Genomic DNA, 113148 nt, shown 5'->3' on the forward strand with positions numbered 1-113148 from the left:
CCCCGCGCCCGGCGCGGGTTGTGAGAGCCACGGGGGCTGGCTAGATTCTCCGTCAGCACAACGCCATCAGACGAGTTCGATCATGAGCAAACCGGCCCCTTACCGCCTGCAGCAGACCCTGCCCGCCGATGCCCCGGTGGTGGCAGTGCCGATGTGCGTCAAATTCATCGACGGGCAGAACTACCATACGGTGGGCGAGAAATACCTGACCGCCCTCATCGAGGGATCGGCCGTGTATCCGCTGTCCTATCCGGCCCTGGGCGCCGCCATGCCGGTCGAGGCGCTGCTCGACCATGTCGACGGCGTGCTTTTTACCGGCAGCCCCAGCAATGTCGCGGTCGAGCATTACAATGGCGATCCGGACCGGGACGACAGCCCGCAGGATCCGGGCCGCGATGCCGTCACCCTGCCGCTGATCCGCGCGGCGCTGGCGCGCGACATTCCGCTTTTTGCGATCTGCCGCGGCTTCCAGGAACTCAATGTGGCCCTGGGCGGCACGCTCCATACCCGGATTCACGAATTGCCGGGGAAACTGGATCATCGTGGTGCCGACGGTTCCTATGACGAGATCTACAAGCCCGCCCACAAGCTCGAGCTTGAACAAGGAAGCAGCTTTGCCGGAATCCTCGATGCGCGGGAAATCACCGTCAATTCGGTACATTGGCAGGCGGTCGACCGCCTGGGCACCGGACTGGCGGTGGAAGGTCGCGCGCCCGATGGGGTTATCGAGGCGGTGCGCGTTCAGGGCAAGCGTTTCGCGCTGGGCGTGCAATGGCATCCGGAATATCGCTGCATCGACAATGCGGATTCGATGAAGCTGTTCCGCGCCTTCGGCGACGCCGTGCGGGCCTATGCCGCCCTGCGCCGCGGCAAGACCAGGCCGCAAAAGGGTGCGGCCGCCTGAGGCCGCGACATTGCCGATCGTCCGCTTCCGGCGCCGGATGCACCGGCGAAACTTGATCATATTCCCGTGAAGCGTGGATTCGCGCGGCGATTCCAAATACTTCCGAGTTATGCAGCGCTGCATGCCAGAATTGCATTCTTTTGGAACCGCACCCCTTGAATTCGGGTGTATCAGGATCATCTAAGTTCCATGCGAATGGCGGCAGTTGCAATGATTGTCGCCAGCACCGGAAGCGGTCTCCCCCACCGTAACCGGACTCCGCTAACACGGAGTGTCGAACGCCCGGTCCTCCCCTGACCGGGCGTTCATATTTTCCGGGCGTTCATATTTTCCGGGCATGGCATCGCCCATTCCTGTGCAGGTGTTCAACTATCGGGGCCGCGCTGGACGCGCGCCGATTCGCCGTGCAATTCCAGCCTTCTCGCGACACCTCATCCGCCGGACGGACCAACGATGCGCATCGCCACCTGGAACATCAACTCATTGCGCCTGCGCATCGACCTGTTGCGCCGCCTGGCGCAGCAGGAAGGACCCGACGTCATCTGCCTGCAGGAGATCAAGGTCGAGGACGGCCTCTTCCCGCTGGATGCGGTAACCGCATTGGGCTATCCGCATGTGCGCTTTCACGGCATGAAGGCCTATAACGGCGTCGCCATCCTTTCCAGGATTCCCTTCCGCGTGATGGACCCCAAGGATTGGTGTCTCAAAGGCGATGCGCGCCACGCCCATGTCGTGCTGGACGGCGATGTCGAACTCCATAATTTCTACATTCCCGCCGGCGGCGACATTCCGGACCCGGACGAGAATGTCAAGTTCGCCCACAAGCTGCGGTTCCTCGATGAACTGCGCGACCATTTCGCGGCCCATGCCAAGGCCGGCGCCTCGGCCAAGGGCAAGGCGATCATGGTGGGCGACCTCAATATCGCGCCGCTGGAAGAAGATGTGTGGTCGCACAAGCAGTTGCTGTCGGTGGTCAGCCATACGCCGATCGAAGTCGAAAAGCTGAACGCCGTGCAGAAGGCCGGCAAATGGATCGATGCCGTGCGCCAGGTCACGCCGCCGCCGATCAAGCTCTTTTCCTGGTGGAGCTACCGTTCGGCCGACTGGACCAAGAACGACCGCGGGCGGCGCCTGGATCATATCTGGGTGACGCCGGCCATGTCGAAGCGCGTGCGCCATGCGACGATCCTCAAGGACATGCGCGGCTGGACCCAGCCCAGCGACCATGTCGCCGTCATCGTCGATATCGATTGAGAAAATGGGGATGGCTTACGGGCCATCCCCTTCAGGCGTCACAGGGTACGGTGGTCGGGGTAGAGAGAGGTTCGGTGCTCCCGGTCTTGGTCGCTCAGGTCAGCCGCAATTCCTCGTCGATCCGCTCCATCAGATAGAGCGCCACCGAGAGGTGGCCAGGTTCGCGCAATTGCTGCCGGGCGAGCTTCACCAAAGGCAGCAGGCGCTCATGCGCATCGGGCGAAGCGCAGACATAGGTCATGGCGCAATCGCCCGCCTTGATGAAGCTCTCCACCATCTGCGCGCGCGCGCCGACCCAGTCGAGATGACGCCCGAGCTTCCGGGCCCGACGCAGGTCGCGCGGCTGGTCGTGAATCCGGTCGAGCAGGCGTTCGGCAATCAGCGCGTACAAATCCGCCAGGGCCTGCAAGATCCTGGCAACGTTCTGGGTGTCGATGGCGAGGCTCTGCATGCCGGCGCGGGAAACGACCGGCTGCCTGCCGCCCGACAGCGTCGCAAGGACGCCCTTCGCATCGAATTTCCGGCTGGTCTGTCTGACTTGTACGCCCATGTTCCTTCCCCATATGGTCCGCAGACGATCCGATCTGCAGGCACAGCATCGTATGGGGTCTTGAATAACTGAAGCGAAGCCTGTGATTCTTTCCCGCCAATCTCTACCCGATTCACGACAATATCGAGCCCATGAGCACGGCACGCCCTACTTTCACATCTGCAAGATTATTTTGATCGGCCAAGCCGGTTTTCGCGCCAGACATAAGCGAGCAGCGTTGCGAAAATGAGGCCGCCACCAAGCAGGGTCGGCGCACTCGGCGTCTCGTTGAATAGCAGCCAGACCCAGAGCGGTCCCAGCGGTGTTTCGATGGCACCCAGCAGCGCCGCTTCGCTGGAGAGCAGCCGCTGCGCGCCCTTGGCGTAAAGCACGAAGCCGACGCCCGAGGTGATCGGCCCGAACATGGCGAGCCAGAAGATATCATGCGGCGTCACCGCCAAGGGTGCCGCGAAGGGCAGCGCCATCGATGCGGTAAGCAGGCAGCCGCAGGCACCCACGGCCACCATGGGGAGATCCGGATGACGCCGCACATGCACCGTGATGAGTGCCATGAGGAAGGTCATCGAGAGCGCCAGAACATCCCCGTAAATATTGCCGTCGAGCCCGCCCGCCGTGCCGGCGCGGAAGGAAGGCGTGACCATGATGGCAATGCCGATCGCGGCGGCAAGGCTGGCTATGAGCGCGCCGAGGCTGGGCCGTTCGCCAAGCATGAGGAAGGCCAGCAGCGCCGCGGCGAATGGCGCGGCGGCATAGATCAAGGATACTTTGGCGACGCTGGCGAGGCTGAGGGCGGCGATGAAGGCCAGCATCGCCAGCGCCGTCAGGGTGACGGCGGTCCAGAAAGGTGCGCGCGCCACATGCAGAACGCGCCAGCAGACAGGACCGTCACGCAAGCGCATGAAGATGAAGAGCGCGACGGCGCCCAATCCACCGCGCCAGACCAGCATGGTCCACAGATCCGCATCGACGACCCGCGTGAAGAAACCCGCCGTGCTCCAGGCCAGGGCCGCGCCCAGCACCAGCCAGATGCCGCGACGCCGCTGGGCCCGGACCTCAATGCGCTCTTCGTCCAGCTCCTGGGCGATTTCCATGGGAAGGGCTTGCTCCCGGAACCGATGACAATCGAGAGCGGACAATCTGGCACGGACCGGGTCCGGCGGCCGAGCCTGCACAATCGTGCAAATCCGACAAAGGATAGCCGGATCAGGTCAGGCCAGTTCGCGCAAGATGGATTCGCGCAAGACAGACGGGCAGGTCCGCCTTGGCACCGGCCGGCAATACCACCAGCCAATCGGCACCGCGACGGATCGCGGGCAGGGCACGGCGGCGCAGGGAGGCAAGGTCATGCTTCTGCCCATGCCAGGGACAATGCCATTGCCGGTCGCGGCAATCGTAATGACCCAGGGCCAGCGGCCCGCCACGATGCGGGCAGCGGCCGGGGACGATGGCCGGTGCGGCACCCGGAGCGCTGAGCAGGAAGGCGCGCGTCTCGCCGCACCAGATTTCGCGCTGGCCGCGACCGAGTTCGACAAAGAGATAGCCGGTGCCCGCCGTCATGGCCGATCCTTATGAACCCGGTCCTTGTGAGCAATAAGGATGTCTTCGTAGAGCGTGTCGGGGGTCGGCAGTTGCACGACCCGGTCGAACCCCGCCGCGCGCAGGAGATCGGCGAGCTCGCCAAGGTCGAAGAGATAGGATTGGCGCACCTGTTCATAAGTGCGGCCCTCGATGGTCACCATGTTGACCCAGGTCTTGATGCGGCTCTCCCAATCGTAGCTCATGTTCCAATGCGCCTCGGCCTCGCCGGCGCCAAGGCGCATCCGCCCGACGAACATCGGGCAGTAGCTGTTATCCTTGCGATTGTTCTTCTGCAGGCCGATGAAGAAGCGCCCGTCCGCCTTTGTCACCGCGTGGAAATTGCGCAGGACGCCGACGATGCGGGCGAAGATCGCGGCCTTGCCCTGGCGCATGGCGCCTGGAACCCAGCTGTCCATGAAGCCGATCGCGGCATCGACGGCGAGTACGCTGTCGAAGCGGCGGCCGATGCGCCGGGGCAGTTCCTGCCAGCGCGCGCGGATGAGCTCCGGCTGCCACTGCCCCGGATCCGCCCGGCTTTGCAGCGCCGCGCGGAATTTTTCCAGCAGCTCGGCATCGGCATCGGCACCGGTGAGATCATCGAATCCAAGCGTGTGCAATTCGATCAGCGGGAAGCCGGTGCCGCAGGCGGCATCGAGGATGGATTGCGCCGGCGTGCCGAGCGCCTGTGCCAGCAGCGCGCCGAATTCACGGCGATAGGCTGGCGTGTGCAGCAGCTGTCCGCTGATCGACCACATTTCGGCGAGCGGCAGCGCCTCGTTGCCGGCGCGGCCCGCGATCGGGGCATCGGCCGTCATGCAAGCACGCCTTCCGGCTGATGCACGAGTTCCGCTGCCGTGCGGCGCAACAGCGGCAGTAGCGAGCGCAACGACGCTTCGTCGACATTCTCGCTCATCACCTGCGCGCGCAGCCAATAGGCGCCACGCGCCACGCAGCCGGTGAGATAGGCGTCGGGGCCAGCGGCGAGCCTGTCTCGGATCCGGCGATTGAGCCGGTCCGGCGTCGCTGCACCCAGCCCGAGCGGCGCATAGCGGAAGCAGACCATGTTGAAGGCGGGCCTGCCCAGCGTCTCGAAATCCGGCGCCGCATCGAGTTCATGGCCAAGGAACGCCGCGAGGTCGCAGGCCCGGTCGATGCGCGCACCCAGGCCGGCGAGGCCATAGGCCGAAATCGCGGCATAGAGCTTGAAGGCCGCAAAGGTGCGCGTGCAGGCCAGCGTCCAGCGCAGCGGCTCGGCGCCGTCTTCCATTTCGGCAAGGGCCGCCGGATCGGGGATGACGTAATCCGCCCGGCCCAGCCCGACGGCGAGACTGGCGGCGAAAAGCGCGCGGTGGCGACAAAGCAGGACGGCGCAGGGTGCCGAGACGAAGAACATCTTGTGCGGATTGATGATGATGCTGTCGGCGCGCGCGAGGCCGGCAAGCAGCCCGCGGCGACGCGCGCTCAGCAGGGCGGCACCGCCATGGGCGGCATCGACATGCAGCCAGATGCCGCCGGCCGAGGCGAGGCCGGCAATGGCATCGAGATCGTCGAAGGCGGCATTGGCCGTGCAGCCGGCATTGGCGACGATCGCCATCGCGGTCCCACCGGCGCGTCGGATCGCATCCAGGCGATCCGCCAGGGCTGCCACATCCGTGGCGAGATCGGCACGGCAGGGAACGGTAACGATCCTGTCCGGCGCGAGACCCAGGATGTGATGGGCGCGGGCCAGCGTGTAATGCGCATGCTCCCCGACGACGAGATGCAAATCGCGTGCGGCCCGGCCCGCCGCCAGGGCGCGGTCGCGCGCCGCCAGCAGAGCCGTGAGATGCGCTTCCGCCCCGCCATTGACCAGGGTGGCAACCGCGCTTGCGGGATAGCCCGCAAGCTTCTTCATCCAGCCCAGCACGCGCTGCTCGACGGCGACGGCGTAAGGGCCGCCTTCGAACATGCCGACGGTGGGGTTGAAGGCGGCGGTGGCGAAATCCGCATAGAGGCTGGCAAGGCTGGGTGCCGGACGCTGGTGGCCCAGATGCAGCGGATGGCGGTAGTCGCGGGTGAAGGGCAGGAACTCGTCGCACAGGATCGCGCGCAGGCGTGCCACGCCGCCGCCGTTTTCGGGCGCATCCGGTGGCAGCAGCGCATCGATGCGGGCCCGCTCCAGCGTCGCCACCGTCCGTGGGGCCGGCGCGTAATGGCGCGCGGCCAGCAGGTCCGCCGCTTCCAGCAGCAGTTCCCGCGCTGCCCGCTGCGGCAGCTCGAACGGCGTGGCGCCGAAATCGGCCCGGCCCGGGCAGTTCAAGCCGCCACCTCAGCCATCGGCGCCCGTGTCAGGCCGGCCGCCGCCTCGGCCGGCAGGATCGGCTGGTGATAGAGGCAATCCACCGACGTGACGACCGACCCGTGCAGCCGGCCCCGCGGAATGAAGAGACAATCGCCGGCGCAGAGCTTCACCGCGACGCCCGCCGATGGATGAAACGTCATGGTGCCGCTTTCCAGCAGCAGCAGGCGGTCATCCGGGTGGATGTGCGTCGTCGAGCGTTCGTCGAGACTTTCATGGAAGGTTTCGCTCCGCAGTGCGCCGGCGCGCCAGGCGGCGATGTGCGGTTCGAGCCGCGGATCGTTGCGCGCGAGCGATCCGGCCCAGGCCAGCTGGCTTTCCAGGTCGCGGTCGGCCTGGGCCTGCAGCAGGCGGAATTCCTCGAACCCCCGCAGGATGCCGGCGATGGCGCGGGCGCCATAGGCGGCGATGGCGGGTTCGATGAGGCGCGCCAGCACCATGCCGCGGTGATGCCGGTCGATGTGGCGATGCTCGTCGAAATAGCGTGTCTCGACACGTTCGCCGAAGATGCGGCGCAAGGTCCGGCTTTGCCGGCCCGTGATGTTGACGAGGCTTGCCTCGGTATAAAAGAGCGCTCCCAGATAGCGGAAGAAATGGCGCTTGTTGGCGGCGACGAAATGGAAGTAGTTGCTGAGCGCCAGGCTGCCGGGCTGGTAGAATTGCCAATAGGCATGCGGCCGCGGATCGAGGCCGCAACTGGCCATCGTGGCGGCGAAGAGCGAGGAATGCTTGGCGGCATGGACGGCGGCGCCATATTCGTCGATGAGGATGTTGAAGAGGGCCGATTGCAGCGGCCCATAGGCGCCGGGCGCCAGCCGCGCCATGGCCGAGGCTTCGGACAGGAAATCGGGCGCCATCTGTACCAGATAATGCCGGGCCGCGGCTTGGGGGTCCCGCGCCGACAAAAGCGCCGTCATGACCGGATCGCCCTCATCGCACCCCGGGGCGCGCTCTTCGCGCGCCAGGAAGTCGCAGAAATAGGCCAGGGTCAATTGCGGCGACCAGGAACCTGAAAGCTCGACCTCATCCTCCAGCGCGGCAAAGGCCAGGCGTTCCAGATGCGGGCGCGCGGCGGCGGCGCAGGCAGCCGTTTCCGGACCGTAGAATTCATCGAACCGGCGCCAGTCCGGCGCCGCGTCCGTTCCGGTATCGGGCAGGAACAGGAGGTCCGTCTCGAAGGCATTGAAGAGCAGCCGGTGCAGGGCCAGGGACATGTTGCTGGCGAGGCGGTCCATTGCCAGCGGCTGGTCCAGCGCGACGAAGGAAAGATCCCTGGCCCGCGCCGGCCGGCGGAAAGGATCGCCCGCGATCACGAGTTCTCCTGCCTCGGCTTCGTTCTGCCAGGCAAGGGCGGCGAAGCGCGCAATGGCCGTGGCGGGGCATGCGATATCGGCGGGCATCGGCTGTCTCCGTGAAGGTTTTTTCAACCGAAAGAATTATTTTTCTATTATACGCGCGCCGGATTCATGCACCACAATCAGAAGGCGCAAAATGCAAGGGCGGATGCCGGCTCCATATTCCAGATGCCCGCATTTTCCAGATGCGCCGTGGGCATGGGGCGGACATAATTTTAGACCTTAGCCTTGCCCTCCAGCGTCAGGCCCGCCGATCGCCCATGACCAAGGCCCCGAAAGTGCAGGCCCAGTCCTTTTCGGCCGCGACCCGTGCAGCGATCGACGCGCAATGGTTCGACGTCGATGCGGTGCCGGTCCCGGTGCTGGTGGTGCCGATCGACTATCCGACCGACTGGCATATCGAGCCGCACAGCCACCGCAAGGCGCAGCTCATCTATTGCTGTTCGGGCGTCATGACCGTGGAGACGGCGCGCGAGCAATGGGTGGCACCCCCAAATCGCTGCATCTGGGTGCCGGGCGGGCTGACGCATGAGATCCATGTCAACCAGGCGGCCGCCATGCGCACGCTCTATGTCGAGCCTGGCGCGCGGGCGGGCCTGCCCGGCGAACCCTGCACGCTGGGCGTCTCGCCGCTGCTGCGCGAACTGATCCTGGCCGCCGTGATCACGACGACCGCGCCCGACCCGAGCGATTTCGCGCCGGGCACGCCCAACGCGCATATCGCCGACGTGCTGCTCGATCAGATCGCCGCGATGCCGACCAGCGACCTGCACATTCCCCTGCCCAGCGACCGGCGCCTGCTGCCGATCTGCGCCGCCTTGACCGCCAATCCGGGCGATCGGCGCAGCCTCAAGGATTGGGCATCGCAGGTCGGCACGTCGGACCGGACGATCGAACGCCTGTTCATGCAGGAGACCGGCCTCACCTTCCACCGCTGGCGCGAGCAGATGCGCGTGCTCAAGAGCCTCAGCCTGCTGGGCAGCGGCCGCGCCGTGAAAAATGTCGCCCTGGAACTGGGCTTCGCCAATCCAAGCACCTTCATCGCCATGTTCCGCAAGATCATGGGTGCGACGCCGGGTGCCTATCTCAAGGACGAACCGTAGATCAGGCGGCATCCTCGCGCGGGGCGGGCTGCCGTTGGATCGCGGGCTTTTCCGCCGGCTGTCCTGGATCGGGTTTGGGTGCTGGCTCGGCCGCGGGCGGGCGCGGGTGCAATTTGGGCGCGTCGCCGATGACGTCGAAATCGTAGCGGGTCATGTCCGGTCTCCTAGGGTGAGACCGCCTTCCCTCAAGATCGGCGCCCGGATGATCCACTGGCTGGAAAAAACGAAGGCCGCCTGGTGGAAGGCGGCCCTGGTTTTCAAAAGCGAAGGTGCAATACCTCTCAGGCCGCCGATATGTACCGGCGGTACCAAAATCGCTGGCCGAGCGAGGCGGCAGCGGAGAGGGTCAGGTTCTTGCTCATGTTTGAAAGTCTAGCGGACGGCGCCAGATCCCGCAAGAGGAAGTCGTTCCGGCGACAGCGACGAGCGCGCGAATAAGACCAGCATGGACGCGGGAAAGAACGAGGAGGCGCATATGTCACCTGCGACACATGGTAGCTGTCTTTGCGGCGCGGTGCATTACCGCGTCACCGGCCCGCTGCGGCCCGTCATTGCCTGCCATTGTTCGCAATGCCGCCGCGCCACCGGCAATTACATGGCGGCGACCGCGGCGATGCGCGACGATTTGAAGATCGAGGGCGGCGAGAACCTCGGCTGGTTCGCATCCTCCTGCACGGCCAGGCGCGGTTTCTGCCGCATCTGCGGATCGAACCTGTTCTGGGAAGGAAAAGACCTGCCCTATGTCAGCATCACCGCCGGCTCGCTCGACAGCCCGACGGGCCTCACCCTCGCGCGGCACATCTTCGTCGCCGACAAGGGCGACTATTACGAAATCGCCGACGGTGTCGGCCAGTCGCAAGCCTTCGAAGACTACGACCCGACGCCGCCTGGCCCGACGCCGCCTGAAAAGTGAGGCGAGGCACGGTGTCGGCCTCGCCTCGCGCGCCCTTCAATTGGCCAGCACGTTTCCGGATTTGACGGACTTCAGCTTCAGCGCCTGTTTTGGCGACAGCGGGATGCCGGGCGTCATGGTGTCGGGCGCCGACAGCAGGCCCGTGACGGCGCTGTTGCGGTTCTTGCCCGTGCCCGTGCGCTCGGGCGGATAGGCGGTGCAGCCGCCATCGTCACAAAGGATGATCCAATCGTCGTAGAGATATCCGTTCACATCGCCGCCCATATCGCCGACCGGCATGCAGCCGGATGTGCGGTTGCAGATATCCGAGAACTCCTTGTCGGTGACCGGCAGGTCCTTCGCGGCCAGGGCCGCGCCGGCGCCGGCGCCAAGGCCGAGGATGGCGAAGGTGATCATGGTCAGATGAGAGGTTGGCGAACGCATGATAGGCCTCCTTGCGACCGGTCATGGGCATCGGACCCCGTGGCCCCGCCATACCGGGCTGTGGCGCATGTTGCATCGTGCCGGCGGTCGGGAAGTGACGGGCGTCACGACCCCGGCGCACCCGCGGCTCACGGCTCGGTGAAGTCACGGATGGCGCGCATTTGTGGCGTTTTCAGGGGGCGACAGATGTGGCGATTTGGGTTAGATGAGCTTGCATGCTCGACCCCGCGCTCGACACATTGTTCCTGCCCCTTGCGACCGGCGCGCTGACCTGGCCGCGGAGCGGCGAGATACTTTTCCTGCGCGCGCGCATGGGACAGGCCCTGCTGGATCGGGATGTGCCGCGCGACCGCTTTCTTTGCCGGCAAAGCTTCCTGCCCTTCGCCAAGGATCTCGCCCTGGCGCATTTCCCGCGCGATCATGGGCCGGAGGCACCGGATGGCCCTTTCCCGCTCGTTCTCGCCTTGCCGCCACGCCAGCGCGACGAGGCGCGCTTCGTGCTTGCCCAGGCCGTCGCCCGGGCCGCATCCGGCAGCACGGTCGTGGCCGCCGCCACCAACAATGAGGGCGCACGGTCGATGGAAAGCGACCTGGCCGAGCTGGCCGGCAATGTCGCCTCGCTTTCCAAGCATAAAGCCCGCGTCTTCTGGGCCCGCATCTATCCGGCCACCGTCAACCGACCGCTGCTCCAGGAATGGCTGGCGCTGGGCGCCCCGCGGCGGCTTGCCGAGGATGCGCGCTTCCTCAGCCGGCCGGGTCTCTTCGCCTGGGACCGGATCGACGCCGGCTCGGCGCTCCTGGCGCGGCATCTCCCCGGGGACCTCGCCGGACATGGCGCCGATCTGGGATGCGGCTTCGGCTATCTGAGCGCGGAGGTGCTGGCGCACTGTCCCAAGGTGACGGCGCTCGACCTCTACGAAGCGGAACGCGTCGCCCTCGATCTCGCCTGCGAAAACGTGACGCCGCTCGGCCACGGCGTGCGGCTCGACTTCCTGTGGCACGACGTCACCACGGGCCTGCGTGCGTCTTACGATTTCATCGTCAGCAACCCGCCCTTTCATACCGGCCGGGCCGACCGGGTCGATCTCGGGCAGGGCTTCATCGTCGCCGGCGCCAAGGCACTGAAACCGGGCGGGCGCATGTTCATCGTGGCCAACCGGCACCTGCCCTATGAAGCAACCATCTCCGCCTATGTGGCACGGCACCGCGTGCTGGCGGTCGAAGGCGGCTATAAGATCATCGAGGCCGTGAACATCCAGGCGGTAACGTGACGATGAAACTGATCAGGCATCTGGCCAATCTCGGCTATGGCAGCCGCAAGGAAATGATGGCGCTGATCCGCAACGGACGCATCACGGATGCCGCCGGCAACGAGCTGGACGAAGACAGCGATATCGCCCATGCCGACATCCGTTTCGACGGGCGGCGACTGGATCCCGATGCCGCGGCGGTCATCATGCTCAACAAGCCGCTGGGAGTGACCTGCTCGACCAAGGACCCCGGCCGCATCGTCTACGACATCCTGCCGATGCGCTGGCGCTTCCGCAAACCACCGATCTCGCCCATCGGAAGGCTGGACCGCGACACGTCGGGCCTGCTGCTCTTCACCGCCGACGGCGCCTTCCTGCATCGGGTGATCTCGCCAAGGTCGAACGTGCCGAAGGTCTATGAGGTGACGCTCGCACGGCCGCTCAAGGGCGACGAAGCCGCGCTCTTCGCCAGCGGCACAATGATGCTGGAATCGGAAACCAAGCCGCTGCTGCCGGCCGAACTGACCGTCACCGGCGAGAAATCCGCGCGCCTCGTCCTGCATGAGGGCCGCTATCACCAGGTGCGCCGCATGTTCGCCGCCGCCGGCAATCATGTCGAGGCGCTGCACCGTTCCACCGTGGGCGGCCTGACATTGGGCGACCTGCCGGAGGGCGAGTGGCGCGAGTTGACGCGGGCCGAGATCGACCGCGTCATCCTGGCCTGAAGCGTCCGGGCCTGAAGCATCCGGGCCTGACGCCGGGCACCTTCAGGCGAAATAGAAATAGTCGATCACATAATGGGCAAAGCCGATCGGCCAGAGCGAGCCGGTGCGGCGGTAGCAGATCATGGCAAGAACGCCGTAGATCGCCGCCGCCAGCATGCCGGCCGGCGCCCGCCACCAGTGATAGAGGCCGAAGAGGATGGCGCTGACGATGATAATGCGCCAGAAGCCCCAGCCGAACGCACGCATTACATGATCGGCGAGCTTGCGGAAGACCAGTTCCTCATGAAGCGCCACCAGCGCCAGCCCCAGGGTGATGTCGAAGGCATAAAGCAGGCCCTTCGGGCTGGGATAGGAGCCGAGCGGACTTTGCGGGAAGTAGCTGGCCAGCATGGCGTCGAGCGGCGTGGCGTGAAACAGCAGGACGATGCCCAGCACCCAGGCGCCGGCTTCAAGCGTGCCTACCTTGAGATCGTCCTTCCGCCGCAGGCACCAGCGCCCGGCCGGTAGGGCCAGCAGCACGCCGATCGCCATCAGGCGGCCGGCATAATCGGCCAGCAGCCAGGGCAGGGCCTGGTCGGCGCCCAGCCGGTAGACCTGTGTCGGCAGCATCGCCAGCGCCGCCAGGATGAAGCACGATAACAGTGCCTGGCGCGGCATCGCCGCGGCAGGATTTTTGCGGCCGGCAAGGGCCGCCTCGATATCCGTCATGGCGACGCCCCCCAAAGGCATGCCAGATGTTGCCGTCCCTGAAAGGAAGAATGCCAGGACTCGCGGCTGCCAGACTGTGACGCCCGTCACATTCCGCCCCCCGCCCGCCACGCCTTGCCAAGATTGCATCGCCTTGCCATATTGCACGCACCGATTGTTCCCGATTTATCCCCAGGCTCTTACTCCTTGGTCCCAGGCTGAAAACATGGTCGCCCGCGTTAGAACCGTTGCTTTCGAGGGCGTCGATGTGCGTCCCGTGGATGCGCAGGTGCAGGTCTCGGGCGGCATGCCGGCCTTCACGCTCGTTGGGTTGCCGGACAAGGCGGTGGGGGAGAGCCGGGAGCGGGTGCGGGCGGCGTTGACGGCCATCGGCCTGGCCCTGCCGCCCAAGCGCATCACGGTCAATCTGGCGCCGGCTGATCTGCTGAAGGAAGGCTCGCATTTCGATCTGCCTATCGCCCTGGGGCTGCTCGCCGCCATGGGCGTCATCGAGGCCTCGGCGCTCGACAGTTTCGTCGTGCTGGGGGAATTGGGGCTCGACGGGTCGGTGGCGGCCGTGGCGGGCGTGCTGCCCTCGGCGCTGCATGCCGCCGCCAACGATCTGGGCCTCATCTGTCCCTCCGCCCAGGGCGGCGAGGCGGCGTGGGCGGGCGAGATCAATGTGGTGGCGCCGAACAATCTGCTGGCGCTCATTCATCACCTTAAGGGCCAGCAGGTGCTGCGGGCGCCCGAACCGAAGATGGCGGACGATCACGGTTCGGTGCTGGACATGAAGGACATCAAGGGACAGGAAAGCGCCAAGCGCGCGCTGGAGATCGCGGCGGCAGGCGGCCATAACCTGCTGATGATAGGTCCCCCGGGATCGGGGAAGTCGATGCTGGCGCAGCGCCTGCCGGGGCTGCTGCCGGGCCTGTCGCCCGCCGAGGCGCTGGAAGTCACCATGATCCATTCCCTGGCCGGAAATCTCGCCGAGGGGAGGTTGCTGCGGCGGCGCCCTTTTCGGGATCCGCATCATTCGGCCTCGCTGCCATCGCTGGTGGGCGGCGGCATCCGCGCGCGGCCGGGCGAGATTTCCCTGGCGCATCTGGGCGTCCTGTTCCTGGATGAGCTGCCGGAATTCCAGCGCTCCACCCTGGAGGCCTTGCGCCAGCCGATGGAAACGGGCCGCGTTTCCATCGCCCGCGCCAATGCCCATGTCACCTATCCTGCCCGTGTGCAGGTCGTGGCGGCGATGAATCCCTGAGGTTGCGTTGCCAAAGAACCATCATTTAGCGAAGGCGAATAGTGTAGGTAGTTCAAGTCGATATCGACTTGGTCTTTGCCGACCGTGATCCGCTCGGTGATAGCTTCGATAATCTGCCGACGCTCCTCTCTCGATAGGTTGGGCCATCGGGTATAGAGGTCTTTGGCTTCGTTAATAATCTCTTCGCTTGAGAGGTGGTTAATCTTCATGAGGTCGATTTCGGCCTGAAGGGCCGGGAGCTCATCATCGATCTGCTTCACCCGCTCTTCGAGAGACCGATATTTCCCGCTAAACGCATCCTTTGAAATGCCCTCGTCCATATAGAGGCGATACAGACGATCCATTTCCCGGGTACTACTCTTTCGGTCGCTATCGAGGGCTTGGAGCAACGCTTCCTTTTCGCTAAGCTGCTTATCCGCCTGCTGCATGTAGGCGGCAATGTCCGAGGGCGAGAATAGGAAGCTCTTGAGCTGCTCGTGGAAGATCCCTTCAAGATCAACAATCGGTATCTTGGTCCGGCAGCGGGCGCAAATGTACTTTGGGCTATTGGATGGCACATACATCCGCTCTCCGCATGAGCAATATGTGAAGCCGGCGAAGAGATGAACGGCGCGCTTTGAGGGCTTTGCCCGCCCGTTCGACTGGCTTTCGAGAATGGCGTTCGCCTGATTCCATATGTCTTCGGAGACGATAGCCTCGACTTCGCTGAAGACCCATTCGCTCTCTGGTTTGAGCTTCCAGGCCTTCTTGCTGTCAGAGGTCCGGGTGTAGTTTGCCCGCCGCAAACCTTTGGCGGTCGGATCTTTGAGAAGGCGAACTACCGTCGTATCTGAGAATGGCGATCCGTTCCGCGTCCGGAAGCCGCGCTCGTTAAGAATTTTGGCGACGGTCTTCTTGCGCCGATGCTCCAGGAAGAGGTCGTAGAGAAGCTTACGTACCGGTGCTTCCGTTGGCTCCGGTATCAGCCGCTTATCAATCCACTGGTAGCCATAGGGAGCTTGTCCGCCCGTAGGCTTGCCAAGCTTAGCGCGTATCGGCACAGACACGGCAACGCGCTCCGATATCTCTTCGCGCTCCCATTGCGCCATTGCCGCGATCATTGTGTAGAAGAGGCGGCCAGCCGGCGATGTTGTATCAATCGCTTCTTGGAGCGATATGAGGTCGGCGCTGTGTTCACGGAAAATGTCGGAGAAGTCGAGAAGCTCTTTAGTATTTCGGGCAAGGCGGGCAAGTTTCGAGAAAATGAGCCCAGAAATGTGATCCCGTCCAATATCGTCGAGCATCCGCTTCGCTTCTGGGTGCTCCATGACCGACTTTCCGGAGACCCCGGAGAGATCATACAGCTCGCAGACTTTCCAGCCCTTCGCTTCAGCATATAGGCGTGCGCGTCGCTCGTGGTGTGCCGGGCTTTCCCCGCGGGCCTGATCCTCGGTCGAAACGCGAATCCAGATGCCTACGGCCTTGGCTAGCATGCTCTCAGTTGGGCGCGATGCCACTACTCAATCTCCCGCTCTGAATCAATTCATCGCGATAACTGCTGCCAGCTATTCAAGCTGGCCGCTACTTAGGGTCTACCGCTAGAGCCTCACAAATTGATATTGGCACATAAACGCGTCATTCTTTTCGATATCAATACGAAACGTCAGTTCGGTCGCAGCCAATCTCTACAGAAAGTTCGCATATGAACCTCCTTACAAATTTGATGCGGTACCGAGCAATTCGGCGGCCCATCCTTGTTTCCATATCGTCTGCTAAGCCCAATATTTTTGTTCTGAAATGGTCCAGAGAGTATTCTTTGTCACTCAGATGTCTTTGCGCACCAAATGGATCTTCGGTGTCGTAAAGCGCAGACTGCATAATACCAGAAACGTAGAAGGTCCGCGCTATTCCAATAGCACCTAACGCATCCAATCTGTCGGCATCTCTCAATATTCTGGCCTCTAACGTCTCGGGCCTTTCATTACCAGAATAGCTGTGTGCAATGATGGCGTGATGAACATTAGCAAGCTTTGATTCCGGAAAACTCATTCTCTTCAGCACTTGAATCGCTGCATCGGCCGAGAGTCTTGCTGCTGACTTACGATTGGGATGATCTTTGGGTAAGTTAACGAGATCATGAAAGAAGGCACCAGCGAGCAAGACAAGACTATCCGCAGGGCCATCGCATCTTTCAATAGCTTTGGCATTCTCCCATACTCGACATAAGTGAGAATAGTCATGAGCTCCATCAGTCTGCGTTCGCGCGCGCGATTCGCACTTAAGCTTTTTCTCCCAGCGACAGAGCGGGGTGAGTTCCTTTCCCGGCAACCTCGCGCATGAACTTGCGGACTCGGCAATTCTCATAGATGTGCCTCAAGCATATCATAACCACAGGCACTCATTATTCTAGGAGTTCACAAACCTAAGCCAATCCTTCGCGATCACATCCAGCGAGAAGGGAGACATCTCGTGCACAACCCCCGGCAAGTGCTCCCCTGGCTTCTTTACTAGGAGCATTGCGGCAAGGAACAACTCTGAAAAAACAAGATCCATAATTTCAATCGGTCTGCTGGGAACTAAGAAGTTTACTGCCACGCCGTCGTTCACGACCAAGACAGCTCGGGAATTAGGCAATATGTATTTCTTCAGATTTGGGCTGACTTCCGAGGCTTCTAGTGCTTGTTCGCGGATAGTGCGAATATCGAATTCCGTATCTCTAGACCCAACGCTGACGAGGATTACATTGTCTTTACATTCCTCAATGTCAGCAAATGAAAGTGCTGTGTCTGCGGTTGCACTAAAGATGATATCCGCACTCTTAAGGAGATCCCGCTTCGCGTAAATCCGGAAACCATCTATGTAAGCACTAAGGTTTCGATTGTCGTGCCTATCGTAGACATAGACGTTCAGATCATTTGCGCGGAGACTTCGAGCGACATTCTTTCCGATCATTCCATATCCGATAACCAGCGCATTTCGACCGGCGATTGTTACGCCATGCCGACGAAGAATCGTATCGACAGCCGCAACGGCATCGCGGCCAACGAAGCGTGCTTCAATTTCCTTGAGGCTACTTCGTGCTACTGAAAACACTGGCACGCCAATGTTTTGTATACATTTGATATATCGGTTGTGTCCGAAGGTTGTGTCTTCGACAACGCCTGAGATGTGTCTGAGGCTGTCGACGGGTAGCCTTGCCAAAGGGGCCGCGAAGTATCCGCCTACATCAATGATTACTATCTTCTTCCCGTCCACATCCGACTGTGACATCGCAGATTGTATCAATTGGTCGAGGTACGATGTGTCGTCCAACTCCTCGTAACTCTTGCGATGAATACAAACACCGCTTTCAATCAAACGATTTAAGACGGCACCATCAATTGAGTATGGTTTTGCCAAAAGAGCAAATACCTCACCACCTGCCGCAACTAGATGACGGACAAATTCCTCAGTAGTTGGCAGAATATGCTCAAGCAATAAGAACCTGGTTAGGTTCAAAGCAGAGGCATTTCGCTCCTGGCGTGCATATTTTCTGAGAACGCGCAGTTGTACATCATGCAAATGATACGGCACGGCCGCCCCCTTCGCAGATCACTTTGAAAGGCACATTTGACGCTACTACCAAAAGGCGTACTCTTCAAGGAACACGTATCTTTTGGATACCCTTTGTGGAATGGTTATCAAGAAGATACGGCAACAACTGGCTTTTGTGTTGTCAGTCAGCCCTGTTTCTCCGGTCACAAGATCCTCTGTGGATTCGCTGGCAAACTTCAAAAAAGGCCCCAGCGCTATGGCTGGGGCTTACATACTAAAGAACTGGCGGCTGTGCCGAGAACACTCACTCAACCTTGCGGCGCTCGGGTGATCCACCGATAGGTTGAAGCCGATCGAGATAGTCCGCCGCATTCGCCGCTTTGCTTGCTGCTGTGAACAAAGCTCGCTTGTCATCCTTGAGCACCGCGAGCCAAGACGAGATATAGGCGGCGTGATCTGGCCGCGGCGTACTTGAGACTCGGAGATCGGCGCACAAAAACGCTGCGCCAAGCTCCGCGACGAGCTCCTCCATTGCATACGCTTGCTCACGAAACCGAGTACTGAGGTCTCTGTCAAGCCGGGCCTTGTGGCCGGTCCAATGCGTCAACTCATGGAAGAGCGTTGCATAGTAGGACTCCGTTGCCTTGGTCGAAGTCGTTCCCGTGAAGCGTTCCCGGTCTGGCATTTGAACGAAGTCACCCGCCGGCTGGTAGTACGCCCGTTCACCCCAATGTCGGATATCGGCCCCGACATTCTCGACAAAGAACTGTGCAGCCTCAACTGTCTTGATGAGATTTTTCTCTGGCAGATCGGGCGATCGCCAACCGTCTACCTGATCTGAGTTGAAGACGAACGACGACTTTGCGACGAGCTGTCTTTCTGTCGATGACTCGTTCTCAGTCTCGCCATGCACTTCTCGTTCGAGTTCCTTATAGAACACGATGGTCGTGCCATGCTCGCCCTTGCGCACCTGAGCATCAAGCATTCGCCATTGCTTGTAGGTTCCCCAGTACCGAGAACCAAAGCCCGACGACTTTGCCGCGACCCAAAGAGCAAGAACATTGATTCCCCGATAGGCCATATCGGTGTATGCATTGACCGGTCTGCCGAGGGTCGCCCCGCTCCGATACCACGGCATATTGAACATAGGCGCACCATGTTCAATTTCTAACGCGATCTTATCAGTGATGCGCCGATACACATCACCGCCACGCGGCTCCGCAAACGACTCTGACATATGACTCTCCTCTTCACTGCGGGAACATCGGACTATTCCGGTGCTCCCGAGTACCGAGGAGGCGTTTGCTAGAGTTGACGTTCAGGAACCGCATCCAGATGAAAGTACGTGAACGCGAGTGCTACTGCATCAAAGAGCCACATGCGAGCGTCCTCGCTCATCCAGGGTTGACGAAGCGGTGGCCGGCGATGCTCGAATGAGGGAATGGTCTTCGCAATGATAAGCGCTATGTCGTCCTTCGTTGTTCCGCCAAACCGAGCGAACGTCTGTCGAATCTGAGAACGACCGTAGCGATGCACTGCGATTCCATGCGCTTCAGCCCAGACAATTAGGCCGTTGTACAGTCTCCGAATGCGCGCGACGCGGCGTGAGTCGATAGCTATGGCATCTTCAATTATGATTGCCTGTGGTTTGTATCTCTCAATCAGGCCGATCATCGCCTTGAGAGTGTCTGCATTTCTTTTCTTTCTATCAAAGCGCTTCACGCCCCAATCGAAAGGGGATAACGGTCCTTCGAACATAGCAAAAGCAAAGCCAGCGGTCGTTGCATAGAGGGAAAGAATGAAGCAATGGCAGAGACTCTGCTTCATGGTTCGTTGTGGTTATCAGTTTTCTTCATTCCCCTGCGAAGCATATCTCTGAGAAGGGCACACTTGCGCACCGCCTCAGGGCTCTTCTCAGATTCCAGCTTCTGAAGCAGTTGATAGGCGCGCGTCAGAACCTCCTCCTCGACGCTTGAAAAAACAGATGGAAAGAGTTTCTGCGGCAACTCACCAAAAATCGCCTGGAACGCGAAAATGGCATAGAGTCTTGGGGTGCTTTTGAGCTTCTCGTAGTTCGAGACCGGTGTGGCGCTTTTCCAGCCTAGAAGGAAAGCGACTTCATCCTGGGTTAGACCCCATTGCCGCCGGAAAGTTCGCAGATAGTTGATAACATTCTTGTGCATATGATTTTGCGCTCGCAGACGGGGCGTACGCGGCGAACGGCTTAATGATCGCGGAACAACCGGAGTGAACAAAGAAGCAGGAATTTGCCGCCATAGTGAAAATGGTACCGAGCAATAGGCGGAAGCGGGAGGGCAAAACCCTCGATGAGGGGAGAATATGTTGACAACTAGTGGAGAAGCACCGATGCGCCACGCTTTGCACCATTTGTCTAGTTTGGGGACAAGGGGACATGGGGACGTTGTGCAGATACTACAGTATCGTGCCGTCGGTGAATGCAGCGGGGGCTTAGCCGTTATACGGCTCGTCGCCTTGGGTTATTCAGAAGTCCCCACGTCCCCATGTCCCCCGACCCCCTCCGTTGGAGACCCTGACCTGGCGTCCCCGATGCCGTATCGCTCCCATAGCAACTGGAGCTTTGCCATCTCGGACCTCGGCACGACATAGATTCCATGCATCTTCCAAGTCATGATTCGAAGCTTCCGCCGAAGCAAGTTCCCGACCCAGCGCGCCGTGATCGGGCGCTCGTAACGGGCGGCGAACCGCTCGGCCATCTTGGAGCTTAGGTCTCCGACTGAAACCGAGTAGCGACCGTCGGCCATCAATTCCTGCAACACTTCGAGCACATCTGCTTCAGGAGTGAAGCCACGGTCGGCAATCAACGCCTCTTGGTAGCCTAGGGCCACTTGCCGCAACTCGGCCCGGAGGCTTCGATCATCGACGACACTAAGGAGCGGCACAAGAATCTGATTCAAGCGTGGCTCCAGCCGGGGATCGATCATGGTTGGATCTATCTTCGCCTGAGCGAGATTTCGGAATCGGTAGAGCAAGAGCTTGTTGCGGAGGGATTGTGCTTCAACTCTGTAGGCATCCGGAAGATTGATCGGAACATCACTTCGCAGTCGGCGTTGCCCCATCTCCTCGGTAATGAAACGGCTTTCAAGCGCCCGGTCGTCGAACGAGCCACGCGCCGCGACAATTTTTGGACCAAACACCTGAAAGGCGCGCGGATTGAATTCCCGCTGATTGTTCATAACTGTCCTGAGCACGGGAAGCCCCCGGACGTTGCCATTGTTGAGAATCTTGATGATATCAGTCTTGGCATCGCTAAACCGAAAGTCGGCTTCATCAATGATGAGGGTGCCATGAAAAGCATCGAGGGTATGAAAGAGCGGTGAGACGGTTGAGGCACCGCTTGCAAATGTCGCCTTGTAGCAGAGCGACCCGATTGTCAGAAGCGCCCGGGTCTTCCCAGTGCCGTAGTCGCCACGAAGGCGCAAGTACGGGAGCTCGTTGAAAGCGTCATAGATCCAAGTGAGCAATACGTAGTAAGAAGCCACCTTTTCGAATAGTGGGCTCACATCGAGATAACGATGCAGATATGTCGTGATATCGCGGAGCAACACTTCCTGCGATCCGTACTCTTCGGTAGACGATGCCAACAGAACGATTTCGTTCCGTATTAGATTGTTCTCTGGGGAGAATGGGTAAACCATCCCCAGCGCACCGTCTGTCAGCATGTCTTGAAAGGTGAGCGTATCGTTGTGCCAGACGGAGAAAGATGTCATTTTGGCTTTCGAGTCATAGATGAGTTCCGCAATAGATCCATCGCCAAGCACTTCGGAGGCGCTTACTCTCTTTCGTGCAGATTTGTTCGTCTCATGCATTTGAGAAGCTTAGATGGCGCACGAGGGCGTTCTAAGAAGGTGAAAACCGTTATACCGAGAACTTTCAACGCCGTTCGATAGCCGGCACCAAATGAGATTGTTGAGTTGCGCGATTCGCTGGACTAAGTGAAATGCGCTAGATTCAACCCATATGCGATATTTCGTCTATTGCCGGAAGTCGTCCGAGGCAGAAGACCGACAGATACTCTCTATCGACTCCCAGAAGGAAGAGCTACGCCGGGCCTTTGAAAAGGTCCCGGGGATTGAGATTGTTGGCGCGTTCGAGGAAGCGTTCAGCGCGAAGGCGCCTGGCCGTAAAATCTTCGATGAAATGCTGAGGAGAATAGAGCAAGGAGAGGCAGAGGGAATAATCACCTGGCATCCTGATCGCCTAGCGCGCAACTCGGTGGATGGCGGTCGGATCATCTATTTGCTCGATCGAAAAATTCTAAAGGAACTGAAGTTCGCAACTTTCACTTTCGAGAACAACTCGCAAGGTAAGTTCATGCTATCGATCATATTCGGGTATTCAAAATACTATGTGGATAGTCTGAGCGAGAATGTGAAGCGGGGCAATCGAGCGAAGATTGCCCGAGGGTGGCGGCCAAATCATGCGCCAATTGGGTACAAGAACGACCCCGCGAGCAAAACAATTGTAAGAGATGAAGATCGCTTCAACATGGTTCGTCATGTGTTCGACCTGGCGCTTTCGAATACACGCTCACTAAGGGGTATGGCCCTCGAATCTCAAAGATGGGGACTTAAAACGATGCGCCGCCATCGTATCGGCGGTCGATATCTCGGGGTAAGTGCCATCCACAACATGCTAACTAACCCCTTCTATGCCGGCATCCTCTCTTGGGCAGGGGAAATGTACCCCGGAGCGCACGAGCCGATGGTGACTTGTGAGGAGTTTGATCGTGTGCAACGCAACCTCGGCCGCGTGGGGAAGCCATCTCCAAAAAAGCATTTCTTTCCATACACGGGGCTTATCCGGTGTGGTGAATGCGGGTTGATGATAACGGCTGAGCGCAAGATCAACCGCTATGGCTACCAATATGTCTACTATCACTGCACTAGGAAGCGTCTGGACTTGCGATGCACCCAACTGTCGATTACAGCACCCACCCTTGAAAGCGCTTTTACTCAGTTTCTCGGCTGCATTTCTATTCCGCTAGAGCTGCATGAATGGGCGCTGAATGAGATTGAATCTCGAATGGCTTCGGGCGAACTCGGGATCAAAGCGCTGATCCATAGCGGCCAGAAAGCGCTGGATGCCACCAAAAGAGCGCTATCGAATCTCACATCACTCCGAGTGAATGAGATGATAGACGAAGACGAGTTTTCCACAGAGCGAAAGCGGCTTGTCAATGAACGCAGGCAACTCGAACAGCGCCTTGAATCAATCAAAGAGTCTGGCGAGTGGCTCGAACCTGCTAGAGCTTTGCTATGCTTTAGCAGTAGAGCGCTGGAATGGTACCGCGATGGCCTGGATGATACGAGGCGCCAAATTATTCAAAGCGTCGGCTCGAACCTCGTCCTAAGAAACAGAAAATTGAGCATTGAGGCCAGAAAACCGTTTGTCATTGCGACGAGCAGTGGTGTTCGTTCTGAGCTGCTGGCTGCCTTGAACGAATTCCGCAACCTTTTTCAAGCTCAAGATGCGGAAACACTTGATACGGTTGAATGCGTCAAGTCTATCATCTCCAAGTGCGACAAGCAGAGTGAGGTGAAAAAAGTTGCATGAGCAGAATTACTTCTGCTTCTTTTTTTCTTCTATCTCGCGCGGTGTCTTTTTAATCAGCAATGCGTAGAGCTCAAGGAGATTTGAAGCCATTTCGCGTGCTTCATCATTTTTAATTTCTGTCGCAAAACTCTCTCTCCAGAGCGCTTTAAATTCTTGCAGTGAGCGTTCATTAATCTGCATAGAATTGAGATTAGTGGCGAACCTGGGTCGTCACACGACCGAGGAACCTGTCGGGTTCGTAAGAGTTAAGGTCACATGCTAATGATCGAAGTGGGGCTGTCCACGGCTATGAACAGGCTCAATTACTCCCGGCCAATTGCACTCTATTCCAGAGAAAAATGATTATCGGCAATCGGAACAATCGATCCGTTGCGGAATGGATATAGATCGATTTGACTCGACTTTTTCGAGATTGAATGTAACAATTATGCAACGGATGACTGACTTCTGACGGGTTGCAAAATGTCGGAACGGATTGCATTCCAAGATATTTCTATAGCTCGCCGCTCTATGATGAGCGGCAAGGAGCTTTGGTGGAAATGTCGACGAAACCAATACAAATTGTTAAAAGCGGCGCCGCTTATTTTTGTTTAAGCGGCTTTTTTTAACTTTAAACATTCGGGAGAGGTGTGCACCCGAGTTTCTAGAAAGAAAAGAAAAGCCCAAGATCCCGGTGGAACGAGATCTTGGGCGGCCACACAAACTGATGAACTTTACGGAGCAATCAGATGTGCAGCGAGCAGGCGTACTTTGGCCTTCTGTGGCTAATGCTTCGGGCTGAAGAGTCGGATCGCAGATTGGGGCACAGCCCATCTGCCAAAAAAGTAGCATCCGACGTGTCGAGTGATGACCCCAACAGCTCAACCCCCTTGGCCGCGAATCCTTTAGAATTATACAGAACTAGCCCTTTAAATCAAGGGGATAAGACGCGCCCTTGATTGGCATGGTGATGCCCCGGCTGAAGCGAAAGCGCGAGGCTGCTGCCATCAAACAGCGTCTGATAGCCGGCGAACATCGCCGGAAGAAATGAATTTCGTTCTAACAACGGAATTCATAACGCTAACCAGTAAAGGAGACAGCCATGGGTTGGTTTGGTTTCGGATCTGGTGAAAAGAGTGACGGCGAAACCGGAAAGGTTTCGGATGTTCAAGTGAACACGAAGACTGACCGTGCTGACCGAGTGACTGACGTGCTTGTTGCCCGGTCTGGTGACAACGCCCACAAGAGCCATGATCACTACTATGAAAAGAGTAATGGCTTCTGGGGCAAATCGAGTAAGGGTAAGAGCTAGTGGCTGCGATGCTGGGAAGATTGTTCCAACTCAGAAGCTCGACCGCTGAGGTCTTCCCAGTTTTTTATCCCGCTCGGATGCTCAACTGGACGATAGCCAAACACGACAAATAGATAGAACTCAGATAGGAAGTCCACGATGTCCTGATCACGCCGCGGTGCATCGTCATTGTTGATGCTGACGAGCATTTTAGCCACGTCTGCCGAATTCCCGCGTTTGGCGTCGGCGATCAGTAGCTTCACAAGCTCCACATACAGCTTTCTTGTCATATATTGGGAAAGTGACTTAATAGTATAACGCTTACAAAATTCTCTAACTGGCCTTTTTCTTTTCAGCAGGTTTCGTTACGAGACTAATACTCGTGGAGCCACAGGTGCATCGCAGCCCTTCACGCGACCCTCGTTCTGGTGTGACATAGTAGAGCCCATGACAGTCCGGACAAGAAAATGCCGTGATGAGCTCCTTGAATGCCGCTACCACTGGCCTGAAGTCGTTGGGGCCGAGAGCCGCCCATTCATTGTAGTGGACGGCGGGATTGATCTGCCATTGTTCCACGTTGGACTTCCCTGCCAAATCGGAGAAAGCCTTTTCACGCTCATCGACATTCGTATGGATATCCGTTTTGCCCCAAGACTGAGCAGCCTCCTTTCCGGCCTTTAAAGCTCTTCGCATCCCAGATATTGCCCCAGGCATGAGCGCACCGAGCTCAAACTGAGCATCTCCTCGAAATTCGACTTGGGCACGTAAGCGATGACAAGCCTCGGCTGAAATATATTCTAAATAGTGGCGCAAGAGTGCCGCGGCCGCCCGTACGTCGTTCTTCGCGAGATCATTGTCGATCTCCTGCCAGAGATCCAACTGATCCCACTCTGTCGGCCCTTGATCCACCGTCCATTTTCGGAAATGAGCTGCTGATGACGAGGTGATAAGACCCGCCGTCTTCATATGGCGGAGCCAAATGTGATCATGTGTGGTGAAGATAAACTGCGTCTCTGGGAATTTCTCTTTGAGCAGTCTGCAAACCTCTCGCCGATGCCCGGAATCCACTGACATGAGAACGTCGTCAAGAACAGCAAAAGTAAAACCGGCGCCTAGGAGATGCTTCATAAGAGCCAGATAGAGGCATAGCCCCATACTGTCTTGGTGGCCTTCGCTATGATATGCACCAGGAGGGAAATAGCCGCGACCATAAAAATCGACATCGAACCCGAGCTTCCCGATTGAAGGCGTTAGCTGGGCACGAAAGTCGCCTTCATCTTCCTCATTGATAAAGCGATAGAGATCACTAAAGTCCCTCTCAACTTCTTTATATATTCCGTCCAATACGGTAGTGCTGACCTTCGCGTAGGCATCGAAAATGCGACGCGATAACTCTGCTCGCTCCTCTGCTTGCTTGAGACGGAGAGATACGGAACGATAGGCCTCCAAGCGTTCTTGACTAATCGTGAGATACTCACGGGCGGCATCTTGTTGAGTTGGCTCCGGCAACACCTTGATCGCAGCATCAATATCGGAAATCAGACTACGCACCTCTGCGGGAACTACAGTGAATGCGCCAATCGTAGAGATTGAAGAACTAATCGGAAGAAAGTCTGCGAGCCGTTTCGCCCAATCGCGAACCTGGGTAAAGTATGCACCTAGAATTTTAGTATCGATTGGTGGCTTCAGAGATTTTCCGTAACTCGCCGCGACCTTTAACGCCTCGGTGATCTCTTCCAAGCGCCCGATGATCGGCTCAAGCAATTCCTCAACCGCAGCTCGCTTCTTCGATATCTCTTCCAAGTGCGTCAGTTTAGCATCGACGATTCTCCGAAATTCATCCGGAGTCCAAACCGTGTCGCAAACCGGGCAAACCTTTCCATCGAACAGCTCAATTGCCGTGGTCAAGAGTTGCTCACGCGTAACACCGCTGGAGATAGCGGGATCAGCGTTCAGGGCATTGAGTTGTTCAAGGATTATCTTGATTTGATCATTGGTCTCCGTGCTTTCAAGTTTTGTAAAAGCATCCTGGAGCTTCTTCAAATCTGCGATCGCCTGGGCCTTCGGGACTTGCCTGGACAGCTCTGCCGCCGCAGTTGTCATGCCGTCTTTGAGGGATGTTGCCGACGTTAATTCGGTGAGCGGCGGAAGGTCCAAGATGGCGCGCCACGCATTGGCTGCACCGAGCAATTTTTCCCCACTTATTTGCGGAATATCCAGAGCTCCGAGTAACTGGTCTGACGCTAGAGTCTTTTCGCGCTTGAGCGGGTTCACTTCCTTTCCCGAAGCGTTAGAGATTTTCTGTAATGATGTTCGGACATCTTCGACTTGATCCAATCGAAGTAAGGTCTGAACTTCCTTGGCTCGGTCACCGGGAGTGGAAAGGATGTAGCGTATGAGCTCGCGACGGGAGAGAACGAACTCTGGATGGTGTTCAAGTTCACGAAGAGCCTTTAGAACATCTGCATCATTGGGTGTAATGGTTGGGGTAGACGGATCTTTGACGCTTCGCTCTATAGTCGCCGCTTTTTTCAGTGAAGGAATTGAAGCCGTGAGTATGACCTTCGCTTTGTCAGGTCGATTCCTACTATCAACATGAGGGCCATGATCCTTTATGGAGATGCCACCTGTTCCTCGGCCGGCCAATCGTGAAATGCTGCCCGTCAGGGCAAACTCGATAGCGTCGACAACACCACTCTTCCCGGTTCCGTTTGGTCCACAGACAGCAAAATTGCTCGCTTTGAGGTCGAGTGTCAGATCTCGGATACCCCGGAATTCTTGGATTTGTATTTTCTCTACGCGGATCATGATGCTTCTTCACCAGGAAAAATGGCCTTTAGCAATTCGCGGTCGGATAGCGTTCGATTTACTACGATCGCTTTCCTGAGCCGCTCAATTAGCTCTTTGGATTCACCGTCAGCTTCGAGCTTTTTGATGAAGCTCTCGAAGACTTGGGTAGGCACATCCCCGGACTCTGGTTTTGCTACCATCGACCCTTCCTTCAAATCTCGTGGGGCGGTCGTCATAGAGACATTCTAATCCCATGGTTGTAGGAATGCCAGACGGTCAGTTCTGTTGAAATTGCTTGGCTGAGGTATTTGAAGGTCATGCGCCTCGGCGCCTGGATTTGTAATGTGCCGAGATGCATACAACTCCATCAAACAAGATTTCTTATCTCGGCCGAAGCAACTATCGAAATGATGGCATCAAGTTCGGAATTAAGCAGGGCGATCGTCTTTCTCATATCCACATCATCGGGAAGACCGGCACAGGAAAATCCACTCTGATCGAAACCTTGATCCGTCAAGATATTGAGGCTGGCCGAGGCTTTGCGCTCATTGATCCGCACGGGGATTTGGCCGCCCGAGTCGCAGCCCTCGTCCCGGAAGGGCGGCATTCCACTTTCACCTATCTGAACGTGCCGGACCCGACGCAACCTTTCGGGTATAACCCGCTTCGCCATGTGCGGCCGGATAAGATACCGCTCGCAGCGGCGGGCCTCATTGAAGCGTTCAAAAAGATCTGGAGCGACGCCTGGGGCGTCCGCATGGAGCACATACTTCGCTGCGCTCTGTACGCACTCTTGGAGCGTCCGGGCTCAACGTTGAACGACATCCTCCGGATGCTCTCAGATCGAACTTTCCGCAAAGAGGTTGCTGAACCGCTCTCTAATCCGCCGGTACGGGCATTCTGGCTGCAAGAGTTTGAGAAATACTCGTTCGGCTATCGCTCCGATGGTGCTGCACCAATCCAGAACAAGGTTGGCGCCCTACTCGCTAATCCAACCTTAAACCGTATCCTAACGAAACCAACCGAGGACATCCGCATCCGCAAGATCATGGATGATGGTGGCATCCTCGTCGTAAACCTCGCGAGAGGCCTCATTGGAGAAGATAGCGCGACTCTTCTCGGCGCCCTCATCGTAACGACCATAGGGCTCGCCGCCTTCAGCCGGGCCGACATGCCGGCGGCCCAGCGCTGCGACTTCTTTCTCTATATAGACGAATTCCAGAACTTCACGACGCTGGCGCTTGCAAACATGGCATCAGAGCTCCGTAAGTATGGCGTCGGCCTGACCTTGGCCCACCAGCATCTTCATCAACTGGAACCCGATATCCGTCACGCAATCATGGGCAACATGGGCACGCTCATTTCGTTCCGTGTGGGGCCGGAAGACACCGCCATCCTTACTAAGGAGTTTCTGCCAAAATTCGACACCGAAGACCTCCTCAATCTGCCGAACTACCAAATGTACCTGAAGCTCATGATCGACGGCGTACCCTCACCACCCTTCAGTGCTGTAAGCCTTCGCCCGTCGGAGGCCTCATGATTTGTAATCGGAGGGCCTTGAGGTCATAAGGCAAATCAGAATATGCGCTTGTATCGTGCATGGTCCGGGCAAGCACCGAATAGGCACCGGATTTCTGTGCCGCAGGGGGCCGGATTAACTCAGCGGTAGAGCAGTGGTTTTGTAAACCGAAGGTCGGGGGTTCAATCCCTTCATCCGGCACCATCTTATGTTCAACCATGATGTCCGATCCCCGAAGGGCCTGGCGTTGATTCTCGCAGCGCTCCGACGGGGTCAACCCCTCAGGCACGCGTAAATAAGCATCTTCATCGGTCCCAGATCACCTCATAGGCAAGGTATTCGCTAAAAACACCACGAACCATGATGCTCCCGGCACCCACGGTCATGTATCTGTATCGCTCATCTTGAACGAGGACCCATCCTTCGGAATAAGCCCCATCAGCTATTACGAGGCGCTGCATCGCCCTGCTCCCGACCTCTGGCCATACGCCAGTATCCGGCGGTGTCTCAAAATGCTCACGCTGCAAGTCATTGAGGGTCGGGAGTGGAGCCACGAGCATGTGATCGGGTTCGGACAACTGCGGCTCGTTCAGCTCGTAGGCAGCATGGCACCGTGCGAGCTTGAGGGCGACCCGTCGGAACGGGTCTTCCTCTGGGTGCCATGTTATGATCCTGCCGCCGCCCAAAGTTTCCGCCTCCCGTTTCGCCCTTTCGATCCGACCGCGCAAGCTTCCGTTCCTGCGGAGGGCCTTCGCCACCTTATCTCTGTCCAGAATGTCTGGGTCTGTTGTGCCGCGGACCACGCACTCGATGAAGCAGGCGACGTACTCCTCATCAGCGGAGAATCCGTTGTTGCAGATTGTGCAGCTCGGAACGGTCGGCCGGGTGAGCGGGTAAGGCAAGTCAAGGAATACCTTAGAGGGCGCGTGGTCCTGCGTCTCGGTCGGGCCACCACAGTGGACGCAAAAGCCGACTTGTCGTTCGTCGCCGAAATTGGGGAGTTTTTTCATTTCATCGGCCGTTGCCGAGCTCCGTGGCTATGGGACTGCTTCGATCCACGCGAGCCATCTGGACGGAACACGGCAACGGCTCAATCTTCTTCCTTTTCCTCGATTTCACCTTCGACAGGCTCGGGTGTTTCGTTCTCCATAAGATCGATATCACCACTTTCCCATGCGTCGACTAAGTCTTCGCCTCCGACCGTCACGTCGACGGTCCGTCCCCCGAGATTAAAGTCAAGGATGCACATATCGCCCGGCTCGGCGCCAAGGCGCTCTAAGGGCTTTGCCAAGCTCCAAACGAAGTTGTTCCGGGCCTTCAGGACGGTTCCGAACGCTTTCCCGTCAATGCGGATTTCCCACTCCTTGCCTTCGACCATGCTCGTCGCAAACGCCGGCAAATGGACGGCGCCGCTCGTCAGCATGCTCCGGTTAATCTGGATCGCGCACCAAAGTGTGCCACGGCTCGTCCAGCCGGAGTCGGCGCGCCGCCGCGATCTAGAGATTTCAGCAGCAATCTCTTCTACGACGCCGGGTTCTATCTTCGAACCGACAAGCGCGTACACGCCACGAACAACCCGGGTCAGTATCGGCGATATCGACATATAAATGCCGGCGGTTGTTGGGTTCATGCCAGCGGCTATACAAAGTTCCTGCAAACGGTCCCATCGAAGAACAGGACCATGCGTCTTGAAAACACGAAGGAACGTGTCCTCAGCCGATCCGGGTTCGATGGCGTCGGCAAATGTCTGCTGGGCGACCACCTCGTCCCCTGAGACGTGCGCCAACCCATTCGCGTCGAGAAATTTAGCAAGCACTTTCGTCGGCGGTACCGATTGCAGCCGCCGAGATTTGGCGGCCGCTCGACGTAACTCGCCGAGATGGATAGTAGGACAAACGAAAAGCGCTTTAGAAACGACGTTCGACAAGCGATTGCGCGTGGTTGCCTTCGAAAATAACCACCGGCGCTCATCATCGAGCCATATATTGGCCCCGCTCTTCGAAATCATATAGCGGACGCCGTCACGCTCGCCCTCGGGCACACCAAGCTCGTCGCACATCGCGTCGAAATTGGCGCAACCGCGAGCCGCAGTCAGTCTTTTGCAGAGCCTGAAAAGACCGTGCAGCCTGGCAAGTCCAGGTTCTTTGCCGTAAACAAGCTGCCCACTGATTGTTCGACGTTCTAGGCCGAATTCGATCCCCAGTTCCTCGCACGCGGCTTCAAGCCCGGACGGGTCGAAATCGGTCCGGCTGATCCTGGCCTTCCTCAACAGCTTCGCCAGCTCTTTCGGCGTAAGAGGGCCGACTTGCCGCGCCGCGTTAACGGCACGAGTAAGCCAAGGAAAGTCGATCTTGTTGGCCCTGATTTTGTTGGTCGTCTTGGCGGCGATCTGTCGGACACGCTCGCGTGTGATGCCGTACTCTTGGCCGACGGACTCGAGCGTGCGCCGGCCGGCACCGGACCATCCCAGGAGCTTGACGACCATTTCCGCATTGCGCCCATCAATGACCGCCGAAACGACACCGCTCAATTCCTCTTCTAGAGAGGACGCCTGAATTTCCGGGACGACTGTTCTTTGCGCTTCCACTTGGGCCGCTTCGAGCGCCGCGCTCGGTTCATCGTATGCAGTCTGGGCGACCTTACGGTCCCAATCGGCTATCTCTGTTCCAAATGAAAGACCGATGGCCGCCAAGCGGCTCTCTATCTCGGCAACGGAATGTTTGCCACAGCTTTGCAACTTACCTATCTGTGCGGCCGTCCTTCGCACCAGCTCGCCAACGTAGGAGATATGCGCCGCGACCAACACGTTGCTTGCGCGTACAGAAAGCCGAAGATCCGACACGCGAAGAAAGAACTTGGCCTGGGTCTGCCCGTCGTAGTCTCGCAGGTTCTTTGAGGGTGCAGCCTCTCCCAGCGGCGGCGTCACCGAGGCTTGAGAGCTTCCGAACCGCAATCCGTGAACCGTCAGCACTTCCCGCAGTTCGGCGACGGACTTCCTTCCGCAATTTTGAAGACCCATAAGGCCGGCCTCCGTCCAGGTCACCAAGTCCCCGAGATAAACGATATTGGCGTTCTTCAAGACGTTGGAGGCGCGAACACTCAGCGCGAGCGTCGACACGGGGATCGCAAGCGGCCCGCCGACCGCCTCCAACACACCATGCTCGAGCTCAATTGCCTCGGTCGCCGTCATCATGGACCTTACGCTTTGTACAAGCCCGCGGCGGAACGCGAGATGCGGTTCAAAGTGTCGCGAATGTCGAATATCGGATCGTTGATATCGATATACTGTTCGGCGGCCGCGAGTTCCGAAGCCAGCGCAATCGCGTATTCCGAAAAGGCGACTTCGTAGGACAGCCGGCGAAAGGCGATGTCCTCTATTCCGCCGATAGACTTAGCGTTCGCTATCTGCGGATGATCCAAATTGATGTAAATCGTCCGCTCGTCGTGAACATACTTCGCTCTGGGCTCGTCGGCTCCCATATTTCTGAAATCGACATGGAAGCCGCCCCCGGCCGAAGGTCGACTTTTGTTTCGAGTCTTCGCCTTGGTTTCCGTCTCTTCCGCCGACCGTTCAAGCGCCGGCGTCGGCTCGACCTGCGTGGGATCGGGATTCGGACTGGGGTTGGGTTCGGGGTCCGGGACGTATTCCGACTCGGTGGTCGTCACTTCATTCGTTGCAACCGCAGAGAACTCGTCGCCCTTTACGATAGCTTCGCCGATTTCGGCGACCGCCTTGGCTTTTTCGATCTTGTCTTTCCCGCCGGGCACTTTAGCCATCGTGCTTTGCACCTGCTTATGCCAAGCGTCAAAGTCTTGGTTGATGATGCGGGCGATTTCGCTGGCCTCTTGCTGCAGCTTCTGGTTATCGCGTTCGCGCCGACGCTCTCGATCCGCTTTCTCGATCTCGCGGCGCACGCTCTCGATATGCGGCCCGATGAAAGCGAAAATCGCGGCAACGAGTTCGTTTTTCGGATTGAGCTGCATCGAGCGGCTCATATCGAACGCCGGGATAAGGGAGTTATCTTTGCTCAGACGCTCCACGTCGATTTCGCCGAAGATATGGCTGGCGAAAGGCTTGTTCTCGCAGCCGGCCAGACTGGTCGAATGCCAGACGGTATCGGACAAAATAGCGATGCCTTGCCATTCCGGCTCCAAAGGGGCTTGCGCAATTTTGACGATGAGCTTCGTATCGCCGAGCAAGGCCTCGAAGGGTGTGCCTTTGGTGGGGAACTCTTTCGCGCTCGAATAGGAAGGCTCGACAACATTGCATTCCTGCCGATTGACGACAACGCCGGCATTCGGCCACCGCGCGATGTGGCGCTCGACGTGCCGGACAATGGCGCCGATATCCAGTTTCTTGAGATAGATGCCTTCGATCTCGATGCGAGTACCGTTGGGCTCGCGGGTCGGGACCTCCTCTTCGAGAACTTTCACCGGGATGCTGTCGCCGTCGTCCGCGGCTTCGATATCTTTCCGCTCCAATTCGACTTTGGAGCGCTTGCCGTTACGAACGGTCGTAAGGCGAAGGGTGGTGCCGATCCCAAATGCTGCGGACTTTCCGGTGCCGAACATGCCGCGGCCCGCCCTGCCGGCCTTCCGGTCGGTATTCTCGCCGTGCATCTGAAAATACCGGCGCAGGTCCGCAGCGGTCATACCGCGGCCGTTATCTTCGATCACGATTTTATGCGCCTTGGCGTCGACCTCGACGTTGACGACGGGCTGCGTACCAGGATCGATGTACTGCAATCCGTTCGAGACATATTCCCACACGACGTTTTGCTCAGTCTTGAAAAGGGCAGCGCTTTGTAGCAAGTCGCGTGCGACGTGACTGGTGACTTTCAGGGCTGAAACACTCATTTCTTGCTCCTTACCAGTTGCGCGGCATTGGCGACCGCAAGGCTCAATTTCGGATCGTCGTGAAAAGCATTCTCGGTCTGCGCGAGTTTGCGCTCTCTCGCCTGACCTACGACATAGTCATCTAGGCGGAAAAATCTTTCGGCTTCGGGAACGGTGACTTCGACGGCGCGGCCTTCGGCGACCTTTTTATAGGCCGGTTCGGAAAGCATTCTAACGCGATCGCGCTTCATACGTTGCTCGTCCGCTTTGGTCAGGCGAACTTTACCGAGGTTCATTCGCTCTACAGTCTCGACGGTTTTTTCGGCAAACGTCGTGCCCGCAAGGGTCAACATCCATCCCTCGTTTTTCGTCCCAGTGACATAGGAGCCATGATCGGGCTTCGTCAGATCCCAAAGGTGCTTGTAGATAAGTTCGAGGTCGATCTGCTCCTTGTATTTGCGCCAGGTGAAGCGACCGGGCGCAATCTCGTTCGCCTTGACGGCGATATCTTCCATGTCGACGCGCTTTTTTGCTGCACCGGCCATATAGGCGGCGATGGCGACGATATCGCTTTGCGCCATGGTGGCAGTGCCGTTCTGTTTCTCGTTTTTTTTCGCCATTTCCCCTCCTACTGCCCACCGACTAGCCTTCAAAATTGATTGTGATCTTGATGGCTTCCACCGGCACGCCGGCCGCTTCCGCAATCCGTTTGCGCGCGTTTTCGACTTCCGCCTTCACATTGCCGGTGCCGTTGCGCGTATCGATGCGAGGAGCCGTATCGACGACCGGAGAGGTTTTCAGTTTGTACCGCTGCCACTTACGAGCATAGTCGTTGGCTTTGCCTGGACCGCCGGCCTTGAACCAGAGATTCCAGGTCTTGTTGTCGCCGCCCGTTTTCGGGTTTCCGTCGAGCCATTCCTGATGGGTGCGACGCGCCTCGGCCTCGACTTCGGTGGTGGGGAGTAAATAGCAATCGACGTTGCCCGGCGTGCGCTCAACTTCGGGCATAACCATAAGAATCCAGTCGGTGCCCTCGATATTCAGCTTCGCATCTGCGGTCGGGCGGTCGCCGACGACGATCAGGACGTGATCGTTGCAGGTCCGCATCCGGACCGTTTCGCCGTTCGAAAGGGCGTACAGCATCGCGCGCCCCTTGCTGGGCTGCCGCGTGAGCGGCTTGGCGGCCGCGTTCATGGCGGCAAGTCCCGCCTCTACCAAACTGGAACTTTCTACCTTTTCCACCTAGATACCCCTACAGCGCTTGTATATGACGTATATACTTTCATATACTCTACGTTACAAGGGGTATTTAGATGTGTAAAACTATTTTCGGGATTTGAGGCGACTGAACGTGATCGGCGCCTTGAGGCGGCGATGAGGATGCCGGCGATGATCGCGGGAGCCGCTGAGCGGGGAACGGGGCCTGCTTACCTGGAGCGATAGGCCCGGACGGCTTTCGGGTCCAAGTCATCGGCGGGCGCCAGCTTGTAGTGACGCCGGCAACACTCGAAAATTCCCTCGCACACTACGGTTGAGTAGGTATAATCACGCACTAACAACGCGTGTGGGGAGAAAACGACAGTCGGGGACAATCATGAAACTATTGCTTCGCCGGAATCAGAAATCCGGAATGCTTTCGAGCTCTATCACGTTCACGCTCGACGCGCGGGCTGAGCTCGCAGACGCCGAGTCGGAGGCGGTCAAAAAGTATAAAATGGGCAAGACCATGCTCTATCAAAAGATGGAGCTCAAAGATCCTGGCTCTGGACTAATGGGGCTCGCTTCGCGCCTTGCCTTTAAGATGATGAATATCACCGTGACGGTCGATGAGCTCGTGAGCGGCAAGCATATCGAGTGCAAAGACATCATCGAAATGCGCGCCGTCGAGGAGCAGATCAAGGAAGCCTGCGAGAATTTCAAGGCGATACTCGACACCGCCGCCCATTTCGGTGGCGAAGAGGTGCTCGAAATCTAGCGGCCCCATTTCCGGCGCCGCCGTGGCAAAATCGATCTTTGGCGACATTATCGCCAGCCTCAAGAGCGGGTGGAATTTCCGATTCCCCTGGTACTCCTCCGCAAGCGCCGTTCGACGGGGTTTCCGGAACCCCTTCGTTACCGAGGCAGAGCGGGAGCGGGCGGAAACGCAAGCGCTCTTTGACACCACGCGACGCGAATTCGCCGCATCTCCATATGCAGTTGAGGGTGCAGCCGATGATTTCATTTACGCGGTCGTCGTCGAGGCGTGTGAACGCGCCGCCGTAACTCCCTCAATCGTTCTCGGCGAAGCATTGTGGATCTGCACCCGAGAATTACTTATCGCGGAAGGCTCGATATTCGGGTTTGCAGACATCGATCCACACGCGTCGCTGACCCTTGAAGAGGGCCATGCGCTTCGGGACTACCTCAACCGCAAGCGTCGCTTCTTGAGCGATCACGTTCGGCTCATCGAAATTTGGCGGGAAAAGGTAATACGGATTTTCGAAGGAATTCTCGGATATTGCCCAGCTGTCGTGCTCGACGGCGATGAAGATGAAGCGCCGGCACCGCAATCGGGCTTCACCGCGTCGCTCATCGATCTCTGCGAGACACCTCCTGAGGTCATTGAGCGCACGCTAATGACAATGTTTGACGATGATGTTGCAAATGCGCGCCTCTTCGATCCCATCAGAGAGGTGCTTGACCGGAACGCGCTCGCTGCATCCGGTATACCGCCTGATCGATCGCACAGTTCGAGTAAAGCCATTGTTCTGCCAACGGCTCAACGGAAGAAATCGAGTGCCGAGCTCACCGCCGCTTTCCTTGGGAAGACTCCGTTCGGGGAGCTCTTCGAGAGCCGCTTCCCGTTTGATATTCCGTACCCGGTTCGCTTCGAACATACGCTCGTTGTCGGCGGGACCGGTCATGGCAAGACGCAACTGCTGCAACTCCTCATTCACCATGATTTGGCGAAGGCGCGAGAAGACGGTCGATCGATTGTCGTTCTCGATAGCCAAGGTGATCTAATCCGTACAATCGCGCATCTTGCGGAATTCTCTCCGGGGGTGGCTGATAGCCTTTCCGATAAACTTCTCATCATCGATCCGAACGACGTTGAGTACCCGGCGTGCCTCAATATGTTCGATTGGAATCGCGAGCGGCTCGGAAGCTTTAGCCCAGTTGATCGCGAGAAGGTACTGAACGGTACGATTGAGTTGTACGAATACCTCTTCGGCGCCCTCCTCGGTGCGGAGCTCACCCAGAAGCAGGGCGTCGTATTCAAGTACCTTGCCCGACTCATGATGGAGATACCTGGTGCCACGGTTCATACCTTGCGCCAGCTCATGGAGAATGGGGAGCCGTTCCGTCCATACATTGCAAAGCTGCCAGGCACGGCGAGAAGTTTCTTTGAGACGCGCTTCTTTGATCGGAGCTTCAATGAAACCAAGAAGCAAATACTCACGCGACTGTGGGGCGTTCTGAGTAACGTCACGTTGGAACGAATGTTCTCGTATCCGAAAAGCAGAGTTGATCTCTTCGAGGCAACCAACAGCGGCAAGATCATTCTTATCAACACGGCGAAGGAGCTCTTGAAGCAAGAAGGGTGTGCGATCTTCGGGCGGTTCTTCATCGCCCTCATTGCCCAAGCGACGATACAACGCGCGGCACTTCCCGCACACGAGCGACGCCCGACGTTCGTCTACATCGATGAAGCCCAGGACTATTTCGACCAGAACATTGAACAACTGTTGAATCAGGCCCGAAAATACCGGGTTGGGATGGTGCTTGCGCACCAGAACCTAGACCAGCTTGCATCGGGCCTGCGCTCTAGCGTCATGGCAAACACCAGCATTAAGTTTGCCGGCGGCGTGAGTGCCAAGGATGCTTCAACATTCGCCTCGGAGATGCGGTCCGATGCCCAGTTCATCCAGGGATTTCGGAAGCGAAGGGGAAAAACAGAGTTCGCCTGTTTCGTCAAGAACCTGACGCCGCAAGCGATCGGTGTGGAGATTCCGCTCGGTCGGGTCGAGAGCTTATCGACCGTTTCCGATGACGACTATACAGCCCTGATTACCCTCAATCGTGCGAGGTATTGCGCACCCGTTGCGGCAATCGAAGCGCTTGATCGACAATCACAACAAAAGACTATCAGCCCGGGTGCGTCGGATAGGCCATCGGCAAATCACACGAAGGTACCGCGCTCTGTCGACCGTGGAGACGAGAGGAAAATTGAGCGGACAGTATCAGAAATGATCACGCCGCTTGGAACGGTACCGTTTGAAGAAGCGAATGCAGTGCGTCTAACTACAATCAGGCCGGAGAGGTCGCGGGCACCGGTACGAGCAGAGCCGGCGCCCCTCGGCCGTGGGGGAAAACAGCACCGATACCTCCAGGAGATTATAAAGCAAGCCGCCGAAGAGCGAAACTTTAGAGCGATCATCGAAGAACCTATTCTTGACGGCGCGGGGAAGGTCGATGTTTCGCTGACGCTCGGCGATCACCGGATTGCCTGCGAGATTTCGGTAACGACGGACTATGAACACGAGCTTGGTAATATCGAAAAGTGTCTTGCCGCCGGATTCAATGAAGTTGTTCTCTTAGCTCCCCAGGAGCGCCGACTTGCGGCTCTTCGGAAATTCGCCTTGCTGCAAGTACCCGAGCCGGACCATGGCCGCATCCGCTTTCTTGTCCCGGAAGATTTGATCGCTCATCTTGACCAACTCTCTGCCGCAGCACTTACGACGGAGGGAGCAGTGAAGGGGTACCGGGTCCGCGTAACGCGCAAAGTAATGACCGAAGCCGAAACGCTAATGCGCCGGCAGGCTATCGCAGCAGTGATCGCACGGTCTTTGAAGAAAGATAGGGAACGGTAGCTTTTGCAGGCTAGTGGCCGGCGTCGCAGCGTGTTGCCAAGGCTATGCGAGCACCATTTCTCGCAGCGCCGCCTCGATCTCATGCTGGCTGCGCTTCCGCGCCCCAGATTTTCGGTCTCGCCGGCCGATGACCACGGGGACCTCCCAGAACGCAGCTGCTGCGCCCATTTCGAGCTCAAGGAGCTTGGGGTCGCCGAGAGATATCGTCTCTGTCGGGCGGCGAGGCTTGTGACCAGTAGCCCTTAGTACTTGCGAAGCGATTGCTCTCGCGAGCGGCGGTGGGACCGCGTTTCCAATCTGGCGAGCCCCGTGCCATTTGGTGACGTGGAATCGAAACCAGTCGGGGAACCCATGCAGCCGGGCCATCTCACGAACGGTTACGCAGCGCGCGTATTTATAGTGAATCGGTCTGGGACTTGTGAAGGCACCTCGCGCGGAATCCGTGCCTGCTCGAAGCGTGTTACTTACGCCGTTCGCCGACAGCCGAAAGAATCGGCTGATCGGTTCGACGCCAGCGTTTTCGGTCTCCGCAAACCGACGCCGCGATATCGGCGTATGGTCAGTTCGTGTACTTGAGGTAAGCAGTCCCGGCACCCACTTTCGCACATAACCATAATGCCAAGAATCGTCCGTCAAACAACGAAGCTCCCGAGCATAGGCGCTTGGCCTACTCCACCTGGACACCTTCACTGAGTCAGACATCAAGAGGGCTTCGAACATTTCAGCATCCGGCAGATCGCCCAAGGCATCCGCGCACGTAGGTCCAATAGGTAGGCTTTCCAGATCGTCATCATCGTTTGCGGAGCGTGTGATCGGCGCCGGATACGTTGGGAGTGTAAGTCCCTTGCGAGCGCCAAGGAGAAAAAGGCGTTCGCGATCCTGCGGCACGCCGTAGCGAGCGGCATTCAGAACTTTCCATGGCGCAACATTGTAGCCTTCGGCCTTAAACTCCGAAATGAGCTCTTCAAGAAATGCCCTGTGCCTGCCAACAGTAAGGCCTTTGACATTTTCGAACACGAAGTACCGCGCTTCTAGTTCGACGACTATCCTGACAAACTCGCGTACCAGTACGTTTCGCGGGTCGTCGAGCGCCCGCTTACCGATCATGGAGAATCCCTGGCAAGGCGCGCCGCCGAACACTACGTCGACTTTTCGCGAGCCGATCCCAGCAGCGTCCCGAATTTCTCTGCCGCTTAAGCCAACAACCGACTTCGGCAGCACGGCGCATCGGGGAAAATTAAAGGCGTGCACGGCCGAATGAACGGGGTCCATCTCAACCGCAGCGACAACGTCAAAGCCGGCTTGTTCGAATCCGAGTGATAGTCCGCCCGCTCCTGCGAACAGATCGATGCCAATCGGCCGCTGCATTGTTGATCCCCGGCTAACGCGACTCGGAATTTCGCGAACATTATTCGAAGGGAGCCTACCTCATCAGAATCGGACTGTCGATCGAATTTTTCTGGGTGTGCCCAGAAATCGTATGGCCCGATGCACGAGGACATCAAGGTTCGCAGTTTCACACTGCCAGATGACGAGCACCTTCCAGCCGAGCTTGCTGAGGGCGGCTTCGTTTCGAGTATCGCGAGCGCGATTGGCCGCGATTTTTGGCCCCCAATAGTCGAGACGGCTCTTCGGCAAGCGGCCTTTGCGGCATTCGTGGCCGTGCCAGTAGCAGCCGTGGATGAACAGGATCTTACGCCGCCCCGGAAATACGATATCGGGGGAACCGGGCAGATCCCGGAGGTGGAGGCGATATCGGTAGCCGAGCCCGTGGAGCATCCGCCGCACGACCATTTCCGGACCGGTGTCCCGTGTGCCTACCGACTGCATGATCTTCCGACGCTGCGCGGCACTCCGGGTATCCGTCATCGTGAAGCACCCAACGGGTCAATCCTTCGGTTTTTTCTGCCGACGCGAACGATTTTGGCCGGTACCAGACTCACCGTCCGCTGGATCGGTTGCCGCTAGAAAGCTGTACCGCCGCTCTCGTTTCACCTTTATGGCATCGCCATCTACTCCGAGCTCGAATAGGTGAATACGCTTGTCCGGTAAAAATTGAGCTGAAACCGGCCGCGCCTTTAGCGACGCAAACTTCTGGTGCGACGCGCAAAATGCGACATCCTGTTCGGTCTGAACAATCGACATCTTGTCCTTCTTACCCTTCGCCTGGACCGGAACGACATACCCCTGGCCTTCGCTATCTTGGCCCACATAGAGCTCGTCGATTTCGATCTGACCAACGCCTTCGACCGTGGTTCGGAGGTGGTTCTGAAGGCTATGTGCGGTGATGCCGAGGAAGAGATCGATGAGCCGGTTGTATCGGACCTTCGCGAGTAGCGCTTGTTCGTCGTCGAAGGAGTACTGGGCGATGATCTCCGGAGTGGCTTCGTATATCTGTACTTCCGGCGCGTTATCGTCCGGAACGATGTATGGCGATGGCCCCAGCACGAACTTATACTTCCCCTTGCCCGTGAGCGTCAGGCGCCAGAAGAGATTCTCGCCGGGCGTTTCGGTCTCCCGAATCTCTGGAGGCATGGGCCGCCGGAATCGGTAGTCGTAGATTACCGCGCCGATGTTCTTGTGCTTCTCGATTGATTTGCCAGAGGACTGGTCGTCCTCAAGAGGCTCTTCGTCGCTCTCCTCTTCGATTTTTTTCATCGCGGCTTTGAAAATCTCGGGCCTCTCCCGCTTCACCTCCTCAAGCGCCCAATCATAGTCGTCGCGAGCAAACTCAATTTCGGTAACGCCTTCACTGTAGTTTCGGAAGAAGAGCTTCACGATCACGAGACGATCAAGACCGACCCGCCTCGGTTTGCCGCTTCCATCCCCGCTCTTATGCTTCTTGCCCATGCCGACCGACTCCTCCTGCTCCGGTCAATCATTACTTAAAATTGGCGGTACGGGCTAGATGCTCAATCATCTGTTATGCTCACAGACCGTCGCACGCGATCATACCGGGTCACCTTCCCCGAACAGTCCCTGGCGGTCAATTTCGGCGTTAAGACCTTCTCGACCGAAGCGGTTGCCCATCTCGGAGACCATTTCCCGGAGAACTCTGCCCATTCGATCAACTGGCTCGGCACCGGACTCGACCGATGCGCCGACTATGACCGGGGCGAACTCTGCTAACTTCCGGTACTCCACATACTCGGCGGCGAGCGAAATCAGGAATTTCTGACGTTTCTTGACCCGTTCGCGCCTTGCCTCGTCCTTACGTCGGCGCTCGTCTTCCTCTGCCTTGAGCCTGGCCCTCTCCATCTCCTCTGCCCTTCGAACCTTCACGGCCGCTGCTGCTGTAATCAGGGCGATCATCACTTCGCCGAGCGCCTCCCCGAGACTCTTGCTTGTTCGATCATACCAGCGCCCTACCAAATTGACGTTGTTGTAACGATACTGAGACGGATCAGTGAGTTCGAGAGCGAGGCGACCGGAGGGATAATAGTCGTAGGTGGGCCATGCTTTGCGGTCCGCTGAATATACTTCTGGCATCCGCTGATGGTCATCGTTGTATCGAGACTGCTGAACGAGCTCATCCTTCGTCGGCGTATGAAGCATCTTGCTCTTAGTTTCATAGACCCGAAGTTCGAACGGTATTTCCTCAATCACGACGTGGATGGTATTGCCATCCATAGTGAGGGCATTGCTGCGCTGCACTAAAGCACTGGCCAATGTGTCTAGCAGGATTTCTACTCGCTCGATCGAGCTCGGCCCGATCTGAATGGGTGGCCAATAGCCACCAACGAATGTCACCAGGCCCGAACTATCCGGCCGGGCCTTCCGAAGGGCCTGACCCACGGCCGCCGCAACCGAATGGAGTTTCGCTGGCCGCGCTGTCGGAACCTGGATTTTGCGTTCTGGACGTGCTTCCGCTGCAACCGCCGCCTCGTGGGCCGCCGCGACCGGCGCCGGCATCACCTTCGGTGTCCGGCCGGATAGATCGATCTGGTCCTCAATGTCGTCCCGCAACGGCGGGAGCGCGGGCTGACGCACTTTCTTGCCATGCGCGAGCTTCGCCCAGTACCCGAGCGGCGGGGTCGGTACATCGTGCTTCACACAGATCTTCCGCAGCCCGACGTCCGAGAGACCGAAGCTCTTTGCGAGGCGAATCATTGGCGTTTCCCAAACCAGGGCATAGAGTTCGGCGCGTGTCATTGGGACTCCTAATATTCCTTTCGGGTTGAAGTACTGTCTGGGGGAGTGCGAGGCGCAGCCGATGCCGCTTCCATTTGCTGCTCGTTGCGATCTCACGGTCTGATCGGGTGCAAGCGGCATACGTACTGGCAGGTCCTAAACAGCCATAGCTGCCTGCCTGTCTTCCGCTACATGTCCCTTCCAGATCCAACACCTCCGATTAGCGAAAAATCGATTCGACACACCTCTCTTTATATATTATCATTTATAGTTGAATTGTTGGAGGCGGGCCATGCACGCAGTTCGCAAATGGTTGCACCTTGCGTTGGTATGGAGACAGAATGCCTCCAAGTTTAAGCGCCAAATTGCAATTTCTGCGCTTCTTGTGCTGTCGGGCTGCGCCTGCTGGTCAAAGCCAAGTTCCATTGGAGAGTATCAGTTTAGTGTTTTGCATCCGAGAGCGGTCTCCATATACAAGCCCGTTGCTGGCCTTCCTCCGAGCGATGACCGCCTGTTCCTTTATTTAGCCCTTCAGAACGATGGACGGCCCGAGGCACCCCTGTGTTTTGCCTGCTGGAGTGAAGACAGCAAGCGTTGGCAATGGACGCCTTTTAAAGATCTAGTCCCAGTGATTTCAGTAGTTTCAGAAGATGCCCCTATTATTGGGACGCCCGAAGTTCGGATGGCAGGAGTTAGTGGGAAGACGATCACCCCAGGGGGACGCTTTCCAGAAATTATTCCTGATCCAACTGACTTTCCTTATAATGAAGCCAACTATTCAAGGGATTTCGCAATAGTAATTCATCCCGACCGAAGCCAGATCGGTGCTACGGGATATCTAGCAGTTACAGTTTCCGTTGCGCGCCGTGACCAACCGGAATCGGGAGATGGGTTAGCGCAGATTGCGTCCTTTCGTATTCCAGTGACTGTTGTCGATCAATTTCGTCCTGAAGCAATGACTCCAGAACCATCGGAGCCACCGCTATGAGCGTGAATGGTGGTTTCGGGGTAATGGTTCAGATCTCCGAGCAAACACTTCAGGAGGCAGTCGAGTCCTTCGTTTCTACTCAGGCGAGGCTTTTCAAGGTTGACATAAATCGGACCATCCCATTATCCGAGTACGGCATCGAGCATTCATTGATCCTCGCCACCCAACTCGCTAATCCGAAAATCAGCCTGCTCACTCCCGACGCCATTGACCTAGTATTCACTGTGGGCGCGATTGCTCGATATCAAACAAGAATGGTTGCTGTACCTGGCGGGCCAACGCCGACACCGCCACCTGAACTAGATGTCATGCTGCAAGGTCAAATTCATGTGCGGGTCGCTGGTGCGTTCGTTGTTGCGGCAGATCACAAGTATATGGCGCTTGACTTGCGTCATTTGGAGATTCGATCGTTCGCCATTTCGGTCGGATCCTCTAATGTCCAGCTGCCGGCAAGTGCTACTGCCGTACTCTCGGCTCTTGCAAGGCGCTCAGCAGTTTATGCTCTGTCAAAGAATGTTGGGCGAATACCTGTTTCGTGGACACTGGGGACAGACATCCCGATACTTGGACACCTTAATTTACCAATAGAATTCTCGTATAGAGTAGTTGCCCAAGGAAATGAAAGGGCTCTCGCCTTACTGCTCCGCGTGATGAATGAACCAGTAGATCTAGATAGCGTCCGCTACGCTTTGGACGAACCATCTGATACTGGGGTTTTCCTTGAACTAAGCCTCATAAACTACGCCCTCGGAAGGTTGGGCCAGGCATTAGAGGGCTACCAAATCTTCCCAGACAGCGGTGGCGTAAAGGGTGATCTAATTTTCCATGACGCGCACCTGCATGTGGAGCCAGGGTCGTTTGTTCTAGACAACATTGAAGTTCAATCGCGAACATTGCAGCAAGTAGAACGCCTCATAGAGAAGTTGATATGTACAGCCATTGATCCCTGTGACGCGTACTGCGAATCTGTGTTCGAGACAGTATTGGAATGGGTGCAGTTAGATCAGCTTGCAAATGCCCACGGAAGATTCAGCCCATACATCGATAGCGGACATTTTCGTGTGGACGCGAGCGGAATAAGCGTGAATCTCGCGGCCCCCGTTGCCCTGCTTGTCTTTCTCGCCGCAGACAGCCTAATCCCGTTGGGTGGTGTAATAAGCGTTGTCCTCATGGTTGTCGGTAAAGTACTTGCCGATAGAGCCGTAGAGAACATGATCGATGAAAAAGACTGGCAGCTCATTATTGATCAGCCAGTTCCTGGCACTGGGCTGCAAGCTCGCGCTATTCCACGATTAGTAACTTGGCCCGATGGCGCGTTTGCTGTTATGGCCGAGCTCCACCTCACTCCTGTATCATGAGCGCAGCCATGGCCAACGCTCCATCGATCTTGAAACGCAACCCCGAGTACGATTTGCAGGTCGGCGTAAGGGAAGCATTTTTGAATGATGCGCTGGCACTCGCAATGTCCACAGGAATCGTGCCGTCCAAGTTCAATTCATCACTTTTCATTGTCGAGCCGACAATTGATGCACGAGTCAGTACTACCGTCACCCTTCAGATCCTGAAAGCAGAGCTATTTTCTGCGCCGGCGGCTGATCGTACGATCGGTTTAAGAGTTGAGTACGATGGAAACATACGCACAGAAGTAGATTTAGCGGAGTGGACATTTCAGGGACCAAGTGGGGTCTATATTGACCCTGGAATAGATGAAGACTTCGATATCCCGTTTAAGGGTACCTTCGAAGTCACGGCCGATTTGATAGTTGCCGAAATTGACGATTCTCATTTGCTGACGATCAATTTTGGGAGACTTACGCGATTCGATCTCCACAATATTGGTGACCTGGCACTTGGTGCTGACTTCAACGAGTTAGTGCGACGTATCTTTGAACGTATAGGCATAGTGAAGCTGCGCGAAAAAATTAGATTCCCAGGACTAAATGGACTGGCTGGGTCGCTACCGGCGCCGCTTAAAGCTCTGCTGGACTCTGCCTCTGGCCAACTCGGGCTACTTGACCTGAAGATTGTTGGCGGAAGTTCTGTGCAGGACCCGGATGAGGTTCATATCTTGCTCCAGGCTCAGCAAAATCTCGGGCATCAGTCCTACGCTGACGTACAGTCCCTTTCTAAAGATCAATTTGATGTTGCTGCGGCCATTACGCTGAGGTGGCTACAACAGATCGAACAAGACTTCTGGCTCGGCGACGTAATTCCTCGTCGTTTTAATGACAAAGGCCGACCAGATCAGAATGGAAAAATTGACGTTCTTCGCCTGAGTGCCACATTTCTAAAGACAACAATTCAGGTGAGAACGAGTCTTCAGAGAAAGCTGGTTGGACTGCCGATCCGTGTAGATGCGACGCTTGAATTTCGGCCGCGCATAGACGGTGGCCTTCTATTCGTCGACTTAGTCTCATCTGATATTGATTTGGGTCTTGGTTGGGCTCGAAGCACTGGTTGGGGTCTGGCGTTCTTCGTCTTTCGCGAATTAGCGGGCCGACTTCTGCTCCGTGCAGTCAATGTAGCACTTGAACCGTGGGTGAATGAGCAGATTGAACAGTTCCTCGACGGGCGCGGCGTCGATCTTCGCCGGAGAATACTATGGACTGGAACACCCTTCAGCGTAGATCTCGTGCCCAGTGTCGCGATGGTGTCACCTCAGCAATTGCTGCTTGGTGCAAGACTCCAACTTCAAAAGTGATGAGCTAACACCATGGAAATCACGATAAATGACAAATCCTCAAGAAAGACTGCCCAACCGCAAGGTCCCGAACCAGTGGATGTCTTTGGCTTTGGGTTACTAACTTCAGGTAGCATTGCGGGAGGAAAGCTAACGATTGTCACGCTGCTTTCCAATCGGTCTACATCCGACGTAGCCGTGGAATGGAAGGACAGCCACATATTCCACGTATTGATAACCGATGCTCAAGGCGGAAAATTTGATGTCGGTACAATCCTACCCCCACCAATTCCACAAGCGCCGACCAATATTCCAGCGGGGACTGATTTTACGATTGTCTTTCCTATAGACACAGCAAAACCGCCGTACGCGGGCAACATCTCCTTCGACCCCATCAAGTCACCTTATCGTTTTGATTTCGAGATTAACGCGACGAATTTTACGTTCTCAGCTTCGACGTTGTTGGTGGTGACGTAATTTTACTGTGGCGCATGGCCTTGCCGTTCTAGAGGTTCTGTCGATGGCTAGACTCGTTGTTCCTGAATTGCAAAGAGGCCGCCTTGCTGCGCAATCGCCTGAAGACATTCCACCGGATAAATACAAAGATCGTTTAATTAAGTACGTTCCGGCTGAGTCGATAGCTTTCTATGCGCTGACGGATAGGTTTCTCTCAAGCTACTATGGCCTAGATCCATCCGGCGCTACCACCACTCGACCTGCGGATAATTTGATGTTCGCGGTAAGTTGGGCACTATTGCTCTTAGGCGTGCTTGGAACTCCGTTTTACCTTTGGAGGCAACGTCTTCCGGGTCAACCATGGAAACTCCACGTCATCTTGTCGACGGTCGCCTTTCTATTTTGGGCTTATACTTTGGGCGGCACAATCTTCGTCCTCCACGGCGTCTTTAGCGTACTTCTGGCCGGTATTGTCGCGCCGGTCTTCACATTTATCGCCGGTGCATTTGAACCAAGACATTTGTAAGGAACGGGTGTGGCAACTTACGACGATTTACGTGCGTACTTTGAAGAGGCACGCGGGCTGCGAGAAGCCGCTAAGCAATCCGCGCAAATTCCGATCGTGACGGGCTTCACGTTAGACGTCCATCCTCTATGGATACTACTTTACGATATGCATGAGGGTTTAATAGATCAGCGGTTAACTAATGAGTTATACGATTGGATTCGCTTTATAGAATACGAAACGCCTTTCAGCCGGTGGCCATGGGCAGCCCAATGGAGCCATTTGATAAATCGAGTTACGCGCTACCAAGGCTTTCGCAAGCGCGATCTACACAAGCGCATTCCTGAATGGGACAATTGGGTTCAGCGCAATGAAGGTCGCAGCAAGGCGGAACGCTCGCCGGTGATAATGACTATTGTGCACCGCCCACTCCTCTCTCCATTGCTAGATGACGAGTCGGAAAAAGATACAGATCAAGAGTTACTAAAGCGTCTTATCGAGATATCTGCTGGGGCACGCGGCATTGTTTTGGTTGACGAACGGCCGCGGGCATCTTTTGCATTTGCGGCTGGCGATGGCATTCAGACGAGCGCCGGACGCATGGGCACCTTAGGAGGTGCTCTCCGAGAGGTGAAGTCCGCTAAAATATTCGGAGTTACATGCGCGCACGTCGCGTCGACAGGTGACATAGTATCAGATCAGCATAGCATTGGTCTTGGCCCCTGCGTAGCGCACACTCCAATAGTGGCGTTGGCGCCGGGCGCTTCGGCAGACCCACTGAGCTATCCACCGCCGGGTCCTTATCCAAACAATGGTCCGAATATGAACATGCTAGATTGCGCATTGGTTGCGCTATCAACGGCGCCAAAAATGCCGTCGGTTGGTGGTACGGCTTCGCAGCTGTCGACTGGTCAAGCTGTGACGGTTACTGGTGCTCAGACTTCCGTTCACTGCAATCTAGGTTCGCTCGCCATTAGCTACAGTTTTAGGGCTGGGCACCAGGATTACTGTTTTCGAGACACAATCGAACTGATACCCCAGTCCCGTTTGCCGGTAGGTGGGCGTATCAGCCGGCTGATGGCTAACTGTCCGACGCAAGGCGATTCAGGTGCTTGGGTGTTAACGGACGATGCATCTCCGATCTGGGCAGGAATGCTGTTTGGGGAAGACGGTACTCGAGGATTTGCAATACGTGCATCTTGGATCAAGGCTTGGGCGGAAAAATCGGTCGGAAGCGCGATGATGATATAATGCACTCTCATCAATCGTGTTGTGCTCGCACAACAGGCCAAGTGATCATCAACTCAACGTCCGCGCAATTGTGTATCCTAACTCTGACTATGAATTGGAAGATCGGGTAGACCTAAGCCCGATAAGCAAGCGAATGAGAGAAAGACGCCGCCCTTTCGGCGTCCATTCACCGCTTTCATATCGTCGCAACGTTCCTTCATTGAGGCTAAGCCGAAGCGCCATAGCGGCCTGCGAGAGGCCGAGGCCCCGGCGTTTCGCTTTGAGAACACCGGCAATGCCCGCTTCGGCTGCAATCGGGTCATAGCCGAGCAAATCGATGATCCGAGGAAGCATCCGAACCGAGGGTTTCTTCCGATCATGCTCCCAGCCGAGGTAAGTCCAGGCGTTAACGCCGAGCCGAGCGGCCGCTTCTCTTTGGAAGATGCCAAGCTCGGCGCGTCGTTTGCGAAGGTGCTCACCGAGTGTTTGCGGGTGCTCTTTGTATGGCTTCAAACGAAATGATTTCAAGGTGATAGGCCCGAATGGCAAGAAGGCAACGCGGAGATGCCGCTGCGGGCATCTGGGCGATCCGGCGCTGGGTTGCGGCAAGGCACCCAGATGCGCGCTGGATTATCAGTCGCGCATCTCCGGCCCGCTGTTCGACCGTATCGATCTGCATGTCGAGGTGCCGGCTGTCTCCGCCGCCGATCTGTCGCTGCCGCCACCGGCAGAGGGCAGCAACGAGGTGGCGGCACGCGTCGCGGCGGCACGCGCCCGCCAGACCGAGCGCTATGCCGCGCATGGCCTGCGCTCGAACGCGGAAGCCGATGGCGAACTGCTGGAGAGCCTCGCCGGCCCCGATGCCGAAGGCCGCCGCATCCTCACGCAGGCGGTCGAGAAATTCCGCCTCTCCGCGCGCGGCTATCACCGGGTCTTGCGCGTGGCGCGGACCCTGGCCGACCTCGCCGGAGCCACGGACGTCACGGCGCTGCACATCGCCGAGGCGCTCTCCTATCGGCGGATCGCGCCCAGCAGGGCCGGTTAGAGAATGGTTCGGCTAGCTGCCGAAAGCCTTGGCCATGTCGTCGAAATGCTTTTCCATGTCCTCGATCCCTTCGAGGGCGCGCAGCATATCGATGAGAGCCCAGAGTTCAGGCTCCGCGCCGGCATAGTTCGGGTCGACCGCCTCGCCCAGGTCGAGCACGCGGTCGGTGACCTTGCCCAGCACAATGACGGCGGCGCGGCGGCGGCCCTTCGTGTCCTTGGCCTTCTCCCAATCCTTGTCGAAGCGGTCGCGCTGATTGGGCGGCAGGCGCTTGCGGATCTTGGCGCGCAGCTTGTCGATTTCCTTGCGGATCTGTTCGGCGGTCTTTCCCATCACATCGGCCAAGTGGCGGTAGACCGGACCAAGATTGGGTTGCGGCATGGGCTGTGGCTCCTCATCTGTTCTTCACGCAGGACAAAACGCATGAATGGGAGGCCGGCAAAGGATGGCGCCCGGATATCGCCGATATCCGGGGCACGATCGATCCTGCTGTCAGCTTGGTCGCCTGAAACGATGCGGGACTTGGTGGGCCGGAGTCAAGCCTGGGGATTCCGGCCGCGAGCCTGGCTCCGGCTCCTGGCGGCCTTTTCCGCCACCTTCTGCCCGAAGCGGTCCCAGCGCACGATGGCACGCTGATGGCTTCCCTCGCCGATCAGTTCCATCTCGTCCTCGGCACGGACATGCCAGGCGATGCGGCGGCCGTCGATCCTGGTGCAGGTGACGTGAACGCTCACTTCCATGCCCGGCGGGGTCGCCGCCAGATGGGTAACGTCGATATGAACGCCCAGGCTGCCTTCGCCTTCGTCGAGATGGGGTTTCAGCGCATCGATGCAGGCCCATTCCATGAGGCCAACCATGAAGCCGGTCGCGAAAACCGCCGGCATGGACCGGAAATCGGGCGATTCGGGATAGAGCGCCGGCACCGTCTTCGCGTCGGTGACGCGGAAGCGGAATGCGTGCGTATCGCCCACCTTCAGCGTGTCCTTCATGTTCTGGGCGCCACCAGGGGAATATGCGGAGCGGCATGGCGCGGCAGCACGCCGGTGAGGCGCGGGTCTTCCTGCACCTCGACCATGAAGGCATAGGGAACGAAGCCGGCCCGTTGGTAGAAGCCCAGCGCGTTGGGGTGGTCGAAGGTGCAGGTATGGACCCAAAGCCGCTCGATGGGCGCCTTGCCTCCCGCTTGCCCGCGCCCCCGCTGCCAGGCCAGGTGGATGCCGCGATCGATGAGATAGCGCCCGGCACCGGCACCGATCGCCTCGGGCACGACACCGAAGAAGGACAGTTCGCACTGGCCTTCCTCGCGGAAATCGAGTTCCAGAAGCCCCAATACCGCGTCGCCATCCATCAGGCGAAAGAGGTCGACCGCATCGCTTTCCAGGATCGCCCGCAGCTTCTCATCCGCCATGACGAGGCGCGAATACCAGAGCCAATCCTGTCCCACGCGGCGAAAGAGGTCGCGGAAGGCGGCGATGTCGGCCCGCCACGGCACCAGGCGGAAACGCGCGTCGCCGGGCCTGGCCGCGCGCGGTGCCGGCGGCCCCCGCATTTCGAGGCAGGTAACGACATTGGCGATCTGGCCGGGGGCGAGCGGCGAGTAGCCGAGCGGTAGAACGGGGTTGGTCATGAAAGGCGGCGCGATCTGGTTGCGTGGCCGTCATCTCTAGCCCCGTTGCCGGCTTGCTTCAAGCGCGGGTGCCGGCCGATCCTATTTGACAACCGTCACCGGCGCGGTCGCGTGACTGACCACGGCGGTCGCCACCGAGCCCAGGAAAATGCGCGCCAGCTCGCTGGTGGTGTTGGTGCCCATGACGATATGGTCGATCTTGTTCTTGTCGGCATAGGAGACGATCGCGTCCGCCACGTTGCCGCCATTGGCGACGATGCAATCGTAATTGTCGAACTTCGCCGCCTTGGCCGACTTGACCGCCGCGGCGAGCTGCTTGTCGGATTGCGCCGCCGCCGCGTTCATCGATTCCGCGTCCCAATAGTGCGTGCGCCGCGCCCGCGTCGGCACGACGTTGACGGTAAGAAAAGTCAGCTTCGCCCCCGTCGCCTGCGCCAGTTCGACGGCACAGCCGGCGACATGCCCGGTGATCTTCGACCCGTCAACGGCACAGAGAACTTTCTTGATGGCCATGATGCGTCTTCCTCCGTTAGCGGCGGGCGCATTGCCCTGCCCATCAGAATGATGCGCCTTCGGCAGGTATGATTGCTTGACCTAAATCAACTGGAAACCGGTCGATATTGGACTGAAAGAACGCGTGCCAGCGCGCTTCGCCTCATTGCCTGATTGCCCGACGCGGAGCGGGGGCAAGTTTTTCGTTAATCTCTTAGGTTGTTCGTGAATTCGATTTACTACCATATATCTATCGCGTTACAGTTCATTTGTTGTCGACACTGACTCCTTTTACGCGTGGTCCGGTTGCCCGCCGCGTTGTAGGTGGGCAGTCCTGCGCGGATGTAGCGGGGACAGCCATGAGCGATGGAACCAAGCGACTGATCGTCTGCTTCGACGGGACCTGGAACACGCCCGAGGACAGCACCAACGTCATCCGCCTGTTCCAGGCGGTGGCGGATGAGCAGTCCGGCGCCGAGGAGCAGCTCAAATTCTATGACATGGGCGTCGGCACCGACACCGAAACCAGGTTGCGGGGCGGCCTGTTCGGCGCCGGGCTGGGGGAGAATATCCGCCAGGGCTATGCCTGGCTCTGCCGCAACTACGCGCCTCTATCGGCGTCGGTCGATGCCGAGGGATTCGTCGATGGGCCCGATATCTATCTGTTCGGCTTCAGCCGGGGCGCCTTCACCGCGCGCAGTCTCGGGGGTCTCATCGCCCGCTGCGGGCTCGTCCGCGCGGGCTTGTTGCGCGGGGCGAAGATCGACAAGGCAACACGCTGGAAACCTGGACGTTTCGACAGGGAGCAGCGCGACGATCCGCGCGTCGCCGAAGCTTGGAGATTGTACCGGCAGGATTTGGCGCAGGGCCGCGACGATCCCAGCGTCGTGTCCTTTCGCCGGGCCAATTGCCACAATGTCCGCATCAAGATGATCGGGGTCTGGGATACGGTGGGCGCTCTCGGCGTTCCGACCATCAGCACGGTCACTCAACCCATCCGCCGGCAACGCTACAGCTTCCATGACCTGTCGCTCAGTCCCTTGGTCGAGAATGCCTACCACGCCATGGCGATCGACGAACACCGCGCCGATTTCAACATCGCCCTTTGGGATTCCTTCGACCCGCAACACACCCGCGACATCGAACAGCGCTGGTTTCCCGGCGCGCATGCCAATGTCGGCGGCGGCTATGAAGACGACAATCTGGCCGACATCTCGCTCAACTGGATGATCGGCAAGGCGGCGGGCCTCGGCCTGCGGCTGCAGCAGCAGCCCTGGACCGACCTGCGCAGCGCCGGCCCGCCGGCAGCGAAGAACGAAATCCCCAGCTACCTCTCCTTGCGCGGCGACGAATTTGCCGACCCGGTGCGCGATTCCTATGCCGAATTCGCTTACGGCTTCTACCACCGCGTGCCACTCGTCAAGCGCCTTTACCGGCCGATGCTGACCATGGGCGTGCGCGAAACCATCGATCCGTCGGCGCTGGCAAAGTGGAATTCCGATCCCGGCTATCGTCCGTACAACCTCGCCCTTGCCGGCAGCGAGCGGAAGAATCGGGACAGCGTTGAAGCCGTGGCGGGAGATTGAGCCATGACCTTGCCTGCCTTTGTCGAACTCGCCATCGGCCTCTCCTTTCTCTATATGATGCTGGCGATCCTCAGTTCCTCGCTGCTGGAGTATCTGGCGGCGAAGCATGGCTGGCGCGGGCGTTGCATGCGCGCGGGGCTTCGGCGCTTGCTGGAGGATCGCTGGATCTACATGGCGGTCATCCGCCATCCCACTGTGGCTGCGCTTTACCGGGATGAAGGCGGCCGCTTCCCGCCCCCATCCTACATGCCGCCGGAGAACTTTGCCGAGGCGCTGCTCGATGTCCTGCTGCAGAAGGCGATCGAGCTTGCTCCCGGCGCGGGCCTGGCGCGGGGACCGCAGCAGACGATCGGCAGCTATCGGCAGGCGGCGCAGATTTGCGCCGATGCCGGTTACGCCTCCGGCGGTGCCGCCATACCGTTGCTCGATCATGCCGGTTCGGTCGAGGAGGCCAAGGTCTCGCTCGGCAAATGGTACGACACGACGATGAACCGCATCAGCGGCAATTATAAGCGCGACAGCCAACAGCGCCTGTTCTGGATCGGACTCGCCGTCGCCTTGCTGCTCAATGTCGACAGTATCGCCGTCACCGCGCAGCTCTTGAAGTCGAGCGGCACGCGCTCGGCCCTGGCCGATCTTGCCGCGACGACGCTTTGCACGACCACGGAGGACGGTATCGACTGCGAGCTGCCGGCCAGCGCCGCGCCGGAGGATCTCAAACAGGTCAAGGAAGCCGTGTCGAACGCCCATGTCGAAATGGGTCGCCTGGCCGATGCCGGCCTGCCCATCGGCTATGCCTGCCTGGGCGGCGTCAAATCGGGTGCCAACGCGCTCACCGACGATCTTGCCGGCGCATTGGATTCCTGCCGCGGCTATTGGCAGCAGGCTGCCGCCGTCACGACGGCGGCCGATGGCAGCGTCACCGGCGTCAGCTTCAATTGGGCGATGTTCGGCGAACTCATCTTCCGCATCGTCGGCTGGCTCATCACGGCCGGCGCAATCAGCTTCGGCGCCGAGTTCTGGTTCGGCCTTGCCACGAAGTTCATCAACCTGCGTGGCAGCGGACCGAAGCCCAAGGCAATGGCGAACGGGAGCTGACATTGCCGGGTCCGTCTTTGCAGGAATCCCGGAAGAGCGTGACGTAAAAGGGGGACAATATGATTTCTGGGCGTTTGACTATCCTGGCGGTGTGCGTGTTCACGGCGGGCTGCCAGAGCTGGGGCCGCATGGTCGAGGAAGATCCCAGCACGGCCGGGGCGCGGCTGCTCAATATCAATTACGAGCAAGTCGATCTGATCTCATTGCTCGACCCTGAGGGCATGGCCCGCCAGAAATACACACCCGAACCGGGGCAGCCAGCTTGGGAAGCGTTACCAATTGGACGGCAGATCGACCTTGCCTTCGATGCATATCACAAGACCGAGGCCAAGCTGGAACTGGACGAACCCGCAAAGAAGCGTCGGCGCGATCAAGTGCAGGAGCGGTTGCTCGGCGCGTCGAACGACATGTGTTATAGATACAAGAGGTTTTTGCAGAATGTTCATTCCCACGGCAATTTCTTTTTCGGTGCATTGACGACGATTGCCGGCGCGGCCGGCGCCATCGTTACCGGCGGCGGTTCGCAGATATTGGCCGGAACGGCATCGGCGCTTTCCGGCATAAGGGCCGAGTTCAATCAGGACTATTTCAGCAACCTGACCGTCGCCACCGTTTGGAAGGGTATCGAGCTGCGCCGCGATCGCGCTTTCAACACGATTGCGATCGAAGGACAGGAAAAGGACACGTTCGTCTATCCAGTCGAAGCCGCGGTAAAGGATGCCATCAACTATCACGCGGAATGCAGCCTGGTTGCTGGCGTCGAAGAACTGGGCGACACCGTGCAGCTGGCGAAGGATCCGGGGCTCGATCAGGTTTCGAGAACTTTGCTCAAGCTCAATATCGCCCGCAAGATCGTCGAAACACAATCGACGGACCCCGGCGACCTGCTTGGCGATGCCACGCCCGGATCGCCAAGCGCCGCTCTTCTCGAATTCGGCACGCCGCGCGGGGATGGCAGGCTCAGCAATGACAACGATCCCATTCTGGCATTCGGCGAGACATTGAACATTATCAGAAAGCGATCGGAGGCAGCACTCGCCAAGGTCAACCAGCTGAAATACTGGCCCGAAGGCGTCACCGATATAGATGGCGCACAAGACACGTTTCGGAAGTTGGCGGTGACGCGCATCGCGGAGCGGAGCCAGAAAGCGGCTCAGCAGGTATCGGCGTGCAAAGATGTGGCGGTGGCCAAGTCGACTGAGATACTTGAAGCCCAGGCAGCAGCCGGGACAGCTACCGCCGAAGCGCAACGAACCGCCTTGGCGAAGGTTGAAACCGCGCTGCTCGAAGGCCAGGCGCTGGCCAGCAAGTTCACACCTGCGCAAACATGGTTGAGCGCCGATCTCGATACTTTCCTAAGGGAACTGTCGGCTGCTGAAATCGCAGCCAAGAACAACGAAAGTAAGCGGATGGACGCGACCGTGGTGACCAACGCAGCCGACAAACTCTCTTTGTCCACAAAGAATTCCGGCGCTCTCGATTGTGAGGCTGTGGTCGCTCCGGTAACGGACCCGGAGCCCCTGGGACCTGCGGAGGAAACTACGCCGCCGGCTGACGAGCCCACGACGGAAGAGCCCACGAACTAAGCGGTTGGCGGAGGAACAGGGCCCACCGCTTACCGGCGGCGGGCCCCGAAATTCCCTCGCCTTACGAAGCGGCGAGATTCCGCAGCACATAGGGCAGGACGCCGCCATGGCGGTAATATTCGACCTCCTCGGCGGTGTCGATGCGGCAGGTGACGATGATTTCTTCCGTCTTGCCGTTCGAGCGGGTGATACGGACCGGCACGTCCATGCGCGGCTTGATGTTGCCGTTCTTCCCCGGGCCGGCAAGGCCGCCGATATCGAAAACTTCCGAACCGTCGAGGGCGAGGCTCTTCCTTGTCATGTCGCCCTTGAACATCAGGGGCAAGACGCCCATGCCGACGAGGTTCGAGCGGTGGATGCGTTCGAAGCTTTCCACCAGCACCGCCTTGATGCCGAGCAGCAGCGTGCCCTTGGCAGCCCAGTCGCGGGATGAGCCGGTGCCATATTCCTTGCCGCCCACCACGACCAGCGGCACGTTCTGCTTCTGGTATTTCATGGCGGCATCGTAGATCGACATGGCCTCGCCAGAGGGCATGAAACGGGTGACGCCGCCTTCGGTGCCCGGCGCCATCTCGTTCTTCAGGCGGATATTGGCGAAGGTGCCGCGCATCATCACTTCGTGATGGCCACGGCGGGCGCCATAGGAGTTGAAGTCGGCCGGCTGCACGCCGTTGGCGATGAGATACTGGCCCGCCGGCCCGTCCTTCTTGATGGAACCGGCCGGGCTGATATGGTCGGTCGTGATCGAATCGCCGAGGATGGCGAGCGGCCGCGCGCCCTTGATGTCGCCGATCGTGCCCGGTTCCTTGGCCATGCCCTGGAAGTAAGGTGGGTTGGCGACATAGGTCGATGCCTTGGGCCAGGTATAGGTAAGGCCCTTGGTCGTCTTCACCTTGCGCCAATTGGCGTCGCCCTTGAAGACGTCGGCATAGCGCTTCTTGAAATCGGCAAGCTTCACGGCCTTGGCGACCGTATCCGCCACTTCCTTCGTGGTCGGCCAGATGTCCTTCAGATAGACGGGCTTGCCCTTCTTGCCGTAGCCGATCGGATCCTTGGTGATGTCGATCTTCATCGAACCGGCCAGGGCATAGACCACGCACAGCATCGGCGAGGCGAGATAGTTCGCCTTGCAATGCGGGTTGACGCGGCCTTCGAAATTGCGGTTGCCGGAGAGGACGGCTGTCGCCACCAGATCGCCCTTGGTGATGGCGTCGGCAATGGGTTCCGGCAGCGGGCCGGAATTGCCGATGCAGGTGGTGCAGCCATAGCCGACGAGATTGAAGCCCAGCTTGTCGAGCGGCTTGTTGAGGCCGGCATTCTTCAGATAGTCGGTCACCACCTGCGAACCCGGCGCGAGGCTGGTCTTGACCCAGGGCTTCACGGTGAGGCCGAGCTCGACCGCCTTCTTCGCCACGAGACCCGCCCCAAGCATCACGGACGGGTTCGAGGTGTTGGTGCAGGAGGTGATGGCGGCGATGACGACGGCGCCGTCCTCAAGCTCCCAATCGGCGCCCTTCACCGAAACCGCACTCTCATTCCCTTTGCGGCCGAAGACATCGACCAGGTTCTTCCTGAAGCTCTCGGCGGCGGTGTTGAGCGGCACGCGGTCCTGCGGACGCTTCGGACCGGCGAGGCTCGGCTCGACGGTCGAGATGTCGAGGCTAAGGGAGTCGGTGAAGATGGGATCCGGGCTCTTCTTGTCGCGCCACATCCCCTGCGCCTTGGCATATTTCTCGACCAGCGCGATGCGGTCGGCCTTGCGGCCGGTCGATTTCAGATAGCGGATCGTCTCGGCATCGACGGGGAAGAAGCCGCAGGTCGCGCCATATTCCGGCGCCATGTTGGCGATGGTGGCACGGTCCGGCAGAGCGAGATCGTCAAGGCCCGGGCCGTAGAATTCCACGAATTTGTTGACGACGCCCTTCTTGCGTAGCATCTGCGTCACGGTGAGGACGAGGTCCGTGGCCGTCGTGCCTTCCTTGAGCTTGCCGGTCAGCTTGAAACCGACCACTTCCGGAATGACCATCGAGATCGGCTGGCCCAGCATGGCCGCCTCCGCCTCGATGCCGCCCACACCCCAGCCCAGGACAGCCAGGCCGTTGACCATGGTCGTGTGACTGTCGGTGCCGACCAGCGTGTCGGGGTAGGCCACCGTCTTGGCGGGAACCTTCTTGCCCTTCTTAGCCGGTTGGGCAGGTTCCTTCATCGTCCAGACGACCTGGGCGAGGTTCTCGGTGTTCACCTGATGGCAGATGCCGGTTCCCGGCGGCACGACGCGGAAATTGTCGAAGGCCATCGAGCCCCAGCGCAGGAACTCGTAGCGTTCGCCGTTGCGTTCATATTCGAGATCGACGTTCTTCTTGAAGGCGCCGGCCCCAGCGAAGAAATCGACCATCACCGAATGGTCGATGACCAGATCGACCGGCGACAGGGGGTTGATCTTCTTCGGATCGCCGCCCAGCGCCTTCATCGCATCGCGCATGGCGGCGAGATCGACCACCGCGGGAACGCCGGTGAAATCCTGCATCAGCACGCGCGCCGGCCGGTAAGCGATTTCGCGGTCGGAGCGTTTGTCCTTCAGCCACTTCTTGACGGCCTGGATGTCCTTCACCGTGACACTGCCGCCGTCTTCGTAGCGCAGCAGATTCTCCAACAGCACCTTCATCGAATTGGGCAGGCGCGTAAGGTCGCCCAAGGTCTTTTCAGCCGCCTTCAGGCTGAAATAGTCGTAGGATTTCGACCCGACCTTCAGTGACTTGCGGGTTTTCAGACTGTTCAGTTGAGGCACGGAACCACTCCCAGTTTGCGGCGCAATATGAGCGACCCCACTCCCTGGTGCAGCGACATGCGCTCTTTGGCTGCGGAACGCGGCTGGCATGATGGGCCGACCGCCCAGGCTAGCAGGACATAGAACCTAGACACGACCCCACCCCAGGATCGGGCTTGAGAATAAGCCGAGTCGAATGCTGGCTAATTTACCATGAAGGGTTTGTCCCAGCGAGGGGCAATGGTCGGCAAAGTCCCGGAATTCCAAGGGAAATATTACCTAATTGTCCGCGCCGTGCCGAGGCGCCCTCTGTCGGCGGTTAATCCTTGCATTAGATGGATTTAGAACAAATCGGGCAGTTGCGCAGCCAGAATTTACGGACCCTAGCCCAAGAAAAAGTTGGTCTTCAGATGGGCAGCCGATTTCTCCGACAGCGTCGCGGCGGGGACGCGCCGAGGCCAATTCCTTATTCTCGCCACATTCCCGTCCTAAACGGGACACAGGGCACGTGAAGAGTGCTGTCGGGGCCGGGAGGCCATCCCCCTTCCCGCCCCATTGCGACCCAGGCGATTGGTCGGCCCATTCGCCCGGATGCCCCTCGAAGGGCTTTTTCGGACCGGTGCCCGCGCGCCGGAAAGCGAAGCCCAGGCCGAGAACCGCGCCAGTCCCTACCCCCGAATGGCGCGGTGTGAAGGGCAGGCCGCCGCGCGCCATCCCCATCCCCCGGCGCGCGGCGCCGCCTTCTTAGGGCGGTGACGCGCGCCTTCGGTTAGTCCATGGGCGCGGCGCCGCCTTCTTAGGGCGGTGACGCGCGCCTTCGGTTAGTCCCAGGGGCGCGGCGCCGCATGGTTGGATCGAGATTCGCAACCGCCACACTGAACCGCGCACCTTCCAGGGAGCGCGGTTTTTTTTGATGCGAAACCCTAAATGGCTTGCGGCTATCCGGCGGCCTCTGCTTATCATCCGGTAATGATTCACAATTCCGATGCACCCATTCCCAAATGGCCGGGACTGGCCGGGCGGCAGATTGCCTGGGCCCGCGCGGAGGATTTCGCAACCGACCCGCTGCGGCGTATCTTCGCCTGGTGGTCCAGCCATGCCGGCAGCGGCCTGCCCCGACGCGAGGATTTCGATATCACCGCGTTCGGCGACATCGCCGAGAATCTCTACATCGTCGCCGGTATCGATGGCGGCTTCGAGCTGCGCCTGGCCGGCGAGGAATATATCCGCCTGTTCGGCCTGAAGAAGGGTTGGGTCTGGCGTCAGGATGCGGCCGACCCCGTGATACGCGATTCGGCTTCCCTGCTGGCCTTCGTGGCGCAGGCCAGGCGGCCGCTGCGGACGATCGGCCATCTGGAGCTGATCGAGCGGCACTGGATCGAACTTGAAGCATTGGTCTGTCCGCTGGCGCCTGCCGCCACCGGCGCTGCGCAGTTTCTCGGCTGCACGGCGGCGATTCCCAGGAACTGACTGCATCGGGATCGCGGCCGATCATTCGGCGGCGCTGCGCGCTTCCTTGTCGGTGCAGAGCGGCAGGTGCAGGGTGACGACCGTCCCCCGGCCCACCTCGCTGTCCAGATGGAACGATCCGCCGGAGAGGTCCGTCAGCGACTTGACGATGGGCAGGCCAAGCCCGGTCCCGGATTGGCGCCGCTGCAGGGCGCCATCCACCTGGACGAAGGGCTTCAGCACTTCGGCGATATCGTCCTTGGCGATGCCGATGCCGGTATCCTTGACAAGAATCTCGGCCTGGCTGCCGTCGAGGCGGCGGGCGATCAATTCGACCGTGCCGTCCTTGGGTGTGAACTTCACGGCGTTGGAAACGAGGTTGGTCACGATCTGCTTGGTGACGCGCAGGTCGGCGAAAAGCGGCGGCAGATCCGGCGCCACCTCGGCGCGCAGGGTGACGCCGCCATTCTTGGCGCGCTCGCGCATCAGGGTCATGGCGGAATCGAACACCTCGGCCACCGGAACGGGTTCCGGGTGCAGCTCCATCTTACCGGCCTCGATCTTGGAAAGATCGAGGATATCGTTGATGAGCGAGAGCAGCATCTTGCCGCTGTCGAAGATGTCCTTGGTGTAGTCCTGATAGCGCGGCGTGCCCAGCGGTCCGAACAGCTCCATCTTCATCACATCGGAGAAGCCGATGATGGCATTCAGGGGCGTCCGCAATTCGTGGCTGACATTGGCCAGGAATTCCGATTTGGCGCGGTTGGCGAGTTCCGCCTGGTTCTTGGCCTCGCGCAGATTTTCCTCGGCGCGGATGCGCTGGGTGACGTCGCTCATGATGCCGACGAATTGCAGCAGGCGGCCTTGCTCGTCATAGATCGGGCTGATCGCCAGCTCGTTCCAGAAAGTGCGGCCGTCCTTTCGGTAGTTGCGCAAGGTCACCGTGATGGCGCGGTGCTGCACCAGCGCGCGGCGCAGTCTTTCGAGCGCTTCGGGATCGGTGTCGCGGCCCTGCAGGATGCGGCAGTTGCGACCGATCATCTCTTCCGGCCGATAGCCGGTCATGCGCGTGAAGGCGGCGTTGACGAAGGTGACCGGATGGTCGGGCCTGGTCGCATCGCAGATGACGATGCCGCTGGAGACGGCGCCCACCACCGTGGCCAGGACCTCGTTGCGCTGAGCCAGTTCCGTGAGGCGCATCTCGCGCCCCTTGATGGCGGTGACATCCGTCATCAGGCGCAAGGTGCCGCCTTCGGCCGTCTTGGATTCGATGACCAGCAAGGTCCGTTCGTCCGGCCCCGGCACCTCGACCCGCCATGGCAACTGCCTGTGGCGCGCCAGATGATCGGCGATGGCGGCTTCCGGATCCGGAACCGACGTCTCCTGCCGGCTTTGCCCGCGCAAGACGGCCGCGCGCACCAGGTCGGCATAAGTCGTGCCGATCACCAGCAGGTCCGAAATGAGCGCATTGAGCCGGCGGTAGGTCGCATTGCAGGCGACGAGCCGGTCCGCCGCGTCGAACACGGCGACACCTTCGGGCAGGTCGGCGATGGTGCGGCTGATGAGCGGGGCGGCCTTCAACTCCTCCTCGTTGCCGACGGCCGGTTTCTCCGTGGCCTCGCGCAGATCCTGGGCTAGCAGGCGCGACATGCCGAACAAAGCGGGGCCCTGCAGCAGAACAGCCAGCACACTCAGCGCCATCGCCAGCGGCGTGCCGGTGAAGGCCGCCGGAATCAACAGCAGGGAAGGCAGATAACCAAGGCACGCGAACGACCGGTCGTCGCGCAAGGACGGCCAGCGGCGAAATGCGGCGGGCGCCAAGGTGGCTGTCAGGGCTGACAGCAGCGCAAGGCCGCAACCCGGCCAGCCCAGAACTGGCACGGAAAGCAACGCCATCGCGATCGCGGCGAGGCGCCCCATCAACGCATCGAGCCGCAATGCCGCGAGCAAGGGCAATAGAAACGGCGCCATCAGATAGGCGCTGTCGCGCCAGACTTCCCAGGCAAGTGGATCTGCGGCAAGTGGATCTGCGGCAAGTGGATCCGCCGCCGGCAGAGTGACGCCCAGGCGCGCCAGGCCGAGCGCCGCCATCGTCGCCGCACCGAAAGCGAGACCGGCGCCAGCGCGTCCGAGGCGGCCATAGCCGCGCCAGCCAAGCAGACCCGCCAGGCGAAAAGCCGCCACCGCCGTCAGCGCGAGCGCGAGATCGGTAAGGCCCAGGATCGGAGCCGCGCCGATGAAAAGGGAGTGGGTGCCGTCGATCACTGTCGGGAGTCTTTCCGGGATCAGCTGAGGTCACCAGGGTCGGCGCAGCTTATACCCGGCTCTGCGACTCGGGGCAATCTTAACAATATCAAGCATTTGAGACAATTTTGCGGGGTCGGGCTTTTCCCTCAGTTTCGCGCCGAGGAATTTTTGCTTGAGGAAAATTTCCGCCAGCTCTTATTGCTGGCTTTGGCGGCGGCGTCGGCCAGGTCCAGCAAAGGCTGCGCCGAGTCGGATTTCCAGCGGCGCCCGCCGGCCCAGCGCATCAGATCGTCGATGGTGGCACCGCCCTGCCAGCCGCCGGCACGAAGTTGCGCCCAGGCGACAAGATCGCCCATCGCACCGATCGCGTCTTCGCGCCGCGACGGATCGCCGGCGAGATGCTGGACTTCCAGCTTGTCCTGATCCGGCTGCAGTTCGCGAAAGGTGAAGGCGCCGCCGCCGATTTCGAGATCGGTCAGAAAGGCGGGCGCCGCCGCCTGCAGATAATATTCCACCTTCACGACGCGCGCCGCTTCGTTGGCGAAAGACGGCTGGCGATGGCCGGCTTTGCCGAGCGCCTGCACCAAGGCCGAACCCGGCTGCGATTTCAAATCGATCAGCGCCTGCCCATCCTTGCCGCCATTGCCCTTGATGAGCGCCACATAGCGCGGGCGACCCAATGCGCCGAGACCGGCCACCCGTTGCGCCACATCGAGAACTTCAAAAAAATCCGGATGCGCGCGGCGCCGAGCAAAGCGGCCGAGTGCCGCGATGACGGCGGCGGCCTCGCCCTTATCCAGCTTGATCGCCTTGCCGGTATCGAAACGCAGCTTGCGCCGACCGTTCTTCATTACCGTGCGCTTGTCGAGGAGATCGGCCTGGCTGCGGCGTTCCAGATCGCCCAGCAGATCGCCGATGGCACCGCGTGCCGTGCGCCGTTCCAGCCAGCGCGGCTTGCCGTCGGCCATCGCGGCCCGGTAGCGCTCCAGCCCGTAGGCCGCGAGGCTCCTTGCCTCCTTGCGCGCGATGCCGAGTTCGGGGGCCGCCAGGATGGTGCCGGTCAGGAAGCGCAGCAGGTCGATCGTGGCCGGACCGCGGCAGGCGTCGTCGAAATCGCCTACGTCGAAATAAGTGAGGCGGTTGTCGCCGCGATATGTGCCGAAATTCTCCAGATGCAGATCGCCATTGAGCCAGACCGACGGCGCCTTGACGGCCAGGACCGGTTTCAACCATCGCGCATAGAAAAGTTCGGCAGTGCCGCGATACCAGGCGAAGGCCGAATCCAGCATCTTGCGCCGCTTCAGCGCGGCCAGTTCCGCCGTGATGTCCTTGCGTTTCATGAGGGCAGTATGGCCTCAAGCCGCGGAGTCGGTCCAGCCGAGCCGCAATCATGGCAGAAAATGCACGATGATTGTCATTGCTGCCATCGTCGCCCAGGCGCAGCATGATGCCTGCATTCAGGTATCCGAGGCGCCGCCATGACCAGAAATATCCGCCGCAAGGCACCGCGCGAGATTGTGATGTTCGTCTTTCCCGGCGCGCATCTCCTCGACATTTCCGGCCCCATGTCGCTGTTCGCGGCCGCCAACGATTTTGCCGGATATCGCGCCTATGAGGTGAGCCTGGCCGCGACGCGGCCAGGCATCGTCACCACATCGTCGGGCCTGGGCATCGCCGCCGCCCGCCGGATCGGCCGCGTCCTCAAGGGCATCGATACACTGCTCGTCGCCGGCGGAATCGGTATCGATGCGCAGATGCGGGAGTGCACCGTTATCCGCTGGCTGCGGGCGCAGGCGCCGCATTGCCGCCGCGTCGCATCGGTCTGCAGCGGCGCCCTGCTGCTGGCGGAAGCGGGCCTCCTCGACGGCAGGCGCGCCGTCACGCATTGGGAGCGCTGTGCGCGCCTCGCCGCCGACTATCCGAAGATCCGTGTCGAACGCGACCCGATCTTCGTGCGCGACGGCAGATTCTATTCCTCGGCCGGAATCAGCGCCGGCATGGATCTGGCCCTGGCCCTCGTCGAGGAGGATCTTGGCACCGATGTCGCCGCGGATCTCGCCCGCGAATTCGTCCTCTACATGCGCCGCAGCGGCGGACAGGCGCAGTTCAGTCCGGCCCTCAAGGCACAGGAAACCGGGCCGGGCCGGATCGCCGAACTGCAGCAATGGATTCTGGCGCATCTCGAGCGACCGCTGACGGTCGAAGATCTTGCCGCGCGCGCGGCGATGAGCCCGCGTCATTTCGCGCGGCGCTTTCTTGACGAGGCCGGCATGACGCCCGCCGCCTTCGTCGCGGCGGCGCGTGTCGATGCGGCGCGCGCTGCCCTTGCTGCCGGCCGGGAGCGGATCGAACAGGTGGCAGCGCGCCTGGGCTTTGGCAGCGCCGAGCGCTTGCGCCGCACCTTCCAGCGGCATCTCGCCGTGACCCCCAGCCAGTTCCGCCAGCATTTCCACACTTCGGGAGAAGCCTGAGATGAAGACGATCGCCCTGCTGCTGTTTCCGGATGTCGAGGTGCTCGACTTCGCCGGACCGTTCGAGGTGTTCTCGGTGGCCGGCGAGGTGCGCCGGCCGGCACCTTTCCGCGTCATCACCGTGGCCGCCGACAAACGGGCGCTGGCGGCCGTCGGCGGACTGAGTGTGGCGCCGGATTTCACGCTGGAGGAGGCGCCGCAGGCGGATGTGCTGCTCGTTCCCGGCGGCAAGGGCAGCCGCCGCCTTTTGCGAGATGCGCGGACCCTTGCCTGGATCGGCAAGCAGGCGGCGGGCGCCGAGATTGTGGCCAGTATCTGCACAGGCGCGCTGCCGCTGGCGAAACTCGGCCTGCTCGACGGCCTCAAGGCCACGACCCATGCCGGCGCCATGGCGGAGCTGCGCGCGCTCGGCCCGCGCATCGACGTGCGGCCGCAAGCCCGCTTCATCGACAATGGGAAGTATCTGACTTCCGGCGGCATCACCGCCGGGATCGACATGTCGCTTTATCTGCTGCGGCGCCTGACCGACCAGGCGCTGGTCGATCTGGTCTTGACCGAGATGGAATATGATTGGCGGATGCGGGCAGCCGGTTAAGGCCACCCGCACCCGTCACTCCCCCTTGGAACCTCAGATCGCGCGGACGCGCGAAATGAATTCGCTGACCGCGCCGCTCAGCACATTGGATTGCTTGCCGACATCCGAAGCGGCACCCAGCACCTGACCGGCGGCGCGGCCGGTTTCGCCGGCGGCCTCGGTGACCCCCTGGATATTGCCGGAAACCTCGGTGGTGCCCTGGCTGGCCTGCTGGACGTTGCGGGCGATCTCGTTGGTCGCCGCCGCCTGCTCCTCGACCGCCGCCGCGATCGTGGTCGAGATATGGCTGATCTCCTCGATCACTTTCGAGATATCCTGGATGGCGGAGACCGAATGGTCCGTCGCCTCCTGGATTTCGGCGATCTTGCTGCCGATCTCCTCTGTCGCCTTGGCGGTCTGCGAGGCGAGGTTCTTCACCTCCGATGCCACCACGGCAAAGCCCTTGCCGGCTTCGCCGGCGCGCGCGGCCTCGATCGTCGCGTTCAAGGCCAGCAGGTTGGTCTGGCTGGCGATGTCGTTGATGAGGCGCACCACGTCGCCGATCGCCTGGGCCGCGGTGGCCAGGCCCTGGACCTGGGTGTTGGTGAGGGCCGCCTGCGTCACGGCCTTCTGCGCGATGTTGGTGGACTGGCTGACCTGGCGCCCGATCTCGCTGATCGAGCTGGTCAGTTCCTCGGTCGCCGCCGCCACGGTCTGCACATTGGCCGTGGTCTGCTCGGCCGCCGCCGCCACCGCGTTCGACTGCTGATTGGTCTGTTCCGCCGTCGCCGACATGGACTGCGCCGAGGATTGCAGTTCCGATGCCGCCGAGGAGAGCGTGCCGACAAGGTCGCCGACCTGGCTTTCGAAGCCGCGGATGAGATTGTCCAGTTCCTGCGCCCGTTTCAGCTTGGCTTCGGCATCGGCCCTGGCCGCGGCGTCGGCCGCGCGCTGGGCGATGAGGGCATCCTTGAAGATGACGACGGTGCGCGCCATGTCGCCGATCTCGTCCTTGTTCTCCTGGGCCGGAATGGACGTTTCAAGATTGCCCTTGGCCAGTTCGGCCATCGTCTCGGTCATGTTGCGCACCGGGCGCGAGATGCTGCGGCCGATGAGCCAGCCAGCCAGCACGCCGACGGCCAATGCGACAGTGGCGACGGCGATCAGGATGGCGATGGCCATGGCGATCGTCGACAGCACCGTTCCCTTGACGTCCTGCATGCTGGCGAGCTGCGAGTCGAGCACCGCTCTGGAGACTTCGGCGAAACGGCTGGCCTCCTCGCTCATCGTCTGGTCGAGCGTGCCGAGCTTGGCCGCCATGTCGGCCAGGGCGACCAGGTTGGCGCCATATTCCTTCATGCTCTTGGCGACCTCGAGAGCCCGGGCCCGGTAGACCATGTTGGCGAGCTTTCCCTGCAATGCGGTGGCGTCCATGCCGAAGAGGGAGACATATTTCTGCGCCGTCTCGATCAGCTTCGTATCGCCCGTGGCGGTGTAGCGCGCCGCGGCGATGCGGGCGGTCAGCATTTTCTCGATCGCCTGTCCGGCGAAGGCGGCGCCGACGAAATCCTCGCTGTTGAGCGCCGCCGAGAGCAGGTCCGACATGGTCTTGCCGGCCGCGGCCCCCAAGGTTGCCATCTGTTCGTTCTGCATCTTGTCGCGCTCGGTCTTGAGAGCGACGGCGCTTTCGAGGTTGCCGGCGTAGGAATCCACCAGCTGCGCCATTTCGGCAAACATCGCCTTGCGTTCGGCCGACTTGGTCGATTCGACACGGCTGGCGATGTCGGTCTTCAGCTGCGCGAGCAGGTCATGCGCCCGGTCGAGCGCTTCCGGCGTGCTGTCCTTCATGAAGACCAGCACGTTGCGGCGCAGCCCCACCACGTTGCGGTCGATACGCTGGACCGTCATCGCGTTTTCGGAAATGCGGACATATTCCTCAAGGCTGCCGCGAATGTCCCGCAGCGAGAGGAAGCTGAACAGAATGACGCCGGCCAGCAACACCAGCACGACGCCGAAACCGAGTACGATACGGGTCCCGATGCGCATCTGCGCCAAGATGGATTGAAACATGACGAGCGACCCTCTGCGAATTCCTGGAAGTGTTTGTCGGCCCAACGCGGACAGGTTTCTCAGGAACCGGATCCGTTTAGGCTTTTGATCTGCACTGGACAGAGGCTCGTTCAGAAATTCCAAAGATTCGTTAACGCGGGCCCGGTTTTACAAATTTATTGTGTACCTCACATTGCGGTATAAGGCCGGTTCTCCGGCGCCCGGCTTGAAGTTCAGCTGGGGCGGGCTGTGTTCAGATGGCGCGCACCTGGGCGATGAACTGGCCGACCTCGCTGTTGAGCGTCGTCGATTGCTGGCCGAGTTCCGTGGCGGCCCCCAGCACGGCGCTGGCGGCCTTGCCGGTCTCGCCCGCAGCCTGGGTCACGTTGACGATGTTGCCGGATACTTCGGTCGTTCCCTGGCTCGCCTGCTGCACGTTGCGCGCGATCTCGTTGGTGGCGGCCGATTGCTGTTCGACCGCCGTGGAAATTGCCGTGGAGATCTGGCTGATTTCCTGGATGACGCCGGCGATGCCCTGAATGGCGCTGACCGATTCTTCCGTGGCCTTCTGGATTTCGGATACCTTGGTGCTGATTTCTTCGGTTGCCTTGGCGGTCTGCGCGGCAAGGTTCTTCACCTCCGACGCCACCACGGCAAAGCCCTTGCCCGCATCGCCGGCGCGCGCCGCCTCGATGGTGGCATTGAGCGCCAGCAGATTCGTCTGCGCCGCAATCTCGCTGATGAGGCTGACCACGTCGCCGATGGCCTGGGCTGAGGTGGCAAGGCCCTGCACCTGGCTGTTGGTGTGCGCCGCCTGCGCCACGGCCTTCTGGGCGATGCTGGTGGATTGGTTCACCTGGCGGCCGATCTCGCTGATCGAGGAGGTCAGTTCCTCGGTCGCCGCCGCCACGGTCTGCACGTTGGCGGTGGCCTGTTCGGCGGCAGCCGCCACGGCGTTGGATTGTTGGTTGGTCTCGGCCGCGGTCGCCGTCATCGACTGGGCCGATTGCTGCAGATGGCCCGAGGCGCTGGAGAGCGAACTCACCAGATCGCCGACCTTGCCTTCGAAGCTGGCGATGAGGGCGTCCAGCGCCTGGCTGCGGGCAAGCTTGGTTTCGGCGTCCAGCTTGGCCGCGGCATCGGCGGTGCGCTGGGCCAGGAGGGCATCCTTGAACACGACGAGCGTGCGCGCCATGTCGCCGATCTCGTCGCGGTTGGCGAGCGCCGGAATCTCGACATCCAGGTCGCCCCCGGCCAGATCGCTCATCGTCGCCGTCATCGAACGCACCGGCACCGAGATGGAACGGCCGATCAGGAAGGCGGAGAGAATGCCGACCGCAAGGGCCGCGCCGGCGATGACCAGCATCAGTTGCAGCGCACTGGCCACCTTGGACGAGGTATCGGCGGCCACCTGCTCCATCGCCGCCTGCTGCAGGGCGGTGATGCCCTGGGCGAGTTCGCCGATATGCTTCGATCCTTCCGCCATCTTTTCGTTGAGCAAGGTGTTGAGGTCGACGGCCAGTGCCTTGAGGTCGCTCAAGGTCATCGAATATTTCCGCATCGTCTGCGCCGCTTCCTGGGCGAGGCGCCGGTCCTGCTGGACCTTGAGCTTGCCCTGCAGGGCGGCGATGCTGGAGGAGAAGATCAGCACCGAACGGGCGGTCTGTTCCAGAAAGGCCGGATCCTTGGTGGCCACGAAACGCTCGGCGGCGATACGGCCGGCCAGCAGCTTCTCCGCGGCGGCCCCGGTATAGGCCGCCACTTCGAATTCGCTGTTGGAGATGGAATTGGCCAGAATGTCGGACATGTTCTTCGAGGCCTTCTGACCCAGCCCGCTCAGCTCCTCATTCTGCAGCCAGTCGAGATCGCCCTTCATCTTGACCGCCTGTTCGAAATCGGCGGCGTAGGTGTCGAGGACCGCGACCATCTCGTCATATTTGGCCTGCTGCTCCGGCCCGCTGTCGCTGCGCTGGGCGGTCAGCCTGTCCTTGAGGGCCGGCAGGAGCCGGCGCACCTCGTCCAGCGATTCCTGCGACCCGTCGCGGATGAAATCCATCACATGGCGGCGCAACGCGACGACATCGCGGTCGATCTGCTGGGTGGCGATGGCGCCGTTCGCCATGCCGGTGAAGCCGCCGAAGCTGGATTTGGCTGCCGTCAGGGCGAAGTAGTTGAAGCCGAGCACAGCCACCAGCACGGCAAGGACGATGACGAAGCCAAAGGTGATCCGGCTGCCGATGCGCAGGCGAGCCAGGGCGGATTGCAGCATTGGAAAGCCCCACTAAGTCGTTTTTCACACGGAGACCGGCTTAAATGCCGCCCCGATTTTGCTATGCGAACTCAGAAGGTATTTTTTCCATGAAGTCTAAAGAAGACGTTACCGTTTTCCGGCAACCTCACATTTTCACGTGCAAAAGGCTCATGCCATCATAAGGACAAGGAAGAGCGCGCGTCGGGGGCAGGGTTAGTAGCCGCGCACCCGATCGGCGACGTGCTGCAGCGCGAGGCCCGCCTGGTCGCGCGCGATCTGCCGGGCGATCTCGCTTAAGCCCCCGGCGGGGTCGGTGTCGCTGGCATTGTGCGGCGTCATGAAGATGCGGTTGTGGCGCCAGAAGGGGTGATCCCCGGGCAGCGGCTCCCTGGCAAAGACGTCGAGGCTGGCGGCCAGCAGCTGCCCGCTCCGGAGGGCTGCCAGCAGATCCTCTTCGACCAGGTGGGAACCCCTGCCTGCATTGATGAGGGAGGCGCCCGGCTTCAACTGCGCAAAGAGGTCGGCATTGAGGATGCCGCGCGTGGCATCGGTCAGCGGCAGCAGGCAGATGAGGATATCTAGCCCCGCCAGGAAGGCGGGCAGTTCGTCGAGGCCAGCGAAGCTTTCGATGCCGGGATTGCCCTTGCGGTGGCGCGACCAGCCGCGCACGGGAAAGCCGAATTCGGCGAGTTTCGCGCCGGCCGCCTGTCCAAGCTCGCCCAGCCCCAGGATGCCGACCGGACGTTCCCATGCCGCCGGATACCAATGCGGCGCCCAGCGGCCTTCCGCCTGCGCCTCCTCCAGCTCCCAGATGCGGCGGTGATGGCGCAATGTCTGCCACAGAACATATTCGCTCATGCCCTGGGTGAGGCCGGGTTCCACCATGCGCACGATCGAAATGGCCGGCGGGATGTCGGCGCTGCCCAGCAGGCGTTCGACCCCGGCCCCGAAACAGAAGATGGCCTTGAGATCCGGCATCGCCGCCGCAAGGCCGGCAACGGGGCGCCACATCAGCAGATATTCGATCCCCTCGAGGTCGAGCTGCGGCCGATAGGGCACCAGCTCAATCTCAGCCAGGCTGCCTGCCGCCTGCTGGAAGGATGCCAGATATTCATCGGCGCCGGCGAAGAGCAGCTTCGTCCCGGTCATTGCCGCACCGCGCCCTGATCGAGCGCTTCGTGATGAAGCGCTGCCGAGAGCAGGGCCTTGGTATAGGCCTCGCGCGGCCGCTCGAATAGGTCGGTGGCGGTCCCCGCCTCGACCACATTGCCCTGCTTCAGCACCATGACGCGATGGCTCATCGCCCGTATCACCCGGAGATCATGCGAGATGAAGAGATAGCCAAGCCGGTGGCGCCGCTGCAAGTCCCTCAGCAGGTCGACGATCTGCGCCTGCACCGACATGTCGAGCGCCGATGTGGGCTCGTCGAGCACGATGAGCTTGGGTTTCAGGATGAGGGCGCGGGCGATGGCGATGCGCTGGCGCTGGCCGCCGGAGAATTCATGCGGATAGCGATGCCGCGTTTCCGGGTCCAACCCGACTTCGCGCAACGTCTCGATGACGATTTCCTCGCGCTCCGCCGCATCGCGGCCGATTCCATGGATGCCGAGCCCTTCCGCCACGATTTCGCCGATGGAAAGCCGGGGGCTGAGCGAACCGAACGGATCCTGGAAGACGATCTGCATTTCCCGCCGCAGCGGCCGCATCTCGCCGCGACCCAGCTGGTCGATGCGGCGACCGTTGAAGTGGATCGGTCCGTCGCTGTCGATGAGGCGCAGCAGCGCCAGCGCCAGCGTGGTCTTGCCCGAGCCGGACTCACCGACGATGCCGAGCGTCTCGCCCTCGCGCAGCTGCAAATCGGCATCGACCACCGCGGGCACATAGCCGACGATGCGGCGGAAGACGCCGCGCTTGATCGGAAAGCGCACTGACAGTTTCTCGGCGCGCAGCAGTTCCGGGGCGGTATCGGCCAGCGGTTCGACCGCGCCCCTGGGCTCGGCGGCCAGCAGATGCCTTGTGTAATCGTGCCGCGGCTCGGCAAAAACCGTGGCCGTGTCGCCCTGTTCGACGATCCGGCCATGCTGCATGACGGCAACGCGGCTGCTGAATTTCCGCACCACCCCCAGATCGTGGGTGATGAGCAGGATCGCCATCCCCAGACGCCGCTGCAGGTCCATCATCAGCCCCAGGATCTGCGCCTGGATGGTGACGTCGAGCGCCGTGGTCGGCTCGTCGGCGATGAGGAGATCCGGCTCGTTGGCGAGCGCCATGGCGATCATCACGCGCTGGCGCTGGCCGCCGGACATTTCGTGCGGGAAGCTTTTCAGTTTCTGCGGCGCGTCGTCGATCTTGACCAGTTCAAGCAGGTCCAGGGCGCGCTTCCTTGCCGCCGCATCGCTGGTGGGCCTGTGCAACTGGATCGTTTCGACCAGCTGCCGCTCGACCCGGTGCAGCGGATTGAGCGACAGGGTGGGTTCCTGGAAGATCATGGCGATGCGGCCGCCGCGAACCTGCCGCAGGCGCCCGATCGGCGCGGCGAGGAGGTCTTCCATGCCGCCATTCTCGCGGGCGAAGCGGATGGCGCCGCCGGGATGCGAGGCGACCGGGTAGGGCAGCAGGCGCAGGATCGAGAGCGCCGTCACCGATTTGCCGGAGCCGGATTCGCCCACCAGCGCCAGCGTCTCGCCCTTCCCTATGCCGAGGCTTACGCCATGCACGACTTCGCGCGCGCCGAAGGCTACCGACAGATTCTCGATTTCGAGCAGCTTCCCCCCCATTAGGCATTCCCTTTACGGGGGTCGAACGCATCCCGGATAGCCTCGCCGATGAAGATGAGGAGGATGAGCATGGCGCCGATGACGCAGAACCCCGTCAGCCCCAGCCATGTCGCCTGCAGATTTTCCTTCCCTTGCGCCAGCAATTCGCCCAGCGACGGCGAACCCGGCGGCAGGCCGAAGCCGAGGAAGTCGAGCGAGGTCAAGGTCGTCACCGATCCGCCCAGCGTGAAGGGCAGGAAGGTCAAGGTCGCCACCATGGCATTGGGCAGGATGTGACGCTGCATGATGCGCCAATCGCCCAGGCCCAGCGCCTTGGCCGCGCGCACATATTCGAGATTGCGCGCGCGCAGGAATTCGGCGCGCACGACGCCCACGGGCCAGGTCCAGCTGACCAGCAGCATGATGCCGAGCAGCGTCCAGAAGCCCGGCTCGATGATGCTGGAAAGGATCATCAGGATGTAGAGGAACGGGAGGCCGCCCCAGATTTCCAGGAAGCGCTGGAAGGTGAGGTCCGTCCAGCCGCCGAAATAGCCCTGCACCGCGCCGGCGACGACGCCGACGATGGTGCTGAAGATCGTGAGGATAAGACCGAACAGAACCGAGATGCGGAAGCCGTAGATGACGCGGGCCAGCACATCGCGCGCCTGGTCGTCGGTGCCCAGCCAGTTGACCCCGTCGGGCGCGGTCGGTGCCGGGCCCGGCAGATTGGTCACCACGGTGTCATAGGAAAAGGGAATGGGCGGCCAGACCATCCAGCCGCCGCCTTGCGCCACGCGCTCGCGCAGGAACGGGCCGGTGAAATCCGCCGTGAGGCCGGCGACCCCACCGAAGACTTCCTCGCCGTAATGATGGAAGACCGGCCAGTAGAGCTCGTCCTTGTAGGAAACGAGGATCGGCCGGTCATTGGCAATGAACTCGGCCGGCAGGCTTAGCCCGAAAAGAATCAGGAACAGGATCAGCGACCAGAAACCGCGGCCGTTGGCGCGGAAATTGCGCCAGCGCCGTGCCGTGAGCGGCGACACCTTGGGTTTCGGCAGGCTCATGTCTCGCGCGCCTCGAAATCGATGCGCGGATCGACCAGCATATAGGTGATGTCGCCCACCAGCTGCATGACAAGGCCCAGCAGCGTGAACATATAGAGCGTGGCAAACATGACCGGATAGTCGCGGTCGATCGTGGCCTCCCAACCCAGCAGCCCAAGACCGTCGAGCGAGAAGATGATCTCGGTCAGCAGCGCTCCGGTAAAGAGGATTCCGACGAAGGCGCTGGGAAAGCCGGCAATGACGATCAGCATGGCATTGCGGAACACATGCCCGTAGAGGACGCGCTTCTCGCTGAGGCCCTTGGCCCGCGCCGTCGTCACATATTGGAGGTTGATCTGGTCGAGGAAGGAGTTCTTGGTAAGCAAGGTGAGGCCGGCGAAGCTGCCGATCACCAGCGACAGGATCGGCAGCGTCATGTGCCAGAAATAATCCACGATGCGCGCCGGCCAGGACAATTCGTCCCAATTGTCGGAAACGAGGCCGCGCAAGGGGAACAGGTCGAAATAGGTGCCGCCTGCAAACAGCACGACCAGCAGGATGGCGAACAGGAAGCCCGGTATGGCGGAACCGACAATGACGGCGGTACTGGTCCACACGTCGAAGGGCGACCCGTCGCGCGCGGCCTTGGCGATGCCGAGCGGGATGGAGATGCCGTAGATGATCAGCGTCGTCCACAGGCCCAGCGAGATCGATACCGGCATCTTTTCCAGAATAAGTTCGACCACCGGCCGGCCCTTGAAGAAGCTCCTGCCGAAATCGAAGGTGAGGTAGCTCTTCATCATCATCAGGAAGCGCTCGTGCATCGGCTTGTCGAAGCCGTACATGCGCTCGATCTCGGCGACGAATTTCGGGTCCAGGCCGCGGGCGCCGCGATATTTGCTGGCGCTGTCAACAGGCGTCCCTTGCGACTGGGTTCCCGTCATCACTTCGCTGCCGCCGCCACCGGTGATGCGCGCGGTGGAATCGATTGCCGTCCCTTTGAGCTTGGCAATGGTCTGCTCGACCGGCCCGCCGGGCGCCGCCTGGATGACGATGAAGTTGATGACCATGATGCCGAGCAAGGTCGGGATCATCAGCAGCAGGCGGCGGACGATATAGGCGATCATGGGGCGAGGACCGGGGCTGTGGCGATGCCCCCTCTCCCTAACCCTCCCCCACGTTGGGGGGAGGGGACCGGACCGAGTCCCTTCTTCTCCCTCCCCCCAACGTGGGGGAGGGTTAGGGAGAGGGGGTGGATCGACCGGACCCGCTCCATCGAGATCACTTCGCCTTCTTCCGGCGCAACACGGCGGCTACGATCAGCAGGACGATCAGCGCGCCGCCGCCATAGAGGACATATTTCAACGGTGAGCCGCCGCGGTCGGCCGGTGCGGGTGCCGCTGCCGCCGGTTCGGTCGGCACCGCATTCGTCGCCGCGGGCACCGCCGGTGCCTGCGCCGTCTTGGCGGCGATGGCCTTTTCCTTCGCCGGGTCGATCCACCAGCCGGAGAGACCGATGCCATAGGCGGGATCGGGCAGTTTGTCGGGTCGGCCGAACTTGTCCCAATAGGCGAGGCGCGTGGCGCTCATATGGAAGTTCGGCACCACGTAATAGCGCCACTGCAGGATGCGATCGAGGGCGCGGCAATAGGTGATGAGATCGTGGCGGCTGGGCGCTGCGATGAGATCTTCGATCAATTGGTCGATGACGGGGTCCTTGATGCCGATCTCATTGCGCCCGCCAGGGGAATCGGCGGATGCCGAGCCCCAGAATTCGCGCTGCTCATTGCCGGGCGAGGGCGATTGCCCGAAGCCCGAGACGATCATGTCGAAATCGTAATCGTCCGTGCGCTTCTGATATTGCGCCGTATCGACGGGGCGCAGATCCCCCTTCACACCCAGGCGCTGCAGCGATTTGACATAGGGCTGAACGATGCGGTCGAAGCCATCGCCGGCCTGCATCAGGAATTCGAACTCGAACGGCTTGCCGTCCTTCATCCGCCGGCCGTTTTCAAGCTTCCATCCCGCCTCCTCAAGCAGGATGGCCGCCTTGGCCAGATTGTCGGTGTTGCTGCCGCTGCCGTCGCTGACCGGGGGATTGTATTCGGTGGTGAAGACCTCGTCCGGAATCCTGCCGCGCAAGGGTTCCAGGATCTTCAGTTCCTCCGGCGACGGCAAACCCTTCGCCTCCATTTCGGAATTGCCGAAATAGCTGCGCGAACGCGTGTATTGCCCATAGAACAGCGTCTTGTTCGACCATTCGAAATCGAAAGCGAGGATCATCGCCTGACGCACCTTGGGATCCTGGAACAGGGGGCGGCGCAGATTCATGGCGAAACCCTGCATGCCATCCGGGTTGTCGTCATGGATGAGTATTTTCTTGATCCGCCCATCCTTGAGGGCCGGCGAATCATAGCCGGTCGCCCAGGTCTTGGCGGAGTTCTCGGCGCGGATATCGAAGGCGCCGGCCTTGAAGGCTTCCAGCAAGACCGTCGGATCGCGATAGTAATCCGTGCGCAGGATATCGAAATTGTTGGTGCCGATATTGACCGGCAGATCCTTGCCCCAATAATTGGGATCGCGCTCCATCGTGATCGAGCGCCCGGCCTCGAAGCTTTTGAGTTTGTAGGGACCGCTGCCGAGCGGCGGGTCTAGCGACGGCTCCTCGAAGTTGCGCCCTTCCCAGTAATGCCTGGGCAGAACCGGCAGTTCGCCCATGATGCCGGGCAATTCGCGATTGTTCTTGGTGGCGAAGGTGAACTTGACCCTGGCGGTGTCCAGCGCTTCGGCCTTTTCGACATTGGCATAATAGAAGCGATAGAGCGGCGCGCCCTTCTCCTTGAGGATGTTGAAGGAAAAGACGACGTCTTCCGGCGTGATCGCCTTGCCATCCTGCCAGCGCGCCTCTTTTCGCAACGTGAAAATAATCCAGGAATTGTCCTTGGCCACTTCCATGCTTTGGGCGATCAGGCCGTAATTGGTGAGCGTGTCGTCGTCGATGCGCGTGGTAAGCGTCTCGAACAGCCCGCCGAGGCCGGCGGCATCGCCCCGCACGATATAGGGATTGAAACTGTCGAAGCTGCCGACCGCCGCCGTCCGCAGCGTGCCGCCCTTGGGGGCGTCCGGATTGACGTAATCGAGATGCTTGAAGTCGGCCGGATATTTCGGCGCGTCATTCACCGTGACGGCATGGGTCTTGTAACTGTCTTGCGCGACAGCCTCAAAACTGGACAATGGCTGCGCCCAAAGAGCGAGCATCAGCACAAAGGCAGCAATCATTTTCGACATGGAAGGCCTTCCCGTCACGCGGCAACCGGTTTTGCGGCGAGCATAGCGGAACCTTTGCACGCTCGGAAAGCCTTGAATTTATCGAGGTTTAGCCGTTAAGAACGGCCAGCGCCTGGTCTAGCACGCGCCGGTCGCCCGCCGCCACGACTGCGTCGCCCGACCTGGTGTGGAGAGGCTTGCCTTGCCAGTCGGTGATGAGCGCGCCGGCACCTTCCAGTACCGGCACCAGCGACAGGTAATCGTAGATGCCCAGCGTTTTTTCGACGACGAGGTCGATGAAACCCGTGGCCACCATGCCGTATTGATAGCAATCGCCGCCATAGGTCGCCGATTTGGCACCGCCGGCGAGCTTGTCGTGGCGGGCGCGGTCGGCACCCTGGAACATCTGCGGCAGGGCGGCGGAAAAATAGGCGTCCTTGAGATCGGCACAGGCACGCGCCCGGACCGGGGCGCCATTGAGCGTCGTCTCGTGCCCCTTCGCCCCCAGCCACAGATCGGACAGGACCGGCATGTCGATGATTCCGAGGATCGGCTGGCCGCCCTGGGTGAGGGCGATCAGTGTCCCGAAGGTCGGCCGGCCGGTGACGAAGGCGCGGGTTCCGTCGAGCGGATCGAGCACCCAGACGAACTCCGCATCCGCACGCTCGCTGCCGAATTCCTCGCCGATGATGCCATGGGCGGGAAAGGCCTTGTTGATCGCCGCGCGCAAGGCCGCTTCGCATTCGCGGTCGGCCTTGGTGACGGGACTCTCGTCACCCTTCGAGACGATGTCGAGCCTGGTGCGGTAATAGCCGCGCAGGATCGGCCGGCTGATTTCGACGAGGCCCTTGGCCAGGGACAGGAATTCGGCCGGCGCCGATTGCACCGCAGCGGATGCCATGGTTTGACGCCTTATTGCGGCAGCGGGGCGGGCGAATCCGACTGATCGCGCAGCCAGCGCAGCAGAGCGGCGCGCTCTTCCGGCTTCTTGATGCCGGCGAAGCTCATCTTGGTGCCCTTGGCATAGGCCTTCGGGTTGGTGATGAACTGGTCGAGATGATCGTAATCCCAGGTGATGTTGAGGCCCTTGATCACGTCGGAATAGGTGAAATCATCCTTATGCGCCGAGTGGCCGCCCAGGACGCCCCAGAGATTCGGGCCGACGCGGTTGGGACCGCCGCTTTCGAAGGTGTGGCAGGTCTTGCACTTGCCGGCGACCTTCTCACCGGCCGCCGGGTCGGCAGCGGCGATGAGCGGCACCGAGGAAACCGGCGCCGCCTCCGGGGTCGCGGCAGCCGGCGCGGGCGCTGCGCCGCCTTCGGCGCCACCCTCGACGGCGGCATGTTCGGCACCGGCACCGGCCGGCGCACCATAGATAATGTTGGAGACCAGGCCGACCGAAAGGGTCAGCATGCCGCCGACCAGGACCGCGGCGGCGATCTTGTTGGCTTCCAAAGACATTCGACTTCATCCCTCATGGCTTGTGCGCAACGCTGCAGCCCCAGCGCCCGATCCGGGTCCGGGACTTACCCCGAGCGTGCACGATATATTCTGGCAGTAAGGGGCCTTAACTCGGCGCGGAATTTAACTGCTTCCGGCGTCCCTGTCCAATACCGGTGTCCAATAGGCGCGCGTCAATACCAAAGCGCGCTTCTCGGATATTTCGTGCCAATCTGGAGCGGTTCTGCCAAGCATTCGCATGCGGACGTTCGCGGCCCGCTTTGATTTCCAAGCCTTAGCGGCATAATGTCGCGGCCCCCAGGGTGGTCGGGAGGGTGGTCGTGGGGGCGGCCGGCGGGGCAAGGTGCGCCGCTTCCGCTCTGCCGCCCGCCGAACCCCGAACGACTCCGTGTGGACATGACTATCGCCCGAAATACCGACCGACCGGCCCGACCCGTCATCCTGATCCCCGCCCGCATGGCCTCGACACGCCTGCCCGACAAGCCCTTGGCCGATATCCATGGGGCACCCATGATCGTCCATGTCTGGCGCCGGGCGATGGAAGCGAAGATCGGGCCGGTCTACGTCGCCTGCGCCGAAGAGAGCATCAAACAGGCGGTCGAGGCCGCCGGCGGCCAGGCGGTGCTGACCGATCCCGGCCACCTGTCCGGGTCGGACCGCATTTTCGAGGCCCTGTGCAAAATCGACCGCGACGGCAGCTTCGATGCCGTGGTCAATGTGCAAGGCGACCTGCCGACGCTCGATCCCGCCCTCATCCGCCGCGCCCTCGACCCGCTGGCCGAGCCGGCCGTCGACATCGCGACCCTCGCCGTCGAGATTTCGCGCGAGGAGGAACGGCACGATCCCAACGTGGTGAAGGCGGTGGCTGCCTTCGCGCCGGGCGGCAGCGGCATCGCCCGCGCGCTCTATTTCAGCCGCGCCACGGCGCCGGCCAATGCCGACGGCAATGTCGGGCCGCACTACCATCATATCGGTCTCTACGCCTATCGCCGGGCGGCACTCGAGCGCTTCGTGCGCCTCGAGCCCGGCATCCTCGAGAGACGCGAGAAACTGGAGCAGTTGCGGGCGCTGGAGAACGGCATGCGCATCGACGTGGCGCTCGTTGACACCCTGCCGCTCGGTGTCGATACTCCGGCCGAACTCGAACGGGCGCGCAAGCATCTGGCACCCGGCAGATAGCCTTCCCCCACATCCGACACAGGTAGCAGCGGTTTTGACGAACAACACCATCGCCTTCCAGGGATTGCCCGGCGCCTACTCGAATCTTGCGTGCCGCGCCGCGTTTCCCGACATGACGGTCTTGCCCTGTCCGTCGTTCGAGGACATGTTCGCCGCCGTCCATGAAGGCCGCGCGCGCCTCGCCATGGTGCCGATCGAGAATTCCGTTGCCGGCCGCGTTGCCGACATCCATCACCTGCTGCCGGATTCGGGCCTGCATATCGTGGCCGAGCATTTCCAGCGCGTGAATCACCAGCTGCTGGGGATCAAGGGCGCGAGGCTCGCGGACATCAAGACCGCATCGAGCCACATCCAGGCGCTGAGCCAGTGCCGCAACAATCTCAGGGCGCTGGGTATCAAGCCGGTCGTGCATGCCGACACGGCGGGGGCCGCGGCCGACCTTGCCCAGCGTGGCGACGCGCACACCGCGGCCATCGCTTCGTCGCTGGCGGCCGAGATTTACGATCTCGACATCCTGAAGCCCGACATGGAGGACGCCGCGCACAACACGACGCGCTTCGTGGTGATGGCGCAGGAACCGATCGATCCCGATCCCGCCAAGGGGCCGATCATCACCAGCTTCGTGTTCCGCGTGCGCTCGGTGCCGGCGGCACTCTACAAGGCGCTCGGCGGTTTCGCCACCAACGGCATCAACATCACCAAGCTGGAAAGCTACATGCTCGACGGCCATTTCTCGTCGACGCAATTCTATGCCGATATCGACGGCCATCCGGACCAGCGCGCCGTGCGCCTCGCCCTCGAGGAACTATCCTTCTTCTCGCGCGAGGTGCGCATCCTCGGCGTCTATCCGGCGTCCGGCTTCCGCCAGCAGGATTGAGCCCAAGGCCGCCGCTCGCTTCAAGACAAGCGGGCAGGGCATCAATCCAGATGCCGCCAGCGCCTGACCAATTCGATGAGGTCGGGGGCGTCGAGCTGGTCCTTCTGCCAGGCCGTGTCGAAGGGCGCCGTGCTGCTGCGCGGCCGGTGTTCCTCGGCCAGGCGGTCGAAATCGATGCGGGTGGGCAGCGGCACGCCCTCGCCCACCGCGATGGCCTGGCCGTTGCGCAAGGAGGGAAGCTCGCTCATCAGGCCCTGGCTCGATTCCGGTAGGGCCGCCGCCAGGAATTCCTGGTCCTTCTGGCTGGTCATGCGCAGGGCGAAGATCGTGCTGCATTGAGAAAGCACGCTGGTCGCCAGTTCCGACGGGCGCTGGCTGATGAGGCAGAGCGAGACGCCGTATTTGCGCCCTTCCTTGGCGATCCGGCCAAGCGCGCGCTTGGTCGGCTCGAATCCGGCATGGGGGTCCGCCGGCGCATAGCGGTGCGCTTCTTCGCAGACCAGCAGCACCGGCGCCTTCTGCTCGCTCCACAGCGCGAAGTCGAAGCTCATGCGCGAGAGCAATGAGACGACCACGTTGAGGATTTCCGCCGGCACGCCCGACGTGTCGAGCACCGTGATCGGCTTGCCGGCCACCGGCACGCGAAAGAGCCGGCCCAGGATCTTCGCCATGTTGTCGCGCGTGACCAGGCCCTGCAGCGCGGCGGAGTTGCCGGCCCCCGGAAACATGAAGGCAAGGCGCCGGTCGGCCTGCATATGCTGAAAACGTTCGCGGATACGGTGATAGGCCGCCATGTCGGCCGGCCGGTCGAGCTTGCCGAGAATTGCGTCGATGATCTTGGCGATGTCGGAAAGGCGATAGGGCACCGGCGTGTCGATCGTGATCTGGGCCGCGGCTTCGAGGCTCGGTGCCATGTTGCGCTTGGCCTGCGTCACCACCTGGTTGAGGAGCACGGCGTCGGCATCGGGCTGGGGCGAACCCGTGCCGATCACCATCTCGCGAAGCTCTTCGAAATTGAGCAGCCAATAGGGCAGCTCCAGATCCTCCGGCGTCACGATCTCGGCCTGGTCCTTGAAGGCCGCGGCATATTCGTTGTGCGGATCGAGCATGATCACATGCGCATGGGCATGCTGGCTGAGGATCGCGCGCATGATGGTGACCAGGGCGCAGGACTTGCCCGAACCCGTCGTGCCCAGCACCGCGAAGTGCTTGCCCAGCAACTCGCTGGCCAGAATGTCGGCCGGTATGTCCTGGTCCTGATGCAGCGTGCCAATGCGTGCGCTGCGCTGGCCGGCACCCAGGCGCCGCGTGAAGACGCGCCTGAGATCGTCGCTGCTGGCGCGCGCCAGCTCGTCGTCGAGCGCGGGAAAAGCCGTGACACCACGCTGGAACGGCGCGTCGGCGCCGCCGCGATGATCGATTTCGCCCACCATCTCCATTTCGACCTTGCGCATTTCCTGCGGCTGGCCCGGATGGTCGGTGCAAAGCGCCGTGACGAAACCGAACACGGTCGAATGCTGGGTCAAGATCTTGACCAGTTCGCCGATATAGGGGCCGCGGGCACCGCCCTTCTCCCTTTGCAGCAGGCCGGTGACCCTGGCACCCGCGACCGCCATGACCCGGCCGAGCTGCCGGCTGCCCGGCTCGGTTGCGCTGGTTCCGATGCTTGTCAACGATAGGGCGCTCATCTCGTGCTCCCAGGATGAAGTCCGGAGGGTGAGGATTCCACGAACGTCTTATCAGGCGCTCTCTCGTGCCTGTAGCAAAGCCAGGCGCACAGTACAACGATATGTATTTAAACTCTATTTATCGAAAACACATAATATTGTGTCGATAGGACGATAATGATAATCACGCTCACCCCGGCGGCTTGCGGAGGGGCGGATTGCAATCGAGAGGGCTACGACATCATGGCGCCACCGCCCGATAACCGGGTCATCAAGGACAAGCGAATCAGCCGCGAGGCGCTGCAGCGCCTGGGCAAGCTGCATGTCGACTGGGTTGTCGGCCGGCCTTCCGGCAAGCGCGCCATGCTGGAGAATTGCAACTTCAGCGGGCTCGATCTCAGCCATATGAATTTTTCGGACGGTGTCTTCATCTCCTGCAAGTTCAGCGATTGCGAAGGGCGCGGCGTCAAATTCACCAGTGCCATCCTGCGCAGCGCCTGCTTCGACCGCGCCGACCTCACCAACGCCGATTTCCAGCGCGCCGATCTCAGAAGCGCATCCTTCGAAGACGCCACCATGATCGGCGCCACGCTCGACCGGTCCGATATCCGCCGCGATGCGCATAGCGAGGAAGTGTCGTCCTTCAAGGGCGCCATCCTGACGCGCGCCAATTTCGCCGACAGCAAGATGAAGGGAGCCGATCTTTCCGGCGCGGTGCTCGAGAAGACCAATCTCAGCAACGCCGACCTGCGCGGGGCCTCCTTCCGGCAGGCCGAAATGACAGGTGTCGTCCTGGCGGGCGCCACCATGGCCGACAGCGATTTTTCGGGCGCGGTACTCGACAAGAGCATGGAAGGCAAACTCGACTTCACCGCCAAGGCGCCGGTGCGCAAGAAGCTCGATGAAACCAAACTCAGCCTCGTGCTCGACGAACATCATCGCTGGGTGCTTTCCCTCGGCACAGAGGGCAAACGCGCCAACCTCGCCGGCCTGGACCTGTCCGGCGCCGATTTTTCCGGGCGCAATCTCGCCGCCGCCAATTTCAACGGCGCGACGCTTGCCGGCACGCGGTTCGAAGGGGCCTGGCTGATGGCGGCGGATTTCCGCGCCGCCAATATGCTGCGCGCAAATCTCACCAAGGCCGATCTGCGCGGGGCTGATTTCACCCAGGCGCATCAGCGCGACATCGACGTCAAGGAATGCGTGATCGGCGCCCTGCCCGGCTGCGATCTCATCACGCGCGGCCTGCGGGCAAAGGCCGCCGCTAAAGCTTGACCCAATCCTCGATCAGCCGGCGCGAGATGGAATCGGCGCGCGGCAGGCGAAAGGTTTCATTCTCCGGCGAATTCAAAAGCTCCATGCGCGTCATCCAGCGCGCGGATTCGATCTCGCCATCCTGGAGGTCGAACGCTTCGCTGTCGCTTTCGGCCGTGAAGCCCAGCATCAGCGAGGCCGGAAACGGCCAGGGCTGCGACCCGAAATAGCGGATGTTCCGGACCCGCAGGCCGACCTCCTCGAACACTTCGCGCGCCACCGCATCTTCCAGGCTTTCGCCCGGTTCGACGAAACCCGCTAGAACCGAATGCATGCCCTGCGCCCACATGCCCTGGCGCGCCATCAATATGCGGTTGCCGCAGGTCACGCGCATGATCACGGCCGGATCGGTGCGCGGAAACTGCACGGTCGCACAGGCGCGGTCGGTGCATTGACGCTGATGCCCGGCGGCTTTCACTTCCGTGGGCGCGCCGCACACACCGCAATAGCGGTGGCGCTGATGCCAATAGGCAAGGCCGCGAGCGTAAGCAAGCAGGGCGCCGTCGCGCTGCGGCAGCAGGGGACCGATGCCGCGCAATTCCTGGAATTCACCCAGTTCCATCGCCGCATGTTCGTCGAGCACCGAAAGATCGAGCGCGAAATGCGCCACGCCGCCATCGACGCCGAGCAGAATCACCGTTTCCGCCCGGGCGATGAGATCGGCCTGCGCGATGGGATCCAGCAGCCGCAATTGCGGGATTTCCGCCGATTCGACCAGATGCCGCAGGCGCCAGACCGGATAGAGCCGGCTATTGGGATCGGCAAGGCGCGCGCGCAGCCAGCCCTGATCCTCGCGGCGCTGGGCGCTGCGGTCGAAATTGCCGGTGGCATAGAAGTAAGTCTGCATTTTGAAAATTCGTTAATCCCAACTGCGCGATTGTCATATTCCCGTTTACGCATCTTGACGATGCGTGTGCCTCGGCACATTTACGTTAACGGTCAATATACCCTGTTTGACCTTTTGCCCACTTCGGCGGATCATGCCGCCACATCCGGACCGACTTGGCCGGATATCCACTTTGACCAGAACCATATGCCGAAATCCTATGTTTGACATGAGCGTTTCGCGTCGGCAATTGCTCTCCACCGCCTTGCGTCATGCATTGGCTGCAACGGCGGCGGCTGCCTTTTTCCTGCCGATCTCGACATTGGCCGATTCGACCTCGATCAACACCTCGTCGGGTGCCACGCAATCGGCTTCGGCCGAAGCCGGCTTCCCCTTCGCCCCGCCCCGCGGCCGCTTCATCTACACCATCACCCGTGACGGGGACCCGATCGGCACGCAGAAGCTTGACTTTCTGCAGGACGGCAGCAATCGCCTGACCGTTATCACCGATGTCGAGATCGATGTGCGCATGCTGGGCCTCAGCTTCTATAAATTCACCCAGCATATCGAGGAGCATTGGGTGGACGGCGAATTGCAGGCGATGCTCTCGGAAACCAACGATGACGGCGAGGAGCGCACGGTCGATCTGACGCGCAAGGGCGATCGCCTGCAAGGCAAGTACAACGAAAAAACGCGCGACATTCCCGGCGACATCATCCCTTCGACACTGTGGCATCCGGATGCGATAAGACAGAAGACCGTGCTGGATACGGTGCGCGCACGCCAGCATCAGGTAGTGGTCGACGACAAGGGCGAAGTGCCGCTCATCCTGCCCGTCGGACAGGTCGAGGCGCGTCATTATTCCTTCACCGGCGAACTCAATCGCGATGTCTGGTACGGGCCCGACGGCATCATCCTGCAGGCCGAGATGAAGGCCAAGGACGGTTCCGTCATCCGCCAGCAATTGCTGGACCGACCGTAGCGGATTCCCCCTTCGGAATCCGTTCCAGGGCGGCGAGATTTATCCGGGTTGCGGAAGCAACGATCTGAATCGCAACGATATTCTCCCACCGTGATTCTTCGGTTGCGCAAACGGGGCTGGATTTTGCTATAAGCTCGCCCGGGAGGTTGGTGGCGGACGCATGTCTCGCCAACCCGGTCAGGTCCGGAAGGAAGCAGCCGTAACGAGTTTGCATGCGGGTCGCAGGCCAGCCTCCCACCTCTCCCTCGCGATTAAGATCGCTGGAAACTCGGCGCGATATTTTGTACCACCTCTGGAGCGTTTCTTCCTCCGGGCGAAGACCAGTGCATGAGTGATCAGGACGGGCAGATTCAGGCGGCCGGTGGCGACGCCGACGGGCATTACCGGGTCCTCGCCCGCAAATACCGGCCCAGCGATTTTTCCGGCCTGGTCGGCCAGGACGCCCTGGTGCGTACCCTCACCAACGCGATCGCCGCCGGCCGCTTGGCGCATGCCTTCATGCTGACCGGCGTGCGCGGTGTCGGCAAGACGACGACCGCGCGCATCCTGGCCCGCGCCTTCAACTGCATCGGCCCCGACGGCAAGAGCGGCCCCACCGCCAGCCCCTGCGGTTGTTGCGAACATTGCCTGGCCATCGCCGAGGACCGCCATGTCGATGTCATCGAGATGGACGCCGCCAGCCGCACCGGCGTGGGCGACATGCGCGAGCTTATCGAAGGTGTGCGCTACCGGCCGGTCAGTGCGCGCTTCAAGGTCTATATCATCGACGAAGTGCACATGCTCTCCAACAGCGCCTTCAATGCGCTCTTGAAGACACTGGAAGAACCGCCGGGACATGTGAAGTTCGTCTTCGCCACGACCGAGATCCGGAAAGTGCCGGTGACGGTGCTCTCCCGCTGCCAGCGTTTCGATCTGCGGCGCATCGAGGCCGACGTGCTGGCGGCGCACTTCGCGCGCATCGTCGCGGCGGAGAAGGTCGCGGTCGAGCCCAGCGCGCTGGCGCTCGTCGCCCGCGCCGCCGACGGGTCGGCGCGCGACGGCCTGTCGCTGCTCGACCAGGCCATCGCCATGGCCGAAGGGGCCGTCACCGAAGCGCAGATCCGCGAGATGCTGGGTCTTTCCGACCGCACGCAGCTGTTCGACCTCTACGATGCGGTGATGGGCGGCGAGGCATCGCTGGCGCTCGACCTGCTGGGCAGCATGTACCGCGCCGGCGCCGATCCCATCGTCATCGTGCAGGATCTGCTCGACCTCACCCATCTCGTCACGCGCGCCAGGATTTCGCCCGATGTCCTCAACGCCCCCACGATGCCGGAAGCCGAACGGAAGCGCGGCGCGGCACTGGCGCAGAAACTTTCCATGCCGGTCCTGGCGCGCTGCTGGCAGATGCTGCTGAAGGGTCTCGGCGAAGCGCAGGCGGCACCGCAGGCCCTGGCCGCCGTCGAGATGGCGCTCATCCGCCTGATGCATGTGGCCGACCTGCCGACACCCGGCGATCTGGTCAAACGCCTCTCCAGCGGCCAGCTTCCGGCAGCGCCCGCGGCCGGCGTGCCGATGCGCAACGGTGCCGGCAACGGCACCGCCTCGGCCATCGCATCGAGCTATGTCGGCGGCGGCAATGGCGGCCCGCGCGCGGCGGCGCGGCTTGAAATCGTGCCGCGGGAAGCCCCACCGGCACGCGGCCACGCGGCCGCGCTGGCCGATGCCCCCGACCTGGCCGACGTCCCCGCCCTGGCCGATCCCCGGAATTTCGACGAGCTTGTCGCCCTCTTCCGCGCCAGGCGCGAGGCGATCCTGCTTGCTCATCTTCTTTCCGACGTGCATCTGGTGCATTTCGAGCCGGGCCGGCTGGAATTCCGCCCATCGGAGCGCGCGCCATCCAATCTTGCCAACCGCATCGCCGCCTGCCTCCTCGACTGGACGGGCAAGCGCTGGCTGGTCTCGCTCAGCAACGCGGCGGGCGAGGCGACGCTGAAGCAGCAGGAAGCCGCCGCCATCGCCGAACGCAAGGCCCGCGCCGCGGAACATCCGCTGGTGCAGGCGGTCCTCAGGGCCTTTCCCGGCGCCACGATCGACGATGTACGCGACCTCGGCGGCCCGGAAACCGAGCCCCGGGCGGAATCGCACGAGCCCGAGATGGCGGTCGATCCCGACACGATCCCCGACATGGTTCTTGGAGACGATGAGTTATGAAGAATCTCGGCCAGATGATGAAACAGGCCCAGCAGATGCAGTCGAAAATGGCGGAAATGCAGGCCGCCCTCGAACAGGCCATCGTCACGGGCGAGGCTGCCGGCGGCATGGTCAGCATCACCATGACGGCAAAGGGCGAGCCGCAGCGCGTGAAGATCGACCCCGCCCTGGTGAACCCGGCCGAGATCGATGTGCTGGAAGACCTCATCAGCGCCGCCCTGCGCGACGCGCGCACCAAGGCCGACAAGCATATCGCCAACGAAATGGGCAAGGTCACCGGCGGCCTGCCGCTGCCGCCCGGCTTCAAACTGCCGTTCTGATGTCGGCATTTAGGTTTCCCATAGAGTATTCAGTTGCGCCCCCTCTCCCCGGCCCTCCCCCACGTTGGGGGGAGGGAGTTATCGGCCACAACAACCTCGCTCCTTTTCCCTCCCCCCAGCGTGGGGGAGGGTTAGGGAGAGGGGGCCTCTCAACCAACTCGACCCCTCCACCCCCATGAACGATATCGACAAGCTCATCCAGATCATGGGGCGCCTGCCTGGACTTGGGCCGCGATCGGCGCGCCGCGCCGTGCTGCATCTACTAAAGAAACGCGAGACGCTGCTGCATCCGCTGATCGAGTCCCTGGGCGATGTGGCGGCGCATGTGAAGACCTGCGGCATCTGCGGCAATCTCGACGCCGCCGATCCATGCGCCATCTGCCGCGATGCCGGGCGCGACACCAGCCAGCTCTGCGTCGTCGCCGATGTCGGCGATCTTTGGGCATTGGAACGCATCGGCACCTTCAAGGGCCGCTATCAAGTGCTGGGCGGCGTGCTTTCGGCGCTGGACGGGATCGGGCCGGAACAGCTTGCCATCGCCCCGCTGCTCCGGCGCCTCGAAGGCGGCGAGGTGAAGGAAGTGATCCTGGCGCTCGGCGCCACCGTCGACGGGCAGACCACCGGCCATTATCTGGCCGACCGGCTGCAGCCGATGGGCGTCGCCGTCTCGCGCCTCGCCCACGGGGTTCCGGTCGGCGGCGAACTCGATTACCTGGACGACGGCACCCTGATCCAGGCCTTGAAGGCCCGGCAGAAGCTTTGAGCCTGGATGAACTGGCCCGAAACGAACTGGCCCGGGGTGAACTGACCCGGGGCGAACTGGCCTGAAGCTTGCATTTCCAGTAAGCTGGATACTGAAAAAGCCAAGGAATCCGCCATTGTCGGAGCTCGAACCACCCGTCCCACGCAAGGAAAGGCGCGCGCGCAAGCGTCCCTTGCCCCTGCCGGAGGTGAAATTCGTGCCGGCGGGCAACCCATCCTTGCCCACCTTCGTCAGCCTGATGCTGATGATCACCACCTTCATGATCGTGCTGACCAGCATTTCGCTGCACGAGAATACGCGCATGCATGAGTTGCTGAGCGGCGTCAAACAGACCTTCGCCCTGTCAGGTGCCGGTAGCGCGACGGAGAAAACGGAAGGCGAGATCCTGGGCGCCGCCGCCAAGGGTTTCCGCACCGCCCTGCCCATGGCCGAGGTCGAGACCGAGAGCGGCGGCAACAGCCTGCGCCTCGCCTTGCCCGTTTCGGTCGCCCTCGACACCACGACGCAGGCGGCAACAACCCAGATGGAAGAAGGGTTCGCCGCCCTCGCCGCCGCCTTGGATCGGCTGCCGGCCGAAACGGGCTACGAGATCGAACTGCGCTTTGCCGACGCCGTCCTCGCCGCTGGCTTTGCCGGCATCCTCGGCCAGGCCGCGATGAACCGCGGCATCGACCCGAAGCGCCTCTTTATCGGCAATGGCCCGGGCGATCAGGATCAGCTCAACCTCTTCGTCAAGCTGGCGCCGCCACCTGCCGACTTCGTCCAGCCCCTTTCCCAGCCTGTCGAGGCGCAATAGCATGTCCGGCGACGATTTCATCCGCGCCGGCGAGGCGCCCAGGCACGAGATCAAGCAGCCTGTCTGGCTCATGAGCTTTGCCGATTTCGCCGGCTGCCTGCTGGCCAGCTTCGTGCTGCTCTATTCCCTGGCCCAGACCGATCGCGCCCGCATGCAGGCGGCGTTCGGCATCGAAACCGTCGAATCCGACATCGATGCCGAGGAAGGCACCGCCGAAAAATCCATGGCGGCAAAGCCCGCACCGGAAGGCCGCGATACCGATTACCTGGCGACGCTGCTCGCCACAAAGATCGAGGCGGCGCCGGCGCTCAAGGACGTGCTGGTATTGCCGCGGGAAGGCAGCGTGACGCTGGAACTGCCGATGGAACGCATCGACGCCGAGGCGGCGCGGGAGGAGGATCTGCTCTTCGCGCTGGCGGGCCTCCTTGCCGTGACGCCCAACGAGGCCGCGATCAGCGCCGACATGCCCGAAGACGGCAAGGCCGGAAATTGGGGCAAGGGCATCGTCCTTGCAAACGCCCTGGTCACGCGCCTGCAGGATGCCGGCGCCCCCGACACGCTCACTGCCCGCACCGGCATCAGCACCGACGATGCCCCCCATATCCGCGCAGTCATCTTCCGCGAGGCGGAGGAGTAGTATAAAGCCGCGCCATTGGCGGGCGCACCGCACGCAAAAGTGATCCCTGTCGCTTGAGCGTCACCGCCTTGCCGTCATAGTCTTGCCGCATTCCGTGACAAAATGTGTTCCGTCAAGAAGACCCCTCATCCGAATGAAGGATTCCCCCATGCGTTCCCTGCTCGTTGCCGGCACCGCCCTCGCCCTCAGCCTGGCCGCCTTCTCCGATGCGTTTGCCGAGACGGCGGTTACCACCGATAGCCAGACCGGCCTTGCCGTCACCATCTACAATCAGGACCTCGCCCTCATCCGCGATTCGCGCAAGGTCACCGTGGCGGCGGGCGAGAACGACATCGCCTTCATCGATGTCTCGGCAATGATCCGGCCCGAGACGGCTCTGCTCAATTCCGCCGGCGGCGCGCTCGACGTGCTGGAGCAGAATTTCGACTTCGATCTGCTCACCGCCCAGAAGTTGCTGGAAAAGTCGCTGGGCCAGACGATCCGCGTCATCCGCACCAATCCCGAAACCGGCGAGGACAGCAGCGAGGAAGCCGAAGTGCTCTCCGTGGCTGACGGCCAGGCGATCCTCAAGATCGGCGACCGGATCGAAACGGCGATTCCCGGCCGCCTCGTCTATTCCGGCGTGCCGGCCAATCTGCGCGCGCGCCCGACACTGGTCGTCAAGACGCTAAGCGAGAAGGCGGGCGAAGTGCCGGTCGATCTTTCATATCTCAGCCGCGGTCTTTCCTGGTCGGCCGATTATGTCGTCGATCTTTCGCCCGACGAATCGAGTGTCGACATCAACGGCCTCGTCACCCTCACCAACCAGAGCGGCATCACCTATAAAGACGCCAAGCTCCAGCTCGTCGCCGGCAATGTGAACCAGGTGCAGCAATTCATGGAACGCGCCGCTGGCGGCGTAATGGCGATGGACGCCATGCCGGCGGCACCCAAGATGGTCGAGCAGGCGGCCTTCGAATATCATCTCTATTCGCTGCAGCGCCCGACCACGATCAAGGAGAACCAGACCAAGCAGGTCGCCATGCTGGCGGCCGACGGCGTGCCGGTCGTGAAGCAGTATCTCATCGCCAACAGCGCCAATGTCTGGGGCAATTACGGCTACAATTTCGGCGAAGGCCCGCGCCAGAATGCCAGCGTAAGGCTCAAATTCAAGAACGAGGAAAAATCGCATCTCGGCATGCCGCTGCCGGCCGGAATCGTCCGCGTCTACAAGAAGGATGCGCAAGGCAACGCCCTCTTCGTCGGCGAGGATCATATCGACCACACGCCCAGGAACGAACGTATCGACCTCACCCTCGGCGAAGCCTTCGACATCACCGCCCGCGCCAAGCAGACCAACTACACCAAGCTCGCCGACGATCTCTACGAGAATTCCTACGAGGTCGAAATCAAGAATGCGAAGAAGGAAAAAGTCACCGTCGATCTGCGCGAAGCCTTTCCCGGCGAATGGAAGATGCTCGACGAATCGCAGAAACACGAAAAGCTCGACGCCAACACGGCGCAATGGCTGGTCGAGGTTCCGGCGGAAGGCTCGACGGTTATGACATATTCCGTGCGAATCAAGATTTGAGCGGGCTACGCGCTCGAACACCCATCGCCTGCAGCCCCCCTCCCGACCTCCGCCCTGAAGGCGAGAGGGGGGCGGCGTTCAGTCTCGGACTCACTGCACCAGCGTCTTCCCCTTGAACTGGCAGATATCCGCCACCGCGCATCGCGCGCAATCGGGCTTCCTGGCCTTGCAGACATAGCGCCCATGCAGGATCAGCCAGTGATGGCAATGCAGCTTGAATTTCTCCGGCACGCGTTTTTCCAGAGCCAGTTCCACAGCCAGCACATCCTTGCCCGGCGCCAGGCCGGTGCGGTTGGCGACGCGGAAGATATGCGTGTCGACGGCGATGGTCGGTTCACCGAAAGCGATGTTGAGCACCACGTTGGCGGTCTTGCGCCCGACGCCTGGCAGGGTCTGCAGCACGGCGCGGTCGCGCGGCACCTGGCTCTTATGTTCGGCGATGAGCATTTCGGACAATCTGATCACGTTCCTGGCCTTGGTGTTGAAGAGGCCGATCGTCTTGATATGCGCCTTGAGCCCGGCCTCGCCAAGCTTCACCATTTTTTCCGGCGTGTCGGCGATCTTGAACAGCTTCGCCGTGGCCTTGTTGACACCGGCATCGGTGGCCTGGGCCGACAACACCACCGCCACCAGCAGCGTATAGGGATTGACGTAATCCAGCTCTCCCTTGGGCGTCGGATTGGCCTGCCGCAGGCGCGTGAAAAAGGTCTCGATCTGGTCGCGCTTGAGCATGGCTGGCCTGTCGGGGAGTGATGGCTGGGCTGGTTGTGCGGCACGGACCAGAGATTATACTCGCGCGCATGACAGCGGAAGAGTCGCAGAACCCCAGCGAAGCCCGGAATGCCGGCGACGAGTTGCCGGTCTTCGAAGCCCTGCTCTATCCCCACCGCTCGCTGGGGCGGCGCGGCTATCTTATCCTCATCTTCGGCACGGCGCTGATCATGGGAGCCTATGCGCTCACCTTCCTGCTTGTCGGCGCCTGGCCGATCTTCGGCTTCATCGGCGCCGAATGGCTTTTGTTCTGGTTCCTCTTTTCGCGGCATCTGCGCGGCGACCGGCGCGCCGAACGCCTGCGCCTCTACCGGGACCGGCTGATCGTGGAACGGCTGGATGCCAAGGGCCGCTTCTCCGCTTTGTCGCTGCAGCCCTACTGGCTGCAGGTCGTGCTGACACCCGGCCCAGGTTCGCGGACCGCCGATATCGGCAACGCGCTTTATCTGCGCAGCCATGGCAAGGAGGTCGAGATCGGCGCCTTCCTCTCGGGCCCCGAGCGGCGCGATTTCGCGGGCGAGCTTGCCCGCGTGCTGGGCCGCCTGCGCGACGGCCAGTACAAACCCGAACCCGTCTGACGCATTGTCATGGCCGCTCCATCCCCTCAGGCCCTGCGCCATCCGGGCCTTCTCGAGTTCGGCCTGCTGCTGCTCCTGGCGCTGGTCTGGGGCTCGTCCTTTCTTTTCATCAAGGTCGCTGTCAGCAACGGCCTGCCGCCCTTGAGCCTTGCCACCTTGCGCATCCTCATCGGCGCCATCGTGCTTGTCGGCGTCGCAAGGCTCAGGGGCCAGGCCTGGCCGGGGCGTGCCGCATCGGCGACGACGCCGGGTGGCGCCGCCCTCTGGCTGCGCCTCGCCTTCCTCGGCGTCATCGGCAATTCGCTGCCCTTCTTCCTCATCGGCTGGGGCGAGCAGTTCACCGCCTCGCAGCTGGCGGCGATCCTGATGGCGACGATCCCGCTGCTCGTCCTCATCCTTGCCCATCTGATGACGTATGACGAAAAGCTGACCGGCCCCAAGATCCTCGGCGTCGCCTGCGGCTTCTGCGGCGTCGTCGTGCTGGTGGGGGTCGATGCGCTCAAGGGCCTGGGCGCCCAGGTGATCGGCCAGATCGCCATCGTCGGCGGCTGTCTCTCCTACACCTTCTACGGCGTCAATGCGCGGCGCCTGCCGCAGATGGGCGCTGAAATGACGGTCGGCATCATTCTGGTGCTGGGTTTCCTCACCATGCTGCCGGTCTGGCTCTATGTCGACCGCCCATGGAATCTCGCGCCGGCGGGCAGCGCCTGGTTCGCCATGCTGTGGCTGGGGCTGCTCTCGACCGCTTTCGGCAACTGGCTGTTCTTCACCCTGATGCGCCGCTCCGGCGCCAGTTTCGCCGCGACCAACAATTTCCTGGTGCCCATCATGGGGCTGGGCTGGGGCTATTTCGGCTATGACGAAGTGCCGGGGGTCAACGCGCTGGTGGCTCTGGTGCTGATCCTGGTCGGATTGGCCTTGCCGAGGCTCCGGCGGAGATAACACCCACACCCTACCCCTGAAGGGAGAGGGGTTGAGGTGGGGGCCGGTTTCAGTCTCGCTCCGACTTACGATGCACTCGCCGAGGCCCCGACACTGAAGCCCAGCACATCCTTCATCGTATAGAGGCCCGGCGTCTTGCCGGCGGCCCACAGCACGGCCTTCACGGCACCGCGGGCGAAGATTTCGCGGGACGAGGCTTTATGGGTCACTTCAACCCGTTCGCCATCGACGGCGAAGATGACGGTATGATCGCCGACCACATCGCCGCCGCGCAGGGCGGCAAAGCCGATCTCGCCCTTGGCGCGGGGGCCGGTCTGGCCGTCGCGGCCGCGCTTGGCGACCCGGCGCAGGGTGGTGCCGCGGCCCCTTGCCGCCGCTTCCCCCAGGATGAGGGCCGTGCCGGAAGGGGCATCGACCTTGTGGCGGTGGTGCATTTCGACGATCTCGATATCCCATTCGGTGTCGAGGATGCGCGCCATCTGCTCGATCACCTGTTCCAGCAGATTGACGCCCAGCGACATGTTGGCGGCCATCACGATCGGCGCCTTCTGCGCCGCACGCGCCACGGCGGCCTGCTGGTCGCTGTCGAGGCCGGTCGTGCCGATGACATGGGCGGTGCCGTTCTTGGCGGCAAAACCGGCATGGAGGGCAGTAGCCGCCGGATTGGTGAAATCGATCACGACATCGGCGCTGTCGAAAAGAAGCGCCGGATCGTCGCCCACCGTGATGCCGAAGGGCTCCGTCCCGGCCAAGGCGCCAAGGTCCATACCCAAAGCGGGGGAACCGCGGCGCTCGGTGCCGCCGACCACCAGGACGCCCGGGGCCTGGGACAGCATCTTGAGCAGCATCTGGCCCATGCGGCCGGCGCAGCCGGCGATGCCGACGCGGATCGCCCCGTTGAGCTGGCGCTTTGGCCTGGGACCAGATACCTGCGGCCTGGCGGCGGGCGGCGCGGCCTTGACCGGCGCCGGCACTGGCTTGGCAGCCGGCGGTTTGGATTTTTTATCGTTTTCGGGCAGAGGCTTACCCTTTCCAGCCGGCACCTTCGCGGCAGCCGCCTTGGGCGCCGGGGTGGATGCCGTCTTGGTGGCGGCCTTCACCGGTGGCCGCTTCGCCTGCGTCTTACCCGCCATGTATCCCCCTGAACCGATGTTGCGTGAAATCTAGACGAGGTTGAGCGGGATGGGCAACAGGGCTTGGTAAACGCCAGGTTTATGCCGCGATCAGCCTTCGGCCGCAGTACCGGGTCGCACCTGGGCGGGGAAGATGGCGGCTATGTCCGTGCCCTGGTGCGGGCGGCTGAGGACGCTGAGGGTGCCGCCATGCAGCTCGACCAGGTTCTTGACCAGGGCAAGGCCCAGGCCGGTGCCGCGATGGTTCTGGGCGATCGAACTGTCGATCTGGCTGAAGGGGTCGAGCGCCCGGGCGATTTCATCGGGGTTCATGCCGATGCCGGTATCGGAGACGGTGATGGCACTGCCCGCCGGATGGTTGTCGATGGCAAGCGTCACCTTGCCCCCGGCCGGGGTGAACTTCACCGCGTTGGAGAGAAGGTTGATGACGATCTGCTTCAGGGCGCGGGCATCGCCGAAGACCGGCCCGGTCTCGGCGGCGATGTCGGTGAGCAGCGTCACCGACCCTTCCCGCGCCATGCCGGAAATGAGGCGGATGCTGGTTTCGGCGAGCTCCCGCGCATCGATCGGGGCCGGGCGCAATTCCATCTTGCCGGCCTCGATCTTCGAGATATCGAGGATATCGTTGATGAGGTCGAGCAGCAGCCGGCCGCTTTCATGGATGAGTTCCGCGTAATCGCCGTAACGCCCCGGCTGTACCGTGCCGAAAGTGCCGCGGCGGGTCACGTCGGAAAAGCCGATGATGGCATTCAAGGGGGTACGCAGTTCGTGGCTCATATGCGCCAGGAACTGCGACTTCGCCCGGTTGGCGCTTTCGGCGGCATGATGGGCTTCGCGCAGCTGGCGCGCCTGGGCTTCGAGCTTGGCGCGGCTGGCTTCGAGTTCGGCCTGATATTCCTTGGATTCGGTAACGTCGATCTCCGAGACCAGCCAGGCCGGCGCCCCGGTGGCGGCATCCTGGCAGGCGCGGGCGGTGATTTCGTGCCAGCGCTTGCCGCGCGCCGTGCGCACGGGAGCGACGATCCGCGATTCGCCCTGCCCGGCCAGGCCCACAATCAGGCGGGCATGATCGTCGATATCGACGAGGCGCTCCAGCAGGGGCGCGGTGCCGTCGGCGCCCTTGCCGTCATCACGCTGTGGCAGGGCGGCGCTGCGCGCCGCCGGGTTGCTGTAGAGGATATGCCCATCGAGGTCGTAGAGCGTGATCATGACGGAGGCGTGCAGCAGCGCCTCGGCGCTGCGCAGGGCTTCGGGCGTGTCGTTATAGTCGGCCAGGCCTTCGCAGAACATGGCCATGCGCCCGTCCTTCAGGCGGATGCCGCTAAAAAGGCAGCGCAGCGATCGCGGCTGCCCTTGCGGATAGAGCGTCCACACTTCCGAGAAGGTAGCGCCGCCATTTATGAAATCTTCCTGATACTGCCTGAGCCGCGCCGCCACCGCCGGCGACATGTCGCTGGCAAGGTCGCGGGCACGGAGGGTCTCGATACTGTCGGCCCGCCACACCTTGAGGGCGGCCTGATTGGCCCAGATCACCCGCGCCCGGTCGAAATCGTAGATCCAGAGCGCCGTGCGCAGGCGGTCGGCCAGGCCGCGCTCGAGCGCGTCCGGCAAGGCAGGCATCGGCAGCGGACAGGTGTCGTCCCCGATTGCCGCTTCCTGATGCCCGTCATCGCCCATCGCATTCCCCCAGAATCGATTGCCCCTAAGCCGATTACCCCTAAGCCGATTACCCCTAAGCCGATTACCCCTGAGTCGATTACCCCCGTACAAATCGGGGCAGAGAAGAGGCCAAGCGAGGCTCAACCGTCAAGAGATGATCGGCAGTCGTCGCAAACTTTCCCGGCGTAATCCTCCACTCTTGCCGGTGGAAGCAGCACCTTCCTCGATCATCTGGCTTCAGGCAAAGGCTGAAGCCAGATGGTCGAGAACGGCGCGCACGATGGGGCTCCGCTGCAGATCCTCATGCACCACCAGCCAGATGTCGCGGCTGATGTCCGGCATGCCGGCGGGCACGGCAACGAGGCCCGGCTGCCCGTCGGCCAGAAAACTCGGCAGGACGGCAACGCCGATCCCCGCCAGAACGGCGGCCAGCTGCACATCGGCATCGGCCGAGCGCATCACGATGCGGCGGCCCGCCACCACCTGCGCCAGCCATTGCTGCTGGGGCGATTGGGCCATGTCGCCTTCATGGGCGATGAATTCGTAGTCCGCCGGCGCCCGCACCGAGAGATAGCCGGCGGCGGCGTAGAGCCGGAAGGGCTGGCTACCGATGCGCCGCGCCACCAGGCCGGCTCCCTCCGGCCGGCTGAGGCGCACCGCGATATCGGCTTCGCGCCGCGCCAAGGAAGCCAGCCGTTTTTCCGCAATGAGGTCGATGCGGATACCTGGATGCCGAACCTTCAGCGCCGCCAGGTGCCGTACGATGACGGCGCGCAGCATCGCGGGCGGCGCGCTCAGCGACACCTCGCCCACCAGGCCTTTCCGGCCGGCCCGCGCGACACGCTCGATGGCGAGGATTTCGGCTTCGACCCGGCCGGCAATGGCCGCGATCCGCTGGCCATCCCCCGTGAGCGCATAGCTGCGCGGCCGGCGATCGACCAGCTTCAGGCCCAAGGCGGCTTCCAGCCCGGCGACGCGGCGCGCCACCGTCGCGTGCTCGACCTGGAGTGCGCGAGCCGCCGCCGAAAGCGACCCCTCCTGCGCGAGGGCCGCGAAATGACGCAAATCTTCCCAGTCGAACATGCGCTATTTTATCACATATGATGGGAGAAAATGGGTAATTTCACCCAATCAGTCCATGCCTCATCCTGCCCGCCGCAACAAGGGAGGCTGGCATGGAACATGTCGTTAGAATCAAGGCAGCGGGTGGCATCGAGCAGCTGGAATATGCCGGCATCACCCTGCCGCCGCCGGGGCCTGGCGAGATACTGGTGCGCCATGAGGCGATCGGGGTCAATTTCCTCGACACCTATCATCGCGCCGGGCTCTACCCGCTGCCCTTGCCGGCGGTGCTGGGGGCGGAAGCGGCCGGAATCGTCGAAATGCTCGGGCCTGGCGTGGCGGATCTCGCGGTAGGCGACCGGATCGCCTATGCGGGCCATCCGGTTGGCGCCTATGCCAGCGCCCGCATCCTGCCGGCGGCGCGCGCCGTCAAATTGCCGGCGACGGTCGATGCCAGGCTGGCGGCGGGGTCGCTGCTGAAAGGTTTAACCGCGCATATGCTGCTGACCCGGATCTATCCGGTAGTGCCGGGAAGCACGCTGCTGGTGCTGGGGGCGGCCGGCGGGCTCGGCAGCCTGCTGACGCAATGGGCCAAGCGCCTTGGCGCCCGGGTCATCGGCACGGTGGGATCGGAAGCCAAGGCCGAGGTGGCGCGCGCCAACGGCGCTGATGCCGTCATCGTCGGGCGCGATGCGGATCTGCCGGCAGAGGTGCGCAAGCTGACCGACGGGCGCGGGGTCGATGTCGCCTATGACGGCATCGGCGGCACCAGATTGCCGCAGACCTTGGATTGCGTGCGGCCCTTCGGCCTGGTGGCCAGCATCGGCCAGGCGGCGGGACCGATACCCCCCTTGGCCGTCGAAGCCCTGGGCCCGCGCCGCTCGCTCACCTTCGCACGCCCCAGCGTCATGGCCTATGCGGCGGAGGCTGCGACCTATGCAACGGCCGCCGCTGCCGTGCTTGAAATGTTGGGCGCAGGCCTCGCGCCCACGCACACACAGCATTACGCCCTGGCGGATGCCGCCAGGGTGCATGCCGAACTGGAAAGCGGAAAGAGCGCCGGCAGCATCATTCTGCTGCCGTGACGAGCAACTTTATCCGATATCGTAGCAGTACCGCCTAATGCACCGCCTAATGCCAGTTCGACAATCGATACCTAGTCCTGGAAAGATCCGAGTAGGCGCCTTAGTTTTTCTTGGGACGATAGTCGCGAGTATCAAGGCATGCGTCGTACGTTGCCCTATCTATACGTATCCAGTCGGTCTTATCGATTCCACGCACGTGTTTAGTGGTTGGGCTGAATGGATATGCGGAAGCAACTTTAAGCCATCTATCCTGCTTCTTTGCGATATATCGAAGCTCTTCTGCAACTTCGGAAAAATCCTGGTCGCGACAAAAAAGCAATGCCACGTCATACGCAGCTTCATGGGCCAACCTTATGACATCCAGCGCAATTCGAACGTCTATCCCCTTTTCATCACCATCCAAGAAAGAGTGAATTGTGCCGTCTGGCAACTTCACCTGCTTGTTTCTGTAGCGTAGAGATCTCGTAAAAAGGTGAACGCCCTGCCGTCCCATCTGGGCGCCTTTGGCTGTCCAAAAATGGTTCCAGAATGCGTTGTCGGAGGCGTCGGGTACACCGGTATAAAACCGAACTCCTTCGCACTTCCAGCCTTGGTCGACGCACACTCTTTCGGCAAGCAGTTTCACGTCAAAGTTTGGAAAAGTATATCCAAAGGCCGACTTAGCGCCGTGAAATAGATTCTGCCCATCAAAGAAGGCTATGGCACGCTTGACTGCCGGAATGTTAGCCATAAAAAAAGCCACCCCCATCACGACTGAAAGTAGTCTGACGGACGCGGCTCATTTTAGCAATAACCTCGCTAGAGGCCAGTTAAGGCGTGTCCAGAGAGGAAAAAGTAATGAGACAAATATGGGCCGTATGGAATCGAAGTCAAGGACTTTGAGTCGATTCGTGGACTCAAAATAAGCGTAGAGTCAATATCCATGTATGCGTAAATTCTCAACACGTTGTGGCTTTGTCCCAACTTCCTACCACATCACGTAACGCTTTCCGACTAATCACCGCTGAACCCTCTACTGACTTATGGCCCCTCAACAGTCAATCAACACACCATCCCGCAAAGCAACGTTCCTCCGCAGTCTACAGATCTTATTAGTTCACGCTTCCAAAGGTTGTGTAAGGACCGCGCTGCTGTCTGTCGTCATTCCTTGTGGCTGTCGAAGAACTCCTTCACCCGGGCGAAGAAGCCTTCGCTTTGGGGGGAATGGTTGCCGTGCTTCTTGCCTTCGGCTTCGAACTGGCTGAGCAGTTCCTTCTGCTTCTTGCTCAGATTGACCGGGGTTTCGACGGAGAGCTCGACATACATGTCGCCGCGCGATTGGCTGCGCAGCACCGACATGCCCTTGCCCTTCAGGCGGAACTGCTGGCCGGTCTGGGCGCCGTGGGGCACGGTGACCTTGGCGCGGCCACCATCGACCGTGGGGATCTCGATATGCCCGCCCAGCGCCGCCGTCGCCATGGCGATGGGCACGCGGCAATGGATGTTGGCGCCGTCGCGCTCGAAGATGCGGTGCGGCTTCAATGAGAGGAAGATGTAGAGGTCGCCCGCCGGTGCCCCCATCATGCCGGCCTCGCCCTCGCCGGCGAGGCGGATGCGCGTTCCCTCCTCGACCCCGGCCGGGACATTGACCTGCAGCGTCTTTTCCTTGGCCGTGCGGCCGGAGCCGTGGCAGGACTTGCAGGCCTTCTCGATCACCTTGCCGGCGCCGCCGCAATGCTGGCAGCTGCGCTCGATGGTGAAAAAGCCTTGCGTCGCGCGCACCTTGCCATGGCCATGGCAGGCCGGGCAGGTGATGGGCTGCGCACCCTTTTCGCCGCCCGTCCCATGGCAATCGTCGCACATGACGGAGCTGGGCACGCGGATGGTCGTCTGCTTGCCGTGGAAGGCCTCCTCGAGGCTGATTTCCATGTTGAAGCGCAGGTCCGAGCCCCGCCCGCGCGCCTGGCCGCCGCCACCGCGCCGGCCCATGAAGTCGCCGAACATCTCGTCGAAAATATCGGCAAAACCCGACGCGTCGAAGCCGCCGCCATTGCGGAAACCGCCACCGCCACCGTGGCCGTTTTCGAAGGCGGCATGGCCGAAGCGGTCGTAGGCGGCGCGTTTCTGCTCGTCTTTGAGGACATCGTAGGCTTCGTTCAATTCCTTGAACTTGCCTTCCGCCTCGGCACTGCCGGGATTGCGGTCCGGGTGGAATTCCATCGCCTTCTTACGAAAGGCCTTTTTGAGGGCGTCGGCATCGGCACCTTTTTCAACGCCGAGCGTTTCGTAATAGTCGCGCTTCATGCTGCAATCGTCTGGCCAGAATTGATGTCGTGTCCACTTGGACAAAGGGAGAGGCCGGAACCGGTATCTTGGGGGATACGGGCGCCGACCTCTCTATCTACCACGCGTCTTTCAGGAACGCGCTAGGCGATCAGGCGCTCTTGCCCTTGCGGTCGTCGACTTCCTCGAAATCGGCGTCGACCACCTTTTCGTCATTGGCGGAAGCACCGGCGCCCGAGGCTTCGCCGGCATCGGCACCCGGCGCGCCGCCTTCGGCGGCCTGGGCCTTGTAGAGCGCCTCGCCGACTTTCATCAGCGCCTGTGTCAGGGCCTGGGTCTTGGCCTCGATGGCTTCGACATCATCGCCATCCTTGACGGCCTTGAGGTCGGCAGCGGCCGCGTCGACCAGGGACTTGTCCTCGGCCGAGACCTTGTCGCCGGCATCCTTCACCTGCTTTTCGGCATTGTGCACGAGGGCGTCGGCCTGGTTGCGGGCCTCGACGAGCTTCTTGCGCTTCTCGTCCTCGGCCTTATGGGCCTCGGCGTCCTTCACCATCTTTTCGATGTCGGTGTCGGTGAGACCGCCCGAGGCCTGGATGCGGATCTGCTGTTCCTTGCCGGTGGCCTTGTCCTTGGCGGAGACGTTGACGATGCCGTTGGCGTCGATGTCGAAAGTGACCTCGATCTGCGGCACGCCGCGCGGGGCGGCGGGCAGGCCCACCAGATCGAACTGGCCGAGGATCTTGTTGTCCGCGGCCATTTCACGCTCGCCCTGGAACACGCGGATGGTGACCGCGGTCTGGCCGTCCTCGGCGGTCGAGAAGACCTGGGACTTCTTGGTCGGGATCGTGGTGTTGCGATCGATGAGGCGCGTGAACACGCCACCCAGCGTTTCGATGCCCAGCGACAGCGGGGTCACGTCGAGCAGCAGCACGTCCTTCACTTCGCCCTTCAGCACCGCGCCCTGGATGGCGGCGCCGATGGCGACCACTTCGTCAGGGTTGACCGAACGGTTCGGTTCCTTGCCGAAGAACTCCTTCACCTTTTCCATGATCTTGGGCATGCGGGTCATGCCGCCCACGAGGATCACTTCCTGGATGTCGGAGGATTTGAGGCCCGCATCCTTGAGCGCTTTCCGGCACGGCTCCATGGTGCGCTCGATGAGATCGTCAACGAGGGCTTCGAGCTTGGCGCGCGTCAGCTTGATGATGAGATGCTTGGGGCCCGTCTGGTCGGCCGTGATGAAGGGCAGATTGACCTCGGTCTGCATCGCAGACGAAAGCTCGATCTTGGCCTTTTCGGCAGCTTCCTTGAGGCGCTGCAGGGCCAGCTTATCCTTCTTGAGGTCGATGCCGTTCTCTTTTTTGAACTCGTCAGCGAGGTAATCGATGATGCGCGCGTCGAAATCCTCGCCGCCGAGGAAGGTGTCGCCGTTGGTCGACTTCACCTCGAACACGCCATCGCCGATTTCCAGCACCGAGACGTCGAAGGTGCCACCGCCAAGATCGTAGACCGCGATGACGCCGCCATTCTTCTTGTCCATGCCATAGGCAAGGGCCGCGGCGGTCGGCTCGTTGATGATGCGCAGCACTTCAAGGCCGGCGATGCGGCCGGCATCCTTGGTGGCCTGGCGCTGGCTGTCGTTGAAATAAGCGGGCACGGTGATGACCGCCTGGGTCACCTTTTCACCGAGATAGGCTTCGGCCGTTTCCTTCATCTTGCCGAGGATGAAAGCCGAAATCTGGCTGGGGCTATAATTCTTGCCATGGGCATTGACCCAGGCATCGCCATTGTCGCCCGAGACGATCTTGTAGGGGACGAGGTCGATGTCCTTCTTGGTGGTCGGATCGTCGAAGCGGCGGCCGATCAGGCGCTTGATGGCGAAGAGGGTGTTTTCCGGGTTGGTCACGGCCTGGCGCTTGGAGGCTTGGCCGACGAGGCGTTCGCCGGACTCCGTGAAGGCGACCATCGAGGGGGTAGTGCGGGCACCTTCCGAATTCTCGATGACCTTGACGTCCTTGCCTTCCATCACGGCGACGCAGGAATTGGTCGTGCCGAGGTCGATACCGATAACTTTAGCCATGGGCGTTCATCCTTTCTTGCGGCAAATCCCGCTCCCGGGCCTTCTTGACCGAAGCACCCTTTCCGGGGATCCCCGACTTAGCAACAACGTAAGATCAGAAATGCCCGGGCACAGCCTTGCGCCCTTAGGCATTGGTTTCGAGGGGATATATAGGCGGTTCGCACAAGCGCGCAAGGTCGCGCTGGCGGAAATCTTAACGATTGTGGCAGGTTGAAGCGGTTGCCGACTGTTTTAGTCAACTACCCACATCTGACAGGCGTCCGCGAATCGGCTAGAATGGCCCGATGGGGACTGAAAAATCCGTTTTTCGCCAATGGCTCTCAAGTGCGTGGCTCTCAGGCGCGCGCCCACCTGTCGGGAAGGACGGGGATGGCAATGCCGGGCGGGCAGGCGACGCGCCGGCGCGGCCCGGCCTGATCGCCAAGGCGATGACGCCGATGGGCAAGGCACAGCGCAACAACATGCTGGTCATAGCCCTGCTGGGCCTGGATATCGTCCTGGGCACTACCTTCGGGGTGGCCGGCTATATCGCCCTGGAAAGCGACGGCATTGCCCTGGCCGGGGCCGCGATGGCGACGATCGGCCTGCTTACCCTGGCGGCGTTCCTGGCCTTCGGCCGAGAGAAATAGCCGCCCGAAAACAGCAGATGGGGCCTATTCGGCGGGCTGCAGGCGCATCGCTGCCTGGTCTTCGCGCTCGCGCGGCGCCGCATGAACGAACCGGCCGCCGCCGTCCCTCAGCCGGTCGCGCAGGGCGGCCGCCCGTCTTTCGGCAAGCAGCGCCACGATGCGGGCCGCGACCATGTCCAATTCCTGGGTGATCAGCGGGACCAGATCGGTGCGCGGCGGATGGGGATCGGCGAGGCGCGCCACATGCCGTTCGCGCAGCAGCCGGCTCATGATCGTCGGCACATAGCGGGTCGGCTGGGCCCTGGCCCGGCGCACCTCCGCTTCGAACCAGCGGTCGAGCCAATCGGCATCCAGGCCGCGCACCAGGCGCATGTTGCGGCGGCGGCCGACCCAATGCGCCAGCGGCCAGCTGGGCTGCCAGAGCGGGCGGGGGCGGATGAGGGGCAGTTCGAACAGGCGCACTTCACGCCCGGTCAGCGCCGCGTCGGCCACCATCGAGACGCTGTCATTGGTGACGATGAACGCAGCGCAGCGCGCCAGCAGAGCGGGATAGGGATTGCGCGCGCCGATACCCGCTTCGAACGGGAAGAGCCGGTGCGGCGCCGGCAGGCCCGCCTTGAGACGGTTCACGATTTCGGGCGGCGTGCGCGGCGAGGTGGCGACGAGCAGCGTGCCCTGGCGCCGGTCGGCAAAAGCCAGCGCCTCGGCCAGCAATCTTTCGCCGTCTTCGGCCCCGAACGTGATCGGGTTGGACGGGCCGCCCACCAGGACGCCGATCGGAGCACCCGGAATGCCGGCAAAGACGGGCGCGAAGGAATGAGCGGCGGCGGCCAGGCTTTCCGCCTTGCGCGCCGTCATCGGCAGGCTGAGATGCAGGACATTGGGTGCACTGGGAAGGCCGTATTGCGCGGTCGTCACCAGCAGATCGACGCTTTCGTAAGGGTCCTGGAAACGGCCGAGCTGGATGTGAATGGCATAGGGTGCCGCCCGCATCCTGATCCAGCGCGCGACCGGCGCCGCGCGGCGGCCGATGGCGATGACGATATGCGGCCAGCCATCCTCGCCGGTGGCCGTGAGGGAATCGCTCCGGTCCAGGATCACATGGTCGATGCCGCGGGCGGGATCGCTGCCGGGGACCGGGCCGGAGCGGAACTTCAGCTGCTTGACGACCAGCTGCCAGCCAAAGCGGGCCTCGAGTGCCGCACCCAAGGCCAGGACCTGCTGATTGTCGCCCAGCCGCGCGCCCTGGAGCAGCCAGACCACCGCCTTGGTCCGGCGGGAATGGACAGTCGGTGTCGCGGCGGCGGTATCGGGCATGGTCAGCTCGGCTGGTAGGACGGGATTGATAACCGAACACTAGCGTGAACTCGATGACAAATCTCTGTCGTCCCCATTTCCGGAGCATGACAGGGAATGCGCGTCCTGAGAACGCCTGCTGGATGACGCAGGTCCAGCGGGGGACGATCCAAGAGAGGGACGCTCGCAACGATGCCGGCAGGCGGAGAAGCCGGCTCCTGTTCAAGCCACCGCCAAGTTATCGCGGCGCCGGGCCAGAAGCTCGGAGGGGCGTTCGCCGAAGGCGCGGTGGAATTCCTTGGCGAAACGGCCGAGATCGCCGAAGCCGCAGGCAAACGCCACGTCGGTGACGGTCGTCGCCGGGTGCGGATGTTCCAGCATCCGGCGCGCATGGTGCAGGCGCAGGCGGCGGGTGAATTCCATCGGCGTGCAGCCGCGATTTTCCTTGAAGCTGCGAAAGAGCGAGCGTGCCGAGGTGCCGCAGGCCGCGACCAGATCCTCGATCGCGATCGGCTTGTCCCAATTGGCTTCGATATGCGCCTCGGCCCGGCGCACCTGCCAGGGCGAGGCGCGGCTTGCTCTACCCTCCAGCAAGGCGCGGCCGGAATGGTCCGCCGTTGCCAGAAACGTACCTATAAGCGCCTGTTCCAGCTCGGCAACGACAAGATGAGATGCCGGCGCGCTACTGCATTCCACAGCCCGCAGCAGGCAGTGGAACACCTGCTTCAGCATGGCGCCCGCCGAGGAAGTGAGGTCGAGCGACGGCGCAAAGGTCAGCGCATAGCCGATCGGCCGTCCGATCATCAGCGAAAGCTTCTGTTCGAGCTTGCCTTTGGGAATGCGCCAGGCCAGTTGCTCGAAATCCTCGGCCAGATCAATCTCGATTTCGGCACGCGAGATGCAGCCGAATTGTTCTGTCACGGGTGCGAGCCGCCGCCCCTGCCAGGTGCCGCCGACGCCACGATGCTGCAACTGCAACCTCAGATGATCGCTGTCAGGAAACTTCGCCGAAAGCGGTGTCCCGAAGATGCAGTACCAAAGCTCGCTATCCTTGAGCCGGGCGCAGTTGATGGTCGCATTGACATGACCGGCACCAGGAAGCTCCGCAATGTCCGCCCCGAACTGTGCCTCGAGAATGCCGGCGAGCCGGTCGAAGTCCGACACGGCGAATGCCGGATGGCCGCTGAGCGGCCTGGATTGAGAGACAATGTTCACCGACATCACATATCCTTGCCGAAACCGCAGCGATATCGCAGCGATTCTGCGAGCCCAACATTTCCGAAAGGTTAAGTTAATGGCCCTTCAGGGGTTGGCGATAGCATGTCTTTCGTATAGTGCCGCCGGTGGGGCGCTGCGCCATGAATAACATGATACATGACCCGCCTGGAATTCGGTATTTAAGAAATGCCATGAAATACACCCTTCGTGGCTGTATCTACTAAGCGTAAGAATAATTTCTTGAATATACGGAGGTATTTCCGTGCTCTGTCTTGCACGACTTACTCGCAGTCAGGTTTTTGGCGGTTTGCGCGCAGGACTGGCACTCGGCGCGGAGCGCTGCGCCGAGCGAAAAGGCATTCTGCCGGCGTTCGAAAGAGCCCGCCTTTGGGCGCGCATCCGAACAATGAGAAGGAGCTGATCCTCAAAGACATGCCTTCACATCGCGCAACGCCGAGCTTGTTGCCGCTCGCGCCCTATCAGCATCGGCCACCGGTCTGGGGTGCGCTTGGCGAGGAGGTGGCAACAACCTACGCCGTGACCGTCGGCGAACCGTCGACAGACTTCACCCTATTTCGCGAACTCACAAAGGTCTTCAGTCAATGGATATGATGTCTAGGTCGAAGTTTTCCGAAGCCGATGAACGGGCGGTTCGCCTCGATTTCCATCAGATCGACGATGCTTCGCGCCAAATGCTGCGCGAATTCTGGCCCGCTGTTGAAAAGGTGCTGCCGCAGATTCTGGACGGCTTCTACAGCCACATCACCGGCGTCGGCAAATTGGCCGGCATGGTCGGCACGCAGACGCCCCGCCTGAAGGCGGCGCAAGGCAGCCATTGGAAGCGTCTGTTTTCCGGCACTTTCGACGACAGCTATTTCCAATCCATCCGCACGATCGGCCTGACGCACAATCGCATCGGCCTGGAGCCGCGTTGGTATATTGGCGGCTATTCATTCGTCCTGCGTCGCTTGCTGGTACTCGCCGCCACCCAGTTCCGCATGGCGCCGGCGAAGACCGGCAGATTGTCCGCCGCCATCAGCCAGGCGGTGCTGTTGGACATGGATCTGGCCATCTCGACCTATCAGGACGCCATGCTCGAAGAACGTCAGATGCGGCAGGCCAATATGAACGCGGCAATCGACACCTTCGGGACGACGATGGACACGTCCCTGAGTGCGGTCGACGGTGCCGCCCGTCAGCTCTCCGATACCGCCAATATTTTGGCGGCAAGCGCCACGCAAACCTCGACACAGGCCGATCTGGTCGCCCAGGCGGCCGACCGCGCAACGCAGAACGTGCATGCCGTCGCCGCCGCTTCCGAGGAGCTTTCATCCTCGATTTCAGAGATCAGCAACCAGGTCATTCAATCGACACAGATCTCGCAGCGGGCAGTCGTGGAAGCCCAACGCACGAACGAAAGCGTGCGCGGATTGACGGCCGCCGCCGACAAGATCGGCGACGTGGTCAAGTTGATCAGCGACATTGCCGGCCAGACAAACCTGCTGGCCCTCAACGCGACTATCGAAGCTGCCCGCGCCGGGGATGCCGGCAAGGGCTTTGCCGTCGTCGCTTCGGAAGTGAAGAATCTTGCCACGCAGACAGCCAGAGCGACCGAGGAAATCAGCGCGCAGATCGGCCAGATCCAGGAAGAAACGAAGAAGTCGGCTGACATGATCACCGGTATCGTCACCACGATCGGCGAGGTTTCCGAAATCACGACGGCGATCGCCGGTGCCGTTGAGGAACAATCCGCCGCGACGCAGGAAATCGCTCGCAATGTGCAACAGGCAGCCGACAGCACGACGGCTGTTTCGAACAATATCGCGCAGGTGACGTCAGCCGCGGCAAATACCGGCAAGGCATCGGCCGACGTGCTCTCGGCTTCCAGCGAACTCGGGCATCAGGCTCAGACAGTACGGACCGACGTGGCGGCCTTCCTAAAGGAAGTCGCTGATAGCTGATAAGTTGCAAGAATAGCGACATCACCTGACGATAGCCGTGGGTACGGCGCCGGTCCTTCGCTCGCCAGATCTGGCAGTTTGCGCGCAAGGCTGGCGGTTGGCGCGGAGCGCTGCCGGCCGAAAGCGATCATGCTCGACGCAAAAGAGCGACGCCGCCGCCCGCACTTGCCAAGAGGAGCCGACCGTCATGCCCATCCTTCACCAGCGTAAGTTCCACCGGCGTAAATTTCTGCAGAGCCTTGCCATCACCGGCGCGCTTTGTCCGATCTGTTCGGCCCTCGGCGCCAAGTTCGCCGCCGCCCAAACGACGCATGCCGGCCCGCACTGGACCTATGAAGGCGAAGGAGGCCCGGAACATTGGGGCGAGCTGTCGCCCGACTTCAAGGTCTGCGAGCTGGGCTTCGAGCAGACGCCGATCGACCTCACGCGCGCGGTCAGCGCGCAGCTCACTGGCGTCATTCCGCAATTCCAGCCGATGCCGCTGAAGATCCTCAATAACGGCCACACCGTCCAGGTGAATTGCCAGCCGGGCTCGCGCTCCCTCATCGACGGCAAGAGCTTCGAGCTGCTGCAGTTCCACTTCCATCATCCCAGCGAGCATCTGCTGTCCGGCCAGAGCTTCGACCTGGAGCTGCATTTCGTCCACAGATCGGCGGAAGGGCAATTGGCGGTGCTGGGCGTCTTCATCCGCGCTGGCGCCGAGAATGCGGCATTGGTCCCGGTCTGGGCCGCCATGCCCAAGGAAGCGGCGGAGGAGGCGGATGCCGGCACGACGATCGCGCTCGACGGCCTGCTGCCGGTCGGGCGCGGCTTCTTCCGCTATCAGGGATCGCTCACCACGCCGCCCTGTTCGGAAGGCGTGCTGTGGACCGTGTTCAAGGATCCGATCGAAGCCTCGACGGCGCAGATCGGCCAGTTCGCCGCCCTCTTCCCCAATAATGCGCGACCGGTGCAGAGCCTGCATCGCCGCTTCCTGCTCGATTCACTCTGAGCGAAAGACGGGAGAACCGCCATGTCACTCATCGCCACGCAGAACAATGCCGTGCGTCCCGGCTTTTTTCAGAACCTCAAGATCCTGACGAAGATCGTCCTGGGGTTCGGCGCGGTGCTGCTGATATTGGCCATCGTCGCGGCCGCCGGAATCGTCGGCTTCAGCCGAATCAGCCACGACCTCGCTCGCTACATATCGGCGGTCGAACTCTATGGCGATGCCGCCGACATCGAAGGCGACCTGCTCGATCTGCGCAGCCATGTCGACAATTACGTCCGCACCGGCGACGCCGCGCATATCGACGAGATTCATGAGCTGGAACAGGCGATCGCCGCCGATATCGCAGACGGCGTCAAGGCCGCCGGCACCGACGCGGAGCGCGCCGATCTCACCGCCATGGCCGAGAAGCTGAAGATCGTCGTCGACGATTTCGAGCAGGCGGTGGAGCTTGAGAAGGAGCGGACGAAGCTTGCCAGCGAGACGCTGAACGTGGCCGGCCCGAAATTGAGCGCCGATTTCGAGACCATCCAGCGCCAAGCGGTCAAGGCCGGCAACAGCAATGCCGCGATCCTGGCCGGCGACGCCCTGCGCCAGAGCCTGCTGGCGCGCCTTTATGTCAACATGCTGCTCGACCGCCACGAAGCGGCGGCGGCCGAACAGGCGGAGACGGCCTTCCATGGCCTCGCCAAAAGCCTGGAGCAGCTGGAGAAAGTATCGGCCAACGCGGATTATGCCGCGCAGCTGACCGAGGCCAAGGCCCTGGCGCCGGCCTATGAGGCGGCCTTCAAGGCGGGCGAGGAGATCGACGAGAAGCTGGAAGTCCTGGTTCACGAAAAGGTCGCCGAAGCCAGCGAGGAGATCATTGCCGAAGCGGAAAAGGTGAAAGTCGAGGCGAAGGCGGAGGAGAATGAGGTCGCCGCCGAAATCACCGCCGTCGTCGTCGAGAGCGAATGGATCGCCATCGGCTTCAGCCTGGCCGGCTTCGCGCTGGGCATGGTGGTGGCCTTTGTCATCGGCCAGGGCATTTCCAAGCCGATCAGGATCCTCTCCGCCCTGATGCTGCGCCTTTCCAATGGCGAGCGCGACATCGCCATCGCCGGCGCCGAGCGCAAGGACGAGGTCGGCGAAATGGCCAATGCGCTGCACGTCTTCAAGGAGAACATGATCGCCGCCGAACGCCTGCGTGTCGAACAGCAGGCCGAGCAGGACCGCCAGCTGGAACGCGGCCGCCGCATGGGCGAGGCGGTCAGCAATTTCGACAAGGTCATCGCCGAAGTCGTCAATGCGCTCAGCACCGCGGCGACCGAGCTGCAAGGCACCGCCCAGTCCCTGGCGGCGACCGCCGAGGAGACGGCACAGCAATCCAACACGGTTGCCGCCGCCGCCGAACAGATGACGCAGAACGTCTCGACCGTGGCCTCGGCCACCGAGGAGCTTTCGGCGTCGATCCACGAGATCAGCGGCCAGGTGGCGGAATCGACCCGGATCGTCACCCAGGCCGTCAGCCAGGCCGAGGACACCAATGGCCGCGTCAGGCAATTGGCGGAAGCGGCGCAGAAGATCGGCGCCGTGGTGACCCTCATCAACGATATCGCCGGCCAGACCAACCTTCTGGCGCTCAATGCGACGATTGAAGCGGCCCGGGCGGGCGAGGCCGGCAAGGGCTTTGCGGTCGTGGCCTCCGAGGTCAAGCAGCTGGCGACGCAGACCGCGCGCGCCACCGACGAAATCGGCACGCAGGTGCGCGCGATCCAGGAATCGACCGAGAGTTCGGCGGGTGCCATTCACAGCATCAGCCAGACCATCAACCGGGTCAGCGAAATATCGACCGCGATCGCCTCGGCGGTCGAGGAGCAGGGAGCCGCGACCCAGGAAATCTCGCGCAATGTACAGCAGGCCGCGACCGGCACCAGCGAAGTCACCACGAACGTCCTAGGCGTCACGGAGGCGTCGCAGCAGACCAGCATCGCCTCGACCCAGGTACTCTCGGCGGCCAACGAGCTCAGCCGCTACGGCGAGACCCTGCGCAGCGAGGTCAACAACTTCCTGCATACCGTCCGCAGCCTGTGAGGGCGTGCGGCGGCAGCATCCGGGCGAGGAACGTGCCGCATGAACCGGGCATCGGAGAAGATCGATCGCGACACGCTGGTCCGGCTGAGAATCACCGCCGCGCGGGCGATGGAAACCTCGCTCGATTCCTATCGGCGGCTGATGGAGAATGGACGGGCTTCGCCGCCGCCGGAAACGCCATACGGGCACGCACCCTTATTCGCCGCCATTGCCGAGGAAGTGTCGCGCCTGACCATGAGCATCGCCGACGAATTGCTGTTTCTGTGCCGCCTGTCGATATCGGCCGGAATCATGCACGGCGATGTGCGCCGGAAACTGGCCGATATGCTGGGCGGGACCATCCGCGATCCACGGCAGCCGGTCGATCTGCGCCGGCAGCGTATCCGCCGCATGCCGGCGGGTGACGGCCTGCACATCGTCATGGATAGTCTCGATTCCATGTGCGACCAGGTGGACGCCCTGATTGCCTCGCTGCCGGCCGGTGGGGATGGTCGCCGGGATGCCGCTATTCGGCCTTGAGGTCGAGTTTTTCCAGCTGCTCCTGGGCGGCGCCGGCGACATCGGTCTTCGGCGCCACTTCCAGGACGCGCAGGAAATCCTTGCGCGCCGCGTCCTTGTCGCCGTTCAAGGCATGAAGGCGCCCGCGTTCCAGCAGCGCCTGTGGATAATCGGGTGCTATCGCCAGTGCCTGGTCGAGATTGTCGGCGGCGATATCGAGTTGGCTCAGCGAGACATAGGCCGAAGCGCGATAGGCATAGATGTCCGGCCGGTTGGGCGACAGGTCCGCAGCCGTGTTGAGATCGTCGAGGGCTTCGAAATACATGCCGCTTTCGCCATAGAGGCGCGCGCGGTCGATCAGCAGTTCGACATTCCTGGGGCTGAGCGAGAGGCCCTGGTTGAGATCGTGGAGCGCGCGCTGCGACTTGTCCGCCAGCATCCAGGCATAGGCCGCCTGGCCGAAGACTTCGGAAGCGATCGGCGCCTTCACCTGCGGCATGGTCTCGGCGATGCGTTCGAGAAGGACGCCGGCATCTTCATATTGCTTGAGGCCGATATAGGCCAGCGCCTGGCAATGCTGGGCGGCATCGGCGCCACCCTGCTTCTCCCACGCGACGGCGCTTTCCAGCGCTTCGGTCGGGTTACGGTCGACCAGCGCCATGCAGGCGGCATATTGCTGCTCGTTCTCGGCGCTGGTGAGCTTTTCCTGGGCCCCGGCCAATCGCGGCATCGCCGCCGCCCAAAGTCCCACGAGGAGCCCCGCCAATAATACCGTCAATCGCATGGTTGATGTTTCCGCTGCCGACCGTTAGGACCGGATTGATGAAACCCCGGACGCCAATTTGCAAGCCTCATCGGGCTGCCTGCTGCCGCGACGGGGCAATTGTGGCACGAAGCGAAGGCGATGAGAGCTGACATGCGTGTGAACCAACGCCGGCGCGGGCTGGAATCGGGACATCTTTTCTGCTTCGGGCTGGGCTTTTCGGCCCTGCACCTGGCCGACAGGCTGCTGTCCCTGGGCTGGCGCGTGTCCGGCACCTGCCGCACGGCGGAAAAGGCGGCGGCGCTGCGGGCGCGCGGCATTGATGCCTATCCGTTCGACCGTGACCGTCCGATGGCGGATCTGGCGGGACGTCTTGCGGATGTGACCGACCTTCTCGGTTCCGTGCCGCCCGATGCCGCCGGCGATCCGGCGATCGACCGGCACGGGGCCGAGATTGCGGCCGCTGCGCATCGCCTTTCCTGGATCGGCTATCTGTCCACGACCGGCGTCTATGGCGATCGCGGCGGCGGCTGGGTCGATGAAACGA

Annotated in this window: 102 protein-coding genes, 1 tRNA gene, 1 other RNA gene and 1 pseudogene (1 of these 105 only partly in view); 47 read left to right on the top strand and 58 right to left on the bottom strand. The window is 61.2% G+C overall.

Translation table 11 applies throughout. The features are described from left to right. The first annotated feature begins 82 nt into the window (after nt 1-82). Nucleotides 83-904 carry a gamma-glutamyl-gamma-aminobutyrate hydrolase family protein gene (locus ACE3TY_RS07165; RefSeq protein WP_374652242.1) on the top strand — a complete coding sequence of 274 codons (822 nt, stop codon included), beginning with the start codon at nt 83-85 and terminating at the stop codon, nt 902-904. A 453-nt stretch (nt 905-1357) separates the two neighbouring features. Then, complete coding sequence (locus ACE3TY_RS07170) at nt 1358-2158, top strand: exodeoxyribonuclease III (RefSeq protein ID WP_374652244.1); 801 nt, start codon at nt 1358-1360, stop codon at nt 2156-2158. A gap of 94 nt (nt 2159-2252) precedes the next feature. Here the strand turns inward: ACE3TY_RS07170 and ACE3TY_RS07175 are convergent, their stop codons facing one another. The 6 genes from ACE3TY_RS07175 to ACE3TY_RS07200 all read right to left on the bottom strand — a co-directional run bounded on the left by ACE3TY_RS07175 (nt 2253) and on the right by ACE3TY_RS07200 (nt 8024). After that, entirely contained in the window at nt 2253-2708 is a 456-nt protein-coding gene (locus ACE3TY_RS07175) for a hypothetical protein (protein ID WP_374652246.1), read from the bottom strand. Nucleotides 2709-2875: 167 nt separating this feature from the next. Next, nucleotides 2876-3799, bottom strand: a complete 924-nt coding sequence (locus tag ACE3TY_RS07180; protein ID WP_374652247.1) for a DMT family transporter — start codon at nt 3797-3799, stop codon at nt 2876-2878. A gap of 112 nt (nt 3800-3911) precedes the next feature. After that, on the bottom strand, nt 3912-4265 hold the full coding sequence (locus tag ACE3TY_RS07185) for a Rieske 2Fe-2S domain-containing protein (RefSeq protein ID WP_374652249.1): 354 nt from the start codon (nt 4263-4265) through the stop codon (nt 3912-3914). Next, a complete protein-coding gene (locus ACE3TY_RS07190) occupies nt 4262-5101 on the bottom strand; it encodes a class I SAM-dependent methyltransferase (RefSeq protein WP_374652251.1) in 840 nt (279 codons plus the stop codon). The genes ACE3TY_RS07185 and ACE3TY_RS07190 overlap by 4 nt, the downstream gene beginning before the upstream one ends. Further along, nucleotides 5098-6585: an aspartate aminotransferase family protein gene (locus ACE3TY_RS07195; protein WP_374652253.1), complete on the bottom strand. Its 1488-nt coding sequence runs from the start codon at nt 6583-6585 to the stop codon at nt 5098-5100. Before ACE3TY_RS07195 ends, ACE3TY_RS07190 begins: the two co-directional genes overlap by 4 nt. Then, nucleotides 6582-8024, bottom strand: a complete 1443-nt coding sequence (locus tag ACE3TY_RS07200) for an iron-containing redox enzyme family protein (protein ID WP_374652255.1) — start codon at nt 8022-8024, stop codon at nt 6582-6584. The genes ACE3TY_RS07195 and ACE3TY_RS07200 overlap by 4 nt, the downstream gene beginning before the upstream one ends. A gap of 215 nt (nt 8025-8239) precedes the next feature. Here ACE3TY_RS07200 and ACE3TY_RS07205 point away from each other — a divergent pair, with 215 nt between their 5' ends. Then, nucleotides 8240-9082, top strand: coding sequence for a helix-turn-helix domain-containing protein (locus tag ACE3TY_RS07205; RefSeq protein WP_374652257.1), 843 nt, complete (start codon nt 8240-8242; stop codon nt 9080-9082). Between the two features lies 1 nt (nt 9083). On the opposite strand, the gene ACE3TY_RS07210 is transcribed toward ACE3TY_RS07205, so the two are convergent. Further along, nucleotides 9084-9236 carry a hypothetical protein gene (locus ACE3TY_RS07210; RefSeq protein ID WP_374652259.1) on the bottom strand — a complete coding sequence of 51 codons (153 nt, stop codon included), beginning with the start codon at nt 9234-9236 and terminating at the stop codon, nt 9084-9086. Nucleotides 9237-9557: 321 nt separating this feature from the next. On the opposite strand from ACE3TY_RS07210, the gene ACE3TY_RS07215 reads away from it, so the two are divergent. Then, nucleotides 9558-9995, top strand: a complete 438-nt coding sequence (locus tag ACE3TY_RS07215) for a GFA family protein (protein WP_374652261.1) — start codon at nt 9558-9560, stop codon at nt 9993-9995. Between the two features lie 36 nt (nt 9996-10031). Here ACE3TY_RS07215 and ACE3TY_RS07220 read toward each other — a convergent pair whose 3' ends face one another. Beyond that, entirely contained in the window at nt 10032-10418 is a 387-nt protein-coding gene (locus tag ACE3TY_RS07220; RefSeq protein ID WP_374652263.1) for a hypothetical protein, read from the bottom strand. 215 nt (nt 10419-10633) lie between these two features. Between ACE3TY_RS07220 and ACE3TY_RS07225 the strand changes: the two genes are divergently transcribed. Further along, nucleotides 10634-11689, top strand: coding sequence for a class I SAM-dependent methyltransferase (locus ACE3TY_RS07225; RefSeq protein ID WP_374652265.1), 1056 nt, complete (start codon nt 10634-10636; stop codon nt 11687-11689). Nucleotides 11690-11691: 2 nt separating this feature from the next. After that, nucleotides 11692-12393 (top strand): pseudouridine synthase, encoded by a 702-nt coding sequence (locus ACE3TY_RS07230; protein ID WP_374652267.1) that lies wholly within the window; start codon nt 11692-11694, stop codon nt 12391-12393. Nucleotides 12394-12435: 42 nt separating this feature from the next. On the opposite strand, the gene ACE3TY_RS07235 is transcribed toward ACE3TY_RS07230, so the two are convergent. Next, nucleotides 12436-13101: a CPBP family intramembrane glutamic endopeptidase gene (locus ACE3TY_RS07235; RefSeq protein WP_374652269.1), complete on the bottom strand. Its 666-nt coding sequence runs from the start codon at nt 13099-13101 to the stop codon at nt 12436-12438. Between the two features lie 205 nt (nt 13102-13306). Between ACE3TY_RS07235 and ACE3TY_RS07240 the strand changes: the two are divergent. After that, nucleotides 13307-14341, top strand: a pseudogene (locus ACE3TY_RS07240) (YifB family Mg chelatase-like AAA ATPase); the annotation flags it as partial. On the opposite strand, the gene ACE3TY_RS07245 reads toward ACE3TY_RS07240, so the two are convergent. The 7 genes from ACE3TY_RS07245 to ACE3TY_RS07275 all read right to left on the bottom strand — a co-directional run bounded on the left by ACE3TY_RS07245 (nt 14302) and on the right by ACE3TY_RS07275 (nt 21705). Then, nucleotides 14302-15816, bottom strand: a complete 1515-nt coding sequence (locus tag ACE3TY_RS07245; protein ID WP_374652271.1) for a recombinase family protein — start codon at nt 15814-15816, stop codon at nt 14302-14304. The pseudogene ACE3TY_RS07240 and the gene ACE3TY_RS07245 overlap by 40 nt on opposite strands. Nucleotides 15817-15973: 157 nt before the next feature. Further along, a complete protein-coding gene (locus tag ACE3TY_RS07250; RefSeq protein ID WP_374652273.1) occupies nt 15974-16687 on the bottom strand; it encodes an HD domain-containing protein in 714 nt (237 codons plus the stop codon). A 42-nt stretch (nt 16688-16729) separates the two neighbouring features. Beyond that, nucleotides 16730-17896, bottom strand: coding sequence for an adenosylhomocysteinase (locus tag ACE3TY_RS07255; protein ID WP_374652275.1), 1167 nt, complete (start codon nt 17894-17896; stop codon nt 16730-16732). Nucleotides 17897-18161: 265 nt separating this feature from the next. After that, the gene (locus ACE3TY_RS07260) at nt 18162-19094 is read right to left on the bottom strand and encodes an ArdC family protein (RefSeq protein ID WP_374652276.1); all 933 of its coding nucleotides are present in this window, start codon (nt 19092-19094) and stop codon (nt 18162-18164) included. Nucleotides 19095-19162: 68 nt separating this feature from the next. Continuing rightward, nucleotides 19163-19684, bottom strand: a complete 522-nt coding sequence (locus ACE3TY_RS07265) for a hypothetical protein (RefSeq protein WP_374652278.1) — start codon at nt 19682-19684, stop codon at nt 19163-19165. Next, on the bottom strand, nt 19681-20040 hold the full coding sequence (locus ACE3TY_RS07270; protein WP_374652280.1) for a helix-turn-helix transcriptional regulator: 360 nt from the start codon (nt 20038-20040) through the stop codon (nt 19681-19683). The genes ACE3TY_RS07265 and ACE3TY_RS07270 overlap by 4 nt, the downstream gene beginning before the upstream one ends. 315 nt (nt 20041-20355) lie before the next feature. Beyond that, on the bottom strand, nt 20356-21705 hold the full coding sequence (locus ACE3TY_RS07275; RefSeq protein ID WP_374652282.1) for a hypothetical protein: 1350 nt from the start codon (nt 21703-21705) through the stop codon (nt 20356-20358). 151 nt (nt 21706-21856) lie between these two features. Between ACE3TY_RS07275 and ACE3TY_RS07280 the strand changes: the two genes are divergently transcribed. Continuing rightward, nucleotides 21857-23452 (top strand): recombinase family protein, encoded by a 1596-nt coding sequence (locus ACE3TY_RS07280; protein ID WP_374652284.1) that lies wholly within the window; start codon nt 21857-21859, stop codon nt 23450-23452. Between the two features lie 6 nt (nt 23453-23458). Here the strand turns inward: ACE3TY_RS07280 and ACE3TY_RS07285 are convergent, their stop codons facing one another. Then, a complete protein-coding gene (locus ACE3TY_RS07285; RefSeq protein ID WP_374652285.1) occupies nt 23459-23632 on the bottom strand; it encodes a hypothetical protein in 174 nt (57 codons plus the stop codon). Nucleotides 23633-24533: 901 nt separating this feature from the next. Here ACE3TY_RS07285 and ACE3TY_RS07290 point away from each other — a divergent pair. Then, nucleotides 24534-24743, top strand: coding sequence for a hypothetical protein (locus ACE3TY_RS07290; RefSeq protein WP_374652287.1), 210 nt, complete (start codon nt 24534-24536; stop codon nt 24741-24743). Here ACE3TY_RS07290 and ACE3TY_RS07295 read toward each other — a convergent pair. From ACE3TY_RS07295 to ACE3TY_RS07305, 3 genes are all read right to left on the bottom strand, one after another. After that, on the bottom strand, nt 24740-24985 hold the full coding sequence (locus tag ACE3TY_RS07295) for a hypothetical protein (RefSeq protein WP_374652289.1): 246 nt from the start codon (nt 24983-24985) through the stop codon (nt 24740-24742). The two genes, ACE3TY_RS07290 and ACE3TY_RS07295, sit on opposite strands and share 4 nt — an antisense overlap. 70 nt (nt 24986-25055) lie before the next feature. Next, nucleotides 25056-27530: an AAA family ATPase gene (locus tag ACE3TY_RS07300; RefSeq protein WP_374652291.1), complete on the bottom strand. Its 2475-nt coding sequence runs from the start codon at nt 27528-27530 to the stop codon at nt 25056-25058. After that, nucleotides 27527-27712, bottom strand: coding sequence for a hypothetical protein (locus tag ACE3TY_RS07305; RefSeq protein WP_374652292.1), 186 nt, complete (start codon nt 27710-27712; stop codon nt 27527-27529). Before ACE3TY_RS07305 ends, ACE3TY_RS07300 begins: the two co-directional genes overlap by 4 nt. 152 nt (nt 27713-27864) lie before the next feature. Between ACE3TY_RS07305 and ACE3TY_RS07310 the strand changes: the two genes are divergently transcribed. Next, nucleotides 27865-29052 carry a type IV secretion system DNA-binding domain-containing protein gene (locus ACE3TY_RS07310; protein ID WP_374652294.1) on the top strand — a complete coding sequence of 396 codons (1188 nt, stop codon included), beginning with the start codon at nt 27865-27867 and terminating at the stop codon, nt 29050-29052. Nucleotides 29053-29160: 108 nt separating this feature from the next. After that, nucleotides 29161-29235: transfer RNA gene (locus ACE3TY_RS07315), tRNA-Thr, on the top strand. Nucleotides 29236-29336: 101 nt separating this feature from the next. Here ACE3TY_RS07315 and ACE3TY_RS07320 read toward each other — a convergent pair. The 5 genes from ACE3TY_RS07320 to ACE3TY_RS07340 all read right to left on the bottom strand — a co-directional run bounded on the left by ACE3TY_RS07320 (nt 29337) and on the right by ACE3TY_RS07340 (nt 35109). Further along, nucleotides 29337-30041 carry a hypothetical protein gene (locus ACE3TY_RS07320; RefSeq protein WP_374652296.1) on the bottom strand — a complete coding sequence of 235 codons (705 nt, stop codon included), beginning with the start codon at nt 30039-30041 and terminating at the stop codon, nt 29337-29339. 80 nt (nt 30042-30121) lie between these two features. Then, nucleotides 30122-32224, bottom strand: a complete 2103-nt coding sequence (locus tag ACE3TY_RS07325) for a DNA-directed RNA polymerase subunit alpha C-terminal domain-containing protein (RefSeq protein WP_374652298.1) — start codon at nt 32222-32224, stop codon at nt 30122-30124. A gap of 5 nt (nt 32225-32229) precedes the next feature. After that, nucleotides 32230-33888, bottom strand: coding sequence for an ATP-binding protein (locus tag ACE3TY_RS07330; protein WP_374652300.1), 1659 nt, complete (start codon nt 33886-33888; stop codon nt 32230-32232). Further along, nucleotides 33885-34487 carry a hypothetical protein gene (locus ACE3TY_RS07335; protein WP_374652302.1) on the bottom strand — a complete coding sequence of 201 codons (603 nt, stop codon included), beginning with the start codon at nt 34485-34487 and terminating at the stop codon, nt 33885-33887. The genes ACE3TY_RS07330 and ACE3TY_RS07335 overlap by 4 nt, the downstream gene beginning before the upstream one ends. A 22-nt stretch (nt 34488-34509) precedes the next feature. Further along, nucleotides 34510-35109, bottom strand: a complete 600-nt coding sequence (locus ACE3TY_RS07340) for a hypothetical protein (protein WP_374652304.1) — start codon at nt 35107-35109, stop codon at nt 34510-34512. Nucleotides 35110-35461: 352 nt separating this feature from the next. On the opposite strand from ACE3TY_RS07340, the gene ACE3TY_RS07345 reads away from it, so the two are divergent. Together ACE3TY_RS07345 and ACE3TY_RS07350 are read left to right on the top strand one after the other, a co-directional pair. Beyond that, entirely contained in the window at nt 35462-35842 is a 381-nt protein-coding gene (locus ACE3TY_RS07345; protein ID WP_374652305.1) for a hypothetical protein, read from the top strand. A gap of 22 nt (nt 35843-35864) precedes the next feature. Then, a complete protein-coding gene (locus ACE3TY_RS07350) occupies nt 35865-38717 on the top strand; it encodes a type IV secretory system conjugative DNA transfer family protein (RefSeq protein WP_374652307.1) in 2853 nt (950 codons plus the stop codon). Nucleotides 38718-38759: 42 nt separating this feature from the next. On the opposite strand, the gene ACE3TY_RS07355 is transcribed toward ACE3TY_RS07350, so the two are convergent. The 4 genes from ACE3TY_RS07355 to ACE3TY_RS07370 form a co-directional block, all read right to left on the bottom strand. Beyond that, entirely contained in the window at nt 38760-40085 is a 1326-nt protein-coding gene (locus ACE3TY_RS07355) for a DNA cytosine methyltransferase (RefSeq protein ID WP_374652309.1), read from the bottom strand. A 63-nt stretch (nt 40086-40148) separates the two neighbouring features. After that, the gene (locus ACE3TY_RS07360; RefSeq protein WP_374652311.1) at nt 40149-40586 is read right to left on the bottom strand and encodes a very short patch repair endonuclease; all 438 of its coding nucleotides are present in this window, start codon (nt 40584-40586) and stop codon (nt 40149-40151) included. Nucleotides 40587-40604: 18 nt separating this feature from the next. Continuing rightward, nucleotides 40605-41567 (bottom strand): hypothetical protein, encoded by a 963-nt coding sequence (locus ACE3TY_RS07365; RefSeq protein ID WP_374652313.1) that lies wholly within the window; start codon nt 41565-41567, stop codon nt 40605-40607. Between the two features lie 99 nt (nt 41568-41666). Further along, nucleotides 41667-42869 carry a hypothetical protein gene (locus tag ACE3TY_RS07370; RefSeq protein ID WP_374652315.1) on the bottom strand — a complete coding sequence of 401 codons (1203 nt, stop codon included), beginning with the start codon at nt 42867-42869 and terminating at the stop codon, nt 41667-41669. A gap of 271 nt (nt 42870-43140) precedes the next feature. Between ACE3TY_RS07370 and ACE3TY_RS07375 the strand changes: the two genes are divergently transcribed. From ACE3TY_RS07375 to ACE3TY_RS07400, 6 genes are read left to right on the top strand one after another with little or no spacing between them, the layout of a single operon-like run. Continuing rightward, nucleotides 43141-43836 (top strand): hypothetical protein, encoded by a 696-nt coding sequence (locus tag ACE3TY_RS07375; RefSeq protein ID WP_374652317.1) that lies wholly within the window; start codon nt 43141-43143, stop codon nt 43834-43836. Next, nucleotides 43833-45194 carry a hypothetical protein gene (locus tag ACE3TY_RS07380; protein ID WP_374652319.1) on the top strand — a complete coding sequence of 454 codons (1362 nt, stop codon included), beginning with the start codon at nt 43833-43835 and terminating at the stop codon, nt 45192-45194. Before ACE3TY_RS07375 ends, ACE3TY_RS07380 begins: the two co-directional genes overlap by 4 nt. 8 nt (nt 45195-45202) lie before the next feature. After that, nucleotides 45203-46537, top strand: coding sequence for a hypothetical protein (locus tag ACE3TY_RS07385; RefSeq protein WP_374652321.1), 1335 nt, complete (start codon nt 45203-45205; stop codon nt 46535-46537). A gap of 12 nt (nt 46538-46549) precedes the next feature. Further along, entirely contained in the window at nt 46550-46993 is a 444-nt protein-coding gene (locus ACE3TY_RS07390; RefSeq protein ID WP_374652323.1) for a hypothetical protein, read from the top strand. Nucleotides 46994-47036: 43 nt separating this feature from the next. Beyond that, entirely contained in the window at nt 47037-47498 is a 462-nt protein-coding gene (locus ACE3TY_RS07395) for a hypothetical protein (RefSeq protein WP_374652324.1), read from the top strand. A 9-nt stretch (nt 47499-47507) separates the two neighbouring features. Then, the gene (locus tag ACE3TY_RS07400) at nt 47508-48728 is read left to right on the top strand and encodes a hypothetical protein (RefSeq protein ID WP_374652326.1); all 1221 of its coding nucleotides are present in this window, start codon (nt 47508-47510) and stop codon (nt 48726-48728) included. 87 nt (nt 48729-48815) lie between these two features. Here ACE3TY_RS07400 and ACE3TY_RS07405 read toward each other — a convergent pair whose 3' ends face one another. Further along, complete coding sequence (locus tag ACE3TY_RS07405; protein ID WP_374652328.1) at nt 48816-49235, bottom strand: helix-turn-helix domain-containing protein; 420 nt, start codon at nt 49233-49235, stop codon at nt 48816-48818. Between the two features lies 1 nt (nt 49236). Here ACE3TY_RS07405 and ACE3TY_RS07410 point away from each other — a divergent pair, with 1 nt between their 5' ends. After that, a complete protein-coding gene (locus ACE3TY_RS07410; protein WP_374652329.1) occupies nt 49237-49752 on the top strand; it encodes an ATP-binding protein in 516 nt (171 codons plus the stop codon). A 12-nt stretch (nt 49753-49764) separates the two neighbouring features. Here the strand turns inward: ACE3TY_RS07410 and ACE3TY_RS07415 are convergent, their stop codons facing one another. From ACE3TY_RS07415 to ACE3TY_RS07430, 4 genes are all read right to left on the bottom strand, one after another. After that, nucleotides 49765-50133, bottom strand: coding sequence for a hypothetical protein (locus tag ACE3TY_RS07415; RefSeq protein WP_374652331.1), 369 nt, complete (start codon nt 50131-50133; stop codon nt 49765-49767). Nucleotides 50134-50288: 155 nt separating this feature from the next. Continuing rightward, nucleotides 50289-50741, bottom strand: a complete 453-nt coding sequence (locus ACE3TY_RS07420; RefSeq protein WP_374652333.1) for a thioesterase family protein — start codon at nt 50739-50741, stop codon at nt 50289-50291. Next, entirely contained in the window at nt 50738-51379 is a 642-nt protein-coding gene (locus ACE3TY_RS07425; protein WP_374652335.1) for a GNAT family N-acetyltransferase, read from the bottom strand. The genes ACE3TY_RS07420 and ACE3TY_RS07425 overlap by 4 nt, the downstream gene beginning before the upstream one ends. Nucleotides 51380-51460: 81 nt before the next feature. Beyond that, nucleotides 51461-51892, bottom strand: coding sequence for a universal stress protein (locus ACE3TY_RS07430; RefSeq protein WP_374652337.1), 432 nt, complete (start codon nt 51890-51892; stop codon nt 51461-51463). Nucleotides 51893-52230: 338 nt separating this feature from the next. Between ACE3TY_RS07430 and ACE3TY_RS07435 the strand changes: the two genes are divergently transcribed. Genes ACE3TY_RS07435 through ACE3TY_RS07445 form a run of 3 tightly spaced genes read left to right on the top strand, consistent with a single transcriptional unit; the run spans nt 52231 to nt 56141 of the window. After that, entirely contained in the window at nt 52231-53457 is a 1227-nt protein-coding gene (locus ACE3TY_RS07435) for a DUF2235 domain-containing protein (protein ID WP_374652339.1), read from the top strand. 3 nt (nt 53458-53460) lie between these two features. Further along, the gene (locus ACE3TY_RS07440) at nt 53461-54555 is read left to right on the top strand and encodes a hypothetical protein (protein ID WP_374652341.1); all 1095 of its coding nucleotides are present in this window, start codon (nt 53461-53463) and stop codon (nt 54553-54555) included. 59 nt (nt 54556-54614) lie between these two features. Beyond that, on the top strand, nt 54615-56141 hold the full coding sequence (locus ACE3TY_RS07445; protein WP_374652343.1) for a hypothetical protein: 1527 nt from the start codon (nt 54615-54617) through the stop codon (nt 56139-56141). A 61-nt stretch (nt 56142-56202) separates the two neighbouring features. On the opposite strand, the gene acnA is transcribed toward ACE3TY_RS07445, so the two are convergent. Then, complete coding sequence (gene acnA, locus ACE3TY_RS07450; RefSeq protein WP_374652344.1) at nt 56203-58929, bottom strand: aconitate hydratase AcnA; 2727 nt, start codon at nt 58927-58929, stop codon at nt 56203-56205. 948 nt (nt 58930-59877) lie between these two features. Here acnA and ACE3TY_RS07455 point away from each other — a divergent pair. After that, entirely contained in the window at nt 59878-60378 is a 501-nt protein-coding gene (locus ACE3TY_RS07455) for a PAS domain-containing protein (RefSeq protein WP_374652346.1), read from the top strand. Between the two features lie 21 nt (nt 60379-60399). Here ACE3TY_RS07455 and ACE3TY_RS07460 read toward each other — a convergent pair whose 3' ends face one another. Next, the gene (locus ACE3TY_RS07460) at nt 60400-62622 is read right to left on the bottom strand and encodes a PAS domain-containing sensor histidine kinase (RefSeq protein WP_374652348.1); all 2223 of its coding nucleotides are present in this window, start codon (nt 62620-62622) and stop codon (nt 60400-60402) included. Between the two features lie 128 nt (nt 62623-62750). Further along, nucleotides 62751-63944, bottom strand: a complete 1194-nt coding sequence (locus ACE3TY_RS07465) for a DUF2252 family protein (RefSeq protein WP_374652349.1) — start codon at nt 63942-63944, stop codon at nt 62751-62753. Between the two features lie 138 nt (nt 63945-64082). On the opposite strand from ACE3TY_RS07465, the gene ACE3TY_RS07470 reads away from it, so the two are divergent. Continuing rightward, complete coding sequence (locus ACE3TY_RS07470) at nt 64083-65075, top strand: GlxA family transcriptional regulator (RefSeq protein ID WP_374652351.1); 993 nt, start codon at nt 64083-64085, stop codon at nt 65073-65075. 1 nt (nt 65076) lies between these two features. After that, entirely contained in the window at nt 65077-65670 is a 594-nt protein-coding gene (locus ACE3TY_RS07475) for a DJ-1/PfpI family protein (RefSeq protein ID WP_374652353.1), read from the top strand. A gap of 33 nt (nt 65671-65703) precedes the next feature. Here the strand turns inward: ACE3TY_RS07475 and ACE3TY_RS07480 are convergent, their stop codons facing one another. The 9 genes from ACE3TY_RS07480 to ACE3TY_RS07520 form a co-directional block, all read right to left on the bottom strand. Continuing rightward, nucleotides 65704-67719: a methyl-accepting chemotaxis protein gene (locus ACE3TY_RS07480; protein WP_374652355.1), complete on the bottom strand. Its 2016-nt coding sequence runs from the start codon at nt 67717-67719 to the stop codon at nt 65704-65706. A gap of 232 nt (nt 67720-67951) precedes the next feature. After that, entirely contained in the window at nt 67952-69967 is a 2016-nt protein-coding gene (locus tag ACE3TY_RS07485; RefSeq protein WP_374652357.1) for a methyl-accepting chemotaxis protein, read from the bottom strand. A gap of 195 nt (nt 69968-70162) precedes the next feature. Next, nucleotides 70163-71098 carry a 2-hydroxyacid dehydrogenase gene (locus ACE3TY_RS07490; RefSeq protein ID WP_374652358.1) on the bottom strand — a complete coding sequence of 312 codons (936 nt, stop codon included), beginning with the start codon at nt 71096-71098 and terminating at the stop codon, nt 70163-70165. Continuing rightward, nucleotides 71095-72726: an ABC transporter ATP-binding protein gene (locus tag ACE3TY_RS07495; RefSeq protein WP_374652360.1), complete on the bottom strand. Its 1632-nt coding sequence runs from the start codon at nt 72724-72726 to the stop codon at nt 71095-71097. Before ACE3TY_RS07495 ends, ACE3TY_RS07490 begins: the two co-directional genes overlap by 4 nt. Then, nucleotides 72726-73769, bottom strand: coding sequence for an ABC transporter permease (locus ACE3TY_RS07500; protein WP_374652362.1), 1044 nt, complete (start codon nt 73767-73769; stop codon nt 72726-72728). The genes ACE3TY_RS07495 and ACE3TY_RS07500 overlap by 1 nt, the downstream gene beginning before the upstream one ends. Continuing rightward, the gene (locus ACE3TY_RS07505; RefSeq protein WP_374652364.1) at nt 73766-74875 is read right to left on the bottom strand and encodes a microcin C ABC transporter permease YejB; all 1110 of its coding nucleotides are present in this window, start codon (nt 74873-74875) and stop codon (nt 73766-73768) included. Before ACE3TY_RS07505 ends, ACE3TY_RS07500 begins: the two co-directional genes overlap by 4 nt. 154 nt (nt 74876-75029) lie before the next feature. Next, nucleotides 75030-77036, bottom strand: coding sequence for an extracellular solute-binding protein (locus tag ACE3TY_RS07510; RefSeq protein ID WP_374652366.1), 2007 nt, complete (start codon nt 77034-77036; stop codon nt 75030-75032). Nucleotides 77037-77124: 88 nt separating this feature from the next. Next, nucleotides 77125-77916: a histidinol-phosphatase gene (gene hisN, locus ACE3TY_RS07515; RefSeq protein WP_374652368.1), complete on the bottom strand. Its 792-nt coding sequence runs from the start codon at nt 77914-77916 to the stop codon at nt 77125-77127. A gap of 11 nt (nt 77917-77927) precedes the next feature. Beyond that, nucleotides 77928-78476 carry a cytochrome c family protein gene (locus ACE3TY_RS07520; protein WP_374652370.1) on the bottom strand — a complete coding sequence of 183 codons (549 nt, stop codon included), beginning with the start codon at nt 78474-78476 and terminating at the stop codon, nt 77928-77930. Nucleotides 78477-78872: 396 nt separating this feature from the next. Here ACE3TY_RS07520 and ACE3TY_RS07525 point away from each other — a divergent pair, with 396 nt between their 5' ends. Both ACE3TY_RS07525 and ACE3TY_RS07530 read left to right on the top strand, forming a co-directional pair. Further along, nucleotides 78873-79655 (top strand): 3-deoxy-manno-octulosonate cytidylyltransferase, encoded by a 783-nt coding sequence (locus tag ACE3TY_RS07525; protein ID WP_374652372.1) that lies wholly within the window; start codon nt 78873-78875, stop codon nt 79653-79655. 34 nt (nt 79656-79689) lie between these two features. Then, nucleotides 79690-80532, top strand: coding sequence for a prephenate dehydratase (locus tag ACE3TY_RS07530; RefSeq protein ID WP_374652374.1), 843 nt, complete (start codon nt 79690-79692; stop codon nt 80530-80532). Between the two features lie 41 nt (nt 80533-80573). Here the strand turns inward: ACE3TY_RS07530 and ACE3TY_RS07535 are convergent, their stop codons facing one another. Next, nucleotides 80574-82220 carry an ATP-binding protein gene (locus tag ACE3TY_RS07535; RefSeq protein WP_374652376.1) on the bottom strand — a complete coding sequence of 549 codons (1647 nt, stop codon included), beginning with the start codon at nt 82218-82220 and terminating at the stop codon, nt 80574-80576. 222 nt (nt 82221-82442) lie between these two features. Here ACE3TY_RS07535 and ACE3TY_RS07540 point away from each other — a divergent pair, with 222 nt between their 5' ends. Beyond that, nucleotides 82443-83474 (top strand): pentapeptide repeat-containing protein, encoded by a 1032-nt coding sequence (locus ACE3TY_RS07540; protein ID WP_374652378.1) that lies wholly within the window; start codon nt 82443-82445, stop codon nt 83472-83474. Here ACE3TY_RS07540 and nudC read toward each other — a convergent pair. Continuing rightward, nucleotides 83464-84360: an NAD(+) diphosphatase gene (gene nudC / locus ACE3TY_RS07545; protein ID WP_374652380.1), complete on the bottom strand. Its 897-nt coding sequence runs from the start codon at nt 84358-84360 to the stop codon at nt 83464-83466. The genes ACE3TY_RS07540 and nudC overlap by 11 nt on opposite strands. Before the next feature lie 208 nt (nt 84361-84568). Here nudC and ACE3TY_RS07550 point away from each other — a divergent pair, with 208 nt between their 5' ends. From ACE3TY_RS07550 to ACE3TY_RS07585, 8 genes are all read left to right on the top strand, one after another. Beyond that, entirely contained in the window at nt 84569-85321 is a 753-nt protein-coding gene (locus ACE3TY_RS07550) for a DUF6134 family protein (protein ID WP_374652382.1), read from the top strand. A gap of 140 nt (nt 85322-85461) precedes the next feature. After that, nucleotides 85462-85560, top strand: an RNA gene (gene ffs, locus ACE3TY_RS07555) — signal recognition particle sRNA small type. 88 nt (nt 85561-85648) lie between these two features. Continuing rightward, the gene (locus ACE3TY_RS07560; RefSeq protein WP_374652384.1) at nt 85649-87514 is read left to right on the top strand and encodes a DNA polymerase III subunit gamma/tau; all 1866 of its coding nucleotides are present in this window, start codon (nt 85649-85651) and stop codon (nt 87512-87514) included. Continuing rightward, nucleotides 87511-87834: a YbaB/EbfC family nucleoid-associated protein gene (locus ACE3TY_RS07565; protein ID WP_374652386.1), complete on the top strand. Its 324-nt coding sequence runs from the start codon at nt 87511-87513 to the stop codon at nt 87832-87834. Before ACE3TY_RS07560 ends, ACE3TY_RS07565 begins: the two co-directional genes overlap by 4 nt. 175 nt (nt 87835-88009) lie before the next feature. Next, on the top strand, nt 88010-88597 hold the full coding sequence (recR, locus tag ACE3TY_RS07570) for a recombination mediator RecR (protein WP_374652388.1): 588 nt from the start codon (nt 88010-88012) through the stop codon (nt 88595-88597). A 115-nt stretch (nt 88598-88712) separates the two neighbouring features. After that, entirely contained in the window at nt 88713-89393 is a 681-nt protein-coding gene (locus ACE3TY_RS07575; RefSeq protein ID WP_374652390.1) for a hypothetical protein, read from the top strand. 1 nt (nt 89394) lies between these two features. After that, entirely contained in the window at nt 89395-90030 is a 636-nt protein-coding gene (locus tag ACE3TY_RS07580; protein WP_374652392.1) for a flagellar motor protein MotB, read from the top strand. Between the two features lie 148 nt (nt 90031-90178). Next, nucleotides 90179-91600, top strand: coding sequence for a DUF4139 domain-containing protein (locus tag ACE3TY_RS07585; RefSeq protein WP_374652394.1), 1422 nt, complete (start codon nt 90179-90181; stop codon nt 91598-91600). Between the two features lie 90 nt (nt 91601-91690). On the opposite strand, the gene nth is transcribed toward ACE3TY_RS07585, so the two are convergent. After that, the gene (nth, locus tag ACE3TY_RS07590) at nt 91691-92332 is read right to left on the bottom strand and encodes an endonuclease III (protein ID WP_374652396.1); all 642 of its coding nucleotides are present in this window, start codon (nt 92330-92332) and stop codon (nt 91691-91693) included. A gap of 68 nt (nt 92333-92400) precedes the next feature. Here nth and ACE3TY_RS07595 point away from each other — a divergent pair, with 68 nt between their 5' ends. Together ACE3TY_RS07595 and ACE3TY_RS07600 are read left to right on the top strand one after the other, a co-directional pair. Continuing rightward, nucleotides 92401-92949, top strand: a complete 549-nt coding sequence (locus ACE3TY_RS07595; protein ID WP_374652398.1) for a DUF2244 domain-containing protein — start codon at nt 92401-92403, stop codon at nt 92947-92949. A 9-nt stretch (nt 92950-92958) separates the two neighbouring features. Then, the gene (locus ACE3TY_RS07600; RefSeq protein ID WP_374652400.1) at nt 92959-93891 is read left to right on the top strand and encodes a DMT family transporter; all 933 of its coding nucleotides are present in this window, start codon (nt 92959-92961) and stop codon (nt 93889-93891) included. Nucleotides 93892-93956: 65 nt separating this feature from the next. Here ACE3TY_RS07600 and dapB read toward each other — a convergent pair whose 3' ends face one another. The 3 genes from dapB to ACE3TY_RS07615 form a co-directional block, all read right to left on the bottom strand. After that, nucleotides 93957-94781, bottom strand: a complete 825-nt coding sequence (gene dapB / locus ACE3TY_RS07605; protein ID WP_374652462.1) for a 4-hydroxy-tetrahydrodipicolinate reductase — start codon at nt 94779-94781, stop codon at nt 93957-93959. Nucleotides 94782-95114: 333 nt separating this feature from the next. Continuing rightward, the gene (locus tag ACE3TY_RS07610; protein WP_374652402.1) at nt 95115-96701 is read right to left on the bottom strand and encodes an ATP-binding protein; all 1587 of its coding nucleotides are present in this window, start codon (nt 96699-96701) and stop codon (nt 95115-95117) included. A 219-nt stretch (nt 96702-96920) separates the two neighbouring features. After that, nucleotides 96921-97766, bottom strand: a complete 846-nt coding sequence (locus ACE3TY_RS07615; RefSeq protein ID WP_374652403.1) for a LysR family transcriptional regulator — start codon at nt 97764-97766, stop codon at nt 96921-96923. Nucleotides 97767-97858: 92 nt separating this feature from the next. On the opposite strand from ACE3TY_RS07615, the gene ACE3TY_RS07620 reads away from it, so the two are divergent. Next, nucleotides 97859-98830, top strand: coding sequence for a quinone oxidoreductase (locus ACE3TY_RS07620; RefSeq protein WP_374652405.1), 972 nt, complete (start codon nt 97859-97861; stop codon nt 98828-98830). A gap of 100 nt (nt 98831-98930) precedes the next feature. On the opposite strand, the gene ACE3TY_RS07625 is transcribed toward ACE3TY_RS07620, so the two are convergent. The 3 genes from ACE3TY_RS07625 to dnaK all read right to left on the bottom strand — a co-directional run bounded on the left by ACE3TY_RS07625 (nt 98931) and on the right by dnaK (nt 103175). Then, nucleotides 98931-99560 carry an NYN domain-containing protein gene (locus tag ACE3TY_RS07625; RefSeq protein ID WP_374652407.1) on the bottom strand — a complete coding sequence of 210 codons (630 nt, stop codon included), beginning with the start codon at nt 99558-99560 and terminating at the stop codon, nt 98931-98933. Nucleotides 99561-99970: 410 nt separating this feature from the next. Beyond that, complete coding sequence (gene dnaJ, locus ACE3TY_RS07630; RefSeq protein ID WP_374652409.1) at nt 99971-101113, bottom strand: molecular chaperone DnaJ; 1143 nt, start codon at nt 101111-101113, stop codon at nt 99971-99973. A gap of 130 nt (nt 101114-101243) precedes the next feature. Beyond that, nucleotides 101244-103175 (bottom strand): molecular chaperone DnaK, encoded by a 1932-nt coding sequence (gene dnaK / locus ACE3TY_RS07635; RefSeq protein ID WP_374652411.1) that lies wholly within the window; start codon nt 103173-103175, stop codon nt 101244-101246. Nucleotides 103176-103459: 284 nt separating this feature from the next. Between dnaK and ACE3TY_RS07640 the strand changes: the two genes are divergently transcribed. Beyond that, nucleotides 103460-103804 (top strand): hypothetical protein, encoded by a 345-nt coding sequence (locus tag ACE3TY_RS07640; protein WP_374652413.1) that lies wholly within the window; start codon nt 103460-103462, stop codon nt 103802-103804. A 24-nt stretch (nt 103805-103828) separates the two neighbouring features. On the opposite strand, the gene ACE3TY_RS07645 is transcribed toward ACE3TY_RS07640, so the two are convergent. Further along, nucleotides 103829-105121 carry an ELM1/GtrOC1 family putative glycosyltransferase gene (locus ACE3TY_RS07645; RefSeq protein WP_374652415.1) on the bottom strand — a complete coding sequence of 431 codons (1293 nt, stop codon included), beginning with the start codon at nt 105119-105121 and terminating at the stop codon, nt 103829-103831. 201 nt (nt 105122-105322) lie between these two features. After that, entirely contained in the window at nt 105323-106321 is a 999-nt protein-coding gene (locus ACE3TY_RS07650; protein WP_374652417.1) for an AraC family transcriptional regulator, read from the bottom strand. Between the two features lie 384 nt (nt 106322-106705). Between ACE3TY_RS07650 and ACE3TY_RS07655 the strand changes: the two genes are divergently transcribed. From ACE3TY_RS07655 to ACE3TY_RS07675, 5 genes are all read left to right on the top strand, one after another. Continuing rightward, complete coding sequence (locus ACE3TY_RS07655) at nt 106706-106930, top strand: hypothetical protein (protein WP_374652419.1); 225 nt, start codon at nt 106706-106708, stop codon at nt 106928-106930. Beyond that, a complete protein-coding gene (locus tag ACE3TY_RS07660) occupies nt 106921-108279 on the top strand; it encodes a protoglobin domain-containing protein (RefSeq protein WP_374652421.1) in 1359 nt (452 codons plus the stop codon). The genes ACE3TY_RS07655 and ACE3TY_RS07660 overlap by 10 nt, the downstream gene beginning before the upstream one ends. A gap of 187 nt (nt 108280-108466) precedes the next feature. Further along, nucleotides 108467-109270, top strand: coding sequence for a carbonic anhydrase (locus tag ACE3TY_RS07665; protein WP_374652423.1), 804 nt, complete (start codon nt 108467-108469; stop codon nt 109268-109270). Between the two features lie 21 nt (nt 109271-109291). After that, complete coding sequence (locus tag ACE3TY_RS07670) at nt 109292-111340, top strand: methyl-accepting chemotaxis protein (RefSeq protein WP_374652425.1); 2049 nt, start codon at nt 109292-109294, stop codon at nt 111338-111340. Nucleotides 111341-111379: 39 nt separating this feature from the next. Beyond that, complete coding sequence (locus tag ACE3TY_RS07675; protein ID WP_374652427.1) at nt 111380-111859, top strand: hypothetical protein; 480 nt, start codon at nt 111380-111382, stop codon at nt 111857-111859. Here the strand turns inward: ACE3TY_RS07675 and ACE3TY_RS07680 are convergent. Further along, on the bottom strand, nt 111846-112568 hold the full coding sequence (locus tag ACE3TY_RS07680) for a tetratricopeptide repeat protein (RefSeq protein ID WP_374652429.1): 723 nt from the start codon (nt 112566-112568) through the stop codon (nt 111846-111848). The genes ACE3TY_RS07675 and ACE3TY_RS07680 overlap by 14 nt on opposite strands. Nucleotides 112569-112754: 186 nt before the next feature. On the opposite strand from ACE3TY_RS07680, the gene ACE3TY_RS07685 reads away from it, so the two are divergent. Beyond that, nucleotides 112755-113148 carry the 5' end (the start) of an SDR family oxidoreductase gene (locus ACE3TY_RS07685; protein WP_374652431.1) on the top strand. 500 nt of this gene lie beyond the right edge of the window, so only the first 394 of its 894 coding nucleotides appear in the window; its start codon is at nt 112755-112757; the stop codon falls past the right edge of the window.

This window comes from Dongia sp., from assembly GCF_041918875.1.
In the GTDB taxonomy this organism is placed as follows: Bacteria; Pseudomonadota; Alphaproteobacteria; order Dongiales; family Dongiaceae; genus Dongia.

What these genes read in the sequence shown, in the direction of transcription:
- ACE3TY_RS07560 (WP_374652384.1), top strand. Translation starts at nt 85,649, where the DNA reads ATGAGTGATCAGGACGGGCAGATTCAGGCGGCCGGTGGCGACGCCGAC.
- ACE3TY_RS07275 (WP_374652282.1), bottom strand. Translation starts at nt 21,705, where the DNA reads ATGCATGAGACGAACAAATCTGCACGAAAGAGAGTAAGCGCCTCCGAA.
- ACE3TY_RS07190 (WP_374652251.1), bottom strand. Translation starts at nt 5,101, where the DNA reads ATGACGGCCGATGCCCCGATCGCGGGCCGCGCCGGCAACGAGGCGCTG.
- nudC (WP_374652380.1), bottom strand. Translation starts at nt 84,360, where the DNA reads ATGCAGACTTACTTCTATGCCACCGGCAATTTCGACCGCAGCGCCCAG.
- ACE3TY_RS07250 (WP_374652273.1), bottom strand. Translation starts at nt 16,687, where the DNA reads ATGAGAATTGCCGAGTCCGCAAGTTCATGCGCGAGGTTGCCGGGAAAG.
- ACE3TY_RS07285 (WP_374652285.1), bottom strand. Translation starts at nt 23,632, where the DNA reads ATGCAGATTAATGAACGCTCACTGCAAGAATTTAAAGCGCTCTGGAGA.
- ACE3TY_RS07510 (WP_374652366.1), bottom strand. Translation starts at nt 77,036, where the DNA reads ATGTCGAAAATGATTGCTGCCTTTGTGCTGATGCTCGCTCTTTGGGCG.
- ACE3TY_RS07430 (WP_374652337.1), bottom strand. Translation starts at nt 51,892, where the DNA reads ATGGCCATCAAGAAAGTTCTCTGTGCCGTTGACGGGTCGAAGATCACC.
- ACE3TY_RS07600 (WP_374652400.1), top strand. Translation starts at nt 92,959, where the DNA reads ATGGCCGCTCCATCCCCTCAGGCCCTGCGCCATCCGGGCCTTCTCGAG.
- ACE3TY_RS07580 (WP_374652392.1), top strand. Translation starts at nt 89,395, where the DNA reads ATGTCCGGCGACGATTTCATCCGCGCCGGCGAGGCGCCCAGGCACGAG.
- recR (WP_374652388.1), top strand. Translation starts at nt 88,010, where the DNA reads ATGAACGATATCGACAAGCTCATCCAGATCATGGGGCGCCTGCCTGGA.
- ACE3TY_RS07475 (WP_374652353.1), top strand. Translation starts at nt 65,077, where the DNA reads ATGAAGACGATCGCCCTGCTGCTGTTTCCGGATGTCGAGGTGCTCGAC.
- hisN (WP_374652368.1), bottom strand. Translation starts at nt 77,916, where the DNA reads ATGGCATCCGCTGCGGTGCAATCGGCGCCGGCCGAATTCCTGTCCCTG.
- ACE3TY_RS07535 (WP_374652376.1), bottom strand. Translation starts at nt 82,220, where the DNA reads ATGAGCGCCCTATCGTTGACAAGCATCGGAACCAGCGCAACCGAGCCG.
- ACE3TY_RS07440 (WP_374652341.1), top strand. Translation starts at nt 53,461, where the DNA reads ATGACCTTGCCTGCCTTTGTCGAACTCGCCATCGGCCTCTCCTTTCTC.
- ACE3TY_RS07425 (WP_374652335.1), bottom strand. Translation starts at nt 51,379, where the DNA reads ATGACCAACCCCGTTCTACCGCTCGGCTACTCGCCGCTCGCCCCCGGC.
- ACE3TY_RS07470 (WP_374652351.1), top strand. Translation starts at nt 64,083, where the DNA reads ATGACCAGAAATATCCGCCGCAAGGCACCGCGCGAGATTGTGATGTTC.
- ACE3TY_RS07200 (WP_374652255.1), bottom strand. Translation starts at nt 8,024, where the DNA reads ATGCCCGCCGATATCGCATGCCCCGCCACGGCCATTGCGCGCTTCGCC.
- ACE3TY_RS07670 (WP_374652425.1), top strand. Translation starts at nt 109,292, where the DNA reads ATGTCACTCATCGCCACGCAGAACAATGCCGTGCGTCCCGGCTTTTTT.
- ACE3TY_RS07215 (WP_374652261.1), top strand. Translation starts at nt 9,558, where the DNA reads ATGTCACCTGCGACACATGGTAGCTGTCTTTGCGGCGCGGTGCATTAC.
- ACE3TY_RS07175 (WP_374652246.1), bottom strand. Translation starts at nt 2,708, where the DNA reads ATGGGCGTACAAGTCAGACAGACCAGCCGGAAATTCGATGCGAAGGGC.
- ACE3TY_RS07645 (WP_374652415.1), bottom strand. Translation starts at nt 105,121, where the DNA reads ATGCCCGATACCGCCGCCGCGACACCGACTGTCCATTCCCGCCGGACC.
- ACE3TY_RS07325 (WP_374652298.1), bottom strand. Translation starts at nt 32,224, where the DNA reads ATGATGACGGCGACCGAGGCAATTGAGCTCGAGCATGGTGTGTTGGAG.
- ACE3TY_RS07185 (WP_374652249.1), bottom strand. Translation starts at nt 4,265, where the DNA reads ATGACGGCGGGCACCGGCTATCTCTTTGTCGAACTCGGTCGCGGCCAG.
- ACE3TY_RS07435 (WP_374652339.1), top strand. Translation starts at nt 52,231, where the DNA reads ATGAGCGATGGAACCAAGCGACTGATCGTCTGCTTCGACGGGACCTGG.
- ACE3TY_RS07595 (WP_374652398.1), top strand. Translation starts at nt 92,401, where the DNA reads ATGACAGCGGAAGAGTCGCAGAACCCCAGCGAAGCCCGGAATGCCGGC.
- ACE3TY_RS07500 (WP_374652362.1), bottom strand. Translation starts at nt 73,769, where the DNA reads ATGAGCCTGCCGAAACCCAAGGTGTCGCCGCTCACGGCACGGCGCTGG.
- ACE3TY_RS07375 (WP_374652317.1), top strand. Translation starts at nt 43,141, where the DNA reads ATGCACGCAGTTCGCAAATGGTTGCACCTTGCGTTGGTATGGAGACAG.
- ACE3TY_RS07345 (WP_374652305.1), top strand. Translation starts at nt 35,462, where the DNA reads ATGAAACTATTGCTTCGCCGGAATCAGAAATCCGGAATGCTTTCGAGC.
- ACE3TY_RS07565 (WP_374652386.1), top strand. Translation starts at nt 87,511, where the DNA reads ATGAAGAATCTCGGCCAGATGATGAAACAGGCCCAGCAGATGCAGTCG.
- ACE3TY_RS07220 (WP_374652263.1), bottom strand. Translation starts at nt 10,418, where the DNA reads ATGCGTTCGCCAACCTCTCATCTGACCATGATCACCTTCGCCATCCTC.
- ACE3TY_RS07680 (WP_374652429.1), bottom strand. Translation starts at nt 112,568, where the DNA reads ATGCCGCGATTGGCCGGGGCCCAGGAAAAGCTCACCAGCGCCGAGAAC.
- ACE3TY_RS07615 (WP_374652403.1), bottom strand. Translation starts at nt 97,766, where the DNA reads ATGTTCGACTGGGAAGATTTGCGTCATTTCGCGGCCCTCGCGCAGGAG.
- ACE3TY_RS07380 (WP_374652319.1), top strand. Translation starts at nt 43,833, where the DNA reads ATGAGCGTGAATGGTGGTTTCGGGGTAATGGTTCAGATCTCCGAGCAA.
- ACE3TY_RS07610 (WP_374652402.1), bottom strand. Translation starts at nt 96,701, where the DNA reads ATGGGCGATGACGGGCATCAGGAAGCGGCAATCGGGGACGACACCTGT.
- ACE3TY_RS07455 (WP_374652346.1), top strand. Translation starts at nt 59,878, where the DNA reads ATGATTCACAATTCCGATGCACCCATTCCCAAATGGCCGGGACTGGCC.
- ACE3TY_RS07505 (WP_374652364.1), bottom strand. Translation starts at nt 74,875, where the DNA reads ATGATCGCCTATATCGTCCGCCGCCTGCTGCTGATGATCCCGACCTTG.
- ACE3TY_RS07445 (WP_374652343.1), top strand. Translation starts at nt 54,615, where the DNA reads ATGATTTCTGGGCGTTTGACTATCCTGGCGGTGTGCGTGTTCACGGCG.
- ACE3TY_RS07165 (WP_374652242.1), top strand. Translation starts at nt 83, where the DNA reads ATGAGCAAACCGGCCCCTTACCGCCTGCAGCAGACCCTGCCCGCCGAT.
- nth (WP_374652396.1), bottom strand. Translation starts at nt 92,332, where the DNA reads ATGCTCAAGCGCGACCAGATCGAGACCTTTTTCACGCGCCTGCGGCAG.
- ACE3TY_RS07495 (WP_374652360.1), bottom strand. Translation starts at nt 72,726, where the DNA reads ATGGGGGGGAAGCTGCTCGAAATCGAGAATCTGTCGGTAGCCTTCGGC.
- ACE3TY_RS07420 (WP_374652333.1), bottom strand. Translation starts at nt 50,741, where the DNA reads ATGAAGGACACGCTGAAGGTGGGCGATACGCACGCATTCCGCTTCCGC.
- ACE3TY_RS07370 (WP_374652315.1), bottom strand. Translation starts at nt 42,869, where the DNA reads ATGACACGCGCCGAACTCTATGCCCTGGTTTGGGAAACGCCAATGATT.
- ACE3TY_RS07320 (WP_374652296.1), bottom strand. Translation starts at nt 30,041, where the DNA reads ATGAAAAAACTCCCCAATTTCGGCGACGAACGACAAGTCGGCTTTTGC.
- ACE3TY_RS07480 (WP_374652355.1), bottom strand. Translation starts at nt 67,719, where the DNA reads ATGTTTCAATCCATCTTGGCGCAGATGCGCATCGGGACCCGTATCGTA.
- ACE3TY_RS07205 (WP_374652257.1), top strand. Translation starts at nt 8,240, where the DNA reads ATGACCAAGGCCCCGAAAGTGCAGGCCCAGTCCTTTTCGGCCGCGACC.
- ACE3TY_RS07660 (WP_374652421.1), top strand. Translation starts at nt 106,921, where the DNA reads ATGGATATGATGTCTAGGTCGAAGTTTTCCGAAGCCGATGAACGGGCG.
- ACE3TY_RS07305 (WP_374652292.1), bottom strand. Translation starts at nt 27,712, where the DNA reads ATGGTAGCAAAACCAGAGTCCGGGGATGTGCCTACCCAAGTCTTCGAG.
- ACE3TY_RS07280 (WP_374652284.1), top strand. Translation starts at nt 21,857, where the DNA reads ATGCGATATTTCGTCTATTGCCGGAAGTCGTCCGAGGCAGAAGACCGA.
- ACE3TY_RS07300 (WP_374652291.1), bottom strand. Translation starts at nt 27,530, where the DNA reads ATGATCCGCGTAGAGAAAATACAAATCCAAGAATTCCGGGGTATCCGA.
- ACE3TY_RS07260 (WP_374652276.1), bottom strand. Translation starts at nt 19,094, where the DNA reads ATGTCAGAGTCGTTTGCGGAGCCGCGTGGCGGTGATGTGTATCGGCGC.
- ACE3TY_RS07650 (WP_374652417.1), bottom strand. Translation starts at nt 106,321, where the DNA reads ATGTCGGTGAACATTGTCTCTCAATCCAGGCCGCTCAGCGGCCATCCG.
- ACE3TY_RS07335 (WP_374652302.1), bottom strand. Translation starts at nt 34,487, where the DNA reads ATGGCGAAAAAAAACGAGAAACAGAACGGCACTGCCACCATGGCGCAA.
- ACE3TY_RS07625 (WP_374652407.1), bottom strand. Translation starts at nt 99,560, where the DNA reads ATGGCTAACATTCCGGCAGTCAAGCGTGCCATAGCCTTCTTTGATGGG.
- ACE3TY_RS07415 (WP_374652331.1), bottom strand. Translation starts at nt 50,133, where the DNA reads ATGCCGCAACCCAATCTTGGTCCGGTCTACCGCCACTTGGCCGATGTG.
- ACE3TY_RS07385 (WP_374652321.1), top strand. Translation starts at nt 45,203, where the DNA reads ATGGCCAACGCTCCATCGATCTTGAAACGCAACCCCGAGTACGATTTG.
- ACE3TY_RS07485 (WP_374652357.1), bottom strand. Translation starts at nt 69,967, where the DNA reads ATGCTGCAATCCGCCCTGGCTCGCCTGCGCATCGGCAGCCGGATCACC.
- ACE3TY_RS07465 (WP_374652349.1), bottom strand. Translation starts at nt 63,944, where the DNA reads ATGAAACGCAAGGACATCACGGCGGAACTGGCCGCGCTGAAGCGGCGC.
- ACE3TY_RS07170 (WP_374652244.1), top strand. Translation starts at nt 1,358, where the DNA reads ATGCGCATCGCCACCTGGAACATCAACTCATTGCGCCTGCGCATCGAC.
- ACE3TY_RS07390 (WP_374652323.1), top strand. Translation starts at nt 46,550, where the DNA reads ATGGAAATCACGATAAATGACAAATCCTCAAGAAAGACTGCCCAACCG.
- ACE3TY_RS07180 (WP_374652247.1), bottom strand. Translation starts at nt 3,799, where the DNA reads ATGGAAATCGCCCAGGAGCTGGACGAAGAGCGCATTGAGGTCCGGGCC.
- ACE3TY_RS07265 (WP_374652278.1), bottom strand. Translation starts at nt 19,684, where the DNA reads ATGAAGCAGAGTCTCTGCCATTGCTTCATTCTTTCCCTCTATGCAACG.
- ACE3TY_RS07290 (WP_374652287.1), top strand. Translation starts at nt 24,534, where the DNA reads ATGGGTTGGTTTGGTTTCGGATCTGGTGAAAAGAGTGACGGCGAAACC.
- ACE3TY_RS07225 (WP_374652265.1), top strand. Translation starts at nt 10,634, where the DNA reads ATGCTCGACCCCGCGCTCGACACATTGTTCCTGCCCCTTGCGACCGGC.
- ACE3TY_RS07675 (WP_374652427.1), top strand. Translation starts at nt 111,380, where the DNA reads ATGAACCGGGCATCGGAGAAGATCGATCGCGACACGCTGGTCCGGCTG.
- ACE3TY_RS07230 (WP_374652267.1), top strand. Translation starts at nt 11,692, where the DNA reads ATGAAACTGATCAGGCATCTGGCCAATCTCGGCTATGGCAGCCGCAAG.
- ACE3TY_RS07270 (WP_374652280.1), bottom strand. Translation starts at nt 20,040, where the DNA reads ATGCACAAGAATGTTATCAACTATCTGCGAACTTTCCGGCGGCAATGG.
- ACE3TY_RS07585 (WP_374652394.1), top strand. Translation starts at nt 90,179, where the DNA reads ATGCGTTCCCTGCTCGTTGCCGGCACCGCCCTCGCCCTCAGCCTGGCC.
- ACE3TY_RS07245 (WP_374652271.1), bottom strand. Translation starts at nt 15,816, where the DNA reads ATGCTAGCCAAGGCCGTAGGCATCTGGATTCGCGTTTCGACCGAGGAT.
- ACE3TY_RS07355 (WP_374652309.1), bottom strand. Translation starts at nt 40,085, where the DNA reads ATGCAGCGGCCGATTGGCATCGATCTGTTCGCAGGAGCGGGCGGACTA.
- ACE3TY_RS07365 (WP_374652313.1), bottom strand. Translation starts at nt 41,567, where the DNA reads ATGGGCAAGAAGCATAAGAGCGGGGATGGAAGCGGCAAACCGAGGCGG.
- ACE3TY_RS07665 (WP_374652423.1), top strand. Translation starts at nt 108,467, where the DNA reads ATGCCCATCCTTCACCAGCGTAAGTTCCACCGGCGTAAATTTCTGCAG.
- ACE3TY_RS07210 (WP_374652259.1), bottom strand. Translation starts at nt 9,236, where the DNA reads ATGACCCGCTACGATTTCGACGTCATCGGCGACGCGCCCAAATTGCAC.
- ACE3TY_RS07330 (WP_374652300.1), bottom strand. Translation starts at nt 33,888, where the DNA reads ATGAGTGTTTCAGCCCTGAAAGTCACCAGTCACGTCGCACGCGACTTG.
- ACE3TY_RS07620 (WP_374652405.1), top strand. Translation starts at nt 97,859, where the DNA reads ATGGAACATGTCGTTAGAATCAAGGCAGCGGGTGGCATCGAGCAGCTG.
- ACE3TY_RS07395 (WP_374652324.1), top strand. Translation starts at nt 47,037, where the DNA reads ATGGCTAGACTCGTTGTTCCTGAATTGCAAAGAGGCCGCCTTGCTGCG.
- dnaJ (WP_374652409.1), bottom strand. Translation starts at nt 101,113, where the DNA reads ATGAAGCGCGACTATTACGAAACGCTCGGCGTTGAAAAAGGTGCCGAT.
- ACE3TY_RS07490 (WP_374652358.1), bottom strand. Translation starts at nt 71,098, where the DNA reads ATGACCGGGACGAAGCTGCTCTTCGCCGGCGCCGATGAATATCTGGCA.
- ACE3TY_RS07525 (WP_374652372.1), top strand. Translation starts at nt 78,873, where the DNA reads ATGACTATCGCCCGAAATACCGACCGACCGGCCCGACCCGTCATCCTG.
- ACE3TY_RS07550 (WP_374652382.1), top strand. Translation starts at nt 84,569, where the DNA reads ATGAGCGTTTCGCGTCGGCAATTGCTCTCCACCGCCTTGCGTCATGCA.
- ACE3TY_RS07540 (WP_374652378.1), top strand. Translation starts at nt 82,443, where the DNA reads ATGGCGCCACCGCCCGATAACCGGGTCATCAAGGACAAGCGAATCAGC.
- ACE3TY_RS07235 (WP_374652269.1), bottom strand. Translation starts at nt 13,101, where the DNA reads ATGACGGATATCGAGGCGGCCCTTGCCGGCCGCAAAAATCCTGCCGCG.
- dnaK (WP_374652411.1), bottom strand. Translation starts at nt 103,175, where the DNA reads ATGGCTAAAGTTATCGGTATCGACCTCGGCACGACCAATTCCTGCGTC.
- ACE3TY_RS07310 (WP_374652294.1), top strand. Translation starts at nt 27,865, where the DNA reads ATGCATACAACTCCATCAAACAAGATTTCTTATCTCGGCCGAAGCAAC.
- ACE3TY_RS07520 (WP_374652370.1), bottom strand. Translation starts at nt 78,476, where the DNA reads ATGTCTTTGGAAGCCAACAAGATCGCCGCCGCGGTCCTGGTCGGCGGC.
- ACE3TY_RS07640 (WP_374652413.1), top strand. Translation starts at nt 103,460, where the DNA reads ATGGGGACTGAAAAATCCGTTTTTCGCCAATGGCTCTCAAGTGCGTGG.
- ACE3TY_RS07360 (WP_374652311.1), bottom strand. Translation starts at nt 40,586, where the DNA reads ATGACGGATACCCGGAGTGCCGCGCAGCGTCGGAAGATCATGCAGTCG.